This window comes from Acidisoma sp. C75 (assembly GCF_054665095.1).
The window spans coordinates 112908-225888 of sequence record NZ_BAAFHD010000005.1; the positions used below are offsets into that span (position 1 = coordinate 112908).

Genomic DNA, 112981 nt, shown 5'->3' on the forward strand with positions numbered 1-112981 from the left:
ACCCCAGGGCGACGAGGTCAAGGTAAAGCTGGCGAAGCGTACCTTTCTGCTTCCGCGATCGCCCGGCCTCTCGCTTGAGCCAGGCCATCAACTGCTCCGAGAACGCATCCAGCTTGCTCGGCCGATCTGGAATCTTGAACTTCGGCTCCACTGTCCCGGCCCGAAGATATTTGCGGACCGTATTCCGCGATACGCCCGTCCGCCGGGAAATCTTACGGATCGGCACATGCTCCCGCAGATGCCAGCGGCGGATGATGCTCAGAAATGCCATGTCCAACACTCCATGCGCCTCCGCCAAAACACGACGGAAGCACGTTGAAACATGGGTCAAATCTCAGTGGAAAATTCCTGCCCGCCCGGGTCAGTTCTCAGCGGAAATCAACAGCTTTGGAAGTTTGATCTCAAAGCGAATGCCATCCACAGTTCAGGTCCTCGTTTGATACGTATCGACCGACTATGCTGCAATCGTGAAATACGTATCAACCGTTAGAGTGTTAAGGTGCAGCTGCTCATGCGGCGCCACCCTTTAGATGGTGTGAGGGTCATGACGAGCCTCAACCTTACTATGGCGCCATTAGCGGCGCTATTTCGTCGTATTGAAGCGGCGAGGACGAGCACTCTCAGCCCTCTCCCAACCGTGGAAGGACTTATGTGATACGTATCAAACGGTGAAAAGGACGCGGTAAGATACGCATTGTATGAGAAATCATGGCGCGACGACGCTGACCGCATCGAGGAAAGCTCATCGCCAGATTATCCTGGCTGGTCCGTGGTGCGCGAGGGGTGTCTTGCCAAAAGGTAGGGGAACCCGCAATGCTAGCAGCGCGACATCCGAACGATCCGCCTCGGGCGGCGATGGCAGCGGGGCTCCTTCTGGAGCGGGACCAGTATTGGCCCAGCGACTCCGTGTAGAAATCGGGCCAGAAGCCCCGCCGTGAGGCGGGGTTTCGCTTTTCAGCCCGGCCGGCGCCCGCGCCGTGGGTCCCCACGCGGTCCCACTGCTACAGCGGTGGCCTGGAGGGAGCCGATCGGCAAGCTTGTCGACAGTCGTGGGTAAGGCCGAGGGTAGCTCTCACTGAAGAGGAGGACTATCTCAGTAATCAATTATCTAGAGGAGAAGAATGGCGGAGAGAGTGGGATTCGAACCCACGGTACGCTTGCACGTACACACGCTTTCCAAGCGTGCGCCTTAAGCCGCTCGGCCATCTCTCCTGGCACCGTTCGGTGCTGTAGCCAGAAGCGGCGCGGCGCGCAACTGCTTTGCCGCGAGGGGCCGTACGCCGGCAGCGCAGGGCGGCCGTGCGCGCCTCTCTCAGCTATCGATCTTGAGCGCGGCGAGGAAGGCGCTCTGCGGAATTTCCACCTTGCCGAACTGGCGCATCCGCTTCTTGCCCTCCTTCTGCTTCTCGAGGAGCTTGCGCTTGCGGCTGATATCGCCGCCATAGCACTTGGCGGTCACGTCCTTCGAAAGCGCGCCGATCGTCTCCCGCGCGATGACGCGGCCGCCGATCGCCGCCTGGATCGCGATCTTGAAGAGCTGCTTCGGGATGAGATCCTTGAGCTTGCCGCAGATCGCCCGGCCGCGGCTTTCGGCCTGGCTGCGATGGGCGATGAAGGAGAGCGCGTCCACCGGCTCCTGGTTGACGAGGATGGAGATGCGCACGAGATCGCCCTCCTCATAGCCATCCATCTGGTAGTCGAAGCTCGCATAGCCCTTGGTCGAGGATTTCAGCCGGTCGTAGAAATCGAAGACCACCTCGTTGAGCGGCAGGCGATAGACCGCCATGGCGCGGTTGCCGACATAGGTGAGATCCTGCTGCTGGCCGCGCCGCTCGTTGCAGAGCGTCAGCACGGCGCCCAAGTGATCATCGGGGACCATGATATTGGCGCGGATCCAAGGCTCCTCGATCCGCTCGATCTTGGTCACGTCCGGCATATCGGCCGGGTTGTGCAGCTCCGTCATCACGCCCTTCTGGTCGTAGAGGTGATAGACGACGGAAGGGGCGGTCGCGATGAGGTCGAGGTCGAATTCGCGGGAGAGCCGCTCCTGGATGATCTCCAGATGCAGGAGGCCGAGGAAGCCGCAGCGGTAGCCGAAGCCCAGCGCCGCCGAGCTTTCCGCCTCGTAATGGAAGCTCGCATCGTTCAGCCGCAGCTTGCCGAGGCTATCCCGCAGCTTCTCGAAATCATCGGCATCGACGGGAAAGAGCCCGCACCAGACGACCGGCACGGAGGGTTTGAAGCCCGGCAGGGCTTCGGTGGCAGGGCGCCGGTCGTCGGTGATCGTATCGCCCACGTCGCAATCGGCGACTGTCTTGATGGCCGCCGTGATATAGCCCATCTCGCCGGGCCCGAGGCTCTCCACCGCCTCCATCTTGGGGCGGAAGACGCCGACCTGATCGACGGTATGGACCGCGCCCTTGGCCATCATGCGGATCTTCTGGCCCTTTCGCAGATGCCCGTCCTTGATGCGCACGAGGATGATGACGCCGAGATAGGCATCGTACCAGCTATCGACGAGGAGCGCCTTGAGCGGCGCCGCCGCATCGCCCTCCGGCGGGGGCAGGCGCGTCACCAGCGCTTCCAGCACGCCTTCGATATTGATCCCTGTCTTGGCGCTGATCTCGACCGCGTCCGAGGCATCGAGGCCGATGACGTCCTCGATCTGCTGGCGCACGCGCTCGGGCTCGGCGGCCGGCAGGTCGATCTTGTTGAGCACCGGCACGATCTCATGCCCGGCATCGAGCGCCTGATAGACATTGGCGAGCGTCTGCGCCTCGACCCCCTGGCTCGCATCGACGACGAGGAGCGAGCCCTCGCAGGCGGCGAGAGAGCGGCTCACCTCATAGGCGAAGTCCACATGGCCCGGGGTATCCATGAGGTTGAGCACATAGGTCTCGCCATCGCGCGCCTTGTAGTTGAGGCGGACGGTCTGCGCCTTGATGGTGATGCCGCGCTCCTTCTCGATATCCATCGAATCGAGCACCTGCTCGGTCATCTCGCGCTGGGTGAGCGCGCCGGTTGCCTGGATCAGCCGGTCGGCGAGGGTCGATTTCCCGTGGTCGATATGGGCGATGATCGAGAAGTTGCGGATCTTGGAAAGCGGCGTGTCGGTCATGCCGCGTCACATACGGGAAGCGGGCGCGTCTGTCAGCCGGATTGCGCGGGGGGCGGCCGCGCGGCCGCCCTGCCGCCATCGCAAGCGCGCGGCGGCAGGGGCGCGGGTGATGGCCTTGCCCGCCCGGCATTCTCCTGCCATAGCCCCGGCCCTCGCAGGGCAGAACCGATCGATCCTTTGACATGATGAAGAACCGCCGCCGCCGCGGCCGTCCGCTGGACGGCTGGCTCATCCTGGATAAGCCCCAGGGCCCGACCAGCACCGATATGGTGAACAAGCTCAAACGACTCTTCGACGCGCAGAAGGCCGGCCACGGCGGCACGCTCGATCCGCTGGCGACCGGCCTTCTGCCGATCGCCTTCGGGGCCGCGACCAAGACGGTGCCGTATGTGATGGATGGCACCAAGCGCTACCAGTTCACGCTCCGCTTCGGCCAATCGCGCGATACCGACGATGCCGAGGGCGCGGTGACCGGCACGAGCGATGTCCGGCCCGAGACGGCGGCGATCGAGGCGGCGCTGCCGGCCTTTCGCGGCCTTATCATGCAGGTGCCGCCGATCTATTCCGCCATCAAGGTGGCGGGCGAGCGCGCCTATGATATGGCGCGCGAGGGCCGGCCCCCGGTGCTCGAACCGCGCCCGGCGCAGATCGACCGTTTCGAACTGATCGCCCGGCCGGACGCCGATACCGCGGTCTTTGAGGTCGAATCCGGCAAGGGCGTCTATATGCGCAGCCTCGCGCGCGATATCGCGCTCGCCTGCGGCACGCTCGGCCATATTACCGTCCTGCGTCGCTTGCGGGTCGGCCCCTTCACCGAGGAGATGGCGATTTCCCTGGACAAACTGGAAGCAGGGGAGGATACGGCCCCCATCTCTCCGGCGCTTCTGCTGCCGGTCTCGACCGCGCTGGCCGACATCCCGGCGCTGGCCCTGACCGAAGGCGAAGCCGTCCAGCTTGGGAATGGGCAGGCTTTGAGCCTCGTCGATCTCATGGGCCGGATACCAGAGGCGGCCGACCCCGCAGGGGGAAAGGTGCGCGCGATGGTGGGGAGCCGCGTGATCGGTTTGTGCCGGCTCGAAGAGGGTTGGATGAAGCCCGAGCGCCTGTTGTAACCCTCTGGTCATAGGAACATCCTCGATGTCGATTACCGCAGAGAAGCGCTCGGCGCTCATCTCCGACTATGCGCGTGGCAAGAATGACACGGGCAGCCCCGAGGTTCAGGTGGCGCTCCTCTCTGAGCGCATTTCCAGCCTCACCGAGCATCTCAAGATCCACGCCAAGGATTTTCACAGCCGCCGCGGCCTGCTCATGCTGGTCGGCCGCCGCCGCCGCCTGCTCGACTATTTGAAGAAGACCGACAATGACCGCTATGCGGCGCTGATCGGCCGTCTCGGCCTCCGCCGCTAACGGCGCATACCCACCTTCCGGGCGCTTTCGCCCGGGAGGTGGCGCCCGCCCCGCAAGGGTGGCAAGAAGAGAAGCCGCGCAAGTGGCAAACCAGGGCGCCCATTCCGGGCGCCGCTCAGCCCACCGCGGAAGCGGCGGTCATCGGATCGGCCGGCCGGACAGCCTGAAGCAGTCCAGAGTTTTGCCGGCGTTTCCGGCCACATGGCCGGCGGATGCAGCCCATGCCTCTCGCGAGGCGCGCATTCCGCTCCCCATGCCGCCCGAGACGCCGACAGAGACGCTTCAGAAGCGCATCTCAGGGTCGCCCTCCTCGCCGTCGCATCCGTCTGAACGATAAGGACGCATGCATGTTCAACTACTTCCGCCGCGAAATCGAATGGGGTGGCCGCACCCTCGTCCTGGAGACCGGCAAGGTCGCTCGCCAGGCCGATGGCGCCGTCATGATCACCTATGGCGATACGGTCGTGCTCTGCACGGCGGTCGGCGCCAAGACGGTCAAGCCCGGGCAGGACTTCTTCCCGCTCACCGTCAATTACCAGGAAAAGGCCTTCGCCGCCGGCAAGATCCCCGGCGGCTTCTTCAAGCGGGAAGGCCGCCCCTCCGAGAATGAGACGCTGGTCTCCCGTCTCATCGACCGGCCGATCCGTCCGCTCTTCCCCGATAACTTCTACAACGAGGTGCAGGTCATCGCGACCGTGCTGAGCCACGATCTCGAGAACGATCCTGACATCGTCGCCATGATCGGCAGTTCGGCAGCACTCACCCTCTCGGGCATTCCCTTCTTCGGGCCTGTCGGTGCGGCGCGCGTCGCCCGCATCAATGGTGAGTTCATCCTCAACCCGACGCTCTCGCAGACCGAGGAGAGCGAGCTCGATCTCGTCGTCGCCGGCACGGCCGAGGGCGTGCTGATGGTGGAGAGCGAGGCGAAGGAGCTGTCCGAAGAGCTGATGCTCGAGGCCGTTACCTTTGGCCATACCGCCTTCCAGCCGGTGATCAAGGCGATCATCGAACTCGCCGAGCATGCGGCGAAGGAGCCGTGGGCGCTGACCGAGCCTTCGGAAGCGGAAAAGTCCCTCAAGGCGCGGTTGAAGGAGCTCGCCGGTTCCGCGATCGCCGAAGCGTACCAGGAGCGCGGCAAGTCCGCCCGCCAGGAGAAGATCGCCGCTGCCAAGTCCTCCGCGATGGCCGCGCTCGCCGCAGAAGGTCTCGATACGGAGAAGGCCAAGGGCCTCTTCAAGTCCCTCGAAGCCGATATCGTGCGCAACGCCATCCTCGATACCGGCATGCGCATCGACGGGCGGGACACGAAGACCGTGCGCCCGATCGTCGCCGAAGTCGGCATCCTGCCGCGTGCTCATGGCTCCGCGCTCTTCACCCGTGGCGAGACCCAGGCGCTCTGCGTCGCGACGCTTGGCACCGCGCAGGACGAGCAGGTGATCGACGCGCTGGAAGGCGAGTATCGCGAGCACTTCATGCTCCACTACAACTTCCCTCCCTATTCGGTGGGTGAGGCGGGGCGCGTCGGCTCCCCCGGCCGGCGTGAGATCGGCCATGGCAAGCTCGCCTGGCGCGCCATCCACCCGCTGCTGCCGGGCAAGGACAAGTTCCCGTACACGCTGCGCGTCGTCTCCGAGATCACCGAGAGCAACGGCTCCTCCTCGATGGCAACCGTCTGCGGCACCTCGCTCTCGCTGATGGATGCGGGCGTGCCGCTGGAGCGCCCCGTGGCCGGCATCGCCATGGGCCTCATCAAGGAAGATCGTGGCTTCGCCGTGCTGTCCGATATCTTGGGCGACGAGGACCATCTCGGTGACATGGACTTCAAGGTGGCCGGCACCGAGCGGGGCGTGACCAGCCTGCAGATGGACATCAAGATCACCTCCATCACGCCGGAGATCATGCAGATCGCGCTCGGCCAGGCGCGGGATGGCCGTATCCATATCCTGGGCGAAATGGCCAAGGCGCTGACCGGCGCGCGTGGCGGTGTGGCGGCGACGGCGCCGCGCATCACCGTGATCAACGTGCCGAAGGACAAGATCCGCGAGGTGATCGGGCAGGGCGGCAAGACGATCCGCGATATCGTGGAGACGACGGGCTGCAAGATCGATATCGACGACGACGGCACGATCAAGATCGCCTCCCCCAGCGAGGAGAAGACGCAAGCCGCGATCGACCGTATCACCGGCATCGTCGCCGAGCCCGAGATCGGCAAGATCTATAACGGCAAGGTGGTGAAGGTCGCCGATTTCGGCGCTTTCGTGAACTTCCTCGGCGCCAAGGACGGCCTCGTCCATATCAGCGAACTCTCCGTCAACCGCGTCAACAAGACCGCCGATGTCGTGGCGCAGGGCGATGCCGTGAAGGTCAAGGTCATCGGCTTCGATGAGCGCGGCAAGGTCAAGCTCTCGATGCGCGTCGTCGATCAGGCGACGGGCGAGGACGTCTCCGAGAAGGTGGGCTCCAAGGGTGCCCGCCGCGAGGAGCGGGTGGGCGAGTAAGCGCCCACCTGGCCGAGGGCTCTGCCGCTGCCTTGGCGGCGGCGGAGCGGCGCGACCCCGCCGCCCCGCTGCCAGCACTGGCCGCGCGGGCGGCGCTCCCGTTTCCGGGTGCCGCCCCCGGCCTTGGGGGCTGGCTTGCCGGATCGGGGAATTTCAGGCATAAAACCGCTTATGTCTGCCCGTCTTCAACGGCGATAGGCCCGCATCCGCGGCGCCTTGTGATCCGCCTTCCACGCTCGCCCGAGCGCAGCTCCGAGAGACCCGTTGAGCGATACGATACCCCCGGATAATTCCGCGTCCCTGCCGCCCTCGTCGCAGCCCGTCATGCTCGAAGACGAGATGCGGCGTTCCTATCTCGACTATGCGATGTCGGTCATCGTCAGCCGCGCGCTGCCCGATGCGCGGGACGGGCTGAAACCGGTGCATCGCCGCATCCTCTTCGCGATGCAGGAATCGGGCTTCACGCCCGACAAGCCCTATCGCAAATCCGCCCGTATCACCGGCGAGGTGATGGGCAAATACCATCCGCATGGCGATGCCTCGATCTATGACGCGCTGGTGCGCATGGCGCAGCCTTTCTCCATGCGCGTGCGGCTGATCGATGGGCAGGGCAATTTCGGTTCGGTGGACGGCGATCCGCCGGCCGCCATGCGCTACACCGAATCCCGCCTCGCCACCGCCTCGATGTTCCTGCTGAACGATATCGACCGCGATACCGTCGATTTCCAGCCGAACTACGATGAAAGCGCCGAAGAACCCAAGGTTCTGCCTGCTGCTTTCCCGAATTTGCTGGTCAACGGCGCCAATGGCATCGCCGTCGGCATGGCGACCAATATCCCGCCGCACAACCCGTCCGAGGTGATCGAGGCGACGCTCGCGATGCTCGAAAATCCCGAGATCGGGCTGGACGAGCTGATGAAGATCATCCCCGGGCCGGATTTCCCCACGGCCGGCATCATCCTCGGCCGCTCGGGCATCCGCCAGGCTTTCGAAACCGGGCGCGGCAGCATCGTTCTGCGTGCCCGCACCGAATTCGAGGAGATCCGAAAGGATCGCACGGCGATCATCGTCACCGAAATTCCCTATCAGGTGAACAAGTCAACGCTGCTGGAGCGCATCGCCGAACTCGTGCGTGCCAAGCAGATCGAAGGCATCGCCGACATGCGGGACGAGAGCGACCGCGACGGCATGCGCATCGTCGTCGAGCTGAAGCGGGACGCGACGCCGGAAGTGGTGCTCAACCAGCTGTTCCGTTTCACCCAGCTGCAAACCTCCTTCGGTATCAACATGCTGGCGCTGGACAATGGCCGCCCCCGGCAGATGGGGCTGCGCGAGGCGCTGATGTGCTTCGTGAGCTTCCGCGAGGAGGTCATTCTCCGCCGCGCCCGGCACGATCTGGCCCGCGCGCGGGATCGCGGGCATCTGCTGGTCGGCCTCGCCATCGCGGTCGCCAATATCGACGAGGTCATTCGCATTATCCGTGCCGCCGCGGATGCGGCGGCGGCGCGCGCGGCGCTCATGGAGCGGGATTGGCCGGCGGAAGAGGTGCTGCCGCTGCTCGATCTTATCGAGGATCGCGCCAGCATGCTGAGCGGCACCAGCATCCGCCTGACCGAAGCGCAGGCGCGCGGCATTCTCGATCTGCGCCTGCAGCGGCTGACCGGGCTTGAGCGGCACAAGATCCAGTCCGAACTCACGGAAGTGGGGGAGAAGATCCGCGACCTCCTCGATATCATCGGCTCGCGCCTCCGCCGCCTCGAAGTGATGCGCGACGAGCTGGCGGCGGTGAAGCTCGAAATCGGCAGTCCGCGGATGACTGAGATCACCGATGCCGCGGCCGATCAGGATGACGAGAGCCTCATCGAGCCGGGGCAGATGGTCGTGACCATCACGCGGGACAATTTCATCAAGCGCACGCCGCTCGAGACCTTCCGCCAGCAGAACCGTGGCGGCCGCGGCCGGACGGCGGCGACGACGCGCGGCGACGATATCGTGACCCGCAGCTTCAACGCCCATACCCATCAATGGGTGCTGTTCTTCTCCTCGGGCGGCAAGGCCTATCGGGAGAAGGTCTGGCGTCTGCCGGAGGCCGGGCCGCAGGGCAAGGGCCGCGCGCTCATCAACCTGTTGCCCGAACTCGGGACGGATGCCATCACCACCGTGCTGCCCCTGCCGCAGGATGAGAGCCTGTGGGAAAACCTGCATCTCGTCTTTGCCACCGCCTCGGGCAATGTGCGGCGGAACAAGCTCTCCGATTTCCGCAATATGCGGGCGGCCGGCCTGATCGCCATGAAGCTCGACGAGGGCGACCATCTCATCGGCGTCGCCACCTGCCGCGAGGGGGATGACGTGATGCTCGGCACCGAGCGCGGGCGCTGCATCCGCTTCCAGATCCATGAGGACAACCTGCGCGTTTTCGCCGGCCGCGATTCGGCGGGCGTGCGCGGCATCCGCCTCGCCGAGGGGGATCGGGTGATCAGCCTGTCCGTGCTGCGCCATGTGCCGGCGAGCGTGGAGGAGCGGGCGGCCTATCTCAAGCGCAGCCGCGCCGGGGATGAGGAAGCGGCGGAGATCGAAGCCGAGGTGGAGGCGGAAGAGGGCTTGGCCAGCGCGCCGCCGCTCTCGGATGAGCGCTTCCAGGAACTGCGGGAGGCGGAGCAGCTTTTGCTGACGGTGACCGATGGCGGCTTCGGCAAGCGGTCCTCGGCCTATGAATACCGCGTCACCGGGCGGGGCGGGCAGGGCATCGCCAATATCACCCTCTCGGCGCGGAACGGCACCGCCGTCGTCGCGACCTTCCCGGTGCAGCCGGGGGATGATCTCATGCTCGTGACCGATACCGGCCGCCTGATCCGGGTGCCGGGCGATCAGGTGCGCCTCACCGGCCGCCAGGCCATGGGCGTCACGCTGCTCCGCCTTTCCGAGAGCGAGCGCGTGACGAGCGTTTTCCCGGTGATGGAGGAGCCGGCCGAGCCGGAGGCGGCTGCCGATGATGCGGGCCCGGCCTGAGCATGGCGGTGGCGCGGCAGGAGCGGATCGGGGTCTATCCCGGAACCTTCGATCCGATCACCAACGGCCATCTCGATATCATCGCCCGCGGCGCGCGGTTGGTGGACCGGCTGATCGTCGCGGTTGCCATCAGTTCGGCCAAGAATCCGGTCTCCTCGCTCGATGAGCGGGTGGCGCTGGTGGCCGAGGTTCTGGCCGAGACCGCGCGCGAAACCGGGGTCGCGATCGAGGTGCGGCCCTTCTCCTCGCTTCTCGTGCAGTTTGCCCGCGAGATGGGGGCGAGCGTCATTCTGCGCGGCCTGCGCGCGGTTTCCGATTTCGACTTCGAATTTCAGCTCGCTGGCATGAACTACCGGCTCGATCCCAAGATCGAGACCGTGTTTCTGATGGCGAGCGAGCGGCATCAGTTCATCTCCTCCCGCTTCGTCAAGGAAATCGCCTTGCTGGGCGGAGATGTGTCGAGCTTCGTTCCACCCCAGACGGAGCGGCATCTCGGCGCATGGGTGAAGAGGCAGAGAGAGCCATGAGCATCAACCGAAGAGAGGCGATGACCCTCGCCCTCGGCGCAACCATGATTGGATTTGGTATGAGCGACGCACAGGCGGCATCCGACAAGCTCGACATGCAGCTGAAATACGGCACCGTGGTGATCCAGCTGCGGCCCGACCTCGCGCCCAAGGCGGCGGAGCGGATGATCACGCTGACCAAGGAGGGCTTCTACAACAATACCCCCTTCCATCGCGTCATCGCCGGCTTCATGGCCCAGGGCGGCGATCCGACCGGCACCGGCACCGGCGGCAGCACGCTGCCCAACCTGCCCGCCGAATTCACCAATGATGCGAAATTCCTCACCGGCACCGTCGGCATGGCGCGCACGGCCGATCCGAACAGCGCCAATAGCCAGTTTTTCATCTGCCTCGCCCCGGCGCCCTGGCTCGATGGGCAGTACACCATCGTCGGCCAGGTGATCGAGGGGATGCAGTATGTCGAGGATATCAAGAAGGGCTCGGGCGGCAACGGCCTCGTCACCGATCCTGACCGCATCCTGAAGATGACCGTGGCACCCTGACCACGGCCCAGGGAGTCCGAGGCCCCGCGTTCCGCGCGGGGCCTGCCCCGCATCAGGGCGCTTGACGCCGCCCTCTATCTGCCGTTCAAGGCAGCCATTAAAAGACGAGCCCGTAGCTCAGCCGGTAGAGCACGTGACTTTTAATCATGGGGTCGTGGGTTCGAGTCCCACCGGGCTCACCATCTTGAAAACATTGAAGAGTTTCCTCTTTTGAGGCGCCGTAGAGGCGGCCGGAAGCCGGATGCGGACCCCATGCGGATTGACCTCCGCTTTTAGCAGAGTGTGGATTGCTCCGTCACTTCCGCCTCGATTGCGCGGCTCTTGCCCACCTCATGGCATTGCCCAGCCTGCCAACGCCTGTCCGCAAGGAGCGGGCCTGCCGCTCATGACACGCCGCTGATTGTCGGCGGGCGCGATCATCCGGGGTGCGGGCGGCGGGTTGCGCCTGAGCCGGGGCCGATTTTGCTGCTCCGAAGGGCGCCGGACCGGGTTTCAGTCTGAGAAGGGGGAACCGCCATGAGAGTTCGCATCGCGCGCCCGGAGGACGAGGCCCGGATAAGCGTTCTGCTGAGACGCTTCGAGGGGGAGAGTCTGCCTGCCTGGCGCGACCCTGCGGCCTTGGCACGCAGCGCCGCGAACGCGCCGGCCAAGCTTTTCCACCCGCCGCCCGGCGACTACGTGCTGATGGTCTGCGTGGAAGAGGACGATCGCCCGATCGGCGTCGCCCAGGCGATGATGGACAAGGACTTCTTCACTGAGGAGCCGCAGGGCCATCTCCTGCTGCTCGTGACCGATGCGGCGCAGGAGGGCAGGGGGGTCGCCCGCCGCCTCGTCGATGCTGTCGGCGCATGGGCGCGCGAGACGGGTGGATTGGGGCTCCTGCTCTATGTCTTCGCGACGAATGAGCGGGCTCGCGCCGCCTATCTGCGCTTCGGTTTTCAGGAAGACATGGTGAAGATGGTCAAGCCCCTCGGCGACGAAGCCGAGGGAAAACCTGGGCCTTGAGGCAGCGCGGCTTACGGCCGTCTCGTCCTGCCGATCGGCGGTGGGTGGCTTGGGGCGCAAGCCCTGCGGCCGGGGCATGGAAGCCTGCCGCTTCGCGCGGCCGGTCAATAAAGGCCGATGCTCCGCCTCGCCGGCCGCCGCTAATCTCCAGGCAGTTGAACCTCGCGGTAGGAGACGCGCCCCATGAAAGAGAAGATCAAGCGGAATATGGAGATCATCGGCGCGGACGGCGTTCCGGTCGGTAGGGTTGAGGAGGTCCACGGCCATTGCATCAGGCTGGCCCCGCAGGATCTCCTGCCGGGCCATGCCGGGCTGCCGCAGGCGGTCGATCTCGGTCTGGTGGCCGCGATCGAGGGCCATCAGATCCGCCTCAGCGCCAATGCCGATCTTGCGCTTAGTCCCGCCCGGCAGGCGCCGGCGGCAGAGGCCTGACTGCGGATCGCGGCAAGGTGAAGGCCGGCGGGGCGATCCACCGCCGCCGGCGCCGCTTCGGCCGTCGCTTTGGCAGTAGCCAAGCGCGCCCTCTTGCCCGACGATACTCCATACTGAAGGATGGAGACCCGCTCGCGTGCTCGAACGCTATAGCGACCACGCCGCCAACGAGCGGACCTTTCTCGCCTGGGTCCGCACCGCGCTCGCCGTCATGGCCTTCGGCTTTCTCGTCGAGAAGTTCGAGCTGTTCCTGCAGGTTGCCGCCGCCTCGCTCGCGCAGCACACGCTCTCGGCCGGCGGCCGGGTGGTGGGCGATGTCGCCGGGCTGCTGCTCATCCTGCTCGGCGGCGCCATCATGGTGATGGCGGCGATTCGCTATCGCGAGGTGCGGCGCGCGATCGAGGCGGCCGAGCTGCGGCGGGCGGGAAGCGGGCGGATCGACCTCATGCTCGTCGGCCTGCTCGTCCTCCTCGGCCTCACCCTCTTCCTCTACCTGCTCTATACCGTCGTCAAAACCCTGTAACAAAGCGCGCCGCTCCTGGCCTGACCTTCCGCCCGGAACAGGCTAAGAGGGGCGGGCGGAGCGTCCTCCGGGGGCCGGCGCCGTGGCCGGCTCTTCCGCGCGCCCCCCGCCTATCCGATGGAGATTGATGTGCTGCGTCGCCTTCTGCTCGGCCTCTGCCTCATGATCGCCGCCATCCCGGCGGCGCATGCCAATGCGAAAATCACCCTGCTGCTGGATTGGTTCGTGAACCCCGATCACGCGCCGATCTTCGCGGCCGAATATTCCGGCGCCTTCGCCCGCCATGGGCTGGACGTGAAGATCATCGCCCCCGCCGATCCGAGCCTGCCGCCGCGGCAGATCGCGGCCGGGCAGGGTGACCTCGCGCTCACCTACCAGCCGCAGCTCTACCTCATGGCGGCGCAGGGCCTGCCGGTGGTGCGCGTCGGCACGCTGATCGACAAGCCGCTCAACGTCATGGTGGCGCTGAAAAGCAGCGGCGTCACCCGCCTCGCCGATCTCAAGGGCCGCAAGATCGGCTATTCGGTGGCCGGCATCGATGATTCGATCATCGACACCATGCTCGCCCATGTCGGCCTCTCGCCCAAGGACGTTACGCTCGTCAACGTGAACTTCGCGCTCGTCACCGCGCTCACCGCCCATCAGGTGGCCGCCGTGATCGGCGCCTATCGCAACTTCGAGGTCAACGAGCTGAAGGAGATGGGCCAGCAGCCGGTGATCTTCAGCCCGCAGGATTACGGCGTGCCGGCGGATGACGAGCTGGTGCTGATCGCCAACAAGCGGGAGGCGCATGACGCCAAGATCGCGGCCTTCCTCGCGGCCTTGCAGGAAGGCACCGCCTATCTCGAAGCGCATCCGCAGGCGGTCTGGGCCGCCTTCATCAAGCAGCACCCCGATCTCAACAATACCTTGAACAAGACTGCCTGGTTCCAGACGCTGCCCTATTTCGCCCGCAATCCCTTCACGCTCGATGCCGCGCGCTACCGCGCCTATGGGCGGTTCATGGCGGAGCACAAGCTCATCCCGAAGGAGCTTCCGCTCGCCGATTACGCCGTGCAACTCTCCGCGCCCTGACGGCCGGGCAGCGTCTCGCAAGTGAGGAGAGAGAGGATGGCGAATGGTGACGCGCCGGATTACGCGCATGGCCTCTTCGGCCGCCTGCGGCGCGATGCCGGCCCAGCCTGGGAGGCCTATGTGGCGCATCCCTTCCTCGACGCGCTGGGGCGGGGCAGCCTGCCGGCGGCCTGGTTCAGGGAATACCTGATCCAGGACTACCTCTTCCTCATCGATTATGCCCGCGCCTATGCCCTGGCCGCGATGAAGGGGGAGACGCTTGCCGAGATCACGGCCGCCAGCCGGACGCTGACGGCCCTGCTCGAGGTGGAGATGCCGCTCCACCGGTCCTATGCTCAGGAATGGGGCGTCTCGCCCGAGGATCTCGCCGCCGCGGTGCCGGATCTGCGGATGACCGCCTATACGAGCTTCGTGCTGGCCCGCGGCGGCGCCGGGGATGGGCTCGATCTCGCCGTCGCGCTCGCCCCCTGCCTCGCCGGCTATGCCGAGATTGCCGAGCGCCTGCTGGCAGCCCCTGGCACCGTGCTCGACGGCAATCCCTACGCGCCCTGGATCCGGCTTTATGCCGGGGCCGAATACCGCATGACGGTCGCCGCCGCGATCCGCGACCTCGATGCGCTGGGTGCGCGGCGTGGTGGGGAGGCGCGCTACCACTCGCTGCTCGATAGCTTCCGCACCGCTTGCCTGCTCGAAGCGGCCTTCTGGGGGGTCGGCTGGCCGGAGCGGAGCGGAAGCGCGCCGTGATGGCGGCGGAGGCTCGCCCCACCGCCGCTGCCCCGGGGCTGATCGCCGAAGGTCTCAGCCTCCGCTTCGCGGGCGTGCCGGTCTTCGAAAACCTCGATCTCGTCATTCCCGGCGGCCGCTTCGTCGCTCTGCTCGGGACGAGCGGGATCGGCAAGACCAGCCTGCTGAAGATCCTGGGCGGGCTCGCCGAGCCGAGTGTCGGGCGCGTGCGGGCGAGCGACGGTGCGCCGCTGGCCGGGAGGATCGCCTATATGGGCCAGACGGATCTGCTCTTTCCCTGGCTGTCGGCGGTGGAGAACGTGACCCTCGGCAGCCGCCTGCGCGGCCAGGCGGCGGACCGGGGGCGGGCGCTCGATCTGCTCGGCCGCGTCGGCCTTGGCGGGCGCGCCGCCGCCATGCCGGCCGGGCTCTCGGGCGGCATGCGCCAGCGGGTGGCGCTCGCCCGCACGCTCTACGAAGACCGGCCGATCGTGCTGATGGACGAGCCTTTTTCGGCGCTCGACAGCCTCACCCGCGCCCGTATCCAGGAACTGGCGGCGGAAGTGCTGGCCGGGCGGACGGTTCTGCTGATCACCCATGATCCTTTCGAAGCCTGCCGCCTCGGCCATCACCTGCTGGTTTTTTCCGGCCATCCGGCGCGGCTCGGCCGCCCCATCACCGTGCCCGGCGCGCCGCCGCGCCTGCCGGACGATCCGGCACTGCTGGCGAGCCAGGGGCGGCTGATGCGGCAATTGGCGGCGGAGGCGGAGGAGGCGTGATGCGGCGCATCCTGCGCCCGGGCATCACCGCGCTCGGCCTCATCCTCGTCTGGTGGGCGATCACCGCCTTCACCCCGATCCCACCCTATATGCTGCCGAGCCCACCCAAGGTGGCGCTTGCCCTCATCGGGCAATGGCAGACCTTGTGCGCCGCGACCCTCACCACCTTCCTCGAAATCCTGTTCGGCCTGGCAATCGGCATCCTGATGGGGGCTGGCCTCGCGCTTGCCATGGTCTTCTCGGGCGGGCTGCGGCGCTGGCTGCTGCCGGTGCTGGTGCTCAGCCAGGCGATTCCGGTTTTCGCGCTGGCGCCGCTGCTCGTGCTCTGGTTCGGCTTCGGCATGGCATCGAAGGTAGTGATGGCGGTGCTGGTGATTTTCTTCCCCATCACTGCCTCCTTCTTCGATGGGCTGCGCCGCGTCGATGCCGGCTGGCTCGATCTCGCGCGCGGGATGGGGGCGAGCCGCTGGGCGATGCTCCGCCATGTCCGCCTGCCGGCGGCGCTGCCTGCCTTCGCCTCCGGCTTGCGGGTGGCAGCCGCGATCGCCCCGATCGGCGCGATCATCGGCGAGTGGGTGGGCTCCTCGGCCGGGCTCGGCTACGTGATGATGAACGCCAATGCCCGCATCCAGACCGATGTCATGTTCGCGGCCCTCTTCATCCTGGCGGTGATGACGGTGCTGCTCTGGACTGTGGTGGACTGGGGGATGCGCCGACTGCTTTATTGGCTTCCCGAAACGGCACCGCCATCCTGAGCGGGAAGTGAGGCCGCCGCGGGGCGACATGCACGTTCTTACGCAATTATGGAAATGCAAACACTGTAAGGTGCAACAGGAAATTTCACTTTCGGCCTTGCAGGGCAGGGGTTTCCATGGTTAACAGTCCTTGCCCTAGACAAAAAAAAGGCGGCACCGAAGTACCGCCAAGTTTAGGGAGGAAACGTCCAAGAAAGCAGCGACACGATCAAAGACCGCCGTCGTGCTGCGTTCTACCTAGGCTATTGATCGGATCTTTGCAAGGCCTTATGTGCGGTGCAGCAATGCACTTTTGTGCGAGGCCAGCATAGTTGCGCCCCGTTCCCAGCCGTGCTCTCGCCGGCGCATGATACGCCCTTCACCCGCTAACGTAATGCAATTCCTCATGGATTTCGGCTGTGCGGGGCGCGTGAGCCCCGCGCAGGTCAGCGGCCGGGCGGCGGGCGGTAGCCGTCTGTGAGCGTCTTGAGAAACGCGATGATATCCCGCCGGTCTGCGGCGCTCATCGCCGGCGGCTCGCCTGGATGTCGGTTCAAGGGCGGATCGACCCGATCGACATTCGCGCGATAGCGGCGCGGGAGATCGTTGAACACCGCCACCTTGCCATCGGCCCGGCGCGGATAGATGCGGCCGGGATCGACATCGCGGAAATCGTAGAAGTCCAGAACCTGATCGAGACTGTGATAGACGCCGTTGTGGAAGAAAACATGGCGGGTTGCGGCATTGCGCAAAGTCGGCGTCAGGAACAGGCCACAATATTGCGTGTCGGCCCTGAGGTCCGTCCGGTACGGGCCGCAGAGCCCGAGGTCGAAATAGTGCGGGTCGGCGTTCGCGTGGAGCGCCGGATTGCGCGGCACGCCGAGCGCCTCGTACTGAAAATCGGTGAAGAGCGGCGGCCTGCCATCGGCCGTCGGCCGGTCGAGATGGCAGCCCGCACAATCAGCCCGCGCCGGATCGTTGAAGAGCAGATAGCCGCGGAGTTCGGCCGTGCTCATCCGCGCCTTGCCCTCCAGCCAGAAATCGAACTTGCTGGTGAAGGGATGGAAGGCGGTATCCTCGATCTGGTAACGGGCGACCGCGAACATCGCTTCTGAAACCGCCATGGCGGGATCGTCGAAGATGGTATCGCCGAACAGCATGCGCATCTGCCCGGCATAGGGTGCGGCGGCGAGCTTGGCGGCGACCGCGGCGATGCTGCCGCCATCCATCTCGAAGGGGCTGAGCAGCGGGATGAGCGCCTGCTGCTGCAACCGGTCCGCCCGGCCATCCCAGAAGAGCCCGCCTTGCGGCACGAGATTGGCTGCCGCCGCCGCGGTCGTCGCAGCCGTCTTGCGGGCGCGCGCCGCATCCTTGCCGGCTGCCGCGAGCTGGGTGAGGCTGACTGCCTCGTTCTCCTCATTATCCGGGCCGATGCTGAAATTCGGCTGCCGCTCCAGATACATCAGCGAAGGCACCGCCCGCACGCCCTGCCGTTCGAGATGCGGGCCGCCATAGACGGCGGAAAGCCCGCTCGGCGGCCCGTAGGCGCGCGCCGGATCATGGCAGGAGGCGCAGGAGAGACGGCCGGAGGCGGAGAGCTGCGCATCGAAGAACACCGCGCGGCCAAGCAGCGCCATGGCCGATAGCGGCCGCGCGGTCGGCCGCCGGAGCGCGACCGGCTGCGGGTTGAAGCCTTCGCTGAGCGTCAGCGCCTGCGCCGGGTCGGCGAGCCAGGTGGAAAGCCCCACCGGGCTGCCGAGCACGAGCAGCGTGGCGGCGGCGAGGGCGATGCCGGCCGCCCCCGCAAGGCCAAGCAGGATGCCGCGCATCGGATCTCGGCCGGTCATCGCGCTCCGGTCACCGCGCCCGGGTCAGCCTGCCCCGGTCAGCACCTCGCCAGTCTTGGGATCGAGGAAGAGCGGCGGCGTGGTGCCGCCCTTGCCGAAATCGAACATATCCAGGATCGAGCCCGAGGAGGCATCGAAGGAGCCGCCGCCCAGGCGCGCACCGTGCAGCCAGTTATGCTCGATGAAGCGGATCACCGAGGCCTGGGTGATCTGGTTATGGGTGATCGCGTCGCGCTTCGCATAAGGCGAGATGACGAGGAAGGGCAGGCGCGTGCCTGGGCCGCAGCGCCCGTTCACCGGCTTGCCGGCAACGCCCGGGAGCGGCGTGCCGCTGCCGCATTGGCCCGCCCCGTCGAGCTGATCGGCCTCGGCATTGGCGGAAGGGTTGAGCACCTTGGTGAAGGCATGGTCGTACCAGCCGTCCGAATCATCCCAGGCGAGGATGATCGCGGTATGCTTCCAGCCCGGCTGATGCTCGATGAAATTGACCAGCGAAACGACGCCCTCCTGCTCGTCGAGCGGGTTGGAATAGCCGGCATGGGCATCCTGATAGGCCGGCATCTTGATGTAGGAGACGGCGGGGAAATCCCCGGCCTTCACCGCGGCATAGAAATCCTTGAGGCCGTATTCGTGGTTCGCCGGATCGGGCTTGCCGTTGGCATCCAGGCTATAGCCGATATCGCCGAGTGCGGCCGGGCGCGCATGCGTCGGGTTCGCGGTCGAGGCGTAGTATTGGAACCAGTTGTGATGCGGGATGTAATCCTTGATCGTCGCATGCACGATATCGGAATAGGTGCTGCGCTTGCAGCCCGTCGTGCCGTTCGCATTGGTCGTGCCGAGATCGAAGCCGCCCATGAAGCCGCCCCAGCTGATGCCGCCGGCGTTCAGCAGATCGCCGATATTGCGGCCCTGCATCGCTACCTGGTTCTTGGGGTTCGAGCAGAGATCGTAGGCGGGATCGACATCGTTGATCATGCCGATGCCGCCTGCGCCATCCTCGATGTAGTAGGATTTCTTGGCGGTCTTGATGTTGAAGGGCTTCTGCGTGGTGGCGACGAGCTTCACCCCGTTGGTCTGGCCGGAGACGACTTCGAGCGCGCCGGGCGTCGAGGGGCCGTAGGTGTCGCTATAGGCATTGTCGCTCATCGCGAAGGCTTGCGCGTAGTTCCAGAGAGCGGTGACGGTATTGCCGTCGAAATAACCCATCACCTGGCCCTTGGTCCCGAAGGCGCCGACGCCGCCGGGGCTCGCCCTGCCGGTATATTTCGGGAAGAGATCGGCGCGGCCGTGATCATAGGCGAGTTGCTCGGCCGTATAGGCATGGTCCTGATCGGCGGTCGCCGCCTGGCTACGGTCGAGCCGGAAGGGCTCGGCGGCATCCGCGCCGTTCTGCTTGTTGGTGAAGTTCGGGTTGTTGGTCAGCAGATGCGCGGCGGCCAGGGTATTGGCCGGCGGCGTGCCGGGCTTGGCCTGGAAGGCGGGTTCGCCGGGCGGGTTGGTGGCCTTGGGATAGGTCGCGAAATAATGGTCGAAGGAGACGTTCTCGTCATAGATCACCACGAGATGCTTGATCGGCGTCGCGGTCGGCAAGGCTTCGGCGGTATCGGCGATCTGGCTCGGCGCGCGGGCGCCCAAGGGGGCATCGGCGGCGCGGGCTCCGGCGCAGGCCAGGGCGAGGCCGGTCAGAAGCGCCGGCAATGCAGCGCGGGAGAGGAGCGTGGATCGCGACATGAAGCCTCCGCAGGATTGGCGTTGAGGCCCTGAGCTAAAATGGCGGCCAAGGCCCGCGGGTGAATTTATCGTGATAGGCGCGGCCTGTCTTCCCCGCCGATCCGCTGCCCCGCTTCCCTGCCGCCGCTCCCCTCAGCTCAGCTCGCGCAGCGCGGCCAGGGGCGGAGCGTGCCGCGCAGCACCTCGAAGGCCGCGCCCATGCGCAGCACGCCCGCATCGTCGAAGCGCCGCCCGGCGATCTGCAACCCGATCGGCATGCCCGACCGGGCATGGCTGCAGGGCACCGAGAGCGCCGGCTGCTCGCTCATGTTGAAGCCCACGCAATAGCCGATGTGCTCGAAGGGCCGGCTCGGGTCGTTCAGCGGGGCCGCGTACTCCGCCGGGAAGCAGACCGTCGGCCAGACCGGGGAGAGCACATAGTCGAAGGCTTCGGTCGCGCGGAGCGTCGCCTCGCACATGGCGAGGATCTGGGCGAAGCCGTGATAGACCTCCTGGCCGGAAAGCCGGTCCCCGCCTTCGATCCAGTCGCGGATATAGGGCAGCATGCGCGCCCGCTGCTCTGGCGTGAAGGATGCGATATCCGCGCCGAAGCGGGCGCGCCAGAAACGGTCGAGCCCGTCCAGCATCGGGCGGGTGAGGAAGGGGCCGAGCGGCCGCACGGTGGCGCCGGCCGCCGAGAAGAGCCGCCCGGCCTCGGTGATTGCGGCCACCACCTCGTCCTCCGGCTCGCTGCCGATGCCGGTATGGAGGCAGAGGCCGAGGGAGAGGCCGGCGAGCGGCCGCGGCGCGCATGACCAGTCAATCTCCTGCGGCGGCAGGCTCATGTAATCCCGCGCGTCGGGCAGGCTCAGCACGCGCATGGCGAGGGCAGCATCGGCGACGGTGCGGGTGATGGGCCCCGCCGCGCGGCCGATGAAAGGCGGATAGACCGGCACCCGCCCGAAGCTCGGCTTGAGCGCGACGGCGCCGCAGAGTGCGGCCGGCAGCCGCACCGAGCCGCCGATATCGGTGCCGATGTTGATCGGCGCGTAGCCTGCCGCCGCTGCCGCCGCCGCGCCCGCCGAGGAGCCGCCGGGGTTGAGCGCCAGATCCCAAGGATTGCGGGTCAGGCGGTGGAAGCTCGAAAGGCCCGAGGAGAGCATGCCGAAATCCGGCATGGTTGTCTTGCCAAGCAGGATGGCGCCGCTCTCCCGCAGGCGGGCGGCGGCCGGCGCATCCGCTTCTGCGACACGGGGGAGCACGGCGGCGCTGCCGGCCGGCATCAGCGTGCCGCGCGTCGCGATATTCTCCTTGAGCGTCACCGGCACGCCATCGAGCGGGCCGAGCGGCGCGCCTTGCCGCCAGCGCGCGGCGGAGGCTTCGGCCGCGGCGCCGGCCGCTTCCGTCTCCACCTGCCAGAGGGCGGCGATCTGCCCATCCCAGGCTGCGATGCGGGCGAGCGAGGCGGCGACCACGGCGACCGGGGAAAGCTCGCCCCGGCCATAAGCGGTGACAAGGGCAGTCGCGGGCATGTCGGGGAGGTCGCTCATGCGCCGAGGCTAGCCTGAGAGTTTGTGCCCTGTCTTGTCTTTTTCTCGGGCCGCATTGCCGGCACCGGGGCGCCGAACGGGTGAGCGCCGGCTTGGCGGAAGATGAACAAAGCGCCCATTTTTGCCGCCGGCCGTTTCGCTTATGGTCGGGCATCCCGAGACCCCCCGAGAGGATTGCCTCGATGCTCGATCGCGTGATGGCCACCGGCTTTCTCGTCGGCGCGCTCCTGCTCGCCGCCGTGATCTATCACAGTCGCTACGCGGCGCCCGCCTGCGCCGCCGACAGGGTCTCGGGCTACGTTCTCCAGCAGGTGCAGAGCAGGGTGGGAGATCAGGGCGTTTATCTGCTCAATGCGCGCCCGCTCTCTGGCGGGGCGTTGACCGCGCTGCTCGACTATTTCGCGCCGCATCGCGCCTGCCAGGTCGATGTCGCCCCGATCGAGGATATGCAGTCGCTCGACAAGAGCCGCTGGGTGAAGGTGCTCTACAGCGTCGAGCGGGAGAAGCGGAGCGGCAAGCTCATCGTCTTCGCCCATTCCGCCGGGCTCGCCGATCCGCGCTTCGCCGCCAATAACAGCTGGTAGCGGCCGGGCTACGCGCGGCTCACCGCCGAGGGCATCGGGAGGCACGGCGCATTGCGGAAGGGATGGTGCCCAGGGGCGGAATCGAACCACCGACACTGCGATTTTCAGTCGCATGCTCTACCAACTGAGCTACCTGGGCAGGCCGTGCTCTTGGCGTGGGCGGCTGGGTAGCGCAGCCGGCGGCCGGGATCAAGGGGGCTCGCTGCAATCAAGCCGTCACAGAGGGCGCGCGGCAGTCATGCGCGCCTCGGGCCGGCGGCGGGCGCCTGGAGCGGAGGGCGAACCGAGCTAGGCCGCCGCGCCGAGATAGCGCGCGGTGAGATGCGCTTCGAAAGCCTCCGCGTCCAGCGGCCGGCCGGTCGCCGCGCGCAGCAGGTCGTTGAAGCCGAGCAGATTGGCGCGGCCGTGGATTTCCCGTCGCAGCCAGCCAAGCAGGCCGGAGAGATCGCCCGCCGCCAGGGCGGCATCGAGATCGGGGATGGCACGCCGGATCGCCGCCATGATCTGGGCGGCGGCCATGGCGCCCAGCGTATAGCTCGGGAAATAGCCGAAGGCGCCGTCATACCAGTGGATATCCTGCAGGCAGCCGCGCCGGTCGTCCGGCGGGGTGTGGCCGAGGAGGGCGTGGAAGCCCTCGTTCCAGGCGCCCGGCAGGTCGGCGACCGCGAGATCGCCCGCGATCAGTGCCCGCTCCAGCCGGAACCGCAGGATGACATGGGCGGGGTAGCTCACCTCGTTCGCCTCGACGCGGATGAAGCCGCGATCGACCCGGCGGAGCAGGCGGCCGAGGTTCTCGGCATCGTAGAGCGCCGCCGGGCCGCCGAAGGCCGCGTGCAGCTGCGGGCCGAGCCAGAAGAGCCAGGCGTCCGACCGGCAGACCTGCAGCTCGATGAGGAGCGACTGGCTTTCATGCGCCGCCATGCCGCCCGCTTCACCCACCGGCTGGCGGGCATGGCCGCGCGGTAGGCCGGCCTCGTAGAGCGCGTGGCCGGTTTCGTGCATCACCCCCATGATGCTCTGGAAGCATTCGTCCTCGCTGTAGCGGCTGGTGATGCGCGTATCGGTCGGCGTGCCGCCGCTGAAGGGATGGGCCGAACGGTCCAGCCGCGCATGGCCGTAATCGAGCCCGGCCGCGGCCGAGAGGCGCCGGCAGAGCGCCTCCTGGGCCTCGATCGGAAAGGGGCCGGGCAGCGGCTGGCCGGGGCCGCGCGCCGCCTGGATCGCCTCGGCGCGGGGCAGTGCCTCGGCCATGAAGCGCTCGTAGCTGGCGAAGACCGGCTCCACATCGGCAGCCGTGATGCCGCGCTGGTAGAGATCCATCAGCGCATCGTAGGGCGCGAGCCCCAGGGCGTTGCCGAGGGCGGCGCCCGCCTCCCGCGCCAGCCGCACCACCTCTTCCAGGAAGGGTCGCACGGCCGCGAAATCGGAAGCGGTGCGGGCGCCGCGCCAGGCGGCTTCGCACGCCGAATGGGCGCGGCTTTGCGCCTCCACCAGGGCGCCGGGCAGCGCGGTCGCCTGGCTATGGCGATGGCGCATCAGGGCGAGGTTGGCAGCGGCCCAAGGCTCCGCCGGCGGGGCCGCTTCGGCCTCGGCCAGATCATCGGCGGCGGCGGGGTGGGTCGTCAATTCATGCGCGAGGCCGGCGAGCACGGCGAGCTGCTCGCCCCGCGCCTCGGTGCCGCCGGGCGGCATCATCACCGCGGCATCCCAGTTGAGCATGGAGATCGCTTCCTGAACGGTCGCGATCCGCTGGAAGCGCGCGATCAGGCGGTCATAAGCGGTCATGCGGCGAGCCTCGGAGCCAGGGGGGAGGGAGGGCTTCCCCGCGCGCCGGCCGCGCGCTCAATGGATGAGGCGGCAGATCGGCAGCGCGAGGAAGAGCAGGAACAGATAGAGCAGGGAGTAGCGGAAGGCACGGCGCGCGGGCGCATTCTCCGTCACCGAAGCGCCGCCCGGGCCGCGGCCATCGCGCAGCACGGCGAGGGCGTGGCGGATGAAGAGCCCGGTGAGCAGGAGGCTGACAGCGAGATAGGGCAGGCCGACGAAGCCGATCGCCCAAGGGCTCGCCGCCACCGGCAGCAGCAGAAGGGTATAGGCGAGGATATGCCGGCGGGTGGCGCGCTGCCCGGCCACCACCGGCAGCATGGGCACCCCGGCGCGCGCGTAATCCCCGCTCGCATAAAGCGCCAGGGACCAGAAGTGCGGCGGCGTCCAGAAGAAGGTGATGGCGAACATCAACGCCGGCACGAGGCCGATATGCCCGGTGACGGCGGCCCAGCCGATGATTGGCGGGAAAGCCCCTGCCGCCCCGCCGATCACGATGTTCTGCGGCGTGCGGCGCTTCAGCCAGGCCGTGTAGATGAAGACGTAGAAGGCGATGGACAGCGCGAGCACGCCGGCCGCCACCAGATTGGTGAGCCAGGCCATGGCGAGGATGGAGAGCAGCGCGAGCGTGATGCCGTAGATCAGCGCCGGCAGCGGGGCCATGCGCCCGGCGGGGATCGGCCGCGCCGCGGTGCGGCGCATCACCGCGTCGATATCCCGGTCGTACCACATGTTGATGGCGCCGGCGGCGCCTGCGCCGACGGCGATGCAGAGCACCGCGCCGACCGCGACGAGCGGGTCGATCCGCCCGGGTGCCAGCAGCATGCCGATGGCGCCGGCGAAGACGACGAGGCTCATCACGCGCGGCTTGAGGAGCGCGATCCAGTCGCCGAAGGTAGCGCCGAACGGCACGGCGCGGTGAGCCGGGATCGCGCCGGCAGGCTTATCCATGGCTGATTTCTGTCTTTCCACTAAACTCTGTCAGAACGGCCCGTCCTTTAAGTGATACGAGCAGAATCCTCGAACAGATCCCGCATGCCGCGGCCGATGGCTGCCATGATCCTTCCGGGAGGCTGCCGGGCGCGCCCGCCGCATGCCTCCGATCCTCGCCCCGGTCCGCGCTCCGCTTTAGTCTAGCCGGTCTGGCCCGCGCCGTGCAGCGGGGCATGGGCGGAAGCTCGCCTGGCGGCGCGCGGCCTCATCCCGCCGCCGGCAGGTGCACGAGGGTGAAGATGCCGAGCGGCCGGCACGGCTCCATGCGCGCCGCCGCCTGTTCTTCGGGGGAGAAAAGCGCCTCGACCGCGAAATCCGGATGCCAGCCGAGCGCGTGGGAGGCCGGGGCCATGGCGCGTTCCACCAACCGGCGGGGGCCGGCGGGGGCAATGAAATGGTTCACGAAGAGGAGATGCCCGGAAGGGCGCACCAGTCGCCGCATCTCCGCCATCAGCGCCCGCGGATGCGGCACCACTGAGGCCACGAACATGGCGACCGCGATATCGAAACTGTGATCGGGAAAGCGCGTCGCCTCGGCGTCCATCTCATGCAGCCCGGCGACATGATGAAGCCCCAGCGCCTCGGTGCGCTGGCGCGCCCGCGTCAGCATTTCGGCTGAGAGATCGATCCCCGTCACCCGCTTCTCCGGCGCATAGAGGGGGAGTGCGAGGCCGGTGCCGACCCCCACCTCCAGCACCTCGCGGCCGGGTAAGCTGTTGATGAGAGAGACGGTCTTGCGCCGGGCCGAGCGGGAGACGGCGCCGAACGCCCCGTCGTAAACCCCGGCCCAGCGGCGATAGGCGGCCTGCACGGCCTCCTTGTCCATCGCTGAATGCGGCCGATGATCGCGCGTCTCCGAAACTTGCATGGATGGCCGGCCTTGTGCTGCCCTGGGTGACGTTTCGTACCCCGCCAATCAGATGGGGGGAAATTATCCAAATACTTAACAGCGTTACATATTTGTGACCAGCCGCCAGCCGGCGGTAGCGGCGCCGAGGTTCGGCTCGCTTTGCAGCTGCGGCATCCGCCCGACACGCGCCTCGAACTCCGCCAGCGCCTGCGCATCGGCCTGCAAGGCGCCGAGCAGATCGGGGGCGAGGGCGAGCGTCAGCGTCTCGCCCGGCCGATCGGCGAGCGCCCGGGCGAGCGCGGCGAGGCCGGCGAGCGCCGCGCCATGGGCATCCTGCAGCAGTTCGTGCAAGGGCGGGGCAGTGCGGCGGCGCTCGATCTCGGCGAGGCCGAGGGCGGTGAAGCCGAGGAAGCGCGGCTGCAGCGGGTCTTCGGCCAGGGCCGTGCGGAGATCCTCGCCGAGGGCTGCGCGCAGCCGCTGCGGCAGGCCGGCGAGATCGAGCAGGATGGCGCCGGCGAGGTTGCGCAGCCGGATCTGCCGGGCGATCGCCGGCAGCACGCGGCGGTTGAGGGCAAGCTGGGTGGCGGTCTTGCCCGCCCGCGCGCCGGTGGCGGCGCCGGCATCGACATCGATCGCGGTGAGCGCCGGGGTCGGGGTGATCGTGCAGCGCGCGCCCCCTGGCAGCGAGACCTCGGATTCGCCGAGCGCGGCCCAGATTTCGGCGGCGAGCGCCGCCTCTGGCCCGAGGCCGATGCGCGCCCGCGCCCGCAGGCCCGGGGGCAGGCCGGCGGCGAGGCTCGGCGTCTCCACCCGGATGTCCGCCGCCCCATGCAGCGCGGCCAGCCGTTCGATCGCGCCCGGCCCGCGGGCGAGGCGGCGAAGCGGCGGCGCCGCTGCCATCCCGGCCGGCTCCGCGGCGAGGCGCGGCCCTTTGCCGCCTTGCGCCCCGCGCGTCACCCGCAGGCTGAGATGATCGCCGATCGAGAGGCGCGCCCCGGCTTCCCCTGCCGCCGTATCGGGCAGGAAGCCTTCCTCACCGCCGCCGGGTAGGGCGACGAAGCTGCCGGCCATCGCCGGGCGGCGGGCGGTGATGCGGCCGATGACGCGGTCGCCCTCGGCGAGCGGTCCGCCCGGGCGTTCGATCGCGGCATCGATTGCGCGGCTACCGGCAAGCGCCAAGGCGCGGATCTCGCCCGGGGTGGAGAGCGCGAGGATGACCGAGGCGCCGCTATTTGGCAGGGATTTTCTCGCCCGGCAGAGTGCCCCAGAATTCGGAGCGTTGCAGCCAGCCGGCCATATGGTCCACCCGCACGCGGCACCATGGGCTGCCGGCGCCGCACCGCTCGATCGTGCCGACCACCCCCGGCATGAGCTGCGCGCGCGGCCGCGCGTCGCTCGCCGGTTGGCGAAACAGCGTCTGCGCGCCTTGGCCGGTGACGACGAAGTGCCGGCCGCCCATCAGTGTCGCCTCATGCATCCAACCCTTGGTGCCGTTGGAATCGATGACCAGCCGCCAGACATCGAATTCCCGCAGCACCTCCACCGGTAGGCCGACGCGGTGATAGACCCAGAGGATCGGATACTGATCGCCGGGGCCGACGCGGAGATTGACCGCATCGGCGCGGAGCGCGACGAAGCGGGGCAGCGGCAGGCCGGTCGAGGTGCCGATATTGGGGTTGAAGGCGGGCTTGGCCGCGGGCCCGGCTGCGGCTGCCTTGGGCTGCGTCTTCTCGGCCGCCAGGACATCGGTGCCGATGATGGCGATGCCGAGCACCAGCCCGGTCGCCGCGCAGCTGAGCAGCAGGTGCAAGATCCGAGACTTCATGCTGCGTGGGTGCCAAGCTGGGCGGCCCCGGTCAAGCGGCTTACCGGAGTTTAACCTCGGCCCCTCACAAAGTGACGAGCTGGGCGCCGGCGCTTTCGGCCAGGAAGGCGGCGATGCCGGATGGCTCGGCCTCCGCCATCAGCCGCGCCGGGGCGATGGCTTCCGCCCGCAGCCCGGCTTCGCAGGCGCGGAAGCGCACCCCGAGTTCGACGCAGGCGGCGCGCAGATCGTCGAGCCCGGCGAGGCCGCGGCCCTGAATCGCTGCATCCCGCGCCGCATCTTCGAGGCCCGACCAGTCGGCACAGAGCGCGCGGCAGCCGCCATTGGTCGCGAAGATCAGCGCTGAGCGGCCAAGGGCTGCGGCCCCGGCGGCGAGGGCGAAGGCGTAGTGCGCCCGCTCATGGCTGCCGGAGATCAGCAGGATTGCCAGGGCGCCGGCCCCGCTCATGCTGCGCCGCCGCTCGGCCCGCAGGCGGGGCACTGCGGATCGCGCCGCACGCGGATGCTATGGAAGCGCGTGGCGAGCGCATCCCAGATCAGCAGCCGGCCGGAGAGGCTTTCGCCGATACCGAGGATTTCCTTGATCACCTCCGTCGCCTGCAAGGTGCCCATGACGCCGGTGACGGAGCCGAGCACCCCCGCCTCCGCGCAGGACGGGGAGAGGCCGGGCGGCGGCGCCTCCGGGTAGAGGCAGCGATAGCAGGGGCCCTCAGCATGGGCATGCGGCTTGAACACGCTGAGCTGCCCCTCGAAGCGCAGCACGGCGGCGGAAACCAGCGTCCGCCGCGCGGCGAGGCAAGCATCGGCCACAAGGTAGCGGGTGGTGAAATTGTCCGACCCGTCGCAGACGATGTCATAATCCGGGATGAGCGCCTGGGCCTCGGCCGGCCCGAGCCGCAGGGCATGCTGCTCCACCCGGCAGAGCGGGTTGAGCGCGCCGAGGGCGGCGGCGGCGGAGGCGGTTTTCGGCTGGCCCAGCCGGTCGGTGGCATGGGCGATCTGGCGTTGGAGGTTCGACAGCTCCACCCGATCGTCATCGACGAGGCCGAGCGTACCAATGCCGGCGGCCGCGAGATAGAGGGCGAGCGGGCTGCCGAGGCCGCCCGCGCCGATGATCAGCACCCGCGCCCGGCGCAGCGCCGCCTGGCCGCGGCCGCCCACCTCCGGCAGCAGGATGTGGCGGGAGTAGCGCTGGATCTCGTCCTCGGAGAAATCGAGATCATCCTCGGCGGGCATCGCGTCTCGGGCGGTCATGAGGGAGGGAGAACATCAGAAACACCTCAAAAAGCAAGCAGAAGCGGCGCGCGGCTGCTCCTCCCGCCGGTCGCTCCCCCGGTCGCTCCCCGTTCGTCCGCCCGGCGCTCAGCGCGCAAGGGTGGCGCGAGAAGGGGGAAAACAAGAACGCTTTCTGAACGACGCCTTGAGAACATAACGAATTCGCATCAACGCTGCTGCATGTGATGCTTTTGCTGGCAGGAAAAGATGATCTCGTTTATCAGGAACGGTAGTTACGCCCTTCGAAACAGGACGTTTTCTGATGCGGCTGCGTCTCCGCCTCGCGGCTTTGCTGTGCCCTTCGGGTGTGAGGGCGGGCTGCGCTCGGCCTCTCCTCGTCGCCCTCGTGCCGCTGGCTCTTGCCGGCTGCGGCGGGGGCTATGCCTCCTATGGCCAAGGCACCAGCATGACCTGCGTGCCTTATGCGCGGCAGGCATCGGGCATTCCGCTCAGCGGCGACGCCTGGGAATGGTGGGGCGAGGCCAGCGGTCGCTACGCCGAGGCGACCCAGCCCGCGCCCGGCAGCATCCTCGTCTTTCGCCGCACCGCGCGGCTGCCGAGTGGCCACCTCGCCGTGGTCTCGGCCGTGCTTTCCCCCCGCCGTATTACCGTCACCCAGGCGAATTGGCTGCCCTACCGGATCACCAGCGACCAGCCGGTGCTCGACGTTTCGGCGGCGAATGACTGGTCGCTCGTGCGCGTCTGGTGGCCGCCGGCACATGGCTGGGGGGTGACGGTCTATCCGACCTACGGCTTCATCCTGCCCCGGCCTCCGGCGGCGGCGCCGGTTCCGACGCAGGTTCAGACGCAGGTTCCGGCCGCGTCACCCATCACGATGCCGATGTCGATGGCGGCGCCCTCCGCGGCCTCTGTGCCGGCCGCCTGCGGCTGATCAGCCGCAACGGTCCGGCAGGGGCTGGAACTTCGCCAGCGTCCCCGCCATGGTGAAATTGCCGAAATCGAGCGAGAGATCGCCCGCCACGCCGTTATTCCAGTAGCGCATGCCGATCAGCGTATCGGGCAGCATCTGGGTGCGGTCCGGCCCGAAATAGCCGAGATGGGCGCGAAAACTCGGCCGGTGGTCGAGCAGCGGATAGTGCGAGGCGAGATCCTGGTTCCGCTCGGTGATGATGGTGAAGGTGTTTTCCGGCCCCGTCGCGGTCGTGCCGTCGAAGACCGGCAGGGAGACGAAGGTTTTGCCGGCGCGGGCGGCGGCGATCAGCCGCCGCGTCTGCGTCATCGGGAAAACCGTGCCGGCGGCCAGCGGCACGCGCTTCTTGCGCGGCAGGGTATAGATGGCGAAACCGGGATGACCGGGCGGCAGTTCGGCATAGCCCGCCTGGACATTCTGGGTGCCGTTGCTCGCCTGGACGATGCGGAAGCGAAACTCCCGCCCGTCCTTCGATTCCCAGGTGGTGTAGTCCGACACCGTATGGGTATCGCCGCCTTCGCGGTCCAGCACTGTCAGGTCCAGCCGCTGCTGCGTCGCCCAGCCGGTGCAGCCGTCGATCACCTCGTATTCCATGGCGCCCGAGGCGGAGGTGACGCCGCTATTGCCGGTGGAGGCGAGGGTCAGCCGATAGAAGGCCTGATGGGCGGCGAGATCGGTGCCGGCGCGGGCGAGGCCGGGGGCCAGCGTGATGGCGGTGGCGGCGGCGATGGCGGTGACGAAGGCGCCAAGGCGCGCAAGAGGGCGGGGAAGCTCGGGCATCATCCTCGGCGTTCAGTCCTGTCGCGGGGCCGGCGGAAGGGGCGGCCGGGGGAGTGGGCTCGCCCCATCAAAGCACGTTCGGGAGGCGAGACCCATGCCAAACTTCGCCCCCTGTGCGTGCTCGCATCGGCCGCTCAGAGCCCCGCATCCTCGGCCGCGCGGCGCGCGATCGCGCAGAAATCGAGCCCGGAATCGCCCCGCGCCGCGCTTGCCAGAAAACGGTCCCGGAGCAGAGAGGCGAGGGGCAGCGGCACGTTCAGGGCCTCGCCCGCCGCCAGCATCAGCCGGTTGTCTTTGGCGCCGAGGCCGAGCGGAGCGCCCGGCGGATCATAGGCTTGATCGAGGATGATCTGGCCGTAATTGCGGTGCACCGGGGCGGTGAAGAAGGAATTGGTCAGCACCTCGAAGACGATCGCCGGCTCCACCCCGCCCTTGCCGGTGAGGGCGAAGACCTCGGCAAGCTGCTCGATCGTCGAGAAGATCAGGAAATTGCAGGAGAGCTTCACCAGATTGGCTTTGAACGGCTGCTCCCCCACAATGAAGAGCCGCTGGCCGAGGCTTTCCAGCACCGGCCGGGCGCGCTCGATGAGGGCGGCATCCCCCGCCGCCATCACGAAGAGGCTGCCCGCGGCGGCAGCCGGCGGACGGCCGAGCACCGGCGCCGAGAGGAAGCCCTGGCCCAGCGCCCGATGCGCCTCTTCGAGCCGCTGCGCGAGATCGAGCGAAATGGTGCCGCAGGAGATATGGATCTGCCCGGGCTTGAGCCCGGCGAGCAGCCCGTCCGCCCCGAAGACGAGGTTTTCGACCGCCTCATCGTCCGCCAGCATGGTGATGGCGAGGCCGGTGGCGGCCGCCGCCTCCGCGGCGCTGGCGGCGAGCCGCGCCCCTTCCGGCACCAGCGCCTCCGCCCGCGCGCGGCTGCGGTTATAGACCGTCACGCCATGCCCGGCTTTCAGAAGGGTGCGGGCCATGCCGCTGCCCATGGCGCCGAGCCCGATGACTGCCACATCCATCTCGCCTCTCCTTTGCGTGCTGCCCCGCGCGTGTCGCGGTGGCGCGGCGGCCTTGGCCAATGGCCGGCAGCCGGACGCTCTTGCCCAGCCGCAAGGCCGCTACTACTCTGGTCATATGGAGAGCCTTCTCGCAGGATATCGCCGTTTCCGCCACACCGTCTGGCCGGGGCGGCGGGAACGGTTCGAATCGCTCGCCCAGCTTGGGCAGAGGCCGGAAACCCTGGTCATCGCCTGTTCCGATAGCCGGGTCGATCCGGCCATGGTCTTCGATGTCGGGCCGGGCGAAATCTTCATCATCCGCAACGTCGCCAATCTCGTGCCGCCCTATGAGCGCGATCTCGCCTTTCACGGCACCTCGGCCGCGATCGAATTCGCCGTGCGGGTGCTGGAGGTGCGCAACGTCATCGTCATGGGGCATGCCATGTGCGGCGGCATCCACGCCCTGCTGCATCCGGCGACGGCCGAGCGGCTGGATTTCATGTCCGCCTGGGTCGAGATCGCCGCCGAGGCGCGGGACCGCGTTCTGGCCTGCGAGCCGGTGGCGGACAAGCAGCAGGAGATGTGCGAGTTCGAGGCGGTGAAGCTCTCCTTGCGCAACCTCATGACCTTTCCCTGGCTGGCCGAGCGGGTCGAGGCCGGCAAGCTCAAGCTCTACGGCGCCTCCTTCGATATTCGAAGCGGCGTGCTGCATCGCCTGAACGAAGCGGGCGCGTTCGAGCCGGCCTGAGAGCGCCGCCGCCCGCCCGCCGCCGCAGGATCGAGACGCCGCGCCGCTGCGCGGTGGGCTGCAACCAGGAGGGGGCGGGATGAACGAGGCGAAGGACCGGCTGGCGGAGAAGATTCTCACCCTCAAGCGCCGCAAGGGGCTGAGCTGGCCGCAGGTTGCGGAGGCGCTCGGCCAATCCCCGGTCTGGAGCTGTGCCGCCTGCCTCGGCCAGATGGCGATGCCGCCCGAGGTGGCGGCGCGGGCGGCTGCGCTCTTCGGCCTCGACGCGGAGGAGAAGGCGGTGCTGGAGCGCATTCCCTATCGCGGCGTTCTACCCTCCGTGCCGCCGACCGATCCGCTGATTTACCGCTTCTACGAGCTGCTCCAGGTCTATGGCACGACCTGGAAGGAACTCATCCACGAGGAATTCGGCGACGGCATCATGAGCGCGATCGATTTCGACATGGCGCTCGAACGGCAGGCCGATGAGAAGGGTGACCGCGTGCGCATCGTCATGAGCGGCAAATTCCTGCCCTATAAGCGGTATTGAGGGCGCGCGCCGGGAGGCACCCGATCCGCGGCATGGCCGGCCGCAAGCCGCTCCGGTCCTAAGTCGCCTTGGCCTCTCAGGGCGTGCCGGGGCAAGAACAGCCGCGGGCGGCGAGCCGCATGGCCGGCAACAGGGCCGGATCCACCGCGCCCTCGGCCGCATCCGGTTCGGCGCCGAGATCCTCGCCCACCAAGGCATCGGGATCGGCGGAGAAGCCGGGGTTTTCCTCGCTCTCTTCGACCTCGTCGATTGGTTCGGCGGAGGTCAGGATCGGCAGGCCGCCGAGCGCCTCGATCTCGGCCAAGGGCAGCTTGCCAGGCGCGATGCCGCCCAAGCCCTCGCCGGGCACCCAGGTCCAGTACGCGTAGATCATCGTCTTGTCGCCCATCGGGCACTCCTTTTGCCGGCGCCCGGCCTGACGGCAGGACGCGCACGGGGGAATATGGCGGTGCCGCCTCGCTTCGCCCAGGGGCCGCAGAGAGGAGGTGGGTCGCAAAGAGAAGGGTGGCGGAAGCCGCTCGCCCCTTCTCTACCGGCAGACGTCGCCGCCGGTTGTGGCCCGCGCGATCACGTTCACGCGTGTCGCCCGCGATCGCCGGCGGCTGGGACGGGCGCGGGCGCCTCAGCCCTCGCGCATTTCCGCCAGGCTCGCGAGGTTGCCGCGCTGGAAGCGGCTGCTGATCCAGATGCCGAGCACGGTCGCCAGATAGGGCAGCATGAGCACGAGGTCGCGCGGCGCACGGTCTCCGAACACCAGCTGCGCCTTGATGCCGAGGAATTCCACGAGCGCGAAGAAGAGGGTGGCGAGCGTCGCCCCCAGCGGATGCCCGGCGCCGAAGATCACGGCCGAGAAGGCCATGAAGCCGCGGCCCGCCGTCATGCCGACGCTGAAGATGTCGAGCCCGCCAAGCGCGAGATCGGCCCCGCCGAGCCCGGCGAGCACGCCGCCCAGCAGAAGGGCGGCGAGGCGCATGCGCGTTGGGTCCGCGCCGACGCTGCGGGCGGCGAAGGGATGCTCGCCCGCAGCCGCGAGGCGGAGGCCGAAGCGGGTGCGGCGGCAGAGGAACCAGACGGCAAAAACCACTGCCGGCATGGCGACGACCAGCAGATCGAGCACGCCGAAGGGCCCGAAGGCGGGGCCGAGGCTCGGGATGCCGGCCGGCGCGGTGACGGCACCTTCGCTGCCATAGACCGCCTGGACCGCGAAATCCGTGCCGCCGAGGCCGAGCCCGGTGAGGCCGAGCCCGGCGATGATCGGATTGGCGCGTAGCTTTTCGATGACGAACCAGAGCAGCGCCGAGAGCAGCACCGCCACCAGCACCGCGCCGAGGAGGCCGAGCGCCACCGAGCCGGTGGTGGCGGTGAGCACGACGCCGGCGCAGGCGCCGCTGATCATCAGCCCTTCGAGGCCGAGATTCCACACCCCGGCGCGCTGCGCCAGCACGCCGGCCATGGCGACGTAGATCATCGGCGTCGCGGTGCGCAGAACGGAGGTGATGAGTTCGATCATGCCGCCGGGCCCCGGCGCGCAGGCAAACGCAGGCGCAGCCAGCGCGGCAGGCTGCGGGCGGTGATGAAGAGGGCGATCGCGGCATTCACCATGTCGATCGCGGCCGAGGGGAGGCCGGCGATCACCGGCAGGTAGAGGCTGGCCGAGGCGAGGCCGCCGAAGAAGAGGGCGGCCGCGGCGCCGCCCGGCACCGAGAGATTGGCGACGAGCGCGATCAGCACCGCGGTGAAGCCATGCGCCGGGGAGAAGCCGCTGACCAGCCGCCCATCCGGCCCCAGAATCTCGATCGCCCCGGCAAGCCCGGCGGTACCGCCGCTGAAAAGAAAGGCGCCGAGGCCGAGCCGCGCGAGGCTCGCCCCCTGCCAGGTGACCATCACCGGATTGCGCCCGGCGAGCCCGGCCAGGACGCCGAAGGCGGTGCGATTGACGAGCACCCAGGTGACGAGCCCGACCGCGAGGGTGAGGCCGATGATCCAGGGCGAGACACCGCTATCGCCGCTGATGCGGATGGCTGCGGCAAGCGGCGGGCTCGACGTTACCTGCCCGCTGCCGGCCGGGTCTTTCATGATGCCGCTGGTCAGCCAGACGAGGAGGAGGCCGGCGATGAAGTTCCCCATCAGCGTGGTGATGACCTCGTCCGTGCCGGAGGTGATGCGCAGGAGCCCGGGCCAGGCGGCCCAGAGCGCGCCGGCGGCGATCCCGGCGATGAGCGCCGCGAGGATGCCCGAGAGCGGCGGCAGGCCGGGCAGCAGAAGGGCGGAGGCTGTGGCGCCGATGGCGCCGAGGTAGAACTGCCCCTGCGCGCCGACGTTGAAATAGCCCGCGCGGAAGGCGACGATGACGCCGGCGGCCGAGATGAAGAGCGGGCAAGCCCAGCGCAGATCGTGGACGAGCGCGCCATCCGAGAGGAAGGCGCCGTCGAGAATGGCGCCGAACATCGCCGGCGCCGAGAAGCCGGCAATCTCGAACAGCACCGCGCAGAGCAGCAGGGCCAGCAGGATGAAGCCGAGCGCCCGGAAGAGGGGGAGGAGGCGCGCGCCCATCAGCGATGCCCCACCATTGCCGCGCCCACCGCGGCGAGATCGTAGGGCGGCGCGAACCGCCCGGCGACGCGGCCGCCTTGCAGCACCACCAGCCGGTCGCTGATATCGAACAGCTCGTCGAGGTCGGAGGAGATCAGGATGAGGCCGAGGCCGCGCGCGCGCGCCTGCCGCATCGCCTGCCAGACGAAGGCGGTGGCGCCGAGATCGAGCCCGCGCGTCGGCTGGGCGAGGAGGATGAGCCGCGCCTCCTGGTCGATCTCCCGCGCCAGGATGACCTTCTGGGCATTGCCGCCGGAGAGCGCCCGCGCCGGGTGATCGACCGTGCCGAAGCGCACGTCCCAGGTTTTGAAAGCGGCGGCGGCGGCGCGGCGGAGGCGCGCGGGATGGATCAGCGCGCGGGCGGGGCCGGCGGCAAGGGCGCGCGCCGCCCAATTCTCCCAAAGCGCGCTTGCGAGGCTCAAGCCCTCGGTATTGCGCTCGAAGGGAATGATGCGGAGGCCCCGCCGCCGCCGCTCGGCGAGCGGGAGATGGGCGATCGGCGTGCCGTCCAGGCTGATCGCGCCCGCGGCCAGTGGCACCAGCCCGGCGATCGCCTCCACCAGAGGCCGCTGCCCATTGCCCTCCACCCCGGCGATGCCGAGGATTTCCCCGGGGGCGACGGTGAGGGAGAGCGCGTCCAGCCGCTGCCCGTCGGCGGCCGGCGCGGTCGTCACCGTATCGAGGGTCAGGCGCGGGGCGACGCTGCCCGGGGTGGGGCGATGCGCATGGCCCTGCGGCGTGGCGGCACCGACCAGGGCGGCGAGATCCTCCGCCGCATCCTGATCCTGACTCTGATCCTGAGCCGCCGCGCCCGGCGCCGCCCGCGCGGCGGCGGCAGTGCTGCCCGCGCTGCCGATGATGGCCTCGGCCAGCGCCGCCGCCGTCATTCCGGCCGCTTCTGCCGTGCCGATCACCAGCCGCCCGCCGCGCAGGACCGAGACGGTATCGGCCACCGCCATCACTTCGCGGATCTTGTGCAGGATGACGAGGATGGTGATCCCGGTGGCCGCCAGGCGGCGGAGGCGGGTGAAGAGCGCATCGGCCGAGCGGGGGGAGAGCACGGCGGTCGGCTCGTCGAGGATCAGCACCTTGGCCGCCCCGGCCAGCGCCCGGGCGATTTCCACTGCCTGCTGGGTTTCGACCGGCAGATCCCGGATGCGGGCATGCGGGCTGGCCGCGATGCCGAGGGCCGCGAGATGCGGCGCCCAGCGGCGGGCGAGGCCGGCGCGGGTGAAGAGGCGGCCGGCGCGGCCGGAGACGCCGAATTCCATCGCCTCGGCAATGGTGAAGGAGGGCGGCAGCGCGAAGCTCTGATGCACAAGCTCGACCCCGGCGGCGCGGGCATCGCGCACATGGCCGCCGCGCAGGCGGTGGCGGCCGATGGCGATGGTGCCGGCGGCCGGTGGCACGAGGCCGGCGCAGGCGCGGGCGAAGCTCGTCTTGCCCGCCCCGTTCTGGCCGCAGACGGCATGGATGCGCGCCGGGGCGAAGGCGAGGCTGACATCGGCCAGCGCCGTGAAATCGCCGTAGCGGATCGTCAGCCCCGCGCAGGCCAGCGCGGCCTCGCCCTCCGGCAGAGACATGGGCGTGCCCTGCGATCAGAGCGTGGTGTTGAAGGGAACCTTGAGCTTGCCGGCGATGATCGCCTGCTTCGCGGCATCGACCGCGGGCCAGGCCGCCTTGGCCGCCGCCACATAGGCCGCCGGCCCGTTCTGCATGAAGAGATCGGAGGGCACGAAGTCGATGATGCCATCGGCGAGGGTGCTGACATAATGGCCCGGGACGAAATGCCCCGAGAGGGCGGCCGAGACCTGATCGGTCAGCGACTGCCCGAAATTGACCAGCACCGAGGAGGCGACGGTTTTCGGCCCGAGCTTGAACTGGGTGCGGAAGACGGCGCTGACGATACGGTTCTGCCCCTCGGCGGCTGCGCGGATCACGCCGGCATCGGTCGCCGCGCCGTCGGTCTGGATGAAGTCGATGCCGGTCGCATACAGCTGGTTGGCGATTTCCCGCCCCTTCGTGGGGTCCTGGAAGGAGCCGGCGAAAGCGCCCTTGACGGTGACGGCGGGATCGACCCCGGCGGCGCCCGCCTTCATGGCGTTGAGATCGGCGTTGAGGCCGGGCAGGCTGACGCCGCCGATATAGCCGAGCTTCTTGCTCTGGGTGATCTTCGCGCCGAACAGCCCGGCCAAATACATTCCGTAATGCGCCTGGTATTCGACGGTGCGGACATTGAGGATGACGGGCTTGAAGGGATCGGCATAGAGCTGGATGAACAGCGTCTGCGGATGCTGGGGCGCCACCGCCTTGATCGGGTCCGACATCTCGTTGAAGGTGGTGACGATGATATGCGCGCCGGACCCGGCGAGGGTCGAGAGGATCGACTGATAGGTCGAGGGGTCGGAGGCGTAGATGGTGCGGATCGGGAAATGGTCCTTTTTGCCGAGCGCCTTGAGATGCGCGATCATATCGTCCACTGGCCCGTTATCGCCCGCCGCCTGGGTATGGACGAGAGCGACGAGCTTGCCGGCGGCGAAGGCCGGCCGCGCGAGCAGGCCCGCGCCCGCCGCCGCGCCGAGCAGCAGGCCCTGGCCGAGCAGGGCGCGGCGCGAGGGGTGCAGGCTCAACACCTCGGGGCGGGGGGCGGCGCGCTCGGTCATGGGCTCGGTTCCACTTCGAATGAGGACGGTGCGAGGGCGCAGCGTCCATCAAAGCGGGCGGTTTGAAAAGCCCTTTCGCGCCCGGCCGCGCTAGAGGCCGTAGGCGCGGAGCCGCGCCCGGTTGCGGCGGACGGCGCTGGCGGGATCGGCGGCAGCGGTCGCCGATTCCTCCTCCGCCACTACCCAGCCGGTGAAGTGGGGCGCGGGCCGCACGGTCTCGATCACCGCCGCGATGTCGCACACCCCCTCGCCGAGCATCGCCCAGGCGCCGCCTTCATCGACATCCTTGAGGTGGAGATAGCGGATACGCTCCCGATAGTGGCGGAGCAGGCCGAGCATATCCTCATGCCCGCGCAGGATATGCCCGGTATCTGGCACCCAGCCGAGGAGATCGGGATCGGTCAGCGCGAAGATGCGGTCGTAATCAGCGCGGGTGAAGAGCAGCGTGTTGTGGTGCGAACTCGGATGCAGCGCGATGCCGACGCCCGCCTGCCGGCCGAGGGCGCCAGCCGCGTTGTAGAAGGCGGCGGCGGCGGCGAATTTCTCCTCACGCGGCCCATCAGACATGATGGTGGCACTACCGAAGGAGACGAGGGCACCCGGGAACTGTGCCGCGAAGCCGATCGCCGCCTCCGCATTCGCGAGATCCGCGGCACGCATCGCGGGTTCGGTGAAGCCGCTCTCGCTGCCGATGGCATAGGCGACGAGGGTGAGGCCGTGGCCGGCGAGCGCTCGGGCGAAGGCGGCGGGCTTGCCCGCATAATGGCCGATCATCCGGTCGGTGATCTCGATCCCCTCGTATCCTGCCGCCGCGATCATGCCGAGCAGCGCATCCGGCCCATCCTGGTAGGCGGCGCCGAGCATTTCCCAGGTGAAGGTCTGGCAGCCGAGGCGGAGCGCGGCGGTATCGGATTGCGGCATCCTCTATTCCTTCAATCCGCCCATGGTGAGGCCCTGGATGATATGGCGCTGGAAGAACAGCACCAGGATGATGAGCGGCAGCGTGACGATGCTGGAGGCAGCCGAAATATCCCCCCAGGGGACGTAATAGACATCGGTGAAATTGGCGATGCCGACCGGCACGGTCTGATGCTGGTAGCTCGATGTGAAGGCCAGCGCGAAGAGGAATTCGTTCCAGGCGGCGATGAAGGCGAGCAGCCCGGTGGTGACGAGGCTCGGCAGGGAGAGGGGCAGGATGATGCGCCAGAGCAGGCCGAGGGTAGAGACGCCGTCCACCCGCCCGGCCTCGTCCATCTCCCGCGGCAGGGTCTCGAAATAGCCGAACAGCACCCAGGTGACGAGCGGCAGGCCGAGCGCCAGATAGACGATGACGAGGCCGGTATAGGTATCGAGCAGGTTGAGGTTCGAGGCGATGAGATAGAGCGGCCCGACGATCGCGATTTGCGGAAACATCGAGACCGACAGGATCACCATGAGCAGGCCGAAGCGTCCGCGGATCTTGAGCCGCGACAGCGCGAAGGCGGCGGCGACGCCGAAGGCGAGGCAGAGCGCGGTGGTGCAGAGCGCGACGATCAGCGAATTGCGCAGATAGAACCAGAGATGGCGGTGAAAGAAGGCATTGGCGTAATGCCGCAGCGTGAAGGGATGCGGAATGAAGCTGGGCACCGCCCCGGTGAGCGCGCGATCGAGCTGGAAGGAGGTCGAGAACTGCCAGAGGAAGGGGCCCGCCGACCACAGGAACATCAGCGCCGCCCCGCCATAGACGAGCGCGCCGCGCAGGCTGCTGCGTTGAAGCATCATCGATTGGCCCTCAGCTGACGGATGATGAAGATGCAGAAGACGAGCGCGAGGATGCCCTCCGTCGCGAAGGTCGCCATCGTCATGGCCGAGCCGTAGCCGAATTGCAGGGTCGAGAAGAGCACCTTGTAGCTGAGGGTGGAGAGCGTCTCGGTGGAATCGGCCGGGCCGCCGCCGGTCAGCACATAGACGAGATCGAAGACGCGGAAGGCATCGAGCGCGCGGAACATGCCGGCAATCAGCAGGGTCGGCCAGAGCAGCGGCAGGCGCACATGCCAGAAGCTGGTCCAGGCATTGGCGCCGTCGATCCGCGCGGCATCGATCAAGGTGGGCGAGATCGTCTGCAAGCCGGCGAGCAGCAGCAGCGCCATGAAGGGGGCGGTTTTCCAGACATCGGCGAGAATGAGCGTCGGCAAGGCCGTCTGCACCGAGCCCAGCCAATCGACATAGCCGTGCAAGATGCCGCAGCGGACCAGCAGATAGTTGATGACGCCGTGCTGCCCGTCGAACAGCCAGCCGAACATCTTCGATGTCACCACCGTCGGCATCGCCCAGGGCACCAGCATGATGGCGCGCAGCAGGGAGCGGCCGGCAAAGCGCTCGAACAACAGCACCGCCATGCCGAGGCCGATCAGGGTTTCGAGAAGCGTGGAGGCGGCGGTGAAGGCGACCGTATGGCCCCAGGCGTTCCAGAACTGCCCGCTATTGGCGAGCGCGATGTAGTTGCGCAGCCCGACGAAGGCGCTCTGATTGCTGATTAGCGAAGTATTGGTGAAGGAGAGCCAGATGCCGTTGAGAATAGGATAGAGGGAAACGGCCGCGAGGGCGACGAGGGCCGGGATCAGCAGCATCCAGCCTGTGATGGCAAGCCGCGCGGCGCCGCCCGGAAAAGGCCCGCGCGGGGCGCGGCGCGCGCCCACCGCCGCACGCGCCCACTTATGCGGCCGTCCGCCGGCGCTCGTCGTGGCCAGGTTCTGCGCCCATGCCATGCTCTCGCCTCCCTTGCGCATGGTCTTGCCGCCATGGCGCCTCGGCAGCGTCCCGCAATCACCATGCAGGGTCAAGCGTAAATACGCACACTTACGCATCTTTCTCTTGTGGTTTTGCGGTATCTGTCGCACAAAAGCGCAGCCCGAGCGTAGGGGAGGCGGCATAAGAATGAAAACCCTCGGCATCGGCCTCGTCGGCTGCGGCAATATCGCCACGACCTATCTGCGCAATGCCGCGCTCTTCGCCGGTGTCGAAATTCGCGCCTGCACCGATATCCGCCCCGAACAGGCCGCCGCCCGGGCGCAGGAATTCGGCATCCGCGCCCTGCCGCTCGATCAGCTGCTCGCCGACCCCGCGATCGACCTCATCCTCAACCTGACGGTGCCGGAGGCGCATGCCGCCGTGACCGAGGCGGCACTCCGCGCCGGCAAGCATGTCTTTACGGAAAAGCCGCTCGGCATCTCGACCGCGCAGGGGCGGGCGCTCCTCGATCTCGCGGAGGCGCGCGGGCTCTGCCTTGGCGCCGCACCCGATACCTTCCTTGGCGCTGCCGGCCGGCTCGCCCGGCGGATCGTCGATGAAGCGAGGATCGGCCGCATCGTCACCGGCACAGCCTTCATGATGGGGCGCGGGATGGAGCATTGGCACCCCAACCCCGCCTTCTACTACCAGCCGGGCGCCGGGCCCGTCTTCGACATGGGGCCCTACTACCTTACCATGCTCGTCCATCTGCTCGGCCCCGCGCGGCGGGTGATGGCGATGGCGACGAGCGGCCAGCAGGAGCGCCTCATCACCGCGCCCGGGCCGCTGCAGGGCACGCGCTTCGCGGTCGGCACGCCGACCAGCCTGCTCTCCCTCATCGCTTTCGAGAGCGGCGCCATCATCACCTTCGGCGCGAGCTGGGACGTGTTCCGCCACAGCAATGCCTGCATCGAGCTGCACGGCACCGAAGGCTCGCTCCGCCTGCCCGACCCGGATACCTTCGGCGGCAGCCTGGCGCTGAGCGTGGGCGGCGCGCCCTGGCAGGAGATCGGCAGCGACAGCGCCCCATGGGGGGCGGTCAACTGGCCCTATGCGGCGCCGGAGCGGGCGAATTACCGCATGCTGGGCGTGACCGACCTTGCCCGGAGCCTCGGCGAAGGGCGCAGCCCGCGCGCCTCCGGCCGGCTCGCGCTGCATGTGCTTGAAATCCTGGAGGCGATCCTGACCTCGGGGGAGACCGGCGCGCCCGTGCTCCTCACCACCCGGGCCGCGCAGCCGGCCGCCCTTGCGGAAAACGCGGCCTTGGCTTTCGCTCGCCCGGCCGCAGCTTAGGCGCGGCAAGCGCAAGCCAAGGAGACCCTGCCCGATGCTCTCACCCGATGCCCAGGCTGTTTTGGATGCCATGGCCGCCTCCGGCGCCCCGCGTATCGAGACGCTGCCGGCCGCCGAGGCCCAGCGTCTTTTCCTCGAAAACGCGCCCCAGTTGCAGGGCGAGAAGGAGGCGGTCGGCGACACGCGCGACCTGGTGATCCCGACGCCTGCAGGCGGCGTTCCGGCGCGGCTCTATCGCGGGCTCGGCAGCGCCGCGGCGGCGGCCCCCGGCCTTGTCTATTTCCACGGCGGCGGCTGGGTGCTCGGCAATTGCGATACGCATGACGTGATCTGCCGCTGGATGGCCAATCTCGCCGAAGGCGTCGTCCTCTCGGTCGATTATCGGCTGGCGCCCGAGCATCCTTTCCCGGCGGCGATCGAGGATGCGATGGCGGCGCTCCGCCATGTCGGCGAAGAGGCGGCGGCCTATGGCATCGACCCGGCGCGGCTTGCCGTCGCCGGCGATAGCGCGGGCGGCAATATCGCCGCCGTCATGGCGCTGATGGCACGGGATGGCAAAGTTCCGCCACTCGCCTACCAGATCCTGTTCTATCCGGTGACGGATGTTTCCGGGGAGCAGGAAAGCTACCGCCTCCGCGGCGAAGGCTACGGCCTCACCACCGCCGCGATGCGCTGGTTTCATGCCCAGTATCTGCCCGATCCCGCGCTCGCCGCCGATCCCCGGGTCTCGCCGCTCCGCGCGCCCGATCTCGCCGGCCTCGCCCCCGCCTTCGTGCTGACCGCCGGCTACGATCCGCTGCATGACGAGGCGCGGGACTATGCGCGCCGCCTGCAGGCGGCGGGTGTCGGCGTGACGCTCGACGAAAACCCCGACCAGATCCACGGCTTCCTCAGCATGGATCGCTTCATCGCCGCCGCGCGGCCGAGCGTGGCGCGCGCCATCGGTGCCTGGCTCGGGACTTCGGCCAAATAACGCCCCTTCACCCAACGAGCAGAAGCTCCAGACAAGGAGACGCCCATGACCGCATCTGAAGATCGCAGCTCCGCCGCCGGCATCGGCCGGCGCGCGGCACTTGCTGGCGCCGGGCTTGCCCTCGGCGCTGGGCTGCTGCCGCTCGGCACGCGGCGCGCCCGCGCGGCCGGGCGCACCGAGATCACCTTCGCCAGCGCAAATTTTTACGGCCAAGAAACGATCGCGCAGGTCGTGGATGTCTATAACCAGTCCCAGAGCAAGGTGCATGTCAGCTATATCCAGCTGCCGCCGCCTTCTTCCTCCACCGAGGTACACCAGGCGCTGGTGCAGCAATTGGCGCGGCGCAACGGCACACCCGATGTCTTTACCCAGGATGTCATCTGGATCGCGGAATTCGCGAGCGCCGGCTGGGCGCTGCCGCTCGAACCCTATGTCAGCGCCGCCGATCGGGCGGCCTATTTCCCCGGGTTGATCGAGGCCTGCACCTTCGGCGGCAAGCTGACGGCGCTGCCGTGGTACGTCGATTCCGGCATGCTCTACTACCGCACCGATCTCCTGCAGCAGGCGGGCGCCGCGGTGCCCACCACCTGGGCCGAGCTGACCGCCACCGCGCAGAAGATCCAGAAGGGTGGCGCCGCCAAATTCGGCTATCTCTGGCAGGGCAAGCAAGCGGAGGTGCTGGTCTGCGATGCGGTGGAGGTGATTGCCTCCGCCGGCGGCGCGATCCTCGGGCCGGACGGCAAGACTGTGCTGGTGGCGGAGCCTCCCGCCGTCAAGGCGATGCAGTTCCTCTATGATACAATCCATACCACCAAGATCAGCCCGCAGGATGTGCTGAGCTGGGATGAGGAGCCTTCGCGCGGGCCCTTCACGGCGGGGGAGGCGGTGTTCCTCCGCAACTGGTCCTATGTCTATAAGATCGCGCAGGATCCTTCCTCCTCCTCGGTCGCCGGCAAGGTGGGGGTGGCGCCGCTGCCGCATTTCGACGGCCAGAAGAGCGCGGCCTGTCTCGGCGGCTATCAGTACGGCGTGAACGCGCATACCAAGCATCGCGAAGCGGCGATCGACTTCATCACCTGGATGTCCTCGCCCGCGACGCAGCTGCGCTTCGCGACCGGCCTCGGCCTCGCGCCGACGCGCCCGGCGGTCTTCGATCAGCCGGCACTGATCAAGAGCCAGCCCTTCATGCATAGCCTCAAGGATGTCTTCGTCGGGGCGACGCCGCGGCCGGTGACGCCGCAATATCCGCAAGTGACGCTCGCCCTGCAATCGGCCTTCTCGCGCGCGCTCGTCAGCGGCAAGATCCAGCAGGAACTCGACGGCGCGAAGGCGCAGCTGGTGCGTATCCTCGGCTGAGGGCTTGCGCGCGCATCCTCGCCTGGCCAGGCTTCTCGATCTGGCCAGGACCTGCCCTAGCATCCGGCCGGTAGCGGTGCGAGGATCGCCGCCGGCCGGACCCCGCGTTTGTGCGTGGGCGGCCGAGGTTGGATGACGGAAGGGAGCCGCATGAAAATCACCAAGATCGAGACGCTGAGCGCGCGCGAATTCGAGAACGTGCTCTGGGTTCGCCTGCATACGGATGCGGGCCTCATCGGGCTGGGCGAGACCTTCTACGGCGCAGGCGCCGTCGCCGCGCATATCCACGATACCCTGGCCGCGCGCCTGCTCGGCCGCGATCCCCTGCGGATCGAGGCGATCAACAAGGAGATGGTTGATCTGCCAATGGCACAATCCAGCACCGGCACCGAATACCGCGCCGCCTCGGCGATCGATATCGCGCTCTGGGATCTCTGGGGCAAGCTCACCGGCCAGCCGGTGCATCAGCTGCTCGGAGGCCTTTGCCGGGACAAGCTCGCCATCTACAATACCTGCGCCGGCTATCAATACGTGCGAAACCGCGATATCCGCCCGGTCAATACCTGGAATATCGGGGCGGCCGGTCCTTACGAGGATCTCCTCGCCTTCACCACGGATGCCGGCGCGCTGGCCGAAAACCTGCTCGAAAGCGGCATCCGGGCAATGAAGATCTGGCCCTTCGATCCGGCCGCGCGGGAGAGCGGCGGCATCCATATCTCGACGGAGCAGCTCAAGGCCGCGCTCCGACCCTTCGAGTTGATCCGCAAGCGCGTCGGCGATGCGATGGATATCATGGTCGAATTTCACGCGCTCTGGAATCTGACCACCGCCAAGCGCATCGCCCGCGCGCTGGAGCCGTATGAGCCGGCCTGGTTCGAAGACCCGATCCGCATGAATTCCAGCCGCGCCCTCGCCGAATATGCGCGCGCGACGCATGTTCCCGTCTGCGCCAGTGAAACGCTCGGCTCCCGCTGGGCCTATAAGGAGATGCTGGACCGCGATGCGATCGGCGTCGTGATGGTCGATCTCTGCTGGACCGGCGGGCTCACCGAAGGCCGCAAGATCGCCTCGCTCGCCGAGACCTGCCACAAGCCCTTCGCGCCGCATGACTGTATCGGCCCGATCGGCTTCGCCGCCGCCGTCCATATGTCGTTCAGTCAACCGAATACGCTGATCCAGGAATCCGTCCGCGCCTTCTACACCGGCTGGTACAAGGAGCTGGTGACGGAGGTGCCGAGGATCGAGAACGGCTTCGTCTTTCCGATGGAGGGGCCGGGGCTCGGCACCGAGCTGCTGCCCGCCGTTTATGAACGCGGCGATCTCACCGTCCGCCGTTCGGAAGCCTGAGCATGCCGCATCTCTTCGATCTTTCCGGCAAGACGGCGCTCATCACCGGCTCCTCCGGCGGCCTCGGCCTCGCCATGGCGCGCGGCCTCGCCGAAGCGGGCGCCAGCGTCATCCTCAACGGGCGCGATGCGGCGAAGCTCGCGGCCGCGGCCGAGGGGCTGCGCGCGGCGGGCCATGCCGTCACCACCCGGCTTTTCGACGTGACGGAGGAAGCGGCCGTCACCGCCGCCTTCGCCGGCTTCGATGCCGAGGGGCGCGCGATCGATATCCTGATCAACAATGCCGGCATCCAGTTCCGCCGGCCGATGATCGATCTCGCCGCCGCCGATTGGCGCCGCGTGCTGGAGACGAACCTGACGAGCGCCTTCATCCTCGGGCGGGAGGCGGCGAAACGCATGATCCTGCGCGGGTCGAGGGGCAAGATCGTCAATATCGGCTCGCTCACCAGCGAAGTTGCGCGTGCGACCGTCGCACCCTACGCCGCCGCCAAGGGCGGCATCAAATTGCTCACGCGCGCGATGGCGGCGGAATGGGCGCGGCACGATATCCAGGCCAATGCGATCGGCCCGGGCTATATCGCGACCGAGATGAACAAGGCGCTGATCGACGATCCCGCCTTCGATGCCTGGGTCAAGGGCCGCACCCCGGCCGGGCGCTGGGGCAGGCCCGAGGATCTGATCGGCACGGTCGTCTTTCTCGCCTCTCCCGCCTCGGCTTATGTGAATGGCCAGATCATCTATGTCGATGGTGGCATGCTCGCGGTGCTGTAGCGGGGGGCGTGGGCGGGCGGGCGCTCAGCTGCGCGCGGCGCGATAGTCCGACGGATTGGTATCGAAATGCCGGCGGAAGACCTTGGCGAAGTAGTTGGGGTCGGGGAAGCCGCAGCTGCTCGCGATGTCCTTGATGCTGAGCGCGGGGTTGGGCAGCAGCCTGCTCGCCCGCTGCATGCGCTCGCGGGTGATGAATTCGGCCGGCGCGAGCCCGAGCTCGGCCGTGAAGACGCGGGTGAAATGCGCCCGGCTATAGCCCGCGACGGCGGCGAGATCTTCGACCGTCAGCCGCTGATCGAGATGCGCCTGCGCATGCCGGCAGGCGCGCGCGATGCCTGGGCTCGTCGCCTCCGCGGCGATCAGCGGATGGCGGGCCTGCACATCGTCGAACACCGCCATCAGCGCCGCATAGGCGATGGCGGAGAGGCCGCCGACCTCCGCTTCCTCTCCCGCCGCGCGGCCAAGATCGAGGCAGAAGCCGGCGAGGCGATCCACCGTATCGGGGCGGAGCGTCAGCACAGGCCCGACCGTCGCTTGGATCGCATAGACCAGGCGCAAGGCTTCCCGGCCGGTGAGGCCGATCCAGAAGAAGCTCCAGCTCTCGGCGGCTTCCAGCCAGTAGCGATGGGGATGGGGGATCGTCACCAGCATGGTCTGCCCCGGCCTGATGCGGTGCAACTGCCGCTCGTGGCGCAGCCGCCCGGTGCCCGCGATGGCGTGTTGCAGCACGGCGAAGGGCAGGGAGCCGCGGCGCCGCCCATCGAAGCTGTAGCCCGGCCCGCGCGCATGTTCGAAGCCCGTGCTGGTCGGCATCACATGCAGCCGGCCGCGCCGCCGGGGCACGGAGATGGCGCGGCGGAAGGGGCCGTGGCGGATGAGCTCGGTGAGCACAGAATTACCCTTTGAAGCACAAGCGTCGTCCTGCGGAACGGCAGGGGCCTGTGTCAAGATATTTGCGTCTGCAAGGCCTCAGCCATAGAGGCCGGAAGCAAGGGAAGGGCGAGAGCACGATGGCAGCCGCATTCAAGATCGCGATCCTCGGCGCCGGCAGCGTCGGGTTCACCCGCACCCTGGTGCGCGATATCCTCTGCGTGCCGGAGCTGCGCGAGATCGAGATCGCGCTGACCGACATCAACCCGCACAATCTCGAGATGATCCGGCAGATCCTGGAGCGGATGGTGGCGGCGAGCGGCATGCCTGCCCGCATCACCGCGACCGGGGAGCGCGCCCGCGCGCTCGATGGCGCGCGCTACGTCATCTGCTGCATCCGCCAGGGCGGGCTTGAGGCATTTCAGGAGGATATCGCCATCCCGCTCAAATACGGGGTGGATCAGTGCGTGGGCGACACCATCTGCGCCGGCGGCATCATGTATGGCCAGCGCACCATCCCGGCGATGCTCGACTTCTGCCGCGATATCAAGACCTATGCCGAGCCGGGGGCGCGGCTGCTCAACTATGCCAATCCGATGGCGATGAACACCTGGGCGGCCAAGGTGCATGGCGGGGTGGAGACCATCGGCCTCTGCCATGGCGTGCAGCACGGCTGGCGCCAGATCGCCGAGGTTCTCGGTGCCGAGCCGCACGATGTCGAGTATATCTGCACCGGTATCAACCATCAGACCTGGTATATCGATTTGCGGGTGAAGGGCCGCCCGGTCGGCCAGGCCGAACTGCTCGCCGCCTTCGAGGCGCATCCGGTCTATGCGCGGCAGGAGAAGGTGCGGATCGACGTTCTGCGCCGCTTCGGCTTCTATTCCACGGAATCGAACGGCCATCTCTCCGAATACCTTCCCTGGTATCGCAAGCGGCCGGAGGAGACGCTGCGGTGGATCGACCTGTCGCAATGGATCCATGGCGAGACGGGCGGCTATCTCCGCATCTGCACCGAAGGGCGCAACTGGTTCGAGGAGGAATATCCCCGCTATCTGCGCGAGGCGGAGGTGCCGATCGCGCCTTCCCAGCGTACCGATGAGCATGCAAGCCACATCATCGAGGCCTTGGAGACGGGGCGCGTCTATCGCGGGCATTTCAATGTCGTCAACCAGGGGCTGGTGACCAATCTTCCGGCCGATGCCATCGTGGAGAGCCCGGGCTTCGTCGATCGTTTCGGTCTCAACATGGTGGCCGGCCTGCGCCTGCCGGATGCCTGCGCCGCCTCCTGCATCGCCTCCATCAACGTGCAGCGGCTCGCGGTGCAGGCTGCGATCAGCGGCGATATCGATACGCTGAAGCGCGCCATGCTGCACGATCCGCTGGTCGGCGCCGTCTGTGCGCCGGATGAGGTGTGGCAGATGGTGGATGAAATGGTCGTCGCCCAGGCGCGCTGGCTGCCGCAATACGCGGCCGCCGTGCCCGAGGCCACGCGCCGCCTGGCCGGCCCCCGGCTGCCGACGCGCGATTGGCAGGGCGCGGCGCGCCTGCCCGTGCGCTCGGTCGCGCAGATGCGGGCCGACCGCGCCGAGAAGGCGGAAACGATGACGCCGGACAAGCAGATCGTCGCCTGAGGGAGCCTCGGCCTGCGGCCGAGGCGGGGCATGGCCGGGCGACCCGGCCGCCCGGAAGGGGGGCGAAGATCCCCCGTAGCCGCGCAAGAACAAGGGGAGCAAGCCTTCATGAGAGCACGCATCACACCGGGCCGCACGGCCGCGATCTTCCTGACCCTCGCCACCTGCCTGACGAGCCTCGCGGCACAGGCAGCGCCGGTGACCTTGAATTTCTGGGCCGCCTGGGACCCGACGAAAAGCGACGGCATCGAAGGGGCGAAGCAGATCGCGCTGTTCGAGAAGAGCCATCCGGACATCAGGGTCAAGACCCAGATCATCGCCTTCGATGCGCTGCACGACAAGCTCATCACCTCCGTCGTCGGCGGGGATGCGCCTGATATCAGCTGGGGGCTGGTGGAGTGGCTGGGCGAGCTCAACCGCATGCGCGCCCTGCCCGATCTCACGGCGGAGATGAATGCCTCGCCCGTCAAAGCCGCGCTGTACCCGAACGCGCTTGCTGCGCTCACCATCAACGGCAAGCTGCGCGCGGTGCCCAACTATATCGGGCTGCGGGCGCTGCTCGTGCATCAGGATATGCTGAAGAAGGCGGGCATTTCGGCGCCGCCCAAGACCTGGGACGAGCTCTTGGCCGATGCGCCCAAGATCAAGGCGGCGACGGGCAAGCCCGCCTTTGGCATCGCCGGCACCGGGGTGCGGGCGCCGCAGGAACTCATCATGTTCCTCGCGCAGAATGGCGTGACGATCGCCGACCCCACCAAGGACGGCAAATACCGCAACCGCTGGAACAGCGACCCGGCCTTGCTGAAGAAGGCCGCGGCGGTCTTCGCCTTCTACCAGAAGCTGCAGTCCGAAGGTGCGATCGACCCTGCGGCCTCCGGCTGGGGATATGAGCAAGAGGACAGTGAGTTCGCCCAAGGCCGCTATGCCATGGTGATCGACGGGTCGTGGATGTCCGAACGGGTGGCGCAGAACCCGCAGGCGATGGTCGATGTCGGGATCTATCCGCCGCCCTATAACACGACGCCGGCGACCTTCTTCGAGGTCAACCCCTTCTACCTCTTCAAAGGCCCACACGAGAAGGCGGCCTGGACCTTCGCGCAGTTCATGATGGGGCGGCAGTATCAGGCGGCGGTGGATGGTGACAGATCCCCCCGGCAGGATGTGAAGGGCGCAGGCATCTGGGGAAAGAACTTCACCGATCTCACGCCGATCGGCGTCGTCTTCCCGCCGGTTCCCCTCGGCAGCATCACGCAGAGCATGGAAGATGCGGTCGGCCGCGTGCTGCTGCGGCATGAGAAGCCCGCCTCGGTCGCCGCCTGGCTCGGCCGCGCCGTGAACAAGGCGCTGCGCCAGGCCGGCGAACTCGGCAAGGGCTGAGCGCGACATGGGCGAGGTGCAAAGCCTGAAGCAGGGTGGCGCGGTGGCCGGGGCGGCGCGGCGCGCCCTGCCGGCCGCGCGGCGCCGGCGGCAGGGCATGCCGCCCGTTGCCTGGGCCTTCATCGCGCCCGCAGCACTGCTGCTGCTGGCGCTGATCGTCTATCCGCTGCTCGTCGTCATCTGGGACAGTTTCCGCTACGTCAACCTGACCGATCCGGCGGCCCGCGGCTTCGCCGGCTTCGACAATTTCCTCACCGTCTTCCAGGATGACAATCTGCTGCCGGCCTTGTGGAACACTCTGCTCTGGACCGCGCTTTCGGTCAGCGGGGAATATCTGCTCGGCCTCGTCTCGGCCACCGCGCTTGCCGGCCCGCTGCGCGGCGGCGCCATCTTTCGCGCCCTCATCATCATCCCCTGGCTGATCCCCATCGTCGTCGCCGGGCTTGATTGGAGCTGGATCCTGGCGCCGGATTACGGTCTCGCCAATTTCTGGCTGGAGCGGCTCGGCCTGCTCTCGCATCCCGTCAACTGGCTCGGCCAGCTCAACACCGCCCTGTTCACGGTGACGCTCGCCAATGTCTGGCGGACCTTTCCCTTCTATACGATCAGCTTCCTCGCCGCCCTGCAGGCGGTGCCGCCGGAACTGCACGAGGCGGCCGCCCTCGACGGGGCGCCCGCCTGGCGCCGCTTCTGGCATATCTCCCTGCCGCATCTGCGCCCCGTGACCCTCACCCTCGTTACCATGCATATCATCTGGACGGCGGTGAATTTCGACTTCATCTGGGTGATGACGCAGGGCGGCCCGCTCAATGCGTCGACCACCCTGCCGATCCTGATCTATCGCGACGCCATGCAGAACTTCGACGTGGGCGCGGCTTCGGCGCTTGCCGGCATGATGATGATGGCGATCGCCACCATGTTCTTTCTTTATCGCTATGGCCTGGTGCCCGCGCTCGGGCGCCGGCGGCTGGCCGAGGAGGCGTGATCCATGGCGATGGTTGGCACCCGTAATGGCGCGGTCCAGGCGGGGCGCTACGGCATCCTTCTGGTCATCGCGGGATTCTGCCTCCTGCCCTTCCTCTGGATGGTCGACACCGCCTTCAAGCCGGTGGACGAGGTGCTGAGCACCACGCCCTCCTTCCTCATCCGCCATCCCACGCTGCACAATTTCGCCGTCGTGCTGCTGCACAGCCCCTTCCTGCTCTATCTGCGCAACAGCGTCATCGTCTCGGTCTTCTCGACGCTGCTGACCATGGTGAGCGCGACCTTCTGCGCCTATGCGCTCAGCCGCTGGCGGCGGCAGAGGCCGATCCGCGTCCTTTCGGGCGCGCTCCTCGCTTCCCAGATGATCCCCGGCGTGCTGCTGCTGGTGCCGCTCTATATGACGATGCGCCATCTCGGCCTGCTCAGCACCTATCTCTCGCTCATCCTGGTCTATTGCACCTTCATGGTGCCGCTGGCGGTGTTCATGCTGCGCGGCTTTTTCGACGCGGTGCCGCTGGAGTTGGAAGAGGCGGCGGCGCTGGATGGCTGTTCCCGCCCCGCCTTCCTGTTGCGCGTGCTGCTGCCGCTCTCGGTGCCGGGGCTACTGGCGACCGGCCTGTTCGGCTTCGTCACCGCCTGGAACGAGTTCATGTTCGCCTATGTGCTGATCAACGATGATGCCCACCGCACGCTGACGCCGGGCATCATGCTGTTTCGCGGCGCGCATGAGACGGATTGGGGCGCGCTGATGGCGGCCTCCGTCCTCACCATCCTGCCGGTGGCGCTGAGCTTCCTCTATCTGCAGCGCTTCCTGGCCGGCGGGCTGACGATGGGCTCAGTCAAAGGCTAGAGGGGCCCATCCCCCATGCCAGCGCCACGGGCGCCGGGAAGCGGCACAAACCCTTAGTGGCGTCTCGAACCGGGCAAGAATCCGCCATCCGGAAAGGCGGTGTTTACCGATGCGGGCGTTTATCTGCGTGGCGAAGCGACCCCGCGCCTTCATGTAGTGGACATTCTTCCGGATGACGACTGTGCTTGTAACCGGCGGTGCCGGATTTGTTGGGAGCCATGCCTGCAAGGCCTTGGCGGCGGCCGGCTTCAAACCGGTGACCTTCGATAGTCTCGAACACGGCACGCGGCAGGCGGTGCGCTGGGGCCCGTTGGTGGAAGCCGATCTGTCGGACCGGGCAGCGCTCGACGCCGCTTTCGCCACCTACCGGCCCGAGGCCGTGCTGCATTTTGCGGCCTATGCCTATGTCGGCGAATCCGTCACCGCGCCGCTGCGCTACTATCGCAACAATGTCGCCGGCACGCTGGCGCTGCTCGAAGCGATGGAAGCCGCCTGCGTGCGGCGCCTGGTCTTTTCCAGCACCTGCGCGACCTACGGGCTGCCGCAGAGCATTCCGATCGCGGAAACGCATCCGCAAAATCCCGTCAACCCCTATGGCGCATCGAAGCTGGCGGTGGAGCGGATGATTACCGATGCCGGCCCGGCGTACGGCCTGCGATCGGTGATGCTGCGTTACTTCAACGCCGCCGGCGCCGACCCTGAGGGTATGATCGGCGAGAACCACAAGCCGGAGACGCATCTCATCCCGCTCGTGCTCGATGCCGCGGCGGGGGTTCTCCCCTGGCTGACGATCAATGGCGAGGATTACGACACGCCGGACGGCACCTGCGTGCGGGATTACATCCACGTCCAGGATCTCGCCGAGGCGCATGTCCTCGCCCTGCGTTATCTCCTGGATGGCGGGCGCACGATTGCCATGAACCTCGGCAATGGCGCCGGCTTCTCCATCCGCCAGGTGATCGCGCTGGCCGAACGCGTCACCGGGCGCCCGGTTCCGGTTCGTTTCGGGGAGCGCCGGCCGGGTGACCCTGGCATTCTGGTGGGCGATGCGGCGCTTGCGCGGGCAACCCTCGGCTGGCAGCCCAAGCTCGGCGAGCTTTTCGGCCAGATCCGCGATGCCTGGCGATGGCGATCGGCGCATGCGCCGTAACCGGCGGCGTGCAGAAAGGTTGCAAGATCAGCGCGCCGAAGGGGCCCGAGAGGGATCGTACCCTTCCGGCGCAGGAATGGGTGCCCCGATGCTGAGGATGATGTGAGAAGCTACAACCACTTTCCGGCGCTGCCTATCGATGAAGCCGCTTTTCCTGGGGAGGGGCTACCGCAGCCTCTCAAGATCTGCATCGCGACGCAGGATTACCTCTATCTTATTAAAAATGGTGGCATCGGAACGTCCTTCCACCATACCGCCTGCATCCTGGCCGAGCGCGGCTGCGATGTGACGATTCTGTTCTGTAACTTCACCGACCACCTCACCAGTGATCAGATCGCCGAGGCAAGGGATAGGCTGACGCCGCTCGGCATCAAGCTCGAGACGCTGTTTCCCGCCTCCTTCGGGGCTGCCGATCTTCACGAATTCTTCCCCGCTGATATCATCACGGTCTCCTCCTACACCGCCTATCACCGCCTCAAGCAGCGGGATTTCGACCTCATCCTGTTTCCGGACTGGCGCGGCCTCGGCTATTACAGTCTACTCGGCAAGCGCCTGGGCCTCGCCTTCCGGCAGACGGCGATCTGGGTGCAGGCGCATTCCACCTGCCTTTGGCACGCGCTCGCGAACGAGCAGCCAGGCTATTCGGAGCATGATGTCCGCGTCTATCATATGGAGCGGGAAGCCGTGCGGATGGCCGACCTTCTCGTCAGCCCGACGCATTATCTGCTCGACTGGAAGGAGCGGCACGGCTTCGTGCTGCCGGCTGAGACCTATGTGCAGCCCTATCTTCTGACCGGCGCCTTAGGACATCACCCGACCGAGCGCCGCCGGGTTTCTGATATCGCGGAGATCGTTTTTTTCGGCCGGCTGGAAAAGCGCAAGGGGCTGCACATCTTCGTGCAAGCGATCAAGCGCCTGATCCACGAGGAATACGGGGATCGGGCGCCCGCCGAGCTGACGGTCACCTTCCTCGGCAAGATCACCGAGGTCGAGGAGCTGAATTCCTACGATTACCTCATGGCGCGCCTGGGCGGCCTCGGCCTCAAGATCAAGATCCTGCCCGCGCTGCACGCCACCGAGGCGATCGCCTATCTGCAAGCGGCGCGAGCGCTCGCCGTCATCCCGTCGGTGACCGACAATTCGCCGCTCACCGTGCTCGAATGCATCCACAATGCAATCCCCTTCGTCGCGGCGGCGACGGGGGGCATTCCGGAGATCATCGCGCCTGAGGATCACGCAACCGTGCTCTTCAAGTTCGGCGTGCGCTCGCTATCCGAGAAGCTGCTGGAGGTTCTGCGCCATGGCGCCTCCACCGCCTTCCCGGCGATCCGCCAGGCGGAGGACAATATCCCCGCCTGGCTCGGCGCGGTGCGGGCCTCGGTCGCTCAGCAGCGCGCCCAGGCGCCGGTAGCGGCCGATGACGGGGAGAGCGGCCCGCTGATCTCGGTCTGCATCACGCATTTCGAACGCCCGCGGCTCCTCAAGGTCACGCTCGACGGCTTGCGCGCCCAGACGTACAAAAACTTCGAGGTCATCATCGTCGACGACGGGTCTCGCACAGTGGAAGCGCGGACCTATCTCGAACAGCTGGAACAGGGAGCAGTGCCGCTTCCCATCACCATCATCCGCCAGAAGAACGAATTCGTCGGCGCCGCGCGCAACAAGGCCCTTGCCCGGGCGCGGGGCGAATACATCGTCTTCATGGATGACGACAATTTCGCCTATCCGGAGCAGTTGCAGACCTATCTCACGGCGATCCGCCACAGCGGCTATGATGCGCTGACCTGTGCCGCGATCGCCTTTCCCGAGGATCAGGATCCGCGCGCGCTCGAACACTTCATCCATCTCTACATCCCGCTCGGCAGCGGCATGGCGGCCAATCTCTTCGATAACAGCTACGGGGATGCGAACGGCATTTTCCGCGCGGCCTTCCTGCGCGAGATCGGCGGCTTTACCGAGGATGAGGGCCTGTCCTGGGAGGATTACGAGCTTTTCGCGAAGATCGAGGTTTCCCAAGGCAAGATCGCGATGGTGCCGGAGCCGCTGATGGGTCTGCGCGCCACCGCCGGCTCTGTCTCGCGCCGGGGCTCCATGCTCGCCAACCATTACCGGGCGCTGCGCCCCGCGATGGCGGCCTTCCCTTGGGCGAGTTTCGGAGACAGCATTCTCGTCGCCCTCAACGGCGCCTTCGCGCGCAATGCGCCGGTTTTCTCCCCGGAGCAGCGCGGCCGCTCGCTTGCCGAGAAGCAGCTGACCGCGACCACCGAATTCTCGCTGCCGAGCCTCCGCTGGCTGGTGCGGCGGATGGCCGAGCGCCAGGAGGATGATGCGGTCATCACCACCTTGATGGACCACTACGACGCATCGCCCACTTTCGCCTTCAACCTCATCGAATGCCTCTGCTTCTGCCTCGACAAGGGAATGAGCTTCCCGCGCATTCTCGATCGTATGGGTTCAGGCTGCGGGCGCAAGGCTTTGCTGCGGGATCTCGCTGATGCTTTGATCAGCAAGGACAGCACGGCGCTTGGCGAATTTCTCGTCGAGCGGGAGCCGGCGATCGGCCGCACGCTGGATGGGCAGATCCTGCTGGCGAAGATCGCCCTCTTGTCCGGCAAGGCGACTGATGCGCTGCTGCGGCTCAATGCGGCCTTCGCCGATGTCGAGGCCGGCTATCTGCTGCGTAACCGGGACATCCGCCAGATCGTGACCGCGCTTGACACGGAAAGCCGGCTCAATACCACGCCGCTGCGCTCCGGCCTGCATCATTGGCTGGTCAATGGCCAGTTCGAGGGGCGGGTTGTGAACTATGCGCGCCCGCTCGCAGCACCCTTCGCTCTCTCCGACAATGAAGGCCTGCACGCCTACGAGACGCGGTTGAAGGAGGCGGCCGATCTGCCGCGGGAGGATCGGGCCGCCATCTATGCCCAGTTGCTGCATGAAGCGCTTGAGATCAATGCGCCGCTGGTGCTTGCGGATCTGGCGGCTGTCATCATCCGGGATGCCAATCTCACCTATCTCGAAGACTATCCCGATGTGATAACCAATTGGGGAGGGGACATGGCAACCCGGGGCGTCGGTCATTACCATACATCGGGGCGGGAAGAGGGGCGCAGCAATATTCTGCAGGCCATAGAGCGCCGGGATTACGGCGCGGCATATGACAGGTGGCGCGCGGCCCGCAAGCCGCTGCTCCAGCCCCAGCCGCAGGATGGCCGCCACAGCTTCACCGCCTCCTTTGCCGGTGCGCTTGGCCGTTAGAGCCACTCCTGGCCGGATGGCATCATCCGAGCGGGTGAAGGTGCTTGCACAGACGATCAGTGAAAGCGGCTTGCGGGGCGTGCGAGCGACCGTGAGCCGCCCTGGCCTCCACCGGGCGGCGCGTGCCATGCGACGAGCGCCGTGCCATCACGAAGGTTGAAGATCCATGGAAGTCGATTACCTCGTCGTCGGATCGGGTCTGACGGGCGGCACCATCGCGCGTTCCCTCGCGGATCGCGGGGAGCGGGTTCTCATCATCGATCGGCGGCCGCATCTCGGCGGCAATGTTCACGATCATTGGCATGAGGGCGGCATTCGCATCCATACCTACGGGCCGCATTACTTCCGTACCGCGTCCGAGCGGATCTGGAGCTTCGTCAATCGCTTCGATTCCTTCTATCGCTACGAGCCGGTGCTGATGACCAAGGTGGATGGCGCCCTGGAATACTGGCCGATCCAGAGCAGCTATATCGAACGCAGCGTCGGGTGCGCATGGTCGCCCTCCTTCACCGGCCAGCCGGGGAATTTCGAGGAAGCCTCCCTCGCCATCATGCCAAAGCCGATCTACGAGAAATTCATTCACGGCTACAACCTCAAGCAATGGGGGGTCGATCCACGCGCGTTGGCGAGCGATCTCGCCGGCCGCTTCGATGTCCGCAGTGATGGGGAGACGCGGCTCAAGACCGTGCCCTATCAGGGCATTCCGCGTTCCGGCTATGCGGCCTTCATGCAGAAGCTCGTCGCCGGCATCGAGACGCGCACGGGCGTTGCCTACCAGAGCATCCGGGATGCCATCACCGTGCGCAAGCGGACGATCTATACCGGCCCGATCGACGAGTTCTTCGGCTACGATCTCGGCCGTCTGGCCTATCGCGGCCAGAAGCGGGCCCATGCCTATCACCCGCAGGCCGGATATCTCCAGCCTGTCGGACAGGTCAACACGCCGCAGCTTGAAGACGGGCCGCAGGTCCGCATCCTCGAATGGAAGCACATGATGGCGGAGGAGGAGAAGGCGAGGGCGGTCGGCACCGTGCTGACCACCGAAACGCCCTTCACGCCGAGCGATCCCAACGAGTACGAATACCCCTTTCCCGATAGCGGGAACCGCGCGCTTTTCAAACGCTACCAGGAGCGGCTGGCTGGGCGGCGCGATGTGCTGGTCTGCGGCCGTCTTGGCGAATATCGCTACTATGACATGGATCAGGCGATCGGCCGCGCGCTCGCCCTGGTGGAGAAGGAACTTCTGCCGGCGTAACCCGCGGAGCCTGGTCAGATCGGATCATGCAGCGGTGGCGGCGGGCGCCAGGACGATCTCGACCCCGGCCGCGGCCAGCGCCTCGGCGAGGTCGGCCGGCGGCGGCCCATCCGTCACCAGATAATGGATGCGGCCGAGGGGCGCGACATGCGCGAAGGCGCTGATGCCGAATTTCGAACTATCCGCCAGCAGGATGGTGCGCCGGGCTGCCTCCATCATTTCGGCCGTCACCTGCGCTTCCTCTAGCCGGCTGATCGAGAGGCCATCCTCGTCGAGCCCGGTTACGCCGATCACCGCGGTATCGACGCTGATGCGCGCCGCGCCGTTGATCTTGACCGGCCCGAGCGTCACCTGCGGGCTTTCCCAATAGGCGCCGCCGAGCACGTAGATCGAGCGGGCAACCCCGGCTGGCACCAGCGCCGGCAGCACGAGGTTGTTGGTGACAAGGGTGAGATCGCCCAAGCCCGCAAGGGCCGCGGCGAAGGCGCAGGTGGAGGAGCCGCCGTTGAGGATCAGCGTCTCGCCCTCGCGGATGAGGGCGGCGGCGGCACGGCCGATGCGCTGTTTGGCGCCCGCCTGCTCCGCCATGCGCGATTGCAGGCGCGTCTCCCGCGCGACCAGCCCATCCCCCGCCAGCGCCCCGCCATGGGTGCGGGTGAGCAGCCCCTGGCGTTCCAGCAATTGCAGATCCCGCCGGATGGTATCGCGCGAAACCCCGAACAGCGCGGTGAGTTCGGCGACCGTGACATGGCCTTTCTGGCGCATGAGATCGGCCACCCGCCGCTGGCGCGAGCCGGGGAGCAGCACGTCTTCGCTGAGATCGGCCAAGGTCGCGTCCTTCATGCGGGTTGCCCTGCTCCACTTACCGCGATCGGGCAGAGATTTTCAATTGACCATGCGGCATAATGCGTGAAATGCTGCATAAAACAGCAGCGATGCGCAGCCGACGGAAAGGCCAGCGCCGTCGCGATCATAGCGCCACGGCGCAGGGGCGGAATGGTGCAAGAGGCTTCATGGCGCGCGGCCTATCAGGCCCTCATCCCACGGATCCGGCCCTATGCCGCGGCGGCAGGCTGGACCTTGTGCGGCTTCTCCGCCTGCGTCGATGCCTTCACCCGGCTCGACGATGCCTGTGACCGGGTGTTGAGCGCCGGGCCGGCGCCGGCGCGTGCGCTGGCGGCCGAACTCCGCGCCCGCGCGGCAAGCGGCATCGGCGGCGAGATCCGCTTCAATTGGCCGGAGGGCGGCGCCTGGCTCGATGCCAAGCTGCCGCTCGATCTGGCGCTTGGCGGCACCTCGGCGCATGCCGCGCGTCTCCTCACCCTGCTCGGCGCGCCGGCGCTGCTCGCCTTGCGGAACCGCACGCCCGAGCAACTCGCCGTGCTCGACCCCGCTATGCTGATCGCGGAAGCCGCGCCGCGCCGAGCGGCGGAGATCGGCGCCACGGGTGCCGACCGGCCGCGCGTCTACGTGTTCGAATATGATGCCGATACGCCGCTCGGGGGGGTGCGGCCGCCGCGCGCCTCCCGCATCATCGTGCGCTTTCACGATTTCGACCTTGAAGACGATGCGGCCTTCCTCCGCCTCGGCCCCCAGCTTCTCGAAGCCGGCCGCGGCCCGGGCGGCGGCGTGCTCTCCGGCTTCAATGCGCTCGGCTCGGGCGCGCGGTTGCAGGTGGGGCTCGATCTTGCGCGGCGCGCCGCGGCGCTCTGGCGGGCGGCGGGGATCGGCATCATCCATCTGGAGCTTGCCGGCTACGAAAGCCCGGCCTGCCGCGACCAGGCGATAGCGGGCCTGGCGGGTGCCGCCACCTCCCTCGGCATGAGCCTCTCCGAATACCGCGCGATGAGCCCCGAGCCGGAGCGCCTGAGCGACGGGCTCATCCGCCTCGGCACCGCGCTCGGGCTCGATCGGGTGACGGTGCATGCGGATGATTGGGCGATCAGCGCGACGCGGGGAGACCCTGGGCAGGAGCGGGACGCCCTGATGATGGGCTGCTTGCTGGCCGCTGGCCGTGCCGCCGCCGGCAGGCTCACTTGCCCCACGGCCTTGCCGGCAGAGGCAGGCTTCGCGCCGCCGCCGCCCGAGGAAGAGCGCCAGGGCTGGTCCATCGTCTCCTGCCCGAGCCCCTATCTGCGCCATCCCCGCACGACCCTTGGCTTGGGCGATACCTTCATGGCGGGCTGCCTGCTCGTGCTCGGCCAGCCGCCAATGCCCGCCGCCGCGGCGCCAGCCCCCGGCGCCCTTGCATCTTCCCAGCCCGATCTTGTGGAGTTTCCGCGATGACCACCCGCCTCGACGAAAAGCTCAGCCGTATCCAGGCCGGCCAGTATCGCCGCGCCGATTTCATCATCGCCGATGCCAAGGATGGCGATATGGGTTCCGGCATCACCACCGGCGGCCCGCGCTACGATGCCGAAGGCAAGCGGGCAGGCTGGAAGACCCGGCGCGACTATCTCGACCAGATCACCGCTGTGCTACGGCAGGATATCGTCGATATCATGCTCACCTCGGTCTCCAATCTCGAGATCCTGCAGCAGGAGGGCGCCTATGCGGCGAGCCGGGTGAAACCCGCCATTCGCGCCAATGACGCGACGGATTGCTGGGGCGGCGTGCGCGGCGCGAGCTATGCGGCGGAGCTCTGCCGCCCCTTCCGCAGTGCGAGCCTGCCCCGCGTGATGCACGGCACGGCCAAGGCCGAGCCCGGGGCGCCGATCACCGGCACCGATCTCGGCCTCTATTCGATGACCTTCAACAACGATCTCGAGGCCGATCTGCGCTCGCTGGAGGCTTTCGCCGCCTTCCGCGAGGAGGCCGGGCGGCTCGGCTTCTCTTACTTCCTCGAAGTCTTCAACCCGAACGCGCCGCGCGGCCTCGCGCGTGAGGATTTCCCGGCCTTCCTCAATGATTGCCTGCTGCGCTGCCTCTCCGGCCTCACCCAGGCGGAGCGGCCGCGCTTCCTCAAGATCCCCTTCAACGGCCATGCCGCGATCGCGGAACTCGCGGCCTATGATCCCTCGCTTGTCATCGGCGTGCTCGGCGGTGGGGCCGGCACGACGCGCGATACCTTCGAACTGCTCTTCCAGGCCGAGCGGGCGGGTGCGCGCCTCGCCCTTTTCGGCCGCAAGATCAACCTGGCCGAATCGCCGCTCACCCTCATCCGCTTCATGCGCCGCGTCGCGGATGGCGAGGTGCAGCCGGAAGAAGCGGTCCGCGCCTACCATGCCGAGCTTGAGCGCGAGGGAGTGCATCCGCGCCGCGCCCTCGCCGACGATCTGGAGATTACCGAGGCCGCACTCGCCGCCTGAGCGGATCGCCTCCCGCACCCGCGGCATAACGCTCTGGGCGAACCGTCCCGCGTTACAGGGCGCGCAGATGGCGGATGGGGCGGCCGGGGGCGATCGCCTCGGCCGCCGCGACGATCGCGGCGGCGTCGATCCGCGCTTCGCGGTAGAGGTCGGCGATCGTGCCGGATTGCCCGAAATGCTCGACGCCGAGCGCCCGGCTGCGGTGGCCGCTGACCGCGCCGAGCCAGGCGAGGCCGGCCGGATGGCCATCCTGCACGGTGATGAGCGCGGCATCGCGCGGCACGGCCGCCATCAGCCGCTCGATATGGCTGCCCGCCTGCCGCTCGCCTGCCTCGCGCCGCCGGTTCGCCGCATTCCAGCCGGCATGCAGCCGATCGGCCGAGGTGATGGCGAGCAGCCCGACATCCCGCCGATCCTCCGCCATCATGCCGATCGCGGCGATCGCCTCGGGCGCGACGGCGCCGGTATAGGCGAGCACGATCTCGGCATTCGGCCCCGGCCGGCGCAGCCAGTAGCCGCCAGCGATGATGTCCTGCCGCAGCGCCGCCGTCATCTCCCGCGCGGGTTGCTCGATCATCCGGGTGGAGAGCCGCAGGTAGAGCGCGCCGCCCCGGCCATCGGGCAGGGAGGTGCGCGGATCGGGCGTGCCGTCGCCGTTCCGCTGCAGATAGTCGAAACCCCAGCCGAGAATGGCCGAGAGCTCATCGACGAAGGCGGGCTCGAAGCTCTGCAAGCCATCCTGCGCCATGCCGATGAGCGGCGTCGCGATCGACTGGTGCGCCCCGCCCTCGGGCGCCAGCGTCAGCCCCGAAGGCGTCGCCACCACCATGAAACGCGCATCCTGGTAGCAGGCGTAGTTCAGCGCATCGAGCCCGCGTTCGATGAAGGGATCGTAGAGCGTGCCGATGGGCAGCAGCCGCTCGCCGAACAGATCGTGCGACAGGCCGAGCGCCGAGAGCAGCAGGAAGAGGTTCATCTCGGCGATGCCGAGCTCCATGTGCTGGCCGGCGGGCGAGAAGCTCCAATTGAAGGTCGAGAGGATGTGCTCCGCCTGGAAGGTATCGACCACGCTATCCCGCGCGAAGAGCCCGCGCCGGTTCACCCAGGGGCCGAGATTGGTCGAGACGGTGACATCCGGCGAGGTCGTCACGATGCGGTCCAGAATGGGGGCCGATTCGCGGGCGAGCGCGTTCATGAGCAGGCCGAACCCCTGTTGCGTGGAGGCCGTCTTCTGCGGGGCGAGCGCCGGCATCACCGGCGGATCGTAGCGCGGCGCCGGCTGCCGCCCGCTTGGCCTGCCGGCGAAGGGCGCGGTATCGAGCGCGGCTTGCAGCGCCTCGGGCGCCGCCTCCAGCCCCTCGAACCGGTCCCACTCATGGCCCGGGCGGATGCCGAGCCGGCCGCGCAGCTGCTCCATCTGCTCGGGCGTCAGGATGCCGGCATGATTGTCCTTGTGCCCGGCCAGCGGCAGGCCATAGCCCTTGATGGTATAGGCGATGAAGCAGACGGGGCGATCATGCGCGCGCGCCTGTTCGAAGGCTTGCAGCAGCATCGGCATGTCATGCCCGCCGAGATTGGCCATGATGGCGGCGAGTTCCGCATCCGACAGCCGGGCGATGAGGTTGAGGGCGGCATCGTCTCCGGCGAAATCGGCCGAGAGGCGCTTGCGCCAGGCGGCACCCCCCTGGAAGGTGAGCGCCGCATAGAGCGGGTTGGGGCAGGCGCGGATCCAGCCCTTCAGGCTTTCACCGCCCGGCTGGGCAAAGGCCGCCTGCTGCAGGCTGCCATGGCGCAGCACGACGACATCCCAGCCGAAATTGCGGAACATCGTCTCGAATTTTTCCCACAACCCCTCATGCACCACGCCGTCGAGGCTCTGGCGGTTGTAGTCCACGATCCACCAGCAGTTGCGCAGCCCGTGCTTCCAGCCTTCCTGCAAAGCCTCGAAGATATTGCCCTCGTCGAGTTCGGCATCGCCGACGAGCGCGATCATCCGCCCTTCCGGCCGGCCCTCGCCCCAGCCCTTGGCGCGCAGGTAATCCTGCACCAGCGCGGCGAAGAGCGTCTGCCCGACGCCGAGGCCGACCGAGCCCGTGGAGAAATCCACGTCATCCGTATCCTTGGTGCGGGAAGGATAGGATTGCGCGCCGCCGAAGGCCCGGAAGGCTTCGAGCTTGGCGCGCGTCTGCCGGCCGAGCAGATAGTGGATGGCGTGGAAATTCGGGCTCGCATGGGGTTTGACGGCGACCCGGTCTTCTGGCCGCAGCACGCCGAGATAGAGCGCGGTCATGATCGTCGATAGCGAGGCGGAGGAGGCCTGATGCCCGCCGACCTTGAGGTGATCCGGGTTTGGCCGCAGGTGGTTGGCGTTATGGATCATCCAGGTGGCGAGCCAGAGAACCTTGCGTTCGAGCTGGCTGAGCAAGCGTGGATCGGGCGGCGGCATGGCGTTTCCCCTTTACGCGCGAGCTTAGGGCCGCGGCCCGGGTGATTGGAGCTAAACTCCGCGTGCATTCCGGCGCGTTTTGGTGAAAATCGCTAAAATGCACGCCCTGGACGAGATCGACCGCCGCATCATCGCCGCCGTTCAGGCGGATGGGCGGATGACGGTGAACGAGATTGCCGCGCGCTGCGGCCTCTCGGCCTCGCCCTGCGCGCGCCGGGTGCGCATGCTCGAAGGGGCCGGGGTGATCAAGGGCTATACGGCGGTGATCGACCAGAAGAAGGTCGGCCTGCCGATCAGCGCCTTCGCCTCGATCAAGCTCGAACGTCAGCGGGAGGAGGATCTCGATCGTTTTGCCGCCGCCGTCGCCCGCTGGCCGGAGGTGGTGGATTGCTACCTCATGACCGGGCAGCGCGATTACCTCATGCGCATCGTGGTGCAGGATCTGGAGGCCTACGAGCGCTTCCTCAAGGACAAGCTGACCCGGCTCGACGGCGTCGCCTCCATCGAAACGAGCTTTGCGCTCGGGCAGGTCAAACGGTCGGAAGTGCTGCCGCTGTAGGGTGCGCGGGCATCCGCCCGCGCTCCGCCGTCCCCATTGACGCGCCGCCCGATCCCGTCCGAACTCGGGCCCTGCCCCTTGCGCATGGAACCCGCCCGATGCTCCACCCCGACGCTGACCATCTCCTCATCATCGGCACCTATACCGATCGGCTGCCGCATGTCGCCGGGCGGGGCAGGGGGGTCGAAGTGCTCGGCTTCGATAGCCGCACGGGCGCCATCACCCCGGGCGGCGCCGTGGATGGCCTGCGCAACCCGACCTGGGTGGTCGCCAATGCCCAGGCCACGCGGCTCTATGCGATCGAGGAAGTCTCCGCCGCCGAAGGCGCCGCGCTCGTCACCTTCGCGCTCGATCCTGCCACCGGCAGGCTCACCCGCCTCAGCGCCGTGCCCGCCGGGGGAGACGGGCCGTGCCATGCGAGCCTCGACGCGGCGGAAGGCTTCCTCTTCCTGTCGAATTACGGCGATGGCAGCGTCGTCAGCCTGCCGCTCGATGCCGAGGGCCTGCCGGTGGCGGCGGGGCTAAGGGTCATTCGCCATCAGGGCAGCGGGCCGAACGCAGCGCGGCAGGAAGGCCCGCATGTGCACCAGGCGTTGCCCACGCCGGATGGCCGGCATGTGCTGGTCTGCGAAGCGGGGCTCGATCGTATTTTCCGCTACCCGCTGGAGGAAGGCGGCCTCGCGCCCGCGCCCGATCTGGCGCTGGCGGCCGAGCCTGGCAGCTTTCCCCGCCATCTCGCCTTCCTGCCCGATGGCTCGGGCTTCCTCGTGCTGCACGAGCTTGGCAACCGGATCGACGCCTACCGGCTCACGCCCGATGGCGCGGCGCGGGCCGGGAGCCTCGGCACGCTGCCGGCCGATTGGCGGGGCGACTCGAGCGCCGCGGCGATTCGCATCCATCCGTCCGGCCGCTTCGCCTATGCCTCCAATCGGGGGCATGATTCGATCCTCGGCGTCGATCTCGTCGCGGGCTTGGGCGCGATGCGGGCGATCGGCTGGTGGAGCACCGAGGGCAGCGCCCCGCGGGATTTCACGCTCGATCCGGCGGGCCGCTTTCTCCTCGCTGCCAACCAGAACAGCGACAGCCTGCTGGTTTTCATGATCGACCAGGAAAGCGGCGTGCTGAGACCTGTGGGCAGCACCTTCGCCGTCAACACGCCTGTCTGTATCGCGATCCTGGCGCGCGGTTAGCCCGATCGGCTGCAGGGCTGGATTCCGGTCGCGCGCAGGCAATAAGTTGAAAGTAGCGCTTGGATATGACCCGTCGGCCCGTGCTCCGAGATTGCCATGGGCAATTCTTTTTCGGTCATTGCTTGGCTAGCGGAGGGAAGTTCGGACATGGTTAATACCGGTTTCGTGATGGACCGCGATTTGCAGCGCGACCTGTTGCTGAAAATGCGGAGCGCTTACCCACAGTCCCGAATGTTTCTCTATTCGGACCCTATATCGGCTCAGGTCTTCTATTTAGAGGAGCACGGCTTATGCTCGGTCAAGGATATGCGTCGAATGTCGACCCCGGATCGAGGGGAGATGACTATTACCGCCCGGGGGCTTGATTTCCTTGAAGAAGACGGAGGTCTCTCCGCGATTCTCGGGGTGGTCACGGTAAAGTTGCATTCCGAGACCATCAGGCAATTGATCGAGGCAAAGATAGACCAGGCAGAAATCCCAGACGAGGAAAAGTCCGCTCTCAGAAAGGCTTTGGCTACGCTGCCGCAGATTGCCCTACAGGCGGCTACTAGCGATTTGGTGCGTGCCGGCCTCAACCATATGCCCATGCACTGGGTCGAAAGCTTGTTCCGATAGTGACAGCGCAAATCTGCGCTGATCGCCGAGAAGGGGAGCTGCGGATAGCCGAGAAGGAGCTCTTTTGGATACCCGGTATCAACCCGTGTACATTGCACGATAATAGGAGTGGGCCGACTAGCGAATACGCACGCGGCCGCTTATCGTTTCTGCGCGACCGCAAGGACATGGTAGCGGCGGACGGATTTGAACCGCCGACCAAGGGATTATGATTCCCCTGCTCTACCGCTGAGCTACGCCGCCATGCCATCGCCTGCGCGGGCGCTCGGCCCGCGTGGTGGGTGCGGATAGCGCCCGGGCGCCCGCCCGTCAACCCGCCTTGCCGGCATGGGCCTCGCGCGCCGTGTAGCCGGGATAATCCGCATCGACGAGGAAAGGGTAGGGGCCGGGGAAACGCTCGACATAGGCGGTATGGCTGACGATCTCGCCGGCGGGCAGGCGCAGATGCAGCTGATAGGCCGGCGGCTCCAGTACCAGCTGGTCGGCCGCCCCCGGCAGCAGGTTGAGATCTGACTGATGCACCACGGCCGGGGAGACGATGACGATCGCCTGGCCGAGCCGTCCCACGATCGCGCGGTGATGATGGCCGGTGAGGATGCGTTCCACCTGGCGGTGGCGCGCGAGCAGGGCGCCGAGTTCCTCCGTATTGCGCAGGAAGATGCTGTCCATCCCGGTCGCGCCCGTCAGCATCGGCGGGTGATGCATCACGATCAGCGTCGGCTTGTCTGGCGCGGCGGCGAGAGTGCGGTCGAGAAAGGCCAGCCGCTGCGGGCAGAGCAGGCCGTAGCCCGCGCCGGGCACCACCGAATCGAGCATGACGAGGCGGAGCGGCTGATCCTCCACCACATATTGCACGAAATCGGGGTCGCTCAGCACGCCGGGGAGATGGCCGAGCCCTTCGCGGAAATTCTCCCGCCGGTCGTGATTGCCGGGCACGACATAGACGGGCATGGCGAGATGCTGCGCGAAGAGCGCCGCTGCCATGCGGTATTCCTCGGGCCGGCCGCATTCCGTCACGTCGCCCGAAATCACCACGAGATCGGGGGCGGGGCGCAGCGCGGCGACGGCGCGGAGTGCGCGCTCCACCAGCATATTGGTCTCCACCACGCGGGCGGCCGGCACGCCGCGCGGGCGGATGTGAAGATCGGTGAGATGGGCGATGAGCATGGGCTGGGCGCGTCCGCAACAGTGGAGGAGACGAGCCTAGGTGCCAGTCGCCTCAAGTTCCATGGGCTTTTCGATGAAACCGCCGCCGAGCACGCGCTCCCCCTGGTAGAAGACGCAAGCCTGGCCCGGTGCGGGCAGGGCCGGCGTATCGAGCAGCACCTCCGCCCCGCCATCGGGCCGCGGCCGCACCAGGGCGCCGGCGAGTTCCGCCCGCGCGCGCAGCTTGACCGAGAGGTGCCAGCCCTCGGGCGGGCAGGGGCTCAGCCAATTGACCTCGCGCAGACCGAGCGCGCGCGCGCCCGCGCTCCGCGGGCCGACCACCACGCGCCGCTGCGCGGCATCGAGCCGGGTGACCACCGGCGCCTCCTCGCCCTCGCGCCGGATGAGGCCGAGGCGCTTCGCCTGGCCGACGGTGAAGCGGGCGATCCCCTCATGCCGGCCGAGCACGCGGCCCTGGGCATCGACGATCTCGCCCGGCTCCATCGCTTCCGGCCGCAGCTTGGCGATCACCTCGGTATAGCGGCCCTGCGGCACGAAGCAGATATCCTGGCTGTCCGACTTGGCCGCGACATCGAGACCGAGCCGCGCCGCCTCGGCCCGCACCGCCGCCTTGTTGGGCATGGCGCCGAGGGGGAAGCGGCTGAAGGCCAGCTGCTCGCGCGTCGTCGCGAAGAGAAACCAGCTCTGATCCCGCGCCGGGTCCACCGCGCGGTGGAGTTCCGGCCCCGCCGGGCCTTCGATGCGACGGACGTAATGGCCGGTCGCCATCGCTTCGGCGCCGAGATCGCGGGCGAGCTCGATGAGATCGCCGAACTTCACGCTCTGGTTGCAGCGGACGCAGGGGACGGGCGTTTCCCCCGCCGCGTAGCTCGCCGCGAAATCCTCCATCACGGCGGCGCGGAAGCGGGCCTCGGCGTCGATCACGTAATGCGGGATGCCGATCCGGTCCGCGACCCGGCGGGCATCGTGGATATCCTCCCCGGCGCAGCAGGCGCCCTTCCGCTTGGCGGCGGCGCCATGATCGTAAAGCTGAAGCGTGACGCCGATAACCTCGTGGCCGGCTTCCCGAAGCAGCCCGGCCACCACGGAGCTATCGACCCCGCCAGACATGGCGACGACGATGCGCATGGTCAGAAACCCTCTGTGATGGGGCGTCTTCTACAGAGGTTGCGCTTACTCCGCCACGGAGTTTCGCGATGGCGGGGTCGCCTTGGGCGGCGGGGTCTTGGGCCGGAAGCCGCAGAAGGGGGCGGCGTTGCAGCGCCAGCATTCGGGCTTGCGGGCGCGGCAGATATAGCGGCCGTGCAGGATGAGGCGGTGATGCGCCTGCATCAGCAGATCCGCCGGAATGCGCGCCAGCAGCCCATCCTCAACCGCGCGCGGGGTTTTGCCGGGCGCGAGGCCGGTGCGGTTGCCGAGGCGGAAGAGATGGGTATCGACCGCGATGGTCGGCTCGCCGAACGCCGTGTTGAGCACGACATTCGCCGTCTTGCGGCCGACGCCGGGCAGGGCTTCGAGCGCCGCCCGCTCCCGCGGCACGGCGCCGCCATGTTCGGCGATCAGCTTCTCCGAGAGCGCGATGACGTTGCGGGCCTTGCCCTGCCAGAGGCCGAGGGATTTGATATAGGCGCCGAGCCCCTCGACTCCGAGGGCCGCCATCTGAGCAGGCGTTTCGGCGACCTGGAAGAGCGGGGCGGTCGCGCGGTTGACGGCGGCATCCGTCGTCTGCGCGGAGAGCACGACGGCGACGAGCAGGGTGAAGTCGTTCCGGTAGAGCAGTTCGGTCGCGGCTTCCGGCCAATGGCTGGCCAGCGCTTCGAGAAAGGGGCGGACGTTCTTGGCCGGCATGCGGGCGGCGGCAGGCGGCGCCTTGGCCTTGCCTTCGGCCTTGGCCTGGGGGCTTGCAGCCTCGGCGGCGGGCTTGGCCTTCGGCTTTCGGGTGGGGGCGGCGGCTTTGGCCATTCTGCGTGATGCGGCCGGCGCCGCACCCTCCTCATGAAAACGGCCCCGCCCCTGATCCTTGGGGGGGCGGAGCCGCTTGCCCCCAAGACCAGGGTGGCTGAACCTCAGCCGCGCCGGTCAACCCTGCCTGCGCGGCCCGGCCTGCGCGGCCCGGCCTGGGCGGCCCCGCTTACCGGCGGCGACCGTTCAGGCCTTCTCGGCGATATGGGCGAGCAGGAAATCCCGGAACACGGCGACGCGCTTCGAGTTCCGCAACTCCTCCGGATAGACGAAGAAGACATCGACCTTCGGCGCCTTCACATCCTGCAGGATGGAGACCAGCCCCTCGGTGTCGCGGCCGAGATAATCGGGCAGCACGCCGATGCCGAGCCCCGAGCGGATGGCGAGCGCCATGCCGTGCAGATTGTTGATTTCGAGCGCCGCCCGGCGCGGATTGCCCGGCCGGCGGCCGGCTTCGGCCAGCCAGTTGATGTCATCCACTGGCGGGCGGTAGCCGCCGAAGAGGATGATCTTGTGGTTGTCGAGATCTTCCGGCGCCTGCGGCGTGCCGTGCTTCTTGAGGTATTCGGGGGAAGCGAAGACCGTCCAATGGATATCCATCAGATGCCGCTGGACGAGATCGGGCTGCTTCGGCGGGTGCATGCGGATCGCCACATCGGCCTCCCGCATGGCGAGGTCGAGATCGCCATCATCGAGCAGGAGCGACATGGTGACTTCCGGATACTGCTCCAGGAAGGCCTGACAGCGCGGGGCAAGCCAGATCGAGCCGAAGCCCACCGTCGTCGTCACCTTCAGCCGGCCGGCCGGCTTCTCCTTGCTCTCGGTCAGCAACGCTTCCGTCATCGCGAGCTTGGCAAAGACCTCGCGCACCGTGCGGTTGAGCGCCTCGCCCTGTTCGGTGAGAATCAGCCCGCGCGCATGACGATGGAAGAGTGGTACCTGCAAGGCCTCCTCCAGCGCGGAAATCTGACGGGAAACGGCAGATTGGCTGAGGTTCAGAGTGTCCCCGGCATGCGTGAAGCTGCCCGCTTCCGCCACCGAGTGGAAAACCCTCAATTTGTCCCAATCCATCGTGCCGTTTCCAATTCCAACAGGTTCAACTGGCGCGTGGCGCGGCCGTCCGCACCACCTCAGGCTGGCTTAATAGGCCGCTACGGCTTCTTTCGAAATACTGTGGGTGAGCCATTTTTCTGCATCCAGCGCCGCCATGCAGCCCGAGGCCGCGGCCGTCACCGCCTGGCGGTAGATCCGGTCCTGCACGTCGCCCGCGGCGAAGACCCCCGGAACCGAGGTGCGGGTGGTGCCCGGCTCGGTCAGGATATAGCCCTCCGCGTCGAGCGCGAGCGCGCCCTTGAAGACGGCCGTGTTCGGGGTATGGCCGATGGCGATGAAGACGCCGTCCACATCGAGCGTCCGGCTCGCCCCGTTCGCCACATGCTTGAGGCGGAGGCCGGTCACCACCGGCGGCTCGCCCGCGCCCAGCACCTCATCCACCACATGGTCCCAGATCACCGAGACCTTGGGGTTGCTGAACAGACGATCCTGCATGATCCGCTCGGCGCGGAGCGAATCCCGCCGATGGATGAGCGTGACATGGCTTGCGTGATGGGTGAGGTAGAGCGCCTCTTCCACCGCGGTATTGCCGCCGCCGATGACGGCGACCTTCTTTCCGCGATAGAAGAACCCGTCGCAGGTGGCGCAGGCCGAGACGCCGGCGCCGCGCAACGCGCGTTCGGAGGGAAGTTCGAGCCAGCGGGCCGAAGCCCCGGTTGCGATGACGACGCTGTTCGCCTCGAACCGCTCGTTCGAATCGGAGATGGCGACGAAGGGGTGGCGCGAGAGATCGACCTCGGTGATGATGTCGTGCACGATGCGCGTGCCCATGCGTTCGGCCTGGGCGGCCATCTGCTCCATCAGCCAAGGGCCCTGGATGGCATCGGCGAAGCCGGGATAGTTTTCGACATCGGTGGTGATCGTCAGCTGGCCGCCAGGCTGCAGGCCGGCGACCAGCACGGGCGAAAGCCCGGCCCGGGCGGCATAGATCGCCGCCGTGTAGCCGGCCGGGCCGGCCCCGATGACGAGCACCGGGATGGGTTGTCCAATCGTCATAATGAACGCAATCCGTCGATTCGAAGGGGAACAGGATATCTTTGACGTGAAAGGCAGCGCAAGGAAAAGCCAGTCGGCCCAAGACCATGTTGTGAGGCTGCGGCCGCCCCATTAAAACATTGTTTCGCGCGCAGCCGCATCAGGAGCGCTTTGGAGTATTTGGACCCGCTGATGAAAACCGAAGCAAACCCTGCGGTGGAATTTGACGCGATTGACCGGCGCATCCTGACAGAACTTCAAATGGACGGGAGGATCACAAATGTCGAGCTGGCGCGGCGTGCGGGAATCTCGGCCCCGCCCTGCCTGAGGCGCGTGCGTCGGCTGGAGGAGGCGGGCCTCATCCGCGGCTACCATGCCGAGACCGACGGCGCCCAACTCGGCTGGACCATCACCTTCTTCGCCATCGTCGGCCTCGAAAGCCAGAAGGAGGCGATCCTCTCGGGCTTCGAGAAGACCGTCGCCACCTGGGAGGAGGTGCGGGAATGCCACATGATCCGCGGCGGCGGGGATTTCCTGCTGCGCCTCGTGGCGCGCGATGCGGCGCATGAGAACCTGCTCACCCAGCGGCTCACCGGCCTCGCCGAGGTCAGCCGCGTGCAGACCCTGCAGACCATCCGCACGAGCAAGAGCCTGGCCGGCGTGCCGATCTGAGGCCGGGCGCAGAGCTTCGCCCGGGCGGATGATGGCCATCCGCCCGGGATGTGTTCTAGCCGATCGTCGCCAGCAGCCGCTCGGCCATGCTGTCGGCATTCGCCATGGCCGCCGCCAGACCCTCGAAATAGGACGAAGCCGCGCCCTGGCGGCGGATGAAGGCGAGGAAGGCGGTGATTGAGCGGCTGCCTTCGGCGAGCGGCACCGGCCCGCCCGCACCCTCCCCGGCGGCCGCCCCGGATGCGGCGAGCCGTGCCCCGAGATCGGCGCCGAAGCGGTAGTTGCGGGATTGGCGGGAGGTGCAGGTGAGGATGAGATCGCCGAGCCCGCCGGGCGCGAGCACGGTGGCCGCGGCGCCGCCGAGGAGCGGCAGCAGCCGCTGCAATTCCGCGATGCCGCGGGCGACGTAACTCGCCCGCGTATTCTCGCCGAGGCCGAGCCCCTCGCTGAGCCCCGCGCCGATCGCGATGATATTCTTGGCGACGCCGATGATTTCGAGGCCGCGCAGATCCTCGGTCGGGGTAATCGCGATCCGCGGCCCGGCGAGGCGCGCGGCGAGTGCTGCGCCACGCGCGGCGTCGCGGCAGGCGAGTGACATCCAGACCTTGTGGCCGGCCAGCATCTCGCCCGCGAAGGTCGGGCCCGAGAGCATGGCGACGGGATGGCCCGGCAGATGATGGGCGACGAGATCGGTTGGGAAATCATGCGTCTCGGCATCCATGCCCTTGACGCAGGAGATCATCACCGGGCCGGAGGGCCGGCGCGGCAATCGGTCGAGCACGGCGGCGAGGGCGCCGCTCGGCAGCGCGAGCACCACCGCGCCATAGCGCGCGAGGTCGATCGCGCCGAGATCGTGGATGAAGGCGGCGCTCCCCGGCGGCGGGGCGGCGGCGGCCGGCGTGGCTTCGGGCGGGCGGCGGCGGAACACCTCGATCGCCAGATCGCCGCGTGCCGGCAAAGCCTGGGCGAGGGCCTGGCCGAAAGCGCCGTAGCCCATGATGAGCAGGCGGAGAGGAGAGGGCGCGCTATCCATGATGCGGTCCGTCGCGGTGGAGGCTGGCTCGGGGAGGTGCCCGCTCTCCCCTGCCTTGTCCAGGGCGGGGCTCTCCGACCGGCTTGACCGCTAGAAACGGTACCCGATGCCGCCGCCGAGGATCCAGGGATTGACCTGGCCGCTCGACGTCGCCCCCCCGTGGTTGACGGAAGCAACAGCGGGCAGCACCAGCTTCTTCACGTCGAGATTGGCGAACCAGGGCCCGCCGAGATGCAGATCCGCGCCGAGCTGAAACACCGCCCCCACTTCCGTCTGGACACTCAGCTGCTGCACCAGGCCCCCGGCGGGCTCGGCGTCGAAATAGGGCACGACGGCGAAGCCGATGCCGATATAGGGGTTGATGAGACTGTCCGGCAAAGCGTGGAACTGGCCGAGGAGCAGGACCGGCGCCGCCTCCACCGTGCCGACGGGGAGCGTGCCGAGGACGGTATTGCGCGCGCGGATATTCTCGCGAAAGACGCCGACCTCGCCTTCGATCGCGAGGTGCCGCGTAAAGAAATGGCTGAGATCGAGTTCGGGGGTCGCCAGATTGTCGTTCTCGAAATTGCCGCCGAGCGGCGAGATCGGCGTGCCGCCGTGATCGGGAATGATGCCGACGAGGCGCAGCCGGACCAGCCAATCCCCGGCATGGAAGCCACCGGCGCCCCCCGTGCTCTGGGCATGGCACAGGGGGGGCATCGTCAGCATCAGCGCAGCCGCCAGGCTTATCACGCGGGGACTCAGCAATCGGGTCATCGTCACCTGTCACTCAAAACGGTTCGAGCACCTTACAGATCGGGGCCTTGTTGACTAGTCTTGTTCGGATTCGCCGCCGGACGGGGCCGCAGGCCTTCAGGGTTGAGAAAGGCGCCGCGCGCTCACGCGGGGAGGGCAAGCACGCGCATGGCGGCATATCTTAGGCGGTTTTCGCTCAATGCGGCATATCTGCTGCTGCTGCTGGCGGCCATCTGCCGCTGCCCGGCCGCCACCCTCGCCGCGGCGCCAGCGCCGCCCGGGCCGGCGCCGACGCTCCGCAAGCCGGTGTCACCCGGCTGCGTCACCTCACCCTTCGGGCCGCGCGTCATCGCCGCCGCCCCGGTCGCCGGGCGGTATCATTGGGGGGTCGATCTTCGAGCGGCGGCAGGGGCGCCGGTGCTGGCGGTGGCGCCCGGGCGCATCATCCGGATCGACCGCGCGGGCATGGGCGGGCTGGAAGTTCTGGTCCAGCACCCAGGCTTCCAGGCTCTCTACGCCCATCTCGGCATGGTCGCGCCGCGCATCGCGGATGGCCAGAGGCAGCTCTCCGCCGGCGGCTGGATCGGCCGCGTCGGCCGCACCGGCCTCACCCTCGGCACGCATCTTTATTTCGAGATCATCATCGACGGTCGCCGGGTGGACCCCGCGCCCTATCTCGGCGTTCTGCCGTGCGGGGCAGGGAACAGCGCGCTGGTGCGGCCCATGAGCCAACAGGCGAAGAGGCCGAGCCATTCATGCGCCGCCAGATCGGTCATCGCCAGCCGGTCGGGGAAGGTGGCGCCAAGGTCGAGCGAGAGGCCCGGCATTGTCTTGTAGCCCACCGGATAGGGCAGCACGTCCCAGCCGGCATGGCGGAACAGCCCGACGGCCCGCGGCATGTGCCAGGCGGAGGTGACGAGCAGCCAGGTCTGCCCCGGCTTCGGCCCGAGCCGCTGCTTGAGGAAGAGGGCATTCTCGTAGGTGGTGCGAGAGCGGCTTTCATAGACGATGCGGCGCTGATCCAGCCCCTGCTGGGTAAAGAATGCGCGGGCGACGTCGGCCTCCGTCATCGTGCCATGCAGCAAGCGGCCATTGCCGCCGGTGAAGGCGAGCCGTGCCTGGGGATAGGCCCGGGCGAGGTAGAGCAGGCTCGTCATCCGCTCGGCCGCGCTGTTGAGTGAGGGCATGCCGCGCGCGGCCGAGATCGCGGTATCGACCGCGCCGCCCAGCACGATGATGCCGGTGACATCGGCGGGTAAGCGGCGCACCGGGGGGAAGCGGTTTTCGAGCGGTTGCAGCAGCGCTGAGCCGATCGGCAGCAGGGCGATCGCGGCATAGGCCCCGAGCGTGAGGGAGATGCAGCCGAGGCCCCATGCGGCGCGCCGTTCAGCCTGGGGGCCGCGCGCCGTTCCGCCTGGCGCGCGCGCGCCGCCGCGCCGCGCCGAGAGCACCAGGCCGAGCCCGGCGCAGCCGAGGATGAGCAAAAGCACGCTCGGCTCGAACACCAGCCAAAGCAGCTTGGAGACGTAGAACAGCGCCAGGATCGTCACGCCTGGCCGCGCGCCGCCGGCGGGCCGCTGCCCCTCACCGGCAGCGGCCGATCACCCGGTCCCCGCCGCCCGGCACGCTTTCCGGCGTGGTGCCGCTCGGCAAGACCTCGATCGCGCGGATATGGCCGACCCAGCTGCGCCCGCCGCCCCACTGAAAGGCGCTGAGATCGGGGTAGTAGCAGCCGTTCTGGATGAAGAGGCTATGGTTCGCGCCCGCCGGGTCCGGCGTGTCGGACACCTCGATCCAACGCCCGGTGCCGTTCGAGATCGAGAAGGCCGGGAAGGCGGGAACGAGGCTGCTCGCCCGGAAGTCGATCGACTGTCCCTGGCAGCCGATCCCCGCCCAGAGGCGGACGAGGCCCGAGGGCGGAACGCCGCAGGCGTTCTGCGCCTTGGCAGGCGGCGCGGCGGCGAGCGAGGTGAGGGCGAGGGCGGCGGCGGCGAGCGTGCCGAGGCCGAGGGCCGGGCGGGGTCGGCGCGGATGGAGCATGGGGCGAGCCTCCTGATGGTTGCGCGCCGCACGCTACTTCCTGGCTTTCGCGCGAACAACGCAACGAAGGATTACCGTCCTGTTAGGCCGTGCGGGAAGCGGCCATCCGGGCCGCCCTGATCCTCAGCTTCGGCCAGGCGAGCCGTCTTGTCATGGCGCTGCGGGCGCGATCCGGAACGGCCGGGCAAAGGCGCCGGGCTAGAAGCGTTCTACCCAAGGGCGAAGCTCGACCTCCAGCGACCAGGCATTGCGCGGCTGGCGCAGGAGATCGAGATAGGTCTGCGCGATCGCCGCCGGATCGAGCGTGCTATCCGGCGCCTCGGCCGGATCCGGCCGCGCGGCACTCCGCACCGCGCCGTCGATGACGATATGGGCGACATGGATGCCCTGCGGCCCCAGTTCGCGCGCCGCGCTCTGCGCGAGGCCGCGCAGCGCGAATTTGCCCATGGCGAAGGCGGCGGACTGGGCATAGCCTTTGACGCTCGCCGAAGCGCCGGTCAGCAGGATGGCGCCCTGGGCCTTGGGCAGCATCCGCCGCGCCGCCTGCTGAACGGCGAGAAACCCGCCGAAGGCCGAGACGGCGATGGCGTCCCTCACGGCCGCGGCGTCGAGCTCGGCGAGCGGCCCCCGCACCCGCGCGCTCGCATTGTAGATCACCACCTCGGGCGGCCCGAGGCTCTCCTCCATCGCCGCGAACAGGGCGGCCATGGAAGCAGGATCGGCGGCATCTGCCGCGAAGGCACGGCCGCCCGTCTCCGCCGCGAGGGCGGCGAGCTTCGCGCTGTTGCGGGCCGCGAGGCCGACGGCGAGGCCGGCTGCCGCCAGCCCGCGCGCGACCTCGGCGCTGATGCCGGGCCCGGCCCCGATGATGAGCGCGGTGCGATACGGGATTGCGGCCATCAGGCGTGCCGGCGCGCCAGATCGAGCAGCACCTGCGCCTCGAATTCCTTGTCCTTCAGCCGCTGGCGGACGAGATCGACCATGCTGATCATGCCGTGCAGCGTGCCGTCCGACATCACCGGCAGATGGCGGACATGGGCGAGCGACATGGCGGAGAGGGCGGCATCGATCCGGTCATCCGGCCGGCAGGTGACGAGCGGCGCCGAGGCCAGCGGCCCGACCGGCATGGAAAGCGCGGCCGCGCCATATTTCGCGGCGGCCTCGGTGAAATCGCGCTCGGTGAAGATCGCGGCCGGGCGCAGGTGATCATCCTCCACGATGACGGCGCTGATGCCACGCTCATGCAGCATGCGGACCACGGAAAGCACCGATTCCGTCGGCCGCACGAGCACCGCGGGCTCGCCCTTCTGCTGGAGGATCTCCTGAATGGTCATGGCTAACTCCCTGAGTGGAAAAGACCGTCGCCGCGAGCTGCGGCGGCGCGGCATCCGAACGGGTGCGCCTCAGATATGGACCCCGAAGAGCGCCGGCAAAACCGCGTTTCTGGGGGAACACCCGCGAGTTTCGCGCGTATCTCGCAGCTGCAGCGTGACGCGAGGAGCGCGCCTCCTCCGCCGGTAGCCGCAAACCCGCCCGGCCGGAAGCGCCGCCCCCTCAGGCACGGCGGCGGCGGGCGCGGGGCTTTTCGGCCGCCATCGTCTCCTTCAGCAAGGGCGCCAGGAACCGCCCCGTATGGCTCGCCGGATGGGCAGCGATCTCCTCCGGCCGGCCTTCGGCGACGATCCGCCCGCCGCCATCGCCGCCTTCCGGCCCGAGGTCGAGAATCCAGTCGGCGGTTTTGATGACTTCGAGGTTATGCTCGATGACGACGACCGTATTGCCCTGATCGACGAGGGCGTGCAGCACTTCGAGCAGTTTCCGCACATCCTCGAAATGCAGGCCGGTGGTCGGCTCGTCCAGGATATAGATGGTCCGCCCCGTCGCACGGCGGGCGAGTTCCTTGGCGAGCTTGATGCGCTGCGCCTCGCCGCCGGAAAGCGTCGTCGCCTGCTGGCCGAGCTTGACATAGCCCAGGCCCACCTGGGCGAGCAGGCTCAGCCGGTCATGGATGCGCGGCACGGCGGAGAAGAAGGGGATCGCTTCCTCGACGCTCATATCCAGCACATCGGCGATCGACTTGTCGCGGAACTTCACCTCCAGCGTCTCGCGATTGTAGCGCTTCCCCTTGCAGACATCGCAGGTGACGAAGACATCCGGCAGGAAGTGCATCTCGATCTTGAGCACGCCATCGCCTGAGCAGGCCTCGCAGCGCCCGCCCTTGACGTTGAAGCTGAAGCGCCCGGCCTTGTAGCCGCGCGCCCGGCTTTCCGGCATTTCGGCGAACCAGTCCCGGATCGGGGTGAAGAGATCGGTATAGGTCGCGGGGTTGGAGCGCGGCGTGCGGCCGATGGGCGACTGGTCAATGTCGATGATCTTGTCGAGCAGGTCGAGCCCTTCGATCTTCTCGTAAGGCGCCGGCACCTCGCCCGAGCCCATCAGCCGGCGGGAGACGGCCTTGTAGAGCGTGTCGATCACCAAGGTCGATTTGCCGCCGCCCGAGACCCCGGTGACGCAGGTGAAGGTGCCCAAGGGGATCTCGGCCGTCACCGCCTTGAGGTTGTTGCCGGTGGCGCCGATCAGCCGCAGCATGCGCGCCGGATCGATCGGGCGGCGCTTTTCCGGCACCTCGATCCGCCGCCGGCCGGAGAGATAGGCGCCGGTGATCGAGCCGGGATGGGCCGCGACTTCCGCGGGCGTGCCTTCGGCGATCACCCGCCCGCCATTCACCCCGGCGGCCGGCCCCATGTCGATCACATGATCGGCGGCACGGATCGCATCCTCGTCATGCTCCACCACCAGCACGGTATTGCCGAGCGCCTTGAGCCGGCGGAGCGTGCCGAGCAGCCGCTCATTATCCCGCTGGTGCAGGCCGATGGAGGGCTCGTCCAGCACATAGAGCACGCCGGTAAGGCCGGAGCCGATCTGGCTCGCCAGCCGGATGCGCTGGCTCTCGCCGCCCGATAGCGTGGTCGAGCCGCGCGAGAGGGTGAGGTAGTCGAGCCCGACATCCATGAGGAAGCGGAGGCGGTCGACGATCTCGCGCAGGATGCGCCGCGCGATTTCCTGCCGCTGCGGGGTGAGTTGGCTCTCGACGCCCTCGAACCAGGGCAGCGCATCGCGGATGGCAAGCTCGGAAGCCGCGGCGATGGTCGATCCCGCCACGCGCACCGCCAGCGCCTCCGGCTTGAGGCGCGCGCCATGGCAGACGACGCAGGGCTTCTCGGCCTGGTAGCGGGAAAGCTCCTCCCGCACCCAGGCGCTATCCGTCTCCTTCCAGCGGCGGGCGAGGTTCTTCAGCACCCCCTCGAAAGGCTTCGTCACCGCATAAGCGCGGACGCCGTCCTTATAGGTGATCTCCACCGGCTCATTGCCCGTGCCGTTGAGAATGGCCTCCTGCACCCGCGCCGGCAGCTCGCCCCAAGGTGTCGTCATCTTGACCTTGAAGTGGCGGGCGAGGCCCTGCAGCGTCTGGTCGTAATAGGGCGTCTGGCTATTCGCCCAGGGGCCGATGGCGCCGGCATTGAGCGGACGCCGCTCATCCGGCACGACAAGGGCAGGGTCGAAGAAGGTCTCGACGCCGAGGCCGTCGCAGGCAGGGCAGGCGCCGTGTGGCGAGTTGAAGCTGAACAGCCGCGGCTCGATCTCCTCGATCGTAAAGCCGCTGACCGGGCAGGCGAAGCGGGAGGAGAAGGTGATGCGGCCCGAGCCATCCGCCGGCGCGTCCGGCGGCTCGGCATAGGCGATGCCGTCGGCGAGGGCGATCGCGGTCTCGAAACTGTCGGCGAGACGCGGCTCGATCCCCGATCGGACGACGATGCGATCCACCACCGCCTCGATATCGTGCTTGAGCTTGCGGTTGAGGTTCGGCACCTCGCCGATCTCGTAGAGCGTGCCGTCCACCTTCACGCGGGTGAAGCCGCGGCGCTGCAGTTCGGCCAACTCCTTGCGGTATTCGCCCTTGCGGTCCCGCACCACGGGGGCGAGCAGCAGCAGGCGCGTGCCCTCCGGCATCGCCATCACCCGGTCCACCATCTGGCTCACCGTCTGCGCCTCGATCGGCAGGCCGGTCGCGGGCGAATAGGGGATGCCGGCGCGCGCCCAGAGCAGGCGCATATAGTCGTGGACTTCAGTAACGGTACCGACGGTCGAGCGTGGATTGCGGCTCGTCGTCTTCTGTTCGATCGAGATGGCGGGGGAGAGGCCCTCGATACTGTCCACATCCGGCTTGCCCATGAGTTCGAGGAACTGCCGGGCGTAGGAGGAGAGGCTTTCGACATAGCGGCGCTGGCCCTCGGCATAGATCGTGTCGAAGGCAAGCGAGGATTTGCCCGAGCCCGAGAGCCCGGTGATCACCACCAGGCTGTCGCGCGGGATCACCACATCGACGTTTTTGAGGTTGTGCTCGCGCGCGCCGCGCACGGTGATCGAGGCGCCGGAAGGTTTCTGTGCCACTCTCAGGACCAAATGCTCAAGGGGAGGATCGCTCGGGGAAGGAACTGCTCAGGATGTGTTCGTGACTTGTTCACGTATCGCACTTGCCGCACGGCGTCGAGCGCTGATGCCGTAGATGACCTTTTCGCGCTGCGGCGCAAGGTGCGGGTCGGCCGAGCGCTGGCTGCCGGCCAGGATCTGGTCTAGGCTTGGCGCTTTTCGATAAGTGCCGACGGAGACCGCAAGATGGCAGGCAGTGTGAACAAGGTGACCCTGGTGGGCAACCTCGGCAAAGACCCGGAGGTGCGCAACACCCAGTCCGGCATGAAGATCGTCAATCTGCGAATCGCGACCTCGGAAAGCTGGAACGACAAGGCGAGCGGGGAGCGCCAGGAGCGCACCGAGTGGCATAGCGTCGTCATCATGAACGACCGGCTGGCCGATATCGCCGAGCGCTATCTGCGCAAGGGCAGCAAGGTCTATCTGGAAGGCAAGCTGCAGACCCGTAAATGGACCGACCAATCCGGCGCCGACCGCTACACCACGGAAGTCATGCTCGGCCGCATCGGCGCCGAGATGGTGCTGCTCGACCGTGCCTCGGGCGAAGGCGCCGGCATGGGCGGCGGTGATCGCGGCTTCAGTGGCGGTGGCGGCGGGCGGGAACGGGCAGCGCCTGCGCGTGGCCCCGGCGGTGCGGGCGGCGGCGCGGGCGGCTGGGATAGCGGCCCCGGTCGCGGCGGCGATCTGGACGACGAAATTCCCTTCTGACCGGCCCACTCCCGGGTCATGCCAGGGCGGCAGGCGGCGGCGTTGACGCGGCGCGGCTGGCCGCGCTTGCTGCCGATCCCGCTTTGGTATTCGCATGAGACTTGATCGGCGCCTCCTCCGCTTCTGGCGACAACTGCCGCTGACCTCGCCGCGTCTCTGGGCGCGGCGCATCGCTTTCTGGGCGGGGGCGGTCATCGTCGCGCTGGTCGCCATCGGTTTCGCGCGGCTGGCGGACGGCGCGCAGACCCTCTTCGAGGCGGCGACCACGGGGCGCCCTTGGGCGGTGCTGGTCATTGCGCCGCTGGGCCTGGCACTCTCCGTCTATCTCACCCGCACGATCTTCCCGGGCGCGCAGGGCAGCGGCATCCCGCAAGTGATGGCGGCGCTGGAGATGACGGATTCGCGCCTCATCCAGAAGGCGCTGGGCCTGCGCATCGCGCTCGGGAAGCTCCTGCTCACCTTGCTCGGCCTCGCCTGCGGCGCCTCGATCGGGCGCGAGGGGCCGACGGTGCAGATCGGCGCCTCCATCATGCAGGCGCTCGGCCAGCTGCTGCGGCTGCCGCGGGCGGAAACGCAGCGCGGCCTCGTGCTCGCCGGCGGTGCCGCCGGGGTGGCGGCGGCCTTCAACACGCCCCTCGCCGGTATCGTCTTCGCGATTGAGGAACTCAGCCATAATTTCGAGAGCCGCACCAGCGGCATGGTGCTGACGGCCGTCATCCTCGGTGGTATCGCGACCTTGGCGCTCAGCGGGGATTATACCTATTTCGGCGTGACATCGGTGGGCCTGCCGCTCGGCAGCGGGTGGATGGCGGTGATCTTCTGCGGCGTCATCGGCGGCGCGCTGGGCGGCGGCTTCAGCCAGATCCTCATTCTGATGGCGCGCGGGCTGCCAGGGAAAGCGGGCCGCCTCGTCAAGACGCATCCCATCGCCTTCGCCGCCTTCTGCGGCCTGATGATCGCGCTGATCGGCCTCGTCTCCCACGGCGTGACCTATGGCACCGGCTATCTGCAGGCGCGCGCGCTGGTGGAGGGCGATGCGCGGCTGCCGGTTACCTTCTTCATTCTCAAATTCCTCGCCACCGTCTTTTCCTATCTGAGCGGCATCCCGGGCGGCATCTTCGCCCCCTCGCTCTCGGTCGGCGCCTCGCTTGGCAGCTGGCTTGCGCAGTTCTTCCCGCATAGCCCGGCGCGGGCCATCGTCCTGCTCGGCATGGTCGGCTATTTCGCGGGCGTGGTGCAGGCGCCGATCACCGCCTTCGTCATCGTGCTGGAGATGACGGCCAATCAGCAGATGACGATCCCGATCATGGCGACCGCGATGCTGGGCTTCGCAACCTCCCGCCTCGTTTGCCGGCGGCCGCTCTATGGCAGTCTGGCGCGGCGCTTCCTCAGGGATACGCTGGCCGCCAGCCGCGCCGCCGCGGGAGAGATCGCGACGGTCTCGGTGACGAGGCCCGGGGCGGATTAACCTGCTTCAGCTCCGCCCGTAGGTATCCTGGAAGCGGACGATATCATCCTCCCCGAGATAGGAGCCGGACTGCACCTCGATCAGCGTCAGCGGGATTCGCCCGGGGTTGTAGAGGCGGTGCTTGCAGCCGAGCGGCAGGTAAATGCTCTCATTCTCCCGGACCAGGAGTTCGTCCTCGTCGCGCGTCACGATCGCGGTGCCTTCCACCACCACCCAATGCTCGGCGCGGTGGTAGTGGCTTTGCAGCGAGAGCTTCTCGCCCGGCTTGACCACGATGCGCTTCACCTGGAAGCGCTCGCCCAGGATAAGCACCTCGTAATGCCCCCAGGGGCGGTAGCAGATATTGTGGTTGGCGGCTTCCGGCCGACCGGCGGCGCGCAGCCGCTCCACGATCTTCTTCACATCCTGCGAACGATCCCGATGCGCCGCGAGGACGGCATCCTCCGTCACCACCAGCACCACATCCTCGAGGCCGAGGACAGTCGCCAGGATCCCGTCGCTCCGCACGTAGCAGTTGCGCGCATCCTCCAGCACGGTATCGCCGATCGCGACATTGCCGGCGGCATCCTTCTCGCCGAGATCCCAAAGCGCGTTCCAGCTGCCGACATCGGACCAGGCGAAATCCACCGGCACCACAGCGGCGCGGGTGGTGCGCTCGGCCACCGCGTAATCGAGGCTGATATTGGGGCAGGCCACGAATTCCTCGCGCCCGAGGCGGATGAAATCGAGATCGGTGGTGCGGGCATCCACCGCGCCCCGCGCGGCTCTCAGCACCTCCGGCGCATGTGCCTGCAATTCTTCCAGGAGCGTCGCCACGGTAAAGACGAAGATGCCGGAATTCCACAGGCAGCGGCCACTTGCAATAAGCGCGGCAGCAAGCTCCGCATCCGGCTTTTCGATGAAGCGGGTGAGGAGATGAGCCTCCGGCGCCTCGGCCAGCGGGGCGCCCATCTCGATATAACCGAAGCCGGTCTCCGGCCGGGTCGGCCGCATGCCGAGCGTCACCACCCGGCCGCTTTGCGCCACGCGCGCCGCCGTGAGCAGCGCGCGGCGGAGCGCCGCCGCATCCGGGATCGCGGCATCGGCCGCCATCATGCAGATCACCGCCTGCGGATCCTCCTCGGCGAGGACGAGGGCCGCCGCCGTGATGGCAGGCGCGCTGTTGCGGCCCACGGGTTCGAGCAGGATGCGCGCGCCGCCGATGCCGGCATCGCGCAGCTGCTCGGCGACGATGAAGCGATGCGCCTCGTTACAGACGACGAGAGGCGGGGCGAACTTACCCCCGAAAGTGCGGCGCGCGGTATCGGCGATCAGCGGCTGATCGGAGGCGAGCGGCCAGAACTGCTTCGGGAAGCTTTCGCGCGACACCGGCCAGAGCCGCGTGCCCGAGCCGCCCGAGAGGATGACGGGCACGATCGTCGGCGCAGCAGCCGCCGGGCGGGCGAGGTCGGCGGTGATATCGGGGCTCATCATCCAGGCTTCCTTGGTCTGCATCGGGCCTTGCTCACACCTAAAAGCAGTCAGGCAGAAGATCAAATGCGCTTGCCATGGCCGCTCACCTCCGCCCCCGCATGGCGCGGCAGCGCCAGGAAATCCGCAATGCCGGCGAGGCAGAGGAGGCCGATGCCGAAGAACGCGAAGTGAAACACCGCCACCCGGTCGAGCCCGCCGCCGAGTGCCGCGGCGCCGAGGCGGAGCAGCACCGCGCCGACGGCGACGCCGAGGCCGAAGGTCACCTGCTGGGCGAGGTTGAAGAGGGTATTGGCCGAGGTCATCCGCTCGGGCGGGATCTCGGCAAAGGCGAGGGTGTTGAGCGCGGTGAACTGCGTCGAGCGTGTCATGCCGCTCGCCAGCAGCAGGGGGAGCAGGAGCCAGCCGGGGCTCGCCGCCGTCAGCAGGCCGGAGAGCAGCATGGTCAGCGCCAGCAGCCCACCATTGACGATGAGGACGGGGCGGAAGCCGAAGCGCCGCATGATCGGCGTGGTGAAGGGCTTGATGCCGAGATTGCCGGCGAAGAGCACGAGCAGGAGGGAGCCGGCGGCGACCGGGCTGCGGCCGAAGCCGAGCTGCAGCATCAGCGGCATGAGGAAGGGCACGGCGTTGATCGCGGTGCGCATGAGCGAGCCGCCGCGCAGGCTGGCCCGGAAGCTCTGGCTCTGCAGCGAGGCGAAATCGATCAGCGGATGCGCCTGGCCGCGGGCATGCCGGGCGGTCGCGACAGCGAGCAGGATGCCGCCGAGCACGAGGCCGAGGCTGAGGACAAGGCTGCCCGAGGAGGAGCCGAGCAGGCTCGTGCCATAGACGACGCAGGCGGCGGCGGCGGCACTCAGCACAGCGCCCAGCCGGTCGAGCCTGCGCGCCGCACTCCGCTCGTTGCTCACGAGGGTCAGGGCGATAACGAGGGCGATGGCGCCCACTGGCAGGTTGATGAAGAAGATCCAGCGCCAGGAGGCGTAGGTGGTGAGGAAGCCGCCCGCCGCCGGGCCGATGATGGGGGCGACGAGGGCGGGCCAGGTGAGCAGCGCGGTCGCCTGCATCAGCCGCGCCTTGGGCGTCACCCGCAGCACCACGAGCCGCCCGACCGGCACCATCATCGCCCCGCCGAGGCCTTGCAGCAGCCGCGCGGCGAAGAAGCTCCAGAGACCCTGCGAGAGGCCGCAGAGCGCGGAAGCGAGGGTAAAGACCGCGATCGCCGTGGCGAAGACGGTTTTCGCCCCGAAGCGCTCGGCGGCCCAGCCGCTCAGCGGAATCCCGGCGGCGAGCATCAGCACATAGGCGGTGATGCCGAGGTTGAGATCGACGGGATGGACCCCGAAGCTCTGCGCCATGCGCGGCAGCGCGGTGGTGATGATCGTGGTGTCGAGCAGTTCCATGAAGCCGGTGCCGGCCACCAGAAGCGCTACGAGAACGGAGGTGGTGGGGCGGGGCATGCGGGCTGCTAGCGTAAGCGTGGCGGGGCTTTCGCATCCCCTTGGGCGATAAAGAGGATGAGCGCGCCAAGCGGCGGGGTGAAGCCGAGCAGGGCGACGAGCGGCCAGCCCGCGAGGTGGTAAAGCAGCGGTGCCACCGCCGAGCCCACCGCCGCCGCGACGAAGGCACCGGCGATGAAGAGCGCGTTGATGCGGTTGCGGATATCGGGCGCCAGATCGAAGAGGATCTTCTGCGCGAAGGCGAGATGCGCCTGCACCCCGGCATCGAGCAGGATGGTCGAGACGACAAAGAGGATGAGGCTCGGCCAGGCCCGCAACAGGCCGGCGGGCCAGGACAGCGCGAGCCCTGCCGCCACCATCGCCATGCAGCCGATGGTGCCGAGGCGGATGTGGCCGCGATCGGCCATCCGCCCGGCGATCGGCGCGGAGAGCGCCCCCGCCGCACCGACCAGCGAGAAGATCGCGATGCCGCGCTGGCCGAAGCCGAAATGGCGGGTGAGTTCCAGCGGGATCGTCGTCCAGAAGACTGAGAAGGAGAAGAACAGCCCCATGTGATAGAGCGTCCGCCGCCGCAGCACGCGGGTGCGCAGCATAAGCGTCCAGAGGGAGGCGAGCATGCTGCCGTAATGGCCGCGCGCCCGCGGATAGCGGGGCGGCAGCCGCGTGCGGAGGATGAGCGCCGTCGCCAGCATGGCGAAGGTTGCGATCAGGAACACCGCCCGCCAGCCGGCGAAGCTCGCGATGAGGCTGGCGACCGGCCGGCCGAAGAGAATGCCGGTGAGGAGCCCGCTCACCACCGTCGCCACCTGCCGGCCGCGCTTCTCGGGCGCGGCGAGATGCGCCGCCATCGGCACCGCCATCTGCGGGGTGACGGAGGTGAGGCCGATGATGAGGCAGGCGAGCAGGAAGGCGCCCGGCGCATGCGCGAGGGCTGTGAAGAGGAGGGCGGCGGCGCTGGCGCAGAGCGTCAGCACCATCAGCCGGCGATTCTCCAGAAAATCGCCTAGCGGCACCAGCAGCAGCAGGCCGAGCGCATAGCCGATCTGGGTGAGGGTGACGACGAGGCCATAAGCGCCGGGATGCAGCCCGACCGACGGGCCGATGAGGCCGATCATCGGCTGGGCGAGATAGAGATTGGCGACGCTCACCCCGGCCGTCGCCGCGAGCAGCAGCGTCATCGCCGCGGACATGCCCGGAGGGCGCTCACGCTCTGCATTGTTCGACATTGCTCGGACTAAGGCCGCGGCCCCGCCGCCTGTCAACCGGAGAGGGCGGCACCCAGCCGGTCGAGCGCGGCGAGCAGCGCCTGCATGTCGGCCGGCGGATCGGTCTGGAAGGCGAGCGGTACGCCGGTCCGCGGATGGGCGAAGGCAAGGCTTGCTGCATGCAGCGCCTGGCGCGGAAAATCGAGCAGCTCCCCGCGCAGCTCGGCCGGCAGCAGGCGCGCCGCGGCAGGAACCCGGCGGAGATAGACCGGATCGCCGATGATCGGATGGCCCCTATGCGCGAGATGCACGCGGATCTGGTGGGTGCGGCCGGTGGCGAGCTTCACATCGAGCAGCGAGGCGGCGAGCCGCCAGATCTTCATCGTGCGGTAATAGGTCAGCGCATCCCGCCCCCCGCTGCCGCGCACCGCCATGCGCTTGCGGTCGCGCGGGTCGCGCCCGATCGCGCCTTCGATCTCGCCGGTGGCGGGGCTGAGCACGCCCCAGCAGAGGGCGCGGTAATGCCGGTCGAGATCGCGCTGGGCGAAGATCTCCGAGAGGCGCGCATGGGCAAGCTCGGTCTTGGCGGCGACCATGACGCCCGAGGTTTCCTTGTCCAGCCGATGGACGATGCCGGGCCGCTTCTCGCCGCCGATACCGGTGAGGCTTTCCCCGCAATGGGCGAGGAGGGCGTTGACCAGCGTGCCCTCGTAATTCCCCGGCGCCGGATGCACGACGAGCCCGGCCGGCTTGTCGATGACGATGAGATCGGCATCCTCGTAGAGCACGGTGAGGGGGATCGCCTCGGGGCGCGGCAGGGCGGGCGCCGCTTCGGGGATGGTGAGCGCGTACTGCTCCCCGGCCTGCACCGGCTCCGACGGGTCACGCGCCGGCCGCTCGCCGCGTCTTGCCATCCCGTCCAGGATCAGGTTCTTGATCCGCGAGCGGGAAAGGCCGGGCAGGTGGCGGGCGAAAAACCGGTCCAGCCGCTCGCCCGCCTCTTCCGGAGCGGCTGCGATGGCGTCGGGTGGGGCACTCGCGTCTGCCTCCGGGGCGGCATCGAGGTCGTCGTCGTCGTCGTTCGGATCGGAATCGTGGGGCTGTGGCATCCGCGAGCAATACCCAGATAGAGGGCGCCCTCCTAGGGGCGTGGGAGTGCCTGGATGAAAAGCACGCGGCCGCTGCTGATCGCGGTGATCGTCATGGGAATCCTCGTCGTCCTGGCGACGGGCGTGGTCATCGTCAAGGTGGTGCAGGATATCGCGGGAGGCGGCAGGCAGCCCGCTGCCTCCCCGGTGGCGCTGGTGCCGGGCGGGCCTGCGCGTGTCAGGCTCACCACGCAGATGCTGAACGAGCCGCCGGGCTCGCATATCGTCTCGATCACCGGGGTCGGCGATCGGCTGAGCGTGCTCATCACCGGCGGCGGGCCGGACCGCATCCTCTTCATCGATCCGGCGAGCGGGCTTGTCACCGGCCAGCTCATGCTCGGGAAATAATGGGCTGATGGACGCCCGACCGGCCCCGGCGCCGAGCGAGGCGGATCGCGCCGCGCGGCGCTCCCTCCGCCGCCACCGGCTGTTCGCGACCGGCCTGCTGCTGCTGATGGTCGCGCTCTGTCTGGCGAGCTTCGCGCTACCGCCGGGCCTCTGGCGGGATCTGCTGCAATCGGCCGCCAAGGCCGGCGTGGTCGGCGGCCTGGCCGACTGGTTCGCCGTCACCGCGCTTTTCCGCCATCCGCTCGGCATTCCCATTCCGCATACCGCCATCATCCCGGCCGAGAAGGAGCGGCTCGGCCGCGCGCTCGGCCGCTTCCTCGGCGCCCATGTGATGACCGAGGCCGAGGTCAGCCGCATGCTGGCGGAGGCCGATCTGCCCGGCCTCATCCACCGCTTCCTCACCGATCCGGCGACCATGCGGCCGGCCGCCGCGGCGCTGACCGCGCATCTGCCGCGCCTCCTCGCCTCGGTCGATGATGGCGGCGCGCAGCGGATGATCCAGCGCCTGCTGCCGCGCCTGGTGGGCGGCCCGGCGGCGGGGCAGGTGGTGGCCAAGGCGCTCTACGGGCTGGTGGAAGGCGGGCGCCACCAGGAGGTCTTCACCTTCGTGCTGGAGCAGCTGCGCGACATGCTGGCGCAGAAGGAGGACGATCTGCGCGGCGGCATCCGCGAGCGGGTGCGCGAACAGGGCGGCGCCCTGCTCGGCTGGGCGATCGGCGGCAGCGTGGCGCGCCGCGTGCTCGCCGCGGTCAATGCCGAGCTCGATACCATCGGGCCGGACGGCTCCACCATGCGGCTCGCCTTCGATGAATGGGTGCGCGACCAGATCGCCCTGATCGAGACCGATCCGGCGCGCGCGGCCGAGATCGGCGCCGCCATCCGCCGCGTTTTGGCGCATGAGAGCGTGCGGGATTGGCTCGGCGATGTCTGGATGCGGCTGCGCCGCGCGGTCGAGGCGGATGCTGCGCGGCCGCAGGGCCTCACCCAGCGCTATATGGAGGCGCTGCTCCGCCGCCTCGGCGAGGTGATCGAGGAAGATCCGGCGCTGCGCGCCGGGCTCGAACGCGGGGTGGCGCGCCTCATCGCCGCCCTCCTGCCGCTGGCGCAGGAGCGGGCGGCCGATTTCGTCGCCGGCGTCGTCTCCCGCTGGGATGCGCGCACGGTGACCGACCGGCTGGAACTGCGCGTCGGGCCGGATCTGCAATTCATCCGCATCAACGGCACGCTGGTCGGCTTTCTCGCGGGCGGCCTGCTCTATCTCCTCCTGCGCGCGCTATTCGGGGCAGGAGCACTTTGACAGCGGAACCGAGTGGGGGCCTCATAGGGCGAGAAAACCAACGGCCCGGCCGAGAGAGGGAGTGAGTGCCATGCATGTGATGATTTTGGGCGGCGCCGGCATGGTCGGCCGCAAGCTCGCGGACCGGATCGCCGCGGATGGCAGCCTGGGCGGCCGGCCCGTCTCGCATCTCTCCCTCATCGATGTCATCACCCCGCTGACCCCGCACGGCTTCATCGGCACGACCGACTGCACCGCCGCCGATCTGACCCGGCCGGAGATCGTGGCCGATGTTCTGGCGAGCCGCCCCGATGTCATCTACCACCTCGCCGCCGTCGTCTCGGGTGAGGCGGAGGCCGATCTCGACAAGGGCTATCGCGTCAATCTCGACGGCATGCGCTACCTGCTGGAGGCGATCCGCGCCGAGCAGGGCCGCGGCGCCTGGCGGCCCCGCCTCGTCTTCGCCTCCTCGATCGCGGTGTTCGGCGGCGACATGCCGGACGAGATCGGTGACGACTATTTCCTGACGCCGCAGACGAGCTACGGCACGCAGAAGGCGATGTGCGAACTGCTGCTGGCCGATTACGCCCGGCGCGGCTTCATCGAAGGGATCGGGCTGAGGCTGCCCACGGTCTGTGTCCGCCCGGGCAAGCCCAACCTCGCGGCTTCCGGCTTCTTCTCCAATATCATCCGCGAGCCGCTGATGGGCCTGCCGGCCGTGCTGCCGGTGAGCGAGAGCGTGCGCCACTGGATGGCGAGCCCGCGGGCGACCATCGGCTTCCTCACCCATGCGGCGGGGCTCGACACGGCGCGGCTCGGCGGCCGCACCAGCCTCACCATGCCGGGGCTTTCAGTGACCGTCGCCGAGCAGATCGCCGCACTCGAACGGGTGGCGGGGCTGAAGGCGAGCGGGCTGATCGAGCGCAAGCCGGATGAGACGATCATCCGCATCGTCGATAGCTGGCCGCGCGGTTTCGATGCGGCGCGCGCCCAAGGGCTCGGCTTCCGCGCCGAAAGCACTTTCGACGAGATCATCCGCGTGCATGTGGAGGATGAGCTTGGCGGGCGTATTCCGGTGCTCGGCGGGGCGTGATCGCGCAGCCGACCGGCGGCGCCGGGGCGAGGCGGAGGCGCTCAGCGCCGCGGGCGGCGGGCGCGCAGGATTGCCTCCATCTGCGCCATGATCGGGCCGAAGGCGCCGGGCATGGCGGCAGTGCTGCCACGCCGCATGCGCCAAAGCTGGAAGCGGAGCGCGCCATAGCCGAGCAGCGCGACGCCGAGCATGACCGGGACCAGCACGAGGGCGACCGAGAGTGCGAGGCCGGCAACCACAACGGCGCCGGCAAGCGCTGCCGCGATGGCAAGATTGCGCGCCAGGCGCCCGCCGCGCGGCGGCGGTGGGGCGCGCCAGCCGGCGAAGCCATCCGGGCGGGACTTCTCGACGAAGCTGCCATCGGCGCGCATGTCGAGGTCATAGGGGCGACGGTCGATCATGCAGGAGAGAGTGGGCCTCTCCCGCTTACCGATCAAGCGCCGTGGAGGTGACGGCTGCGTAATCTTGCCGCCGATCAAGCCCCCGCGCGCTGGATGGAGGGCTTGTCGCGCAGCGCCACCAGGCAGAGCATTTCGAACAGCACCTGCGCTGCAATCTGCGCCGTCGCCGTCGTCGGGTCGTATTGCGGCGCGACCTCGACCACGTCGCCCCCGACGATATCGAGGCCGCGCAGCCCGCGCAGCAGGGCGAGCACCTCGCGCGGCTCCAGCCCGCCGACCTCGGGCGTGCCGGTGCCGGGGGCATAGCCCGGATCGACAGAGTCGATATCGAAGGAGATGTAGACCGGGCCATCCCCGATCAGCTTCCGCGCGACTTCGATATAGCGGCGGATGCCATGCTCCTCGACCTCCTCGGCATGCACCACCGTCATGCCGCTGTCGTAGGAGAATTCGTAGAAGCATTCGGCGGTGCCGCGGATACCGATCTGCAGCGTGCGGCGCGGATCAACGCAGCCGGCGAGCACCGCCTGGCGGAAGGGGCCGCCATGATGGAAGCGGCTGCCCTCATAGGCGCCGGCTGTATCGGCATGCGCATCGATATGGATGAGGCCGACGGGGCGCTTCTCGCCGACCGCGGCAAGGATCGCCTGGCTGATCGAATGATCGCCGCCGACCGAGAGCGGGATGACGCCGGCCGCGACGACGCGGCGATACGCCGCCTCGATATCCTCATGGCAGCCTTCCAGGCTGTAGCGGCTGCGCATCGGCACATCGCCCAGATCGGCGAAGCGCAGGCTGCCCTGGGGCGCCACGCGCAGCACATGCTCATAGGGCCCGATCCGCTCGACCGCCCGCACGGCGCGCGGGCCGAGCCGACAGCCGGCGCGGTTGGTGACGCCGAGATCGAGCGGCACCCCGATCAGCGCGACGTCGAGATCCGTAAGGCCATCCTCGGCGGTGAAGGCATTCTGCCGATAGGGCGCGGCGAGAAAGGTCGCCGGATTGGCATAGGGCAGGCTGCGCGCGCCATCGGCGGTGATGATCTGGGAGCAGACCTCCTTGAAATGCGGATCATAGACGATCCCGGCGCTCACTCCTTCGTAGCGCGCCCGCAAGCGCTGGAGATTGGCCTCGAAATCCGCCGACCGGTCTGCCATGGCCGCCTCATCTGCTGCGCATTTTCAACCTGACTAACGGGATTGCCGGGATGGTTCAACTGCGGCTAAGAGCGCCCAGCCTCGGGCAGGCGGCCGGATGCGGCTTCGGCCACAGGGCAGATCCGTAAAACAGGACTGGTGTGGTCCGGTATAGCAGGCTAAAACCGAGCCATGCTCAAACTTTCCAAGCTCACGGATTATGCCGTCGTGGTCCTGGTCAGCCTGGGCGATCAGTCCGCCCTGCAAAGCTCGGGCGGCATCGCTGCCGCCACCGGCATTCCGGAGCCGACGGTCGCCAAGGTGCTCAAGACGATGACGGCCGCGGGCCTCGTGCTCTCGCAACGCGGCGCGCGCGGCGGCTACCGGCTGGCGCGGCCGCTTTCGGGCATCGCCGTTGCCGAGGTGATCGCCGCGATCGATGGCCCGATCGCGCTCACCGCCTGTGTCGAGCATTCGCAGAACATCTGCGAATCCTCCGGGCTTTGCCCCGTCCGCGGCCGGTGGGACAAGGTGAACGGCGCCATCCTGCAGGCCTTGAGCGGCATCAGCCTGGCCGATATGCGGCCCGCGGCGCTGTTTCTGGGCGAGGCCGAGCCGATCGCCGATGCGGCCGCCAAACCGGTGCGGGCCCTTGCCGCCGCAGCCTCCCTCTCAACCCCCGCTTGCGCTGAGTGACGCCATGCCCGCTGTTGCCGAAACTCTCGAGACCGTCCGCTCCGTTACCGGCTCCACCTACAAGTGGGGGTTCGAGACCGAGCTTGAGATGGACCTCGCCCCCAAGGGGCTGACCGAGGATACGATCCGCCTCATCTCGGACCGCAAGGGCGAGCCCGAATGGCTGCTCGCCTGGCGCCTCAAGGCCTTCGCCGCCTGGCAGAAGATGGAGGAGCCGCATTGGGCGAAGCCGGAGTTTCCGGCAATCGACTATCAGGAAATTCATTACTATGCGGCACCGAAGAAGAAGGGCGGCCCGAAGAGCCTGGACGAGGTCGACCCCGCCCTGCTGCGCACCTATGAGAAGCTTGGCATTCCGCTGAAAGAGCAGGCGATTCTCGCCGGCGTCGAGCCTGGCGACGAGGACCGCATGCCGATGGCGGTGGACGCCGTGTTCGACAGTGTTTCGGTCGCGACGACCTTTCGCGAGACGCTGGCCAAGGTCGGCGTCATCTTCTGCCCGATCTCGGATGCGGTGCGTGAGCATCCCGACCTCGTGCGCCAGTATCTCGGCAGCGTCGTGCCGGCGGGGGACAATTTCTTCGCCGCCCTGAATTCCGCCGTCTTCACCGATGGCAGCTTCGTCTATGTGCCGAAGGGCGTGAAATGCCCGATGGAGCTTTCGACCTATTTCCGTATCAACGCCCGCAATACCGGGCAGTTCGAGAGGACGCTGATCATCGCCGAGGAAGGCGCCTCGGTCAGCTACCTTGAGGGCTGCACGGCGCCGATGCGCGACGAGAACCAACTGCATGCGGCGGTCGTCGAACTCGTGGCGCTCGATGACGCGAAGATCAAATATTCGACGGTGCAGAACTGGTACCCGGGCGATGCCGAGGGCCGCGGCGGCATCTACAATTTCGTGACCAAGCGCGGCGCCTGCCGCGGTGCGCGCAGCCATATCAGCTGGACGCAGGTGGAGACAGGCTCGGCGATTACCTGGAAATACCCCTCCTGCATCCTGCAGGGCGATGGCAGCGTCGGCGAATTCTATTCGGTGGCGGTGACGAACAATCATCAGCAGGCCGATACCGGGACCAAGATGATCCATATCGGCCGCAACACGAACAGCACGATCATCGCCAAGACGATCAGCGCCGGCCATTCGGACAGCACCTATCGCGGCCTCGTTCGCATGATGCCGAAGGCGCAGAACGCGCGGAACTTCACGCAATGCGACAGCCTGCTGATCGGCGACCAGTGCGGTGCGCATACCGTGCCCTATATCGAAAGCCGCAACCCGTCGGCGAAGATCGAGCATGAGGCGACAACCTCGAAGATCGCCGAGGATCAGCTGTTCTATTGCCGCAGCCGTGGGCTTTCGGAAGAGGATGCGGTCGGCCTCATCGTCAATGGCTTTTGCCGCGATGTGCTGAAGGAGCTGCCGATGGAATTCGCCGTCGAAGCTCAAAAATTGCTGGCGGTGAGCCTCGAAGGCTCGGTGGGTTAAGGAAGGCGTAGGCGCATCATGCTTGAAATCAAAGGACTGACCGCCGAGATCGACGGCAAGCAGATCCTCAACGGGATCGACCTGACGATACCGCCCGGTGAGGTGCATGCCGTGATGGGGCCGAACGGCGCCGGAAAATCGACGCTCTCCTACGTGCTCTCCGGGCGCGAGGGCTATGAGGTGACGGGCGGCAGCGTGACCTTCAACGGCCAGGACATCCTTGGGCTGGAGCCGGAGGAGCGGGCGGCGGCCGGCATCTTCCTGGCCTTCCAGTATCCGGTGGAACTGCCGGGCGTCGGGAATGCGAATTTCCTGCGCACCGCGCTCAATGCGCTGCGCCGCGCGCGAGGCGAGCCGGAGATGGACGCCGTGCAATTCCTCAAGACAGCCCGCGCCGCGGTGAAGAAACTCGCCATGTCCGAAGACATGCTCAAGCGTAATGTCAATGTCGGCTTCTCCGGCGGCGAGAAGAAGCGCAATGAAATCCTCCAGATGGCGCTGCTTCAGCCCAAACTCGCGCTGCTCGACGAGACCGATAGCGGGCTTGATATCGACGCGCTCAGGATCGTGGCCGACGGGGTGAATGCGCAACGGGGGCCGGACTTCTCGGCGCTCGTCATCACCCACTACCAGCGCCTGCTCGACTATATCGTGCCGGATCATGTGCATGTTCTGGCGGCGGGCCGCATCGTGCGCTCCGGCGGGCCGGAGCTTGCCCATGAGCTGGAGGCCAACGGCTATGCCGGGCTGATCGGCGAGGCGGCCTGATGCGGGCGAAGACGCCAGTTTTAGCCGGGCCGGCGCTGGACGGGTTTCTCGCCCGCCACGCCGCCGGACCCGCGCGCGGCGCCGATGCGGCGCGCGCTGCCGCGGCCGCCGTGCTGCGCGAGAAGGGCTTGCCGACGCAGAAGGAAGAGCCTTGGCATTTCACCAGCCTGCGCCCCTTCGCCGGCCTCGCCTTCGATGAGGCGGAGGCGGGCGATGCCGCGGCGGAAGCCCGCTTGCTGGCGCTGCTCCCCGCCGTCACCGGCCCGCGCCTCGTGCTCCTGAACGGCCGCTATCGCCCCGATCTTTCCGAGACGCCACCAGCGCTTGCCATTCGCGCTTTCGCGCAAGGCGCGCCCTTCGGGCCGCTGGCCCGGCCGGAGCGGGACCGGATGGTGGCGCTCAACACCATGCTCGCCGAGGATGGTGTGGTGATCGAGGTGCCGGAGGGGGTGGACGGCGGCTTCCTGATGCTCGCGCAACTCACCGGTGGCACGCCAGCACGCATCGGCAGCCACCCCCGCCACCGCATTCGCCTCGGTGCCGGGGCGCGGCTCGTGCTGCTCGATGTGTCAGCCGGGACGGGCGAATATCTCAACAATCCGGTGATGGAGATCGAGGTCGCGGAAGGCGCGCAGTTGACGCATGGGCGGCTGCAGAATGACGGGCCGGAGGCCTTCCACCTGGCGACGATCTATGCCGAAGTGGCGCGCACGGGCGTCTATGATTGCTTCTCCCTCGCGCTCGGCGCGCGGCTCGGCCGCACCGAAATCCATGCCCGCCTGGCGGGCGAGCAGGCGGCGGTGCATCTGAACGCGGCGCAGATCATGGGTGGCAGCCAGGTAAGCGATTTCACGACCGCGATCCTGCATGATGCGCCGAATTGCCCTTCGCGCCAGACGGTCAAAAGCGTGCTGACCGGCCAGGCCCGCGCGGTCTTTCAAGGGCGGATCGAGGTGGCGCGCGTGGCGCAGAAGACCGACGGCTACCAGATGAACCAGGCGCTGCTGCTCTCGCCTGATGCCGAGATCAACAGCAAGCCCGAGCTTGAGATCTATGCCGACGACGTGAAGTGCAGCCATGGCGCGACGGTCGGCGCGCTTGATGCCGAGCAGTTGTTCTATCTCCGCAGCCGTGGCATCGCGGCGGATGATGCGCGGATGATCCTGGTGCGCGCCTTCCTCACGGATGCTTTCGAAGCGGTGGCGCATGAGGGCGTGCGGCGGGTGTTCGAGGAAGCGGTGGAGCGGTGGTGGATGACGACCGGGCGCACGGCGGAGGTTGCGGCATGAACGCCATCACCGGCCGCGCCGCCCCGCCCTTTGATGTCGAGAAGATCCGTGCGGATTTCCCCATCCTCGGCCAGACGGTGCGCGGCAAGCCCTTCGTCTTTCTCGATAGTGGCGCATCGGCCCAGAAGCCGCGTGTGGTGATCGACGCGATGCGCGAAGCGATGGAGACGCAATACGCCAATGTCCATCGTGGCGCGCATTGGATGAGCGAGCGCACGACGGAAGCCTTCGAAGCGGCGCGGGATTCGGTCGCGCGGCTGATGAATGCGGCGTCGCGCGATGAGATCGTCTTCACCCGCAATAGCACGGAGGCGATGAACCTCGTCGCCCATAGCTACGGGCGCGGCGTGATGCAGCCGGGCGCGGCGGTCGTGATTTCAGAGATGGAGCATCACTCCAACATCGTCCCCTGGCAGTTGCTGCGCGATGACCACGGCATCGAGCTGCGGGTGGCGCGGGTGACGGATGCGGGTGAGCTTGATATGGCGCATCTCGAAAGTCTGCTGGTGGATGGCCGGGTCGGGCTCGTCAGCATCACCCACATGTCCAATGTCCTTGGCACCTATACCCCGGCCGAGCGGATCGTCGCCCTCGCCCATGCCCATGGCGCCAAGGTCATGCTCGACGGCTCCCAGGCGATCGTCCATCGCCGGGTGGACGTGCAGGCCCTCGATGTCGATTTCTATGCCTGGACCGGTCATAAGCTTTATGGCCCGACCGGTATCGGCGTGCTGTACGGCAAGCGGGAACTGCTGGAGGCGATGCCGCCCTTCCTCGGTGGTGGGGACATGATCTCTTCGGTCACCTTCGAGCGATCAACCTGGGCGCGGGTGCCGCATAAGTTCGAGGCGGGCACGCCGGCGATCCTGGAAGGCATCGGGCTTGATGCCGCCATCCGCTATGTGGAGGCGATTGGTATGGACGCGATCGCGGCGCATGAGCAGGCCTTGACCGAGCATGCGCTGGCCCGCCTCGGCACGCTCGATGGCATCCGGCTGCTAGGCCAGGCGCAGGATCGCGGCGGCGTCTTCTCCTTCACCATGGAAGGGGCGCATGCGCATGACGTGGCCACCTTGCTCGATCAATCCGGCATTGCGGTGCGGGCCGGGCACCACTGCGCCGAGCCGCTGATGCAGCGCTTCGGCGTGGACAGTACCGCCCGCGCGAGCTTCGGGCTTTACACGACGGCCGGCGAGATCGACGCTTTGGCCGAGGTGCTTCTCCGTATCCGGGCGTTTTTCGCCTGACGGCGGGTGAGGAGGGAAAGATGGATGATCAGCAGCCGAGCCTGGGCGCGATGAACGAAACGCCCTTGCACCATGCCTGGACACCGGATGGCGAAGTGCCGCCTCCGGCTGCCTCATCCGCGTCCACGAGCCCGGGGGCGGTGAGCGAGGATGCGGTCATCGAGGCGATCGCGACTGTTTATGATCCGGAAATCCCGGTCAACATCTACGAACTCGGGCTGATCTACGCGGTCGATATCGCCGATGACGGCAAGATCCGGGTCGAGATGACGCTGACCGCGCCGGGCTGCCCTTCGGCCCAGGAACTGCCGGTGATGGTGCGGGAAGCGATCCTCGCCGTGCCGGGCGTGACGGCCTGCGATGTCGAGACGGTTTGGGATCCGCCCTGGGATATGAGCCGCATGAGCGACGAAGCCCGCCTCGCCATGAATATGTTTTGAGTGGAGTGACAGCCATGAGCCAGACCCAAGCGACCCCCGCTCCCAAGCCTGCCCGCCGCGCGCTGCCGCCGCTGATGACCCTGTCGGATGCCGCTGCCGCCCGCCTCGGCCAGCTCTATGCCGGCGGCCAGCAGGGCAAGCTGCTCAAGATCTCGGTCAGCACCAAGGGCTGCTCCGGCCTCTCCTACGATATGGATTGGGTGGAAGCGCCGGGGCCGACGGATGAGGTGGTGACGGATAAGGGCCAGACCGTGCTGGTGGACCGCAAGGCCTCGCTCTTCCTGATCGGCACCGAGATGGATTACCGGGTGGAGACGCTCTCCGCCGGCTTTACCTTCAGCAATCCGAACGAGAAGGGCCGCTGCGGCTGCGGCGAGAGCTTCTACGTCTGATCCGCGGGGCTTCGCGCGCCTGCGGCACGTGAAAAGACTGCCGGTTCCGGCCGACCCGGCTCACCTCGGAGCGCGGTCGAGCTTCAGGAGATCGGGCGCGCAGTATGGCCAGGAAGCGCGGCCAGGAAGTGCGCCCGGGCTGCCTGCACCCTAGCCGCCGGCAGGGTCTGCGGCAGGCCGGCCCGCGGCTCATCCAGAATCGTCACCTCTCCGAAATCGCCCGCGAAGGCCCAGGCAGCGATCGGCAGATCCGCGCCATCCTCGAAAGCGGGGTCCAGCATGCCGGCCCGCGCGAAGGCGGTGCGCGGCGCGCGCAGCAGCAGGCCCGTCGCGCCGCGCTGAGGCACGATCCTCTCTGCCAGCGTGGTGAGGCCCGCACCCCGCACCGCGCGCGCCACCCCGCCGCCGAGCAGGATGGCCTCCTCCTCCGTCGCCAGTAGCCGCGCCAGATCGGCGGGCGAGATCGGGGCAGCAGGGGCGAAACAGGCGACGGCCGGCGCGGCGGCGAGGCCGATCGCCCGGTTGAGGCGCGCCGCGGCTGCCGCTTCCCGGGCGATGCAGAGGCGGAGCCCGGCGATCGCGCTCAGCCTATCGGCGAGGCTGCCATCGTCGATCGCGATCAGCTCCGCGCTCAAAGTGCCGAGGAGCGGCGCGAAGGCGGCGATCGCCGCCCGCGCCTTGCCTGCGGCTGCGGCATCGGCGGGGCCGGCACGGCCGCGCGGCAGATCGAGGATGATGCTGAGCCGGGGCGTGGCAACCGCGCGGAGGGCGAGGGGGGTGGCGCGCTCCAGCGTCAGAAAGGCGCCGACCTGGGCGAAGGCCTGGCGCAACCGCCGGGCGGCGACCATCGTTTCCGGCATGCCCGCCTCCGCGGTGGCGAGGCTCTCGCCCAAGGACCTGGCCTGGGCCTGCCATGCGGCGATATCGCTGGGCGCTGCCGGCAGCAGGCGGGCGAAAACCTGCCCCGTCTCCACCTCTCGCGCTTCCAGCATCAGATCGCCGAGCGCTGTTTCCGGCAGGGGGATGGAAAACCCGTGATACCCATCCGAGACCCCCGGCCGGACCAGCGGCAGGTGCAGCCGGCCGGCGATCACCCGCGCGACCGCCCGGCCATCGGCCAGGATTTCGATGCGGAGCGATTCCCCCGGCCTTTGCGGCGATTGGCACCAGCCATGGGCGATGCGCCCTTGCAGATGCAGGGCGCCCCGCACCTCGTAGGGGGGCATCTCGGCCTGCATCGCCTCAGCCGGCCGTGGCCAGCTTGTCCAGCATCGCAGCATAAGCGGCCGCCGCCGGCTCGCCCGTCAGCGGGGCGAGAAGCGGGGCGGCGAGTGCTGCCCAAGCGTCATCATCCTGCACGAGCTGGCGCAGAAGCCGGATGATGGCGGCATCCTTCGGCGCCACCCGGGTAGCGCCGGGCGGCTCTTCCCCCGTCGGCAGGGCGGGTGCGGTCGCCACCACTGGCAGGGCGGCGGCGAGGCAGGCCTCGATCGCCCCGCGATCGGCCCCGGCTTCCTTGAAGGGGGCGAGGGCGAGGCGGAACTGCCCGAGCAGCGCGCCGTCGCAGGTGCTCGGCGCATGCAGCGTGATGCCCTTGGGCAAGGGCCGCTGCGGCTGGCGTTTCGCATGCAGCTGGCATTTCGGCAGCGCCTTGGCGATCGCCGGGACGAGTGTGGCGAGCCAGGCATCGGTGGCGGCGGAGGTCTCCGCCCCGCCGTCGAGCACGAGCCAGACGCCGCGCCGGGCCGCTGCACCCTTGGGCGCGAGCGAGAGCAGGAGAGGCGGCTTGCCGCCGCTCTCCCCACCGGCGAGCCGCTCGGGCGGGATTTCGCGCTCGCCGACCACGCCGTCGCAAGCGCGGGCGATCTTGCGCAGACGTTCGACCGCAGGATCGTCGCCATCGCCTTCCGCGAGGCTCACGGCGGCCGCCGCATCCAGCCGCAGGATGATGCGGGATTTGGGGGAGAGGTAGCGCAGCGTCTCCGGCGCGAGCTGCAGGGCGGCGCGGGCCGAGATCTCGATCAGCGTGAAGGGCGGTGTCGCGTTCTTGATCGTCGCCGCGACCGAGGGCTGGAACGGCGCGCGCAGCACGATGATGCCGCGATCCCGCAACAGGGCGGCGCCCGCGGGCTCGCGATCGAGCCCCGTCATGGCGCCGAAGCTGACCTCGTAGCCAAGATGCTGCAGCAGGCCGGCATGTTCGGCGATCGTGGCCGGGCCGGCGGCTTCCGCATCGTCGATGATGAGCGCGCTGCCGGAGGCGAAGGGCAGGCGGCGCAGGGCGACCGTCTCCCACCGGTCGGCAAGCAGGGTGGCGAGGCCAGGATCCTCCGCCGCGGCGCCGAAATCGCCCGTGCCGCCTTCGGCCTGCGCCCGCAGGGTGCAGCGCGGTTGGTAGAGCACCCGGCTGCCCGCCTCCCAGGCGCGCAGGCAGAGATCGGCGACGGCAGCGCCGAGCCCCATGCCCCCGCCCTCGGCGCCGGGTGCGAAGCCCGGATCGAAGCCATCGAGCGCGCGGAAGACGGCGCTGCGGATGACGAGCCCGGCCGCCCGCGCGGCCGCGACCGGGCGCAGCCGGTCGATCCGCGGCACCTCGGCCGGTTCGCCGAAGGCGAAGTCGGCCAGGCGGCCGGCGCGGTCCGGCAGCAGGGCGGAGGCGAGGACGGTGCCATCGGGCGCGAGCGTCCGGCAGGCGAGGACGGCGCAATCCGGATGCGCGGCCAGCGTTTCCTGCAGCGCATCGAGCCAATCGGCTGCCGGCTGGGCGGAGGCGGGCAAGAGCGCGAAGAGATCGTGCCCTTGGAAGGAGGCGGCGCGGTTGAGCGCGAGGAGCGGCGATTCTCCCGCGGCGAGGCGCCAGTAGCGCAGGTTCTGCACGAGCGCGGGCAGGATCGCCCGCTCCTCGGTCAACCCGCAATCGAGCAGCAGGATATCGGCCGCGCGATCCACCCCGCTCGCATGCAGGGCGGCAAGCGCCGCATAGGCTTCGCCGAGCGGCCCATCCGCCAGCAGGCAGAGCGTCATGATCGGGGCGGGGGCGACGGCCAGGGCGAAGGGCGGATGCTGGTGCTGGGCGAGGGCGAGTGGCGCCATCGCCGGCAGGCTGCCGGCGGCGCCGAGCGTCTCGACCGGAATTTCCGCCAACTGCGTGAAGAAGCTGCCGATCGCCCCGAACATGCTGCGGGTGAGGCCGGCTTCGCGCCGCGCCCGGCCCTCCGCCTCGCTCAGCCGCGCCTCAAGCAGCCGCACCGTCTGTTCGAGGGCGGCGAGCCGCTGCTCGACCGGGACGAGGCTGGTGCGGCGGAAGGTCAGCGCGCCGCCCATATGTTCGCCCGTCTCGGCATCGCACACGCGCACCGTCGCGACCGAGCGGCTGGCGATGGCGGACCATGGGAGCAGGTAGGAGAAGGCGAAGCAGCCATCGCCGATGCCGGCGCCTTCGAGATCGGCGCGGAAGACATCCGCCGTGGTCTGGCCGATCGGCTCGTTATCGACCAGCACCGTCAGCCGCACCCGGCGCTGCGGCTGGGTGGGATCCCAGCACCAGCCGGCGATCAGCCCGTCGTCCTGGATCGTTTCCAGATTGCCCTGCAAGGCCATGCTCAGTTCCGTCTCGCTGCGGAAGGGGATCCTCCCGGTGCCGGGCGTTCGCCAGGCGGTGGGGCGCCGGCGGCCCGCCCTTTCCGATCGGCACTCATCGGGAGGCGAGGAAGATCATATTGTATGGGCCGAGATAGCCGAGTTCCTCGGACCAGTAGCAAAGCCCTATCGCGTCGCTGAAGCCGGCATCGCGCAGCCGAGGAACGAGATCCCAGCCGAGGCGGTGGGCGGGATCACGCGAGAAGAGCATCGGCAGGCCCTCCTCCTCCGGCAGGTCGAGGTAGCTGACGCTGCTCTCCGCCTCGACATCGAAGGCGGTGGTGGCGATGAAGAGGCCGCCCGGCGCCAGGCCGTGGGCAATCGCGGCAAGCGCGCGGTCGAGCGGCGGGATATGGGCAAGCTCGTCGGCTGCCAGGATCACGTGGTGATGCGCCGGCGGCGTTGGCAACGCAAGCGTGCCCGCCCCTTCCGCCAGCAGCCGCGGCCAGAGCGACACCTCGTCGTAGCTGGTGCGCAGCCGGGCGGCGATCCGCTCGCCCCGGCCGAGGACGCCGATGCGGGTCTGGCTGGAACCCGGCGCGCGGGCGAGCGCGAGATGCAGCAGCGCGCGCTCGTGGCTCGTCAGCCCGAAGGCGCAGTCGCAGCTTTGGGCAAGGCGCCAATGCGGCACGCGCCGCCCATCGGCGGTCTCGTCGCCATCGCGCGTCGAGGAAGCGAAGGTCGAAACCCGCAGACAGGGCGCGCAGATCCCATCGGTGCTGAGGCTTGGCGCGGCGACGCCGAGCGCCTGCTCGCGGCGGTAGCGCTCGTCGAACACATCCCGATGGGAATCGCGGTAGCGCTGGAATTCCTCACGCGAGCGGAAGGCCATGGCCGGAAATTGGACGAAAGCCTCGGATCCCACAGTCATCCTACCGGTTGCAGGCTGCGCCGCCGCGCCCCAGGCATGGCGGGGCCGCAGTCCGTGCCTTGCCCATCCTCAGGCGCTGAAACGGTCATAGCGCCCTCTGCCCCACCTCGCAACGTGGCGCGGCCGAAGGCCCGCCGGCCGCGCGGTCGGCTTCAGGCGAGGCAGATGGAGTGGAAGCAGAAGGCGAGGGCCCGCGTATCGCTGCCGAGGCCGATCTCGACCGGCCGGGTGGCGCCCGGCATATGGAAGGCGCAGGAGAGCACGGAATAGCCTTGGCGGAGGAAGATATGCTCGGGCTCGATAATCGCCTCGATCGTGCAGACCTTCGGTTGAGACAGCCGCCAGAAGCCGAGCCTCGCGCCGTTGACGTAGAGGGTGAGATCCTGGAACGGGATCGTGCCGCCGAGGAAGGGGATGCCCTCGATCGTCAGTGTTACCGGGCGGTTGGTCGGCTCGAAGACTGCATGCATCAGCGCTTCCGGCCCGTCGTTCCAGACATGCCCATCCTCGGGCCCGGCCCAGCCGCTGATGAGGCCTGATTCGCCCAGATCATGATTGCCAAACAGCCGCGTGACGCCGAAGGACCACAAATCCCGATCCAATAAGTGTTTTCCCATTGCTGTCATCTTCACCATGCCGCTCCGAGGTGGGGGTCAAATGCACAGAAACAATCCGAGCCTGATTGCAGCGAGCGTCTAACAATCAAGCATTACTTACTTTGGCGGTGATGTTTTCGCGGCAGAGCGATTCTCCACCGGAAATGCCAAGCCGCTGGGCATGCGCCCGGGCGATCGCCGCGCTGAGCACCCGGGCCCCCATGTCAAGCGAGAAATCGGCCGCAAGCTTCTGCTGCCCCGCCTCCGAAAAGCGCTGCCACAGCGCCGCGTCGTGATAGAGGCGCAGCACCTGCTCGGCGAACTCGGCCGGCGTATCGCCGATGAGGTAGTGGCGATCTTCCTCCAACCCCGCGCCTTCGACGCCGACCGAGGTGGAGACGATCGGCAGGCCGTAGGACAGTGCCGACATCACCTTGCCCTTGGCGCCGGCGCCGTAGCGCAGCGGCGAGACGAAGACGCGGCAGCGGTCGAACAGATCGCGCAGATCGGGCACCTGGCCGATGAAGTCCACGCCCTCCACCGTGATCTCGCGCAGCGCCTGGGGCGCATTGGAGCCGGCGATGACGAAGCGGATGGCGGGGTCCGCCGCGCGCAGCAGCGGCAGGATATCGGTGATGAAGTAGTTGACGGCATCGATGTTCGGTGGGTGCCGGTAGCCGCCGAGGAAGCAGATGTCGCGCCGGGCAGAGAAGGGCACGCGGGTGCCCTCGCATGGATACATCAACGGCCAGACGGCGACCGGCGCATCCGGCACCGCTTCGGCCAGAACTTCCGCTTCGACCGTGGAATGGGTGATCGTGCAATCGGCTTGGGAGACGAGGCGGAGTTCCTGTTCGCGGACCTGGGCGGCTTCGGCGAGCTTGGCCGGATCGTCGGCCAGCTCGGCCTCGCGCATCTGCCGCAGGAAGTGCAGATCGGCGACATGGAAGAGCAGGCAGGCATCCTTCGCGTAGGTGCGGATATCCTTGATCACCTTTTCGAGGACCGTATGGCGATAGACGAGAATGGCATCGAAGAGATGGCCGTAGGCGCGCAGATAATTGGTGAAGCCGAGATCGTAGGGCGCATAGGCGCACTCGATGCCGATCTTCTGCAGGTCGGTGGTGTAGCCCGGCTGAAAGAGCCAGTTGTCGGCCGGGGTGAAATAGGCCTTGTAGCCGAGCAGACCGCAGACCTGGAGCGCCAGCACCGTCTGCACCGATCCGGCATCCTGGTCCGGCGTCGGCGCCGTCACATCCACCACCAAAATGCGGCGCTGCACGAAACGCTCACGCTCGAAATACGGCGCCTCCGGATCCCGCCGATGGCTTTCGAGCAGATGCCGCCAGCGGAGATAGAGTTTGCGCGTATTCGTCACCTGATAGGCCTTGACGCCTGCGCTGGTATCGGTGCCCGAGGTCTTGCCCTCGTAATGGACGATCCGCGATTGCGGCTGCAACCACACCTCGCGCCCGCTCGCCCGCACCCGCAGGCAGAGATCGGCATCCTCGCAATAGGCGGGGGTGAAGAGCGGATCGAAGCCGCCCATCTCCTGCCACAGCTCGGCCGGCAGCGCGATCGCGCAGCCGGAGATATAGTCCACCTGCCGGGCATGGCAGTATTCCGGCCGGTTCGGATCGTCGTTGCGGCCGTAGTTCCAGCAGGTGCCGTTGCGCCAGATGATGCCGCCGGCTTCCTGAAGGCTGCCGTCGGGGTAGAACAACTTGGAGCCGACGAGCCCGGCGCGCGGAAAGAGGGCGAAGCTGTCGATCAGCCCATCGAGCCAGCCATCGACGACACGGGTATCGTTGTTGAGCATGATGACGTAGCGCCCGCGCGCCAGGCCGCCGCCGGTATTGCAACTGCGGATGAAGCCGCCATTCTGCGGCTGGCGATGGTAGCGGATGCCCTGCACCTCGGGCAGGAAGCTGCTGCTCGCATCCGGGGAGACATCGTCGATGATGATGATCTCGGCGCTGTAGCGGCTTTGATGGGCGAAGAGGCTGTCGAGGCAGTTCAGCGTATAGGCGAGCTGGCCGTAGATCGGCAGGATGATCGAAACATCGGGCCGCTCGGCGGCTTCGCCCTCGGCCTCCGGGCCGATGACCCGCAGCACCCGGGGGGTGGCGTTGAGGGAGGCGACGGCGCCGGCGAAATCCGGCACGCTCGCCGTCAGCCCATGCGCGCCGAGGAAGACCTTGCCGCGATCCCCTTCCTCCACCACCGCATCATCCACGCGAAAATCATAGAGCGAATAGGCGGAAAGCGGTGCCTGCGGCTCCTCCGCCCGGCGCCAGCCATGGCGGCCGCGGGCAGGGGAGAACCAGCCGCCGGCACCCGCCGTACTGGTCGTCGCCTGCGAAAGCTCGTGCGTCAGGCGCGATATCTCGCCGCGCAACTGCAAGGTCTGCTCCTCGACACGGAGCAGCCGGTTGCCGAGCGCCACCGCGCGCGGGCGCCATTCATCCTGGCGCGACTGGCCCTCATCCATTTCCAAGGCCCAGCCGAGTTCCATCACCGCGCCAACCTTCTTCTGGCGAATGCCAGGCATGAGAGATCAATCCACTCGCCCGCATTGTTATCGGAAGCTTGTGAGCAGGTGCAACAAGAGACTTGCGCTCCGATGGGTTAAGCATTTGGTAAAACTGGCTTTCACTTTGCGAAAAAATTGGCCAGGCCCCGGGGTTTGCAGGGCAACCGCGCATTTTTGAGGCTTGCTGGCGGAACTTTAGTTCAGCTAAAGATCGCCTATGTCGGATCTCAAGCTCCTTTTCCGCCAGAGCGGCAAGCGCCAGCGCGATATCGCCGAAGCCGTCGGTCGCAGCGAAGGCGCCGTCAGCCAATGGGTGAAGGGCGAGCGGGACATCCCGGCCGACCTCGTTCTGCGGATCGAGGAGTTCACGGGGATCCCCCGTCATCTGCTGCGTCCTGATCTATGGGAGAATAGAATGCCCGATCCCGTCGCCGAGGCGATTCTGGCGGGGCCAGACCTCACCCATCTTCAGCGCCTGGAAGCCGAGAGCATCCACATCATGCGCGAGGTGGCGGCCGAAGCCGAACGCCCGGTCATGCTCTATTCCATCGGCAAGGATAGCGCAGTGATGCTGCACCTCGCCATGAAGGCTTTCGCTCCGGGCAAGCCGCCTTTTCCCCTGCTGCACGTGAACACCACCTGGAAGTTCCGCGAGATGATCGGCTTCCGCGATGCCCGCGTGAAGGAACTCGGCCTTGAACTCCATGAGTGGATCAATCACGACGGGCTCGCCCGCGGCATCAACCCCTTCGACCACGGCAGCGCCTATACCGACATCATGAAGACCGAGGCGCTGAAAGCGGCGCTCGATCACTTCCAGTTCGATGTCGCCTTCGGCGGCGCGCGGCGGGACGAGGAGAAGAGCCGCGCCAAGGAGCGCATCTTCTCCTTCCGCGCGCCCGGCCACCGCTGGGACCCGAAAAGCCAGCGGCCCGAGCTTTGGAACCTCTACAACACCCGCAAGAACAAGGGCGAGACGATCCGTGTCTTCCCGCTCTCGAACTGGACCGAGCTCGATATCTGGCAATACATCTATAAGGAAAGCATCCCGATCGTGCCGCTCTATTTCGCGGCTGAGCGCCCGACCGTGCAGTACAACGGCATGACGATCATGGTCGATGACGAGCGGATGCGCATCCCCGAAGGGCAGAAGCCGGAGATGAAGAGCATCCGCTTCCGCACGCTCGGCTGCTATCCGCTGACCGGCGCGGTTGAAAGCCATGCCGATACGCTGCCCGCGATCATCCAGGAGATGCTGCTGACCACGACGAGCGAGCGCCAGGGCCGCGCGATCGACAAGGATAGCGGCGCCAGCATGGAAAAGAAGAAGCAGGAGGGATATTTCTGATGGACCAGCAGAACGACCTCCTGGCGACCGATATCGAGGCCTATCTCCGCCAGCACGAGCAGAAGAGCCTGCTGCGCTTCATCACCTGCGGCTCGGTCGATGACGGCAAGTCCACCCTCATCGGCCGCCTGCTGTACGACAGCCGCATGATCTTCGAGGATCAGCTCGCCGCCCTCGAGGCCGATTCCAAGAAGATGGGCACGCAGGGGCAGAATATCGATTTCGCCCTGCTGGTCGATGGCCTCGCCGCCGAGCGCGAGCAGGGCATCACGATCGACGTCGCCTACCGCTTCTTCTCGACCGAGAAGCGCAAATTCATCGTCGCCGATACCCCGGGTCATGAGCAATATACCCGCAACATGGTGACGGGGGCATCGACCGCCGATCTCGCCATCATCCTGATCGACGCCCGGCGCGGCGTGCTGACGCAGACGCGGCGGCATTCCTACCTCGCCTCCCTCGTCGGCATCCGCAATATCGTCCTCGCCATCAACAAGATGGATCTCGTGAACTACAGCCAGGAGGTGTTCTGCCGCATCCTCGGCGATTACACGAGCTTCGCGGCCGGGCTTTCGCTCGAGCATATCACCGCGATCCCGCTCTCGGCGCTGATGGGGGACAATATCACCGCGCCGAGCGGCAATATGCCCTGGTATCGCGGGCCCTCCCTGCTCGAACATCTGGAAACGGTGCCCACCCGCACGGCGGATCGCAGCGCCTCCTTCCGCATGCCGGTGCAATGGGTCAACCGGCCGAACCAGGATTTCCGGGGCTTTTCCGGCCTGATCGCGGCAGGCTCCGTCAAGCCGGGCGATACCGTGCGGGTCATGCCCTCGGGCCGCGAGAGCCGCGTATCGCGCGTCTTTCTCGATCGCGACCTGCCCTTCGCGGTTGCGGGCCAATCCGTCACCGTCTGCCTCGAGGATGAGATCGACTGCAGCCGCGGCGATGTGCTGACCGGCACCGGCGACCCGATCGAGGTTTCCGACCAGTTCGAGGTCACGCTCGTCTGGATGAACGAGATCGCGATGCTTCCCGGGCGCAGCTACCTGCTCAAGCTCGGCGCGCGCACGGTCTCGGCCTCCGTCACCACGCTCAAGCACAAGATCAACGTCAACACGCTCGAACATGTGGCGGCCAAGCAATTGGCGCTGAATGAAATCGCGCTCTGCAATATCAGCGTCAGCCAGCCCATCGCCTTCGATCCCTATGAGAAGAACCGCGAAACCGGCGGCTTCGTGCTGATCGACCGTTTCACGAACGAGACGGTCGCCGCCGGCACCATCCATTTCGCCCTGCGGCGGGCGCAGAACATCCATTGGCAGGCGGTCTCGATCGACCGTACGGCGCGGGCGGCGCAGAAAGATCAGCGCGCCTTCGTGCTCTGGTTCACCGGCCTCTCGGGCGCGGGCAAATCGACCATCGCCAATATCGTCGAGCGTCGGCTGTTCGAGCGCGGCAAGCATTCGACGCTGCTCGACGGCGACAATGTTCGCCACCGCCTCAACCGCGATCTCGGCTTCACCGATGGCGATCGCGTCGAGAATATCCGGCGCGTCGGCGAGGTGGCCCGGCTGATGACGGATGCCGGCCTCATCGTGCTCGTCTCCTTCATCTCGCCCTTCCGCTCCGAGCGGCAGATGGCGCGCGAACTGCTGCCCGAGGGCGAGTTCCTCGAGGTCTTCATCGACACGCCGCTGAAGGTTGCCGAAGAGCGCGACCCGAAGGGGCTCTACAAGAAGGCGCGGGCCGGGCAGATCAAGAACTTCACCGGCATCTCAAGCCCCTACGAGCCGCCGGAGGCGCCCGAAATCCGGATCGACACGACGAGCCTTTCGCCCGAGCAGGCGGCCGGCCAGATCATCGACCTGCTGGAAGAGCGCGGCCTTTTGCGGAGGGTGGGCGCGTGAGCGGCGCCCTCGGCGAAGCGCGGAGCATGCTCGATCTCCTCGGCCCGGTGCGCGCCATCGCCGAGCAGGCGGGCCGCGCGACGCTCGCCTTCTACGGCGATCAGGCCGGGGCGCGGGAGAAGGCGGATGGCAGCCCGGTGACGCTGGCGGACGAGGCGGCGGAAGCCGTCATCCTGCCCCGGCTGCGCGCCTTGACGCCGGAGATTCCCGTCGTCTCCGAGGAGGAGGTGGCGGCCGGGATCGGCCCCACGACGGTTGGAGATCGCTTCTGGCTCGTCGATCCGCTGGACGGGACGAAGGAGTTTCTCAAGGGCAATGGCGAGTTCACCGTCAATATCGCGCTGATCGAGGATGGGCGGCCGGTGCTTGGCGTCGTCGTTGCCCCCGCGCTGGGGCAGACCTATGCCGGGGCGGCGGGCCGGGCGCTGCGCGCCGATGCCGCGGGCGAGCGGCCGATCCTCTGCCGCGCGGTGCCGCCGGAGGGGCTGACGGTGGTGGGCTCACGCTCGCATGGCGACGCGGCGGCGATGGAGGCGTTTCTCGCCGGGCGGCAGGTCGCGGCCTTCCGGGCGGCCGGCAGCTCCCTCAAGCTCTGCCTGATCGCCGCCGGCGAGGCCGATCTTTACCCCCGCCTCGGCCCCACCATGGAATGGGATATCGCGGCGGGGCATGCGGTGCTGGCGGCCGCCGGCGGCGGCCTCCGCACGCTCGACGGGGCGCGCTTCGCCTATGGCAAGCCCGGCTTTCGCAACCCCCATTTCGTCGCCTATGGCCGCGAAGGCGCGGCGACGTGAACCTGTTTCTCGGCCACAGCCTCTCTGGCCTGCTGGTCGGGCTGCTGGTCGGCATCACCGGGGTCGGCGGTGGCTCGCTGATGACGCCGCTCCTCATCCTGGTCTTCGGCATCCACCCCTCCACGGCGGTCGGCAGCGATCTGCTCTATGCCTCCACCACCAAGGTGGTCGGTGCGGGGGTGCATGGCTGGAAGCGGAGCGTCGATTGGCAGGTGGTCGGGCGCCTCGCCTTCGGCAGCGTGCCGCTCACCGTGCTCACCATCCTCTTCTGCGCAGCCTTCCACATCACGAGCCACGGCTCGCCCATCCTGAACCTCGCCCTCGGCGCTGTGCTGGTCTTTACCGCCCTCTGCGTCATCTTCCAGCCGCAGCTTCGCCGCCGGCTCGCGCCGCTTCTCGCCGATACCAGCGAGGGGCAGCGCCGGACGATGACCATCCTGCTCGGCGCGGTGCTCGGCGTCGTCGTGACGCTCACCTCGGTCGGTGCCGGGGCGATCGGGGTTTCCGCCCTGGTGCTGCTCTACCCCGCCTTGCCGCCGGTGCGGCTGGTCGGCTCCGACATCGCCCATGCGGTGCCGCTCACCCTGCTCGCGGGGCTCGGCCATTGGTGGCTCGGCGATGTCGATTTCGCCCTGGTCGGTTCGCTGCTGCTCGGCTCGATCCCCGGCGTGATCATCGGCAGCCTCTCCGCCAATCTGCTGCCCGATCGCGCGGTGCGGGTGGCGCTCGCCCTCGTGCTGTTCATCGTCGGGCTACGCCTGCTCGCTTGACGGCGCCGGCCCCGGGGGCCGATCCTGCCCTTCTGGCGGGGGCATGCGCGCGCGAAAAGCGTTGACAGGCCGATCCGCCCCGCATGATCCTATGTGTGCAAACGATCGGGCTGAGGCTTGGGGCAGGCGGATGGAGACGAGGCAGATTTCGTGCGGCCGCTGACGCTCCGCGTCAACGATGCCACCCATGCTCTGGCAGTCTCGCCCGAGACGCCGCTGCTCTTCATCCTGCGCAACGATCTTGGCCTCAACGGCCCGAAATACGGATGCGGCCTCGGCGAATGCGGGGCTTGCGCGGTACTTGTGGACGGCAGGCCGGCGCGGTCCTGCTGCCTTGCCGTGGGGCTGGTGGAGGGGCGGGAGATCACCACGCTCGAAGGGCTCGGCACGGTGGCGGCGCCGCATCCGGTGCAGGCCGCCTTCATCGCCGAGCAGGGGGCGCAATGCGGCTATTGCCTCAACGGCATGATCATCAGCGTCGTCGCCCTGCTCGCGCGTGATCCGCATCCCGACGACCGCGCGATCGCCGAGGCGCTGCGCTACAACCTCTGCCGCTGCGGCACGCATGTCGAGATCATGGCGGCCGCCCGGCGTGCCGCCCGCGGCGCCGCTTCAGCGGGCGGCAGCGCATGAGCGGGGAGAGGCCGGAGACGCCCGGTCCTGATAGCGCTCGCGCAGGCGGGCCAGGCTCAGACGGCCTGCGCCGCTTCGCCGATTATCTGGAGGGCAGGGGCCAGCTGCTGGTGGTGCGGGACAGGCCGGACGGCGGCGGCCAGAACACGCCCGAGATCTTCCTCATCCTGCATCGCGATGGCACCGCCACCGGGTTTTGTGGCCATGTCGATCTCGGCACCGGCATCGGCACGGCGCTCGGCCAGATCCTGGCCGAGGAACTCGATCTGCCCTTCGCCGCCGTCACCATGGTGCTTGGCGATACCGAGCGCACGCCCGATCAGGGCCCGACCATCGCGAGCGAGACGATCCAGGTAGCGGCCAAGCCGCTTGCCCGCGCGGCGGCGACGGCGCGCGCCGTGCTGCTCGCCCGCGCCGCGGAGCGGCTCGGCACCGCGGCGGGGGGGCTCACGGTCTCCGCCGGCCGCATCCTGCTCGCCTCGGGCGCGGAGAGCGGCCTCTCTTACGGCGATCTCATCGGCGAGGAGCGCATCCTCGTGCGGATCGATCCCGCCGCCGCGCTCAAGCCGGCGGAGGATTATCGCATCGTCGGCCGCGAGGTTGCCCGCGTCGATCTGCCGGCCAAGGCCACCGGCACCTTCACGTATGTGCATGATGTGCGGGTGCCGGGCATGCTGCATGGCCGCATGGTGCGGCCACCCTATGCCGGGCGGGATAGCGGCCCCTTCGTCGGGCGCAGCCTCGTCGCGGTGGACGAGGCCTCGATCGCCGAGGTGCCGGGCCTCGTCAAGCTCGTGGTGATCGGGGATTTCATCGGCATCGTGGCGGAGCGGGAAGAGCAGGCGGCGCTGGCGGCGGAGCGCCTGCGGGTGACCTGGAAGCCCGCGCCGCCGCTGCCCGATCTCACCGATATCCCCACCGCCTTGCGGGAGAACCCGGCCAAGCGGCGGGAATTGCTGAGCCGGGGCGATGTGGTGGCCGCGCGCGCCGGTGCGGCGCTCGGGCTCGATCGCAGCTATGTCTGGCCCTATCACCTGCATGGCGCGATCGGGCCCTCCTGCTCGGTCGCGGATTGGCGGGAGGATGGCCTCACCCTCTGGTCGGGCACGCAGAATCCGCACATGCTGCGCGCCGATCTGGCGCGGCTGCTCGGGCTGGCCGAGGAGCGGATCGAGATCATCCGCCACCAGGCGGCGGGCTGCTACGGCCGCAATTGCGCGGATGATGTGGGGGCGGATGCGGCGCTGCTCTCCCGCGCCGTCGGGAGGCCGGTGCGCGTGCAGCTCACCCGGGCGGAGGAGACCGCCTGGGAGCCGAAGGGTGCCGCCCAGCTCATGGAGATCGCGGGCGGGCTCGATGAGCTGGGCGGCGTCGCTGCCTATGATTTCTCGACCCGCTACCCCTCGAACGGCGCGCCGCTGCTCGCCGCCCTGCTGACGGGGGCGATCCCGCCGGAGCCGGCGGTCTTCACCATGGGCGATCGGACGGCGGTTCCGCCCTATGCCTATGAGACGATGCGCATCGCCGCCTACGACATGCCGCCCATCCTGCGCGCCTCCTGGCTGCGCGGGGTTTCCGCGATGCCGAATTCCTTCGC

At 68.1% G+C, this 112981-nt stretch carries 100 protein-coding genes, 4 tRNA genes and 2 pseudogenes (2 of these 106 only partly in view); 55 read left to right on the forward strand and 51 right to left on the reverse strand.

What is annotated here, in order from left to right:
• From istA to lepA, 3 genes and pseudogenes are all read right to left on the reverse strand, one after another.
• Nucleotides 1-271: pseudogene (gene istA / locus ACYQ7X_RS08455) on the reverse strand (IS21 family transposase) (it extends 1316 nt beyond the left edge of the window).
• An 851-nt stretch (nucleotides 272-1122) separates the two neighbouring features.
• A tRNA-Ser gene (locus ACYQ7X_RS08460) sits at nucleotides 1123-1212 on the reverse strand.
• A 100-nt stretch (nucleotides 1213-1312) separates the two neighbouring features.
• Nucleotides 1313-3118: a translation elongation factor 4 gene (lepA, locus tag ACYQ7X_RS08465; RefSeq protein WP_459696514.1), complete on the reverse strand. Its 1806-nt coding sequence runs from the start codon at nucleotides 3116-3118 to the stop codon at nucleotides 1313-1315.
• A gap of 182 nt (nucleotides 3119-3300) precedes the next feature.
• Between lepA and truB the strand changes: the two genes are divergently transcribed.
• The 14 genes from truB (at nucleotide 3301) to ACYQ7X_RS08535 (ending at nucleotide 16392) form a co-directional block, all read left to right on the forward strand.
• Nucleotides 3301-4230 (forward strand): tRNA pseudouridine(55) synthase TruB, encoded by a 930-nt coding sequence (gene truB / locus ACYQ7X_RS08470; protein ID WP_459696515.1) that lies wholly within the window; start codon nucleotides 3301-3303, stop codon nucleotides 4228-4230.
• Nucleotides 4231-4255: 25 nt separating this feature from the next.
• Nucleotides 4256-4525, forward strand: a complete 270-nt coding sequence (rpsO, locus tag ACYQ7X_RS08475; RefSeq protein WP_459696516.1) for a 30S ribosomal protein S15 — start codon at nucleotides 4256-4258, stop codon at nucleotides 4523-4525.
• 347 nt (nucleotides 4526-4872) lie between these two features.
• Nucleotides 4873-7023, forward strand: a complete 2151-nt coding sequence (gene pnp / locus ACYQ7X_RS08480) for a polyribonucleotide nucleotidyltransferase (RefSeq protein ID WP_459696517.1) — start codon at nucleotides 4873-4875, stop codon at nucleotides 7021-7023.
• Between the two features lie 324 nt (nucleotides 7024-7347).
• Nucleotides 7348-10032: a DNA gyrase subunit A gene (gene gyrA / locus ACYQ7X_RS08485; protein WP_459696695.1), complete on the forward strand. Its 2685-nt coding sequence runs from the start codon at nucleotides 7348-7350 to the stop codon at nucleotides 10030-10032.
• Between the two features lie 2 nt (nucleotides 10033-10034).
• The gene (gene coaD, locus ACYQ7X_RS08490; RefSeq protein WP_459696518.1) at nucleotides 10035-10559 is read left to right on the forward strand and encodes a pantetheine-phosphate adenylyltransferase; all 525 of its coding nucleotides are present in this window, start codon (nucleotides 10035-10037) and stop codon (nucleotides 10557-10559) included.
• A 59-nt stretch (nucleotides 10560-10618) separates the two neighbouring features.
• Entirely contained in the window at nucleotides 10619-11101 is a 483-nt protein-coding gene (locus tag ACYQ7X_RS08495) for a peptidylprolyl isomerase (RefSeq protein WP_459696696.1), read from the forward strand.
• Nucleotides 11102-11207: 106 nt separating this feature from the next.
• Nucleotides 11208-11283, forward strand: a tRNA-Lys gene (locus ACYQ7X_RS08500).
• A 334-nt stretch (nucleotides 11284-11617) separates the two neighbouring features.
• The gene (locus ACYQ7X_RS08505; RefSeq protein WP_459696519.1) at nucleotides 11618-12106 is read left to right on the forward strand and encodes an N-acetyltransferase family protein; all 489 of its coding nucleotides are present in this window, start codon (nucleotides 11618-11620) and stop codon (nucleotides 12104-12106) included.
• Between the two features lie 183 nt (nucleotides 12107-12289).
• Entirely contained in the window at nucleotides 12290-12538 is a 249-nt protein-coding gene (locus ACYQ7X_RS08510) for a DUF2171 domain-containing protein (RefSeq protein ID WP_459696520.1), read from the forward strand.
• 136 nt (nucleotides 12539-12674) lie between these two features.
• Entirely contained in the window at nucleotides 12675-13061 is a 387-nt protein-coding gene (locus ACYQ7X_RS08515; protein WP_459696521.1) for a YidH family protein, read from the forward strand.
• Between the two features lie 129 nt (nucleotides 13062-13190).
• Nucleotides 13191-14135, forward strand: coding sequence for an ABC transporter substrate-binding protein (locus ACYQ7X_RS08520; RefSeq protein WP_459696523.1), 945 nt, complete (start codon nucleotides 13191-13193; stop codon nucleotides 14133-14135).
• 36 nt (nucleotides 14136-14171) lie between these two features.
• On the forward strand, nucleotides 14172-14879 hold the full coding sequence (locus ACYQ7X_RS08525; RefSeq protein WP_459696524.1) for a TenA family protein: 708 nt from the start codon (nucleotides 14172-14174) through the stop codon (nucleotides 14877-14879).
• The gene (locus ACYQ7X_RS08530; RefSeq protein WP_459696525.1) at nucleotides 14879-15637 is read left to right on the forward strand and encodes an ABC transporter ATP-binding protein; all 759 of its coding nucleotides are present in this window, start codon (nucleotides 14879-14881) and stop codon (nucleotides 15635-15637) included. Before ACYQ7X_RS08525 ends, ACYQ7X_RS08530 begins: the two co-directional genes overlap by 1 nt.
• Nucleotides 15637-16392, forward strand: a complete 756-nt coding sequence (locus tag ACYQ7X_RS08535) for an ABC transporter permease (protein ID WP_459696527.1) — start codon at nucleotides 15637-15639, stop codon at nucleotides 16390-16392. The genes ACYQ7X_RS08530 and ACYQ7X_RS08535 overlap by 1 nt, the downstream gene beginning before the upstream one ends.
• A gap of 425 nt (nucleotides 16393-16817) precedes the next feature.
• Here the strand turns inward: ACYQ7X_RS08535 and ACYQ7X_RS08540 are convergent, their stop codons facing one another.
• The 3 genes from ACYQ7X_RS08540 to ACYQ7X_RS08550 form a co-directional block, all read right to left on the reverse strand.
• The gene (locus tag ACYQ7X_RS08540) at nucleotides 16818-18218 is read right to left on the reverse strand and encodes a cytochrome-c peroxidase (protein ID WP_459696528.1); all 1401 of its coding nucleotides are present in this window, start codon (nucleotides 18216-18218) and stop codon (nucleotides 16818-16820) included.
• A 24-nt stretch (nucleotides 18219-18242) separates the two neighbouring features.
• Nucleotides 18243-19949 (reverse strand): phospholipase C, encoded by a 1707-nt coding sequence (locus ACYQ7X_RS08545; RefSeq protein WP_459696529.1) that lies wholly within the window; start codon nucleotides 19947-19949, stop codon nucleotides 18243-18245.
• A gap of 137 nt (nucleotides 19950-20086) precedes the next feature.
• Nucleotides 20087-21478: an amidase gene (locus ACYQ7X_RS08550; protein WP_459696530.1), complete on the reverse strand. Its 1392-nt coding sequence runs from the start codon at nucleotides 21476-21478 to the stop codon at nucleotides 20087-20089.
• 182 nt (nucleotides 21479-21660) lie between these two features.
• Between ACYQ7X_RS08550 and ACYQ7X_RS08555 the strand changes: the two genes are divergently transcribed.
• Nucleotides 21661-22062, forward strand: coding sequence for a hypothetical protein (locus ACYQ7X_RS08555; protein ID WP_459696532.1), 402 nt, complete (start codon nucleotides 21661-21663; stop codon nucleotides 22060-22062).
• A 63-nt stretch (nucleotides 22063-22125) separates the two neighbouring features.
• Here the strand turns inward: ACYQ7X_RS08555 and ACYQ7X_RS08560 are convergent.
• The 8 genes from ACYQ7X_RS08560 to moeB all read right to left on the reverse strand — a co-directional run bounded on the left by ACYQ7X_RS08560 (nucleotide 22126) and on the right by moeB (nucleotide 28808).
• Nucleotides 22126-22201 (reverse strand) — tRNA-Phe (locus ACYQ7X_RS08560).
• A gap of 149 nt (nucleotides 22202-22350) precedes the next feature.
• Entirely contained in the window at nucleotides 22351-23847 is a 1497-nt protein-coding gene (locus ACYQ7X_RS08565; protein WP_459696533.1) for a carboxypeptidase M32, read from the reverse strand.
• Between the two features lie 57 nt (nucleotides 23848-23904).
• The gene (locus ACYQ7X_RS08570) at nucleotides 23905-24837 is read right to left on the reverse strand and encodes a heme o synthase (protein WP_459696534.1); all 933 of its coding nucleotides are present in this window, start codon (nucleotides 24835-24837) and stop codon (nucleotides 23905-23907) included.
• A gap of 247 nt (nucleotides 24838-25084) precedes the next feature.
• Nucleotides 25085-25747, reverse strand: coding sequence for a class I SAM-dependent methyltransferase (locus tag ACYQ7X_RS08575; RefSeq protein WP_459696535.1), 663 nt, complete (start codon nucleotides 25745-25747; stop codon nucleotides 25085-25087).
• Nucleotides 25748-25831: 84 nt separating this feature from the next.
• Nucleotides 25832-26908, reverse strand: a complete 1077-nt coding sequence (locus ACYQ7X_RS08580) for a ribonuclease E/G (RefSeq protein ID WP_459696536.1) — start codon at nucleotides 26906-26908, stop codon at nucleotides 25832-25834.
• Between the two features lie 49 nt (nucleotides 26909-26957).
• Complete coding sequence (locus ACYQ7X_RS08585; protein WP_459696537.1) at nucleotides 26958-27554, reverse strand: SH3 domain-containing protein; 597 nt, start codon at nucleotides 27552-27554, stop codon at nucleotides 26958-26960.
• Between the two features lie 64 nt (nucleotides 27555-27618).
• Complete coding sequence (locus tag ACYQ7X_RS08590; RefSeq protein ID WP_459696538.1) at nucleotides 27619-28002, reverse strand: hypothetical protein; 384 nt, start codon at nucleotides 28000-28002, stop codon at nucleotides 27619-27621.
• A complete protein-coding gene (gene moeB / locus ACYQ7X_RS08595) occupies nucleotides 27999-28808 on the reverse strand; it encodes a molybdopterin-synthase adenylyltransferase MoeB (protein ID WP_459696539.1) in 810 nt (269 codons plus the stop codon). Before moeB ends, ACYQ7X_RS08590 begins: the two co-directional genes overlap by 4 nt.
• A 283-nt stretch (nucleotides 28809-29091) precedes the next feature.
• On the opposite strand from moeB, the gene ACYQ7X_RS08600 reads away from it, so the two are divergent.
• A complete protein-coding gene (locus ACYQ7X_RS08600; protein ID WP_459696541.1) occupies nucleotides 29092-29721 on the forward strand; it encodes a CHAP domain-containing protein in 630 nt (209 codons plus the stop codon).
• On the opposite strand, the gene ACYQ7X_RS08605 is transcribed toward ACYQ7X_RS08600, so the two are convergent.
• Both ACYQ7X_RS08605 and ACYQ7X_RS08610 read right to left on the reverse strand, forming a co-directional pair.
• Nucleotides 29722-30543: an EipB family protein gene (locus ACYQ7X_RS08605; RefSeq protein WP_459696542.1), complete on the reverse strand. Its 822-nt coding sequence runs from the start codon at nucleotides 30541-30543 to the stop codon at nucleotides 29722-29724.
• 131 nt (nucleotides 30544-30674) lie between these two features.
• On the reverse strand, nucleotides 30675-31553 hold the full coding sequence (locus tag ACYQ7X_RS08610; RefSeq protein WP_459696543.1) for an NAD(P)-dependent oxidoreductase: 879 nt from the start codon (nucleotides 31551-31553) through the stop codon (nucleotides 30675-30677).
• Between ACYQ7X_RS08610 and ACYQ7X_RS08615 the strand changes: the two genes are divergently transcribed.
• Together ACYQ7X_RS08615 and cynS are read left to right on the forward strand one after the other, a co-directional pair.
• Nucleotides 31537-32280: a carbonic anhydrase gene (locus ACYQ7X_RS08615; protein WP_459696544.1), complete on the forward strand. Its 744-nt coding sequence runs from the start codon at nucleotides 31537-31539 to the stop codon at nucleotides 32278-32280. The two genes, ACYQ7X_RS08610 and ACYQ7X_RS08615, sit on opposite strands and share 17 nt — an antisense overlap.
• A gap of 79 nt (nucleotides 32281-32359) precedes the next feature.
• Nucleotides 32360-32809: a cyanase gene (gene cynS, locus ACYQ7X_RS08620; protein ID WP_459696545.1), complete on the forward strand. Its 450-nt coding sequence runs from the start codon at nucleotides 32360-32362 to the stop codon at nucleotides 32807-32809.
• Nucleotides 32810-32885: 76 nt separating this feature from the next.
• Here cynS and ACYQ7X_RS08625 read toward each other — a convergent pair whose 3' ends face one another.
• From ACYQ7X_RS08625 to ACYQ7X_RS08660, 8 genes are all read right to left on the reverse strand, one after another.
• Complete coding sequence (locus tag ACYQ7X_RS08625) at nucleotides 32886-33197, reverse strand: hypothetical protein (protein WP_459696547.1); 312 nt, start codon at nucleotides 33195-33197, stop codon at nucleotides 32886-32888.
• Between the two features lie 234 nt (nucleotides 33198-33431).
• Nucleotides 33432-34319: an ABC transporter permease gene (locus tag ACYQ7X_RS08630; RefSeq protein ID WP_459696549.1), complete on the reverse strand. Its 888-nt coding sequence runs from the start codon at nucleotides 34317-34319 to the stop codon at nucleotides 33432-33434.
• A complete protein-coding gene (locus ACYQ7X_RS08635; protein WP_459696551.1) occupies nucleotides 34316-35362 on the reverse strand; it encodes an ABC transporter permease in 1047 nt (348 codons plus the stop codon). The genes ACYQ7X_RS08630 and ACYQ7X_RS08635 overlap by 4 nt, the downstream gene beginning before the upstream one ends.
• The gene (locus ACYQ7X_RS08640) at nucleotides 35362-36984 is read right to left on the reverse strand and encodes an ATP-binding cassette domain-containing protein (RefSeq protein ID WP_459696553.1); all 1623 of its coding nucleotides are present in this window, start codon (nucleotides 36982-36984) and stop codon (nucleotides 35362-35364) included. Before ACYQ7X_RS08640 ends, ACYQ7X_RS08635 begins: the two co-directional genes overlap by 1 nt.
• Nucleotides 36985-36999: 15 nt before the next feature.
• A complete protein-coding gene (locus ACYQ7X_RS08645) occupies nucleotides 37000-38064 on the reverse strand; it encodes a BMP family ABC transporter substrate-binding protein (protein ID WP_459696555.1) in 1065 nt (354 codons plus the stop codon).
• 90 nt (nucleotides 38065-38154) lie between these two features.
• Nucleotides 38155-38985: a sugar phosphate isomerase/epimerase family protein gene (locus ACYQ7X_RS08650; protein ID WP_459696557.1), complete on the reverse strand. Its 831-nt coding sequence runs from the start codon at nucleotides 38983-38985 to the stop codon at nucleotides 38155-38157.
• 3 nt (nucleotides 38986-38988) lie between these two features.
• Entirely contained in the window at nucleotides 38989-39825 is an 837-nt protein-coding gene (locus ACYQ7X_RS08655; protein WP_459696558.1) for a carbohydrate ABC transporter permease, read from the reverse strand.
• Nucleotides 39822-40811, reverse strand: coding sequence for a carbohydrate ABC transporter permease (locus ACYQ7X_RS08660; RefSeq protein WP_459696560.1), 990 nt, complete (start codon nucleotides 40809-40811; stop codon nucleotides 39822-39824). The genes ACYQ7X_RS08655 and ACYQ7X_RS08660 overlap by 4 nt, the downstream gene beginning before the upstream one ends.
• Before the next feature lie 169 nt (nucleotides 40812-40980).
• Between ACYQ7X_RS08660 and ACYQ7X_RS08665 the strand changes: the two genes are divergently transcribed.
• From ACYQ7X_RS08665 to ACYQ7X_RS08685, 5 genes are all read left to right on the forward strand, one after another.
• On the forward strand, nucleotides 40981-42126 hold the full coding sequence (locus tag ACYQ7X_RS08665) for a Gfo/Idh/MocA family protein (protein ID WP_459696562.1): 1146 nt from the start codon (nucleotides 40981-40983) through the stop codon (nucleotides 42124-42126).
• A 34-nt stretch (nucleotides 42127-42160) separates the two neighbouring features.
• Complete coding sequence (locus tag ACYQ7X_RS08670) at nucleotides 42161-43099, forward strand: alpha/beta hydrolase (RefSeq protein WP_459696564.1); 939 nt, start codon at nucleotides 42161-42163, stop codon at nucleotides 43097-43099.
• 45 nt (nucleotides 43100-43144) lie between these two features.
• Nucleotides 43145-44455 carry an ABC transporter substrate-binding protein gene (locus ACYQ7X_RS08675; RefSeq protein ID WP_459696566.1) on the forward strand — a complete coding sequence of 437 codons (1311 nt, stop codon included), beginning with the start codon at nucleotides 43145-43147 and terminating at the stop codon, nucleotides 44453-44455.
• Nucleotides 44456-44605: 150 nt separating this feature from the next.
• Complete coding sequence (locus tag ACYQ7X_RS08680) at nucleotides 44606-45802, forward strand: mandelate racemase/muconate lactonizing enzyme family protein (RefSeq protein ID WP_459696568.1); 1197 nt, start codon at nucleotides 44606-44608, stop codon at nucleotides 45800-45802.
• 2 nt (nucleotides 45803-45804) lie between these two features.
• Nucleotides 45805-46572 carry an SDR family oxidoreductase gene (locus tag ACYQ7X_RS08685; RefSeq protein WP_459696570.1) on the forward strand — a complete coding sequence of 256 codons (768 nt, stop codon included), beginning with the start codon at nucleotides 45805-45807 and terminating at the stop codon, nucleotides 46570-46572.
• Nucleotides 46573-46596: 24 nt separating this feature from the next.
• Here the strand turns inward: ACYQ7X_RS08685 and ACYQ7X_RS08690 are convergent, their stop codons facing one another.
• Nucleotides 46597-47463 carry a helix-turn-helix transcriptional regulator gene (locus ACYQ7X_RS08690; protein ID WP_459696572.1) on the reverse strand — a complete coding sequence of 289 codons (867 nt, stop codon included), beginning with the start codon at nucleotides 47461-47463 and terminating at the stop codon, nucleotides 46597-46599.
• A 119-nt stretch (nucleotides 47464-47582) separates the two neighbouring features.
• On the opposite strand from ACYQ7X_RS08690, the gene melA reads away from it, so the two are divergent.
• The 7 genes from melA to ACYQ7X_RS08725 all read left to right on the forward strand — a co-directional run bounded on the left by melA (nucleotide 47583) and on the right by ACYQ7X_RS08725 (nucleotide 57950).
• Complete coding sequence (melA, locus tag ACYQ7X_RS08695) at nucleotides 47583-49076, forward strand: alpha-galactosidase (protein WP_459696574.1); 1494 nt, start codon at nucleotides 47583-47585, stop codon at nucleotides 49074-49076.
• Nucleotides 49077-49184: 108 nt separating this feature from the next.
• Nucleotides 49185-50453, forward strand: coding sequence for an ABC transporter substrate-binding protein (locus tag ACYQ7X_RS08700; RefSeq protein WP_459696576.1), 1269 nt, complete (start codon nucleotides 49185-49187; stop codon nucleotides 50451-50453).
• Nucleotides 50454-50460: 7 nt separating this feature from the next.
• A complete protein-coding gene (locus ACYQ7X_RS08705) occupies nucleotides 50461-51438 on the forward strand; it encodes a carbohydrate ABC transporter permease (protein WP_459696578.1) in 978 nt (325 codons plus the stop codon).
• Nucleotides 51439-51441: 3 nt separating this feature from the next.
• A complete protein-coding gene (locus ACYQ7X_RS08710) occupies nucleotides 51442-52287 on the forward strand; it encodes a carbohydrate ABC transporter permease (RefSeq protein ID WP_459696579.1) in 846 nt (281 codons plus the stop codon).
• A 172-nt stretch (nucleotides 52288-52459) separates the two neighbouring features.
• Complete coding sequence (galE, locus tag ACYQ7X_RS08715) at nucleotides 52460-53437, forward strand: UDP-glucose 4-epimerase GalE (protein ID WP_459696580.1); 978 nt, start codon at nucleotides 52460-52462, stop codon at nucleotides 53435-53437.
• 102 nt (nucleotides 53438-53539) lie between these two features.
• Nucleotides 53540-56695, forward strand: coding sequence for a glycosyltransferase (locus tag ACYQ7X_RS08720; protein ID WP_459696581.1), 3156 nt, complete (start codon nucleotides 53540-53542; stop codon nucleotides 56693-56695).
• A gap of 166 nt (nucleotides 56696-56861) precedes the next feature.
• A complete protein-coding gene (locus tag ACYQ7X_RS08725; protein WP_459696582.1) occupies nucleotides 56862-57950 on the forward strand; it encodes an FAD-dependent oxidoreductase in 1089 nt (362 codons plus the stop codon).
• Nucleotides 57951-57974: 24 nt separating this feature from the next.
• Here the strand turns inward: ACYQ7X_RS08725 and ACYQ7X_RS08730 are convergent, their stop codons facing one another.
• Nucleotides 57975-58793, reverse strand: coding sequence for a DeoR/GlpR family DNA-binding transcription regulator (locus tag ACYQ7X_RS08730; protein ID WP_459696583.1), 819 nt, complete (start codon nucleotides 58791-58793; stop codon nucleotides 57975-57977).
• 153 nt (nucleotides 58794-58946) lie between these two features.
• Here ACYQ7X_RS08730 and ACYQ7X_RS08735 point away from each other — a divergent pair, with 153 nt between their 5' ends.
• Together ACYQ7X_RS08735 and ACYQ7X_RS08740 are read left to right on the forward strand one after the other, a co-directional pair.
• Nucleotides 58947-60236: an ADP-dependent glucokinase/phosphofructokinase gene (locus ACYQ7X_RS08735; protein ID WP_459696584.1), complete on the forward strand. Its 1290-nt coding sequence runs from the start codon at nucleotides 58947-58949 to the stop codon at nucleotides 60234-60236.
• The gene (locus ACYQ7X_RS08740) at nucleotides 60233-61258 is read left to right on the forward strand and encodes a hypothetical protein (RefSeq protein ID WP_459696585.1); all 1026 of its coding nucleotides are present in this window, start codon (nucleotides 60233-60235) and stop codon (nucleotides 61256-61258) included. The genes ACYQ7X_RS08735 and ACYQ7X_RS08740 overlap by 4 nt, the downstream gene beginning before the upstream one ends.
• Nucleotides 61259-61310: 52 nt before the next feature.
• On the opposite strand, the gene ACYQ7X_RS08745 is transcribed toward ACYQ7X_RS08740, so the two are convergent.
• On the reverse strand, nucleotides 61311-63704 hold the full coding sequence (locus tag ACYQ7X_RS08745) for a transketolase (protein ID WP_459696586.1): 2394 nt from the start codon (nucleotides 63702-63704) through the stop codon (nucleotides 61311-61313).
• 82 nt (nucleotides 63705-63786) lie between these two features.
• Between ACYQ7X_RS08745 and ACYQ7X_RS08750 the strand changes: the two genes are divergently transcribed.
• The 3 genes from ACYQ7X_RS08750 (at nucleotide 63787) to ACYQ7X_RS08760 (ending at nucleotide 66068) form a co-directional block, all read left to right on the forward strand.
• Entirely contained in the window at nucleotides 63787-64263 is a 477-nt protein-coding gene (locus tag ACYQ7X_RS08750) for an Lrp/AsnC family transcriptional regulator (protein ID WP_459696587.1), read from the forward strand.
• A 98-nt stretch (nucleotides 64264-64361) separates the two neighbouring features.
• Nucleotides 64362-65453, forward strand: a complete 1092-nt coding sequence (locus tag ACYQ7X_RS08755; protein ID WP_459696588.1) for a lactonase family protein — start codon at nucleotides 64362-64364, stop codon at nucleotides 65451-65453.
• Between the two features lie 147 nt (nucleotides 65454-65600).
• On the forward strand, nucleotides 65601-66068 hold the full coding sequence (locus ACYQ7X_RS08760) for a hypothetical protein (protein ID WP_459696589.1): 468 nt from the start codon (nucleotides 65601-65603) through the stop codon (nucleotides 66066-66068).
• 168 nt (nucleotides 66069-66236) lie between these two features.
• On the opposite strand, the gene ACYQ7X_RS08765 is transcribed toward ACYQ7X_RS08760, so the two are convergent.
• The 6 genes from ACYQ7X_RS08765 to trxB form a co-directional block, all read right to left on the reverse strand.
• A tRNA-Met gene (locus ACYQ7X_RS08765) sits at nucleotides 66237-66311 on the reverse strand.
• A gap of 66 nt (nucleotides 66312-66377) precedes the next feature.
• Nucleotides 66378-67235 (reverse strand): phosphodiesterase, encoded by an 858-nt coding sequence (locus ACYQ7X_RS08770; RefSeq protein WP_459696590.1) that lies wholly within the window; start codon nucleotides 67233-67235, stop codon nucleotides 66378-66380.
• 36 nt (nucleotides 67236-67271) lie between these two features.
• Nucleotides 67272-68363, reverse strand: a complete 1092-nt coding sequence (gene mnmA, locus ACYQ7X_RS08775) for a tRNA 2-thiouridine(34) synthase MnmA (protein ID WP_459696591.1) — start codon at nucleotides 68361-68363, stop codon at nucleotides 67272-67274.
• Between the two features lie 45 nt (nucleotides 68364-68408).
• Entirely contained in the window at nucleotides 68409-69083 is a 675-nt protein-coding gene (nth, locus tag ACYQ7X_RS08780) for an endonuclease III (RefSeq protein ID WP_459696697.1), read from the reverse strand.
• 300 nt (nucleotides 69084-69383) lie between these two features.
• Nucleotides 69384-70268 (reverse strand): LysR family transcriptional regulator, encoded by an 885-nt coding sequence (locus tag ACYQ7X_RS08785; protein ID WP_459696593.1) that lies wholly within the window; start codon nucleotides 70266-70268, stop codon nucleotides 69384-69386.
• Nucleotides 70269-70337: 69 nt separating this feature from the next.
• Entirely contained in the window at nucleotides 70338-71306 is a 969-nt protein-coding gene (trxB, locus tag ACYQ7X_RS08790; RefSeq protein WP_459696594.1) for a thioredoxin-disulfide reductase, read from the reverse strand.
• Nucleotides 71307-71477: 171 nt separating this feature from the next.
• On the opposite strand from trxB, the gene ACYQ7X_RS08795 reads away from it, so the two are divergent.
• Complete coding sequence (locus tag ACYQ7X_RS08795) at nucleotides 71478-71957, forward strand: Lrp/AsnC family transcriptional regulator (RefSeq protein WP_459696595.1); 480 nt, start codon at nucleotides 71478-71480, stop codon at nucleotides 71955-71957.
• Nucleotides 71958-72012: 55 nt separating this feature from the next.
• Here the strand turns inward: ACYQ7X_RS08795 and ACYQ7X_RS08800 are convergent, their stop codons facing one another.
• Together ACYQ7X_RS08800 and ACYQ7X_RS08805 are read right to left on the reverse strand one after the other, a co-directional pair.
• Nucleotides 72013-72990 (reverse strand): NAD(P)H-dependent glycerol-3-phosphate dehydrogenase, encoded by a 978-nt coding sequence (locus ACYQ7X_RS08800; protein ID WP_459696596.1) that lies wholly within the window; start codon nucleotides 72988-72990, stop codon nucleotides 72013-72015.
• A gap of 90 nt (nucleotides 72991-73080) precedes the next feature.
• The gene (locus ACYQ7X_RS08805; protein ID WP_459696598.1) at nucleotides 73081-73698 is read right to left on the reverse strand and encodes an OmpW/AlkL family protein; all 618 of its coding nucleotides are present in this window, start codon (nucleotides 73696-73698) and stop codon (nucleotides 73081-73083) included.
• A gap of 195 nt (nucleotides 73699-73893) precedes the next feature.
• Here ACYQ7X_RS08805 and ACYQ7X_RS08810 point away from each other — a divergent pair.
• Nucleotides 73894-74331: pseudogene (locus ACYQ7X_RS08810) on the forward strand (M23 family metallopeptidase); the annotation flags it as partial.
• A 65-nt stretch (nucleotides 74332-74396) separates the two neighbouring features.
• On the opposite strand, the gene ACYQ7X_RS08815 reads toward ACYQ7X_RS08810, so the two are convergent.
• The 5 genes from ACYQ7X_RS08815 to uvrA form a co-directional block, all read right to left on the reverse strand.
• Entirely contained in the window at nucleotides 74397-75275 is an 879-nt protein-coding gene (locus ACYQ7X_RS08815) for a YdcF family protein (protein WP_459696599.1), read from the reverse strand.
• Between the two features lie 34 nt (nucleotides 75276-75309).
• Nucleotides 75310-75765, reverse strand: coding sequence for a hypothetical protein (locus ACYQ7X_RS08820; protein ID WP_459696600.1), 456 nt, complete (start codon nucleotides 75763-75765; stop codon nucleotides 75310-75312).
• A 198-nt stretch (nucleotides 75766-75963) separates the two neighbouring features.
• Nucleotides 75964-76665 carry an SDR family NAD(P)-dependent oxidoreductase gene (locus tag ACYQ7X_RS08825; RefSeq protein ID WP_459696601.1) on the reverse strand — a complete coding sequence of 234 codons (702 nt, stop codon included), beginning with the start codon at nucleotides 76663-76665 and terminating at the stop codon, nucleotides 75964-75966.
• Entirely contained in the window at nucleotides 76665-77099 is a 435-nt protein-coding gene (locus tag ACYQ7X_RS08830) for a CBS domain-containing protein (RefSeq protein WP_459696602.1), read from the reverse strand. The genes ACYQ7X_RS08825 and ACYQ7X_RS08830 overlap by 1 nt, the downstream gene beginning before the upstream one ends.
• Nucleotides 77100-77319: 220 nt before the next feature.
• Nucleotides 77320-80217 (reverse strand): excinuclease ABC subunit UvrA, encoded by a 2898-nt coding sequence (gene uvrA, locus ACYQ7X_RS08835; protein WP_459696603.1) that lies wholly within the window; start codon nucleotides 80215-80217, stop codon nucleotides 77320-77322.
• A 225-nt stretch (nucleotides 80218-80442) separates the two neighbouring features.
• Here uvrA and ssb point away from each other — a divergent pair, with 225 nt between their 5' ends.
• Together ssb and ACYQ7X_RS08845 are read left to right on the forward strand one after the other, a co-directional pair.
• On the forward strand, nucleotides 80443-80964 hold the full coding sequence (gene ssb / locus ACYQ7X_RS08840) for a single-stranded DNA-binding protein (protein WP_459696604.1): 522 nt from the start codon (nucleotides 80443-80445) through the stop codon (nucleotides 80962-80964).
• Nucleotides 80965-81058: 94 nt separating this feature from the next.
• Nucleotides 81059-82432 carry a chloride channel protein gene (locus ACYQ7X_RS08845; protein ID WP_459696606.1) on the forward strand — a complete coding sequence of 458 codons (1374 nt, stop codon included), beginning with the start codon at nucleotides 81059-81061 and terminating at the stop codon, nucleotides 82430-82432.
• A gap of 6 nt (nucleotides 82433-82438) precedes the next feature.
• Here ACYQ7X_RS08845 and ACYQ7X_RS08850 read toward each other — a convergent pair whose 3' ends face one another.
• The 4 genes from ACYQ7X_RS08850 to ACYQ7X_RS08865 form a co-directional block, all read right to left on the reverse strand.
• Nucleotides 82439-83902 (reverse strand): mannose-1-phosphate guanylyltransferase/mannose-6-phosphate isomerase, encoded by a 1464-nt coding sequence (locus tag ACYQ7X_RS08850; protein ID WP_459696698.1) that lies wholly within the window; start codon nucleotides 83900-83902, stop codon nucleotides 82439-82441.
• A gap of 62 nt (nucleotides 83903-83964) precedes the next feature.
• Nucleotides 83965-85362 carry an MFS transporter gene (locus ACYQ7X_RS08855; RefSeq protein WP_459696607.1) on the reverse strand — a complete coding sequence of 466 codons (1398 nt, stop codon included), beginning with the start codon at nucleotides 85360-85362 and terminating at the stop codon, nucleotides 83965-83967.
• An 8-nt stretch (nucleotides 85363-85370) separates the two neighbouring features.
• Nucleotides 85371-86552 carry an MFS transporter gene (locus ACYQ7X_RS08860; protein WP_459696609.1) on the reverse strand — a complete coding sequence of 394 codons (1182 nt, stop codon included), beginning with the start codon at nucleotides 86550-86552 and terminating at the stop codon, nucleotides 85371-85373.
• A 68-nt stretch (nucleotides 86553-86620) separates the two neighbouring features.
• Nucleotides 86621-87676: an RluA family pseudouridine synthase gene (locus ACYQ7X_RS08865; RefSeq protein ID WP_459696610.1), complete on the reverse strand. Its 1056-nt coding sequence runs from the start codon at nucleotides 87674-87676 to the stop codon at nucleotides 86621-86623.
• A gap of 54 nt (nucleotides 87677-87730) precedes the next feature.
• On the opposite strand from ACYQ7X_RS08865, the gene ACYQ7X_RS08870 reads away from it, so the two are divergent.
• The 3 genes from ACYQ7X_RS08870 to denD all read left to right on the forward strand — a co-directional run bounded on the left by ACYQ7X_RS08870 (nucleotide 87731) and on the right by denD (nucleotide 90432).
• Nucleotides 87731-88063 (forward strand): hypothetical protein, encoded by a 333-nt coding sequence (locus ACYQ7X_RS08870; RefSeq protein WP_459696611.1) that lies wholly within the window; start codon nucleotides 87731-87733, stop codon nucleotides 88061-88063.
• Nucleotides 88064-88070: 7 nt separating this feature from the next.
• The gene (locus ACYQ7X_RS08875; protein WP_459696612.1) at nucleotides 88071-89360 is read left to right on the forward strand and encodes a DUF445 domain-containing protein; all 1290 of its coding nucleotides are present in this window, start codon (nucleotides 88071-88073) and stop codon (nucleotides 89358-89360) included.
• Nucleotides 89361-89430: 70 nt separating this feature from the next.
• Nucleotides 89431-90432, forward strand: coding sequence for a D-erythronate dehydrogenase (gene denD / locus ACYQ7X_RS08880; protein ID WP_459696613.1), 1002 nt, complete (start codon nucleotides 89431-89433; stop codon nucleotides 90430-90432).
• A gap of 41 nt (nucleotides 90433-90473) precedes the next feature.
• On the opposite strand, the gene ACYQ7X_RS08885 is transcribed toward denD, so the two are convergent.
• A complete protein-coding gene (locus tag ACYQ7X_RS08885) occupies nucleotides 90474-90833 on the reverse strand; it encodes a hypothetical protein (RefSeq protein WP_459696614.1) in 360 nt (119 codons plus the stop codon).
• Nucleotides 90834-90907: 74 nt separating this feature from the next.
• Complete coding sequence (gene speB, locus ACYQ7X_RS08890) at nucleotides 90908-91990, reverse strand: agmatinase (RefSeq protein ID WP_459696616.1); 1083 nt, start codon at nucleotides 91988-91990, stop codon at nucleotides 90908-90910.
• Between the two features lie 171 nt (nucleotides 91991-92161).
• Between speB and ACYQ7X_RS08895 the strand changes: the two genes are divergently transcribed.
• From ACYQ7X_RS08895 to ACYQ7X_RS08925, 7 genes are read left to right on the forward strand one after another with little or no spacing between them, the layout of a single operon-like run.
• Nucleotides 92162-92665: an SUF system Fe-S cluster assembly regulator gene (locus ACYQ7X_RS08895; protein WP_459696617.1), complete on the forward strand. Its 504-nt coding sequence runs from the start codon at nucleotides 92162-92164 to the stop codon at nucleotides 92663-92665.
• Between the two features lie 4 nt (nucleotides 92666-92669).
• Entirely contained in the window at nucleotides 92670-94154 is a 1485-nt protein-coding gene (gene sufB / locus ACYQ7X_RS08900) for a Fe-S cluster assembly protein SufB (protein WP_459696618.1), read from the forward strand.
• 18 nt (nucleotides 94155-94172) lie between these two features.
• Nucleotides 94173-94922, forward strand: a complete 750-nt coding sequence (gene sufC, locus ACYQ7X_RS08905; RefSeq protein WP_459696619.1) for a Fe-S cluster assembly ATPase SufC — start codon at nucleotides 94173-94175, stop codon at nucleotides 94920-94922.
• Nucleotides 94922-96211: a Fe-S cluster assembly protein SufD gene (sufD, locus tag ACYQ7X_RS08910; protein WP_459696620.1), complete on the forward strand. Its 1290-nt coding sequence runs from the start codon at nucleotides 94922-94924 to the stop codon at nucleotides 96209-96211. The genes sufC and sufD overlap by 1 nt, the downstream gene beginning before the upstream one ends.
• Nucleotides 96208-97458 carry an aminotransferase class V-fold PLP-dependent enzyme gene (locus ACYQ7X_RS08915; protein ID WP_459696621.1) on the forward strand — a complete coding sequence of 417 codons (1251 nt, stop codon included), beginning with the start codon at nucleotides 96208-96210 and terminating at the stop codon, nucleotides 97456-97458. The genes sufD and ACYQ7X_RS08915 overlap by 4 nt, the downstream gene beginning before the upstream one ends.
• 20 nt (nucleotides 97459-97478) lie before the next feature.
• A complete protein-coding gene (locus ACYQ7X_RS08920) occupies nucleotides 97479-97898 on the forward strand; it encodes an SUF system Fe-S cluster assembly protein (protein WP_459696622.1) in 420 nt (139 codons plus the stop codon).
• Nucleotides 97899-97912: 14 nt separating this feature from the next.
• Nucleotides 97913-98290 carry a HesB/IscA family protein gene (locus ACYQ7X_RS08925; protein ID WP_459696623.1) on the forward strand — a complete coding sequence of 126 codons (378 nt, stop codon included), beginning with the start codon at nucleotides 97913-97915 and terminating at the stop codon, nucleotides 98288-98290.
• Nucleotides 98291-98373: 83 nt separating this feature from the next.
• Here ACYQ7X_RS08925 and ACYQ7X_RS08930 read toward each other — a convergent pair whose 3' ends face one another.
• The 5 genes from ACYQ7X_RS08930 to ACYQ7X_RS08950 all read right to left on the reverse strand — a co-directional run bounded on the left by ACYQ7X_RS08930 (nucleotide 98374) and on the right by ACYQ7X_RS08950 (nucleotide 105947).
• Nucleotides 98374-99516, reverse strand: a complete 1143-nt coding sequence (locus ACYQ7X_RS08930; protein WP_459696624.1) for a hypothetical protein — start codon at nucleotides 99514-99516, stop codon at nucleotides 98374-98376.
• 16 nt (nucleotides 99517-99532) lie between these two features.
• Complete coding sequence (locus ACYQ7X_RS08935; RefSeq protein ID WP_459696625.1) at nucleotides 99533-101890, reverse strand: hypothetical protein; 2358 nt, start codon at nucleotides 101888-101890, stop codon at nucleotides 99533-99535.
• A gap of 94 nt (nucleotides 101891-101984) precedes the next feature.
• On the reverse strand, nucleotides 101985-102800 hold the full coding sequence (locus tag ACYQ7X_RS08940) for a hypothetical protein (protein WP_459696626.1): 816 nt from the start codon (nucleotides 102798-102800) through the stop codon (nucleotides 101985-101987).
• A 152-nt stretch (nucleotides 102801-102952) separates the two neighbouring features.
• Nucleotides 102953-103417 (reverse strand): hypothetical protein, encoded by a 465-nt coding sequence (locus ACYQ7X_RS08945; protein ID WP_459696627.1) that lies wholly within the window; start codon nucleotides 103415-103417, stop codon nucleotides 102953-102955.
• Nucleotides 103418-103502: 85 nt separating this feature from the next.
• The gene (locus tag ACYQ7X_RS08950) at nucleotides 103503-105947 is read right to left on the reverse strand and encodes a glycosyltransferase (RefSeq protein ID WP_459696628.1); all 2445 of its coding nucleotides are present in this window, start codon (nucleotides 105945-105947) and stop codon (nucleotides 103503-103505) included.
• A 199-nt stretch (nucleotides 105948-106146) separates the two neighbouring features.
• Here ACYQ7X_RS08950 and cysD point away from each other — a divergent pair, with 199 nt between their 5' ends.
• The 6 genes from cysD to ACYQ7X_RS08980 all read left to right on the forward strand — a co-directional run.
• Nucleotides 106147-107277, forward strand: coding sequence for a sulfate adenylyltransferase subunit CysD (cysD, locus tag ACYQ7X_RS08955; RefSeq protein ID WP_459696629.1), 1131 nt, complete (start codon nucleotides 106147-106149; stop codon nucleotides 107275-107277).
• The gene (cysN, locus tag ACYQ7X_RS08960) at nucleotides 107277-109187 is read left to right on the forward strand and encodes a sulfate adenylyltransferase subunit CysN (RefSeq protein ID WP_459696630.1); all 1911 of its coding nucleotides are present in this window, start codon (nucleotides 107277-107279) and stop codon (nucleotides 109185-109187) included. Before cysD ends, cysN begins: the two co-directional genes overlap by 1 nt.
• A gap of 26 nt (nucleotides 109188-109213) precedes the next feature.
• Entirely contained in the window at nucleotides 109214-109981 is a 768-nt protein-coding gene (gene cysQ, locus ACYQ7X_RS08965) for a 3'(2'),5'-bisphosphate nucleotidase CysQ (RefSeq protein WP_459696699.1), read from the forward strand.
• Complete coding sequence (locus tag ACYQ7X_RS08970) at nucleotides 109978-110751, forward strand: sulfite exporter TauE/SafE family protein (RefSeq protein WP_459696631.1); 774 nt, start codon at nucleotides 109978-109980, stop codon at nucleotides 110749-110751. The genes cysQ and ACYQ7X_RS08970 overlap by 4 nt, the downstream gene beginning before the upstream one ends.
• A gap of 150 nt (nucleotides 110752-110901) precedes the next feature.
• Nucleotides 110902-111384, forward strand: a complete 483-nt coding sequence (locus ACYQ7X_RS08975) for a (2Fe-2S)-binding protein (RefSeq protein ID WP_459696632.1) — start codon at nucleotides 110902-110904, stop codon at nucleotides 111382-111384.
• Nucleotides 111381-112981, forward strand: the 5' portion of a protein-coding gene (locus ACYQ7X_RS08980; RefSeq protein ID WP_459696634.1) for a molybdopterin cofactor-binding domain-containing protein. The gene runs 2044 nt beyond the window's last position; 1601 of the gene's 3645 nt are visible here — the first part of the coding sequence; the start codon lies at nucleotides 111381-111383; its stop codon lies beyond the right edge, outside the window. Before ACYQ7X_RS08975 ends, ACYQ7X_RS08980 begins: the two co-directional genes overlap by 4 nt.

Coding starts and splice junctions, on each gene's coding strand:
- coaD (WP_459696518.1), top strand. CDS start 10,035: ATGGCGGTGGCGCGGCAGGAGCGGATCGGGGTCTATCCCGGAACCTTC.
- speB (WP_459696616.1), bottom strand. CDS start 91,990: ATGGCAGACCGGTCGGCGGATTTCGAGGCCAATCTCCAGCGCTTGCGG.
- ACYQ7X_RS08760 (WP_459696589.1), top strand. CDS start 65,601: ATGGTTAATACCGGTTTCGTGATGGACCGCGATTTGCAGCGCGACCTG.
- truB (WP_459696515.1), top strand. CDS start 3,301: ATGATGAAGAACCGCCGCCGCCGCGGCCGTCCGCTGGACGGCTGGCTC.
- ACYQ7X_RS08495 (WP_459696696.1), top strand. CDS start 10,619: ATGAGCGACGCACAGGCGGCATCCGACAAGCTCGACATGCAGCTGAAA.
- gyrA (WP_459696695.1), top strand. CDS start 7,348: ATGCTCGAAGACGAGATGCGGCGTTCCTATCTCGACTATGCGATGTCG.
- ACYQ7X_RS08505 (WP_459696519.1), top strand. CDS start 11,618: ATGAGAGTTCGCATCGCGCGCCCGGAGGACGAGGCCCGGATAAGCGTT.
- ACYQ7X_RS08665 (WP_459696562.1), top strand. CDS start 40,981: ATGAAAACCCTCGGCATCGGCCTCGTCGGCTGCGGCAATATCGCCACG.
- ssb (WP_459696604.1), top strand. CDS start 80,443: ATGGCAGGCAGTGTGAACAAGGTGACCCTGGTGGGCAACCTCGGCAAA.
- galE (WP_459696580.1), top strand. CDS start 52,460: ATGACGACTGTGCTTGTAACCGGCGGTGCCGGATTTGTTGGGAGCCAT.
- ACYQ7X_RS08645 (WP_459696555.1), bottom strand. CDS start 38,064: ATGACCGAGCGCGCCGCCCCCCGCCCCGAGGTGTTGAGCCTGCACCCC.
- ACYQ7X_RS08950 (WP_459696628.1), bottom strand. CDS start 105,947: ATGCCTGGCATTCGCCAGAAGAAGGTTGGCGCGGTGATGGAACTCGGC.
- ACYQ7X_RS08915 (WP_459696621.1), top strand. CDS start 96,208: ATGAACGCCATCACCGGCCGCGCCGCCCCGCCCTTTGATGTCGAGAAG.
- ACYQ7X_RS08555 (WP_459696532.1), top strand. CDS start 21,661: ATGCTCGATCGCGTGATGGCCACCGGCTTTCTCGTCGGCGCGCTCCTG.
- ACYQ7X_RS08610 (WP_459696543.1), bottom strand. CDS start 31,553: ATGGATGTGGCAGTCATCGGGCTCGGCGCCATGGGCAGCGGCATGGCC.
- ACYQ7X_RS08685 (WP_459696570.1), top strand. CDS start 45,805: ATGCCGCATCTCTTCGATCTTTCCGGCAAGACGGCGCTCATCACCGGC.
- ACYQ7X_RS08710 (WP_459696579.1), top strand. CDS start 51,442: ATGGCGATGGTTGGCACCCGTAATGGCGCGGTCCAGGCGGGGCGCTAC.
- ACYQ7X_RS08860 (WP_459696609.1), bottom strand. CDS start 86,552: ATGTCCGCGGCGATGACGCTGCTGCTCGCGGCGACGGCCGGGGTGAGC.
- nth (WP_459696697.1), bottom strand. CDS start 69,083: ATGCCGGCCAAGAACGTCCGCCCCTTTCTCGAAGCGCTGGCCAGCCAT.
- melA (WP_459696574.1), top strand. CDS start 47,583: ATGGCAGCCGCATTCAAGATCGCGATCCTCGGCGCCGGCAGCGTCGGG.
- ACYQ7X_RS08525 (WP_459696524.1), top strand. CDS start 14,172: ATGGCGAATGGTGACGCGCCGGATTACGCGCATGGCCTCTTCGGCCGC.
- ACYQ7X_RS08640 (WP_459696553.1), bottom strand. CDS start 36,984: ATGTCTCTGCCGGAGGGCGAGGCCGCGCTGGCCTGCGCGGGGCTGACG.
- ACYQ7X_RS08725 (WP_459696582.1), top strand. CDS start 56,862: ATGGAAGTCGATTACCTCGTCGTCGGATCGGGTCTGACGGGCGGCACC.
- moeB (WP_459696539.1), bottom strand. CDS start 28,808: ATGACCGCCCGAGACGCGATGCCCGCCGAGGATGATCTCGATTTCTCC.
- ACYQ7X_RS08550 (WP_459696530.1), bottom strand. CDS start 21,478: ATGAGCGACCTCCCCGACATGCCCGCGACTGCCCTTGTCACCGCTTAT.
- rpsO (WP_459696516.1), top strand. CDS start 4,256: ATGTCGATTACCGCAGAGAAGCGCTCGGCGCTCATCTCCGACTATGCG.
- ACYQ7X_RS08940 (WP_459696626.1), bottom strand. CDS start 102,800: ATGACTGTGGGATCCGAGGCTTTCGTCCAATTTCCGGCCATGGCCTTC.
- ACYQ7X_RS08805 (WP_459696598.1), bottom strand. CDS start 73,698: ATGCTGACGATGCCCCCCCTGTGCCATGCCCAGAGCACGGGGGGCGCC.
- ACYQ7X_RS08935 (WP_459696625.1), bottom strand. CDS start 101,890: ATGGCCTTGCAGGGCAATCTGGAAACGATCCAGGACGACGGGCTGATC.
- ACYQ7X_RS08820 (WP_459696600.1), bottom strand. CDS start 75,765: ATGCTCCATCCGCGCCGACCCCGCCCGGCCCTCGGCCTCGGCACGCTC.
- cysD (WP_459696629.1), top strand. CDS start 106,147: ATGTCGGATCTCAAGCTCCTTTTCCGCCAGAGCGGCAAGCGCCAGCGC.
- ACYQ7X_RS08945 (WP_459696627.1), bottom strand. CDS start 103,417: ATGGGAAAACACTTATTGGATCGGGATTTGTGGTCCTTCGGCGTCACG.
- cysQ (WP_459696699.1), top strand. CDS start 109,214: ATGCTCGATCTCCTCGGCCCGGTGCGCGCCATCGCCGAGCAGGCGGGC.
- ACYQ7X_RS08875 (WP_459696612.1), top strand. CDS start 88,071: ATGGACGCCCGACCGGCCCCGGCGCCGAGCGAGGCGGATCGCGCCGCG.
- ACYQ7X_RS08575 (WP_459696535.1), bottom strand. CDS start 25,747: ATGCAAGTTTCGGAGACGCGCGATCATCGGCCGCATTCAGCGATGGAC.
- ACYQ7X_RS08745 (WP_459696586.1), bottom strand. CDS start 63,704: ATGCCGCCGCCCGATCCACGCTTGCTCAGCCAGCTCGAACGCAAGGTT.
- ACYQ7X_RS08785 (WP_459696593.1), bottom strand. CDS start 70,268: ATGGATTGGGACAAATTGAGGGTTTTCCACTCGGTGGCGGAAGCGGGC.
- ACYQ7X_RS08850 (WP_459696698.1), bottom strand. CDS start 83,902: ATGAGCCCCGATATCACCGCCGACCTCGCCCGCCCGGCGGCTGCTGCG.
- ACYQ7X_RS08865 (WP_459696610.1), bottom strand. CDS start 87,676: ATGCCACAGCCCCACGATTCCGATCCGAACGACGACGACGACGACCTC.
- mnmA (WP_459696591.1), bottom strand. CDS start 68,363: ATGCGCATCGTCGTCGCCATGTCTGGCGGGGTCGATAGCTCCGTGGTG.
- ACYQ7X_RS08530 (WP_459696525.1), top strand. CDS start 14,879: ATGGCGGCGGAGGCTCGCCCCACCGCCGCTGCCCCGGGGCTGATCGCC.
- cynS (WP_459696545.1), top strand. CDS start 32,360: ATGAACGAGGCGAAGGACCGGCTGGCGGAGAAGATTCTCACCCTCAAG.
- ACYQ7X_RS08590 (WP_459696538.1), bottom strand. CDS start 28,002: ATGAGCGGGGCCGGCGCCCTGGCAATCCTGCTGATCTCCGGCAGCCAT.
- ACYQ7X_RS08925 (WP_459696623.1), top strand. CDS start 97,913: ATGAGCCAGACCCAAGCGACCCCCGCTCCCAAGCCTGCCCGCCGCGCG.
- ACYQ7X_RS08855 (WP_459696607.1), bottom strand. CDS start 85,362: ATGCCCCGCCCCACCACCTCCGTTCTCGTAGCGCTTCTGGTGGCCGGC.
- ACYQ7X_RS08705 (WP_459696578.1), top strand. CDS start 50,461: ATGGGCGAGGTGCAAAGCCTGAAGCAGGGTGGCGCGGTGGCCGGGGCG.
- ACYQ7X_RS08535 (WP_459696527.1), top strand. CDS start 15,637: ATGCGGCGCATCCTGCGCCCGGGCATCACCGCGCTCGGCCTCATCCTC.
- ACYQ7X_RS08650 (WP_459696557.1), bottom strand. CDS start 38,985: ATGCCGCAATCCGATACCGCCGCGCTCCGCCTCGGCTGCCAGACCTTC.
- sufB (WP_459696618.1), top strand. CDS start 92,670: ATGCCCGCTGTTGCCGAAACTCTCGAGACCGTCCGCTCCGTTACCGGC.
- ACYQ7X_RS08845 (WP_459696606.1), top strand. CDS start 81,059: ATGAGACTTGATCGGCGCCTCCTCCGCTTCTGGCGACAACTGCCGCTG.
- cysN (WP_459696630.1), top strand. CDS start 107,277: ATGGACCAGCAGAACGACCTCCTGGCGACCGATATCGAGGCCTATCTC.
- ACYQ7X_RS08655 (WP_459696558.1), bottom strand. CDS start 39,825: ATGATGCTTCAACGCAGCAGCCTGCGCGGCGCGCTCGTCTATGGCGGG.
- ACYQ7X_RS08510 (WP_459696520.1), top strand. CDS start 12,290: ATGAAAGAGAAGATCAAGCGGAATATGGAGATCATCGGCGCGGACGGC.
- trxB (WP_459696594.1), bottom strand. CDS start 71,306: ATGACGATTGGACAACCCATCCCGGTGCTCGTCATCGGGGCCGGCCCG.
- ACYQ7X_RS08895 (WP_459696617.1), top strand. CDS start 92,162: ATGCTCAAACTTTCCAAGCTCACGGATTATGCCGTCGTGGTCCTGGTC.
- ACYQ7X_RS08920 (WP_459696622.1), top strand. CDS start 97,479: ATGGATGATCAGCAGCCGAGCCTGGGCGCGATGAACGAAACGCCCTTG.
- ACYQ7X_RS08660 (WP_459696560.1), bottom strand. CDS start 40,811: ATGGCATGGGCGCAGAACCTGGCCACGACGAGCGCCGGCGGACGGCCG.
- ACYQ7X_RS08830 (WP_459696602.1), bottom strand. CDS start 77,099: ATGACCATTCAGGAGATCCTCCAGCAGAAGGGCGAGCCCGCGGTGCTC.
- ACYQ7X_RS08600 (WP_459696541.1), top strand. CDS start 29,092: ATGCGGCTGCGTCTCCGCCTCGCGGCTTTGCTGTGCCCTTCGGGTGTG.
- ACYQ7X_RS08870 (WP_459696611.1), top strand. CDS start 87,731: ATGAAAAGCACGCGGCCGCTGCTGATCGCGGTGATCGTCATGGGAATC.
- ACYQ7X_RS08700 (WP_459696576.1), top strand. CDS start 49,185: ATGAGAGCACGCATCACACCGGGCCGCACGGCCGCGATCTTCCTGACC.
- ACYQ7X_RS08625 (WP_459696547.1), bottom strand. CDS start 33,197: ATGGGCGACAAGACGATGATCTACGCGTACTGGACCTGGGTGCCCGGC.
- ACYQ7X_RS08540 (WP_459696528.1), bottom strand. CDS start 18,218: ATGACCGGCCGAGATCCGATGCGCGGCATCCTGCTTGGCCTTGCGGGG.
- ACYQ7X_RS08770 (WP_459696590.1), bottom strand. CDS start 67,235: ATGCTCATCGCCCATCTCACCGATCTTCACATCCGCCCGCGCGGCGTG.
- ACYQ7X_RS08565 (WP_459696533.1), bottom strand. CDS start 23,847: ATGACCGCTTATGACCGCCTGATCGCGCGCTTCCAGCGGATCGCGACC.
- ACYQ7X_RS08545 (WP_459696529.1), bottom strand. CDS start 19,949: ATGTCGCGATCCACGCTCCTCTCCCGCGCTGCATTGCCGGCGCTTCTG.
- ACYQ7X_RS08675 (WP_459696566.1), top strand. CDS start 43,145: ATGACCGCATCTGAAGATCGCAGCTCCGCCGCCGGCATCGGCCGGCGC.
- ACYQ7X_RS08800 (WP_459696596.1), bottom strand. CDS start 72,990: ATGGATAGCGCGCCCTCTCCTCTCCGCCTGCTCATCATGGGCTACGGC.
- sufC (WP_459696619.1), top strand. CDS start 94,173: ATGCTTGAAATCAAAGGACTGACCGCCGAGATCGACGGCAAGCAGATC.
- pnp (WP_459696517.1), top strand. CDS start 4,873: ATGTTCAACTACTTCCGCCGCGAAATCGAATGGGGTGGCCGCACCCTC.
- ACYQ7X_RS08605 (WP_459696542.1), bottom strand. CDS start 30,543: ATGATGCCCGAGCTTCCCCGCCCTCTTGCGCGCCTTGGCGCCTTCGTC.
- ACYQ7X_RS08615 (WP_459696544.1), top strand. CDS start 31,537: ATGACTGCCACATCCATCTCGCCTCTCCTTTGCGTGCTGCCCCGCGCG.
- ACYQ7X_RS08755 (WP_459696588.1), top strand. CDS start 64,362: ATGCTCCACCCCGACGCTGACCATCTCCTCATCATCGGCACCTATACC.
- ACYQ7X_RS08570 (WP_459696534.1), bottom strand. CDS start 24,837: ATGGATAAGCCTGCCGGCGCGATCCCGGCTCACCGCGCCGTGCCGTTC.
- ACYQ7X_RS08670 (WP_459696564.1), top strand. CDS start 42,161: ATGCTCTCACCCGATGCCCAGGCTGTTTTGGATGCCATGGCCGCCTCC.
- ACYQ7X_RS08885 (WP_459696614.1), bottom strand. CDS start 90,833: ATGATCGACCGTCGCCCCTATGACCTCGACATGCGCGCCGATGGCAGC.
- denD (WP_459696613.1), top strand. CDS start 89,431: ATGCATGTGATGATTTTGGGCGGCGCCGGCATGGTCGGCCGCAAGCTC.
- ACYQ7X_RS08735 (WP_459696584.1), top strand. CDS start 58,947: ATGGTGCAAGAGGCTTCATGGCGCGCGGCCTATCAGGCCCTCATCCCA.
- ACYQ7X_RS08825 (WP_459696601.1), bottom strand. CDS start 76,665: ATGGCCGCAATCCCGTATCGCACCGCGCTCATCATCGGGGCCGGGCCC.
- ACYQ7X_RS08635 (WP_459696551.1), bottom strand. CDS start 35,362: ATGGGCGCGCGCCTCCTCCCCCTCTTCCGGGCGCTCGGCTTCATCCTG.
- ACYQ7X_RS08585 (WP_459696537.1), bottom strand. CDS start 27,554: ATGAAGTCTCGGATCTTGCACCTGCTGCTCAGCTGCGCGGCGACCGGG.
- sufD (WP_459696620.1), top strand. CDS start 94,922: ATGCGGGCGAAGACGCCAGTTTTAGCCGGGCCGGCGCTGGACGGGTTT.
- ACYQ7X_RS08730 (WP_459696583.1), bottom strand. CDS start 58,793: ATGAAGGACGCGACCTTGGCCGATCTCAGCGAAGACGTGCTGCTCCCC.
- ACYQ7X_RS08630 (WP_459696549.1), bottom strand. CDS start 34,319: ATGATCGAACTCATCACCTCCGTTCTGCGCACCGCGACGCCGATGATC.
- ACYQ7X_RS08740 (WP_459696585.1), top strand. CDS start 60,233: ATGACCACCCGCCTCGACGAAAAGCTCAGCCGTATCCAGGCCGGCCAG.
- ACYQ7X_RS08680 (WP_459696568.1), top strand. CDS start 44,606: ATGAAAATCACCAAGATCGAGACGCTGAGCGCGCGCGAATTCGAGAAC.
- lepA (WP_459696514.1), bottom strand. CDS start 3,118: ATGACCGACACGCCGCTTTCCAAGATCCGCAACTTCTCGATCATCGCC.
- ACYQ7X_RS08795 (WP_459696595.1), top strand. CDS start 71,478: ATGAAAACCGAAGCAAACCCTGCGGTGGAATTTGACGCGATTGACCGG.
- ACYQ7X_RS08930 (WP_459696624.1), bottom strand. CDS start 99,516: ATGCCCCCCTACGAGGTGCGGGGCGCCCTGCATCTGCAAGGGCGCATC.